Below are 115343 nucleotides of genomic sequence, written 5' to 3'. Positions count from 1 at the left end.
CACATTGTGATCGGTGATCAGCACGCCGATGCCGCGTTGTTGCAGGAAGGTGATGATTTTCTGGATGTCGATCACGGCAATCGGATCGACGCCGGCAAAAGGTTCGTCCAGCAGGATGAAGCGCGGGCGGGTGGCCAGTACGCGGGCGATTTCCACCCGGCGACGCTCACCGCCGGACAGCGACAGGGCATTGCTTTCGCGCAGGTGGGCGATATTGAGGTCGTCCAGCAGCAGGCTGAGTTCCTTTTCCAGCTTGTCACCCTTGTAGCCGGCGATTTCCAGCACGGCGGTGATGTTTTCTTCCACCGTCATCTTGCGGAAAATCGAGGCTTCCTGTGGCAGGTAACCGAGGCCGAGGCGGGCACGCTGGTGGATGGGCAGGTGGGTGATGCTGTTGCCATCCAGGGAGATTTCGCCTTCATCGGCGCCGATCAGCCCGACAATCATGTAAAAGCTGGTGGTTTTGCCGGCACCATTGGGGCCGAGCAGGCCAACCACTTCGCCACTCTGGATCTGCAGGGCGACATCCTTGACGACGGTACGTTTCTTGAAGCGCTTTTTAAGCCGCTCGACTTTCAGAATGCTGGGGCCGCTCATGGTGCGTTTCCGTCGGGTTTCTTGGCAGCAGGGGCGGTGGTGTCCCTGGGCTTGGGCTGAATGATGGCGGTGACGCGGCCACCATTGCTGCTGGCGCCGCTGCTGACTTCATACAGCTCGGTTTCGGTGTTGTAGGTGATCACGTTGCCGATGACCAGGTCGCTGCCGCGTTTGACGCGGGCATTGCCGGTCAGCACGGCGACGTGGGTGACGGTGTTGTAGTCGAGCTGGTTGGCCTGGCCTTCAATCCAGTCGTTTTTTCCATCCATCTTCTGGCGGAACATCACCTGGCGCCCGGTGGCCTGCATGGTCTGGTTGCCTTGCTTGTCCTGGGTGACCGTGGCCCGGTCGGCGTTCAGTTTCAGTGTGCCCTGCACGATGATGACATTGCCCTGCCAGACGGTCACGCCCTTGAGCTGGTCGAGGTTGCCGCGATCGGCGCTGATTTCAATGGGTTTGTCGCGGTCGGCCTTTTCGGCGTGTGCGCTATGGCCGGCGCACAGGGACAGCGCCAGCAAGGCCAGGCGGGCGTAGCTGCGGCATTTATTTTTCATAAGTGACCTTTGCATTGGACAGCAGCTGCAGTTGGCCGGTCTGCTGTTCATAGATGAAGCCGACGGCGCTGCCGCTCGACTTGCCGTGATAGAAGTGGGTCAGCGTGGCGGATTGTGCGATGTGTCGCACGGTGTCGATACGCATATTGCTGCTGACCACGCGGGTTTCCGGCTGCGTGGCGCTGGCTGGCTGGATCAGCGTGACCTTCTTGTCAAACAGCGCTTGTCTGGTCTTGCTGTTGTAGCGCCCGCTGTCGCCAATGGCGTGGTAGGCCAGCGCACCGTTTTTGTAGCTTTGCAGGTCGGGCGTTTCGAAATAGGACTCGGTGCGGTCGGGATATTGCCACATGCGGCTGGCAGTCATTTTTTCCTGCAGCATGCCCTTGGGATCGTAGCGGGTGGCCACGACGCCTTCGACCACGACTTCCGGCTTGTTGGGGTCCAGCTCGCGCTTGCTGGGTTCCCAGCGCGATACCGTATCCAGCCAGACGGTGAGCAGCCCGGTGATGAGCAGCAGCAGGATGGGAAACAGCCGGTGCGAGCGGATCATGCCAGATACCTGGCCACGATGGCATCGAAATTGCCCTGGGCCTGCATGATGAGTTCGGCCAGTTCACGCACGGCGCCCTGGCCGCCGGGAAAGCCGGTGACGTAATGGGCGTGCTGGCGCACCAGGGTGGGAGCGGCCGGTACGGCCACCGCCAGGCCGACGCGGCGCAGCACCGGCAGGTCGATCAGGTCGTCGCCGATAAAGGCGCATTGCTCCGCGGTGACGCCAGCCTGTTCCAGCAGCTGGGCCAGTGCTTCCTGCTTGTTGTGGATGCCGCCAAAATAGAAGTCGATGCCCAGGGCCCGGGCGCGATGTTCCACGCAACGATCGGCGCGGCCGGAGATGATGGCCAGCCGCACTCCGGTGGACTGCAGCAGCTTGAGGCCCAGGCCGTCCTGCACGTAGAAGGATTTGCTTTCTTCGCCCTGGGCGTTGTAGTAGATGCGGCCGTCGGTGAGGACGCCGTCCACATCCATGATCAGCAGCTTGATCTTGCGGGCTTGTTCGGTGATGGCTTGCATGGCTTTCCTTGTTGGCGTGCTAGCGGGGCTAGACCACGCCGGCCTTGAGCAGGTCGTGCATGTGGATGGCGCCGGCCAGTTTGCCGTCGGCATCCACCACCAGCAGGCTGGTGATGCGCCGCTGCTCCATCAGGTGCACCGCCTCGGTGGCCAGCTTGCTGTACAGGATGGTTTGCGGGGCGGGGCTCATCACCTGGTCGATGTTCAGGTCGTAGATATTGCCGGAATGCTCCAGCGTGCGGCGCAGGTCACCATCGGTATAGATGCCGCAGATGACATTGTCTGTGCCGGCGATGGCCACCATGCCCAGCCGCTTGTGCGACATTTCCAGCAGGGCGTCTTTCAGGGCGGTGCCGGGGGCGACGCGGGGCAGTTCTTCACCGCTGTGCATCAGGTCCTTGACGTGTACCAGCAGGCGGCGACCCAGGCTGCCACCTGGATGGGACAGGGCGAAGTCTTCCGGGCCGAACTGGCGTGCGTCCAGCAGGGTAACCGCCAGTGCATCGCCCAGTGCCATCTGTACCGTGGTGCTGGTGGTGGGGGCCAGGCCCAGCGGGCAGGCTTCCTTTTCTACCTGGGTGTCCAGCAGGATGTCGGCTTCCCGTCCCAGCGAGGAGGCCGGATTGCCGGTCATGGCGATCAGCACCAGGCCCTTGCGCTTGAGTGCGGGCAGCAGGGCCACCACTTCGCCGGACTCTCCGGAGTTGGACAGGGCGATGACCACATCCTGTGCGGTAATCATGCCCAGGTCGCCGTGGGCGGCTTCGGCCGGATGGACGAAGAAGGCCGGGCTGCCGGTGCTGGCCAGGGTGGCGGCGATCTTGCGGCCGACGTGGCCGGACTTGCCCATGCCGGTGACAACAATGCGGCCGGTACAGGCCAGAATGGCCTCGACCGCACGCAGAAAATCACCATTCAGGCGACGGGACAGGGCCAGGATTGCGTCGGCCTCGGTTTGCAGCACTTCGCGTGCCAGGTCGAGTGGCGACCTTGCTTGAGCTTTTTCCATGGGGGAAAGTATATCAAAGGTTATAATCGGCGGAGTCACAAGCTGGTGCATCTTTTGCTTGTCGGCTGATTAACAATCATTGCGCGCTAGCGTTTCAGCCCTGGTCATGGCTGTTTTTGCGCGGGTCGGGCGTGGTCTGGCGTTCAGTCCGGCTGGCCTTGTCCGCATCATGTCCTTTTTCTTGCCCGGTTTTACAGGAGATTGTCGCACCAATGCATTCGCTTGCTCCCATTGTGCTGGTTCTGCTGGCCGCCGTCCTGTCCGTTACCCTGTGTCGCAGCCTGCGGGTGCCGCCGATGCTGGGTTATCTGGTGGTGGGCTTTCTGGCCGGCCCCGGCGTGACCAGCCTGATTCCGGATGGCGAGGAAACCCAGTTTCTTGGTGAGATCGGCATTGTCTTCATGATGTTTTCCATCGGGCTGGAGTTTTCCCTGCCCAAGCTGCGTGCCATGCGGCATCTGGTGTTTGGCCTGGGGCTGGCCCAGGTGCTGGCGACCATGCTGCTGATTGCGCTGGTGATGGGCTGGCTGTCCGGTTCGGCGCTGTCCGGCTTTGCCGTGGGGGGGGCGCTGGCCATGTCATCCACCGCCATTGTCAGCAAGCTGTTGACCGAACGGCTGGAGCTGAATCAGCAGCATGGCCAGCTGGCGATTGGCGTGTTGCTGTTCCAGGATATTGCGGTGGTGCCCTTGCTGATCCTGCTGCCGGCCTTTGCCGGCGGTAGCGAAACCTTGTGGATGGATCTGGGGCTGGCGGCGGTGAAAGTGGTGGTGGTGATGGCACTGCTGCTGTTTTTCGGCCAGCGGCTGGTGCGGCCGTGGTTTCATCTGGTAGCGCGGCAGCGTTCGGGCGAGCTGTTCATGATCAATGTGTTGCTGATCACCCTGGGGGTAGCCTGGCTGACCGAGTTGTCCGGCCTGTCGCTGGCGCTGGGGGCTTTTGTGGCCGGCATGCTGATTTCCGAAACCGAATACCGTTATCAGGTGGAAGAGGACATCAAGCCCTTCCGCGATATCCTGCTGGGCTTTTTCTTTGTCACCGTCGGCATGCGCCTGCAACTGTCGGTGCTGTTCGAGCGCTTTGGCGAAGTGGCGCTGATGCTGGGCCTGCTGTTGCTGGCCAAGCTGGGCATTGTCTTTGTGCTGGGGCGTTTGCTGCGCCACCAGCCCAATCATTCCATGCGGGCCGGCCTGGCGCTGGCGCAGGGGGGCGAGTTCGGTTTCGTGCTGCTGGCCTTGTCCGGCAACCTGGGCCTGATTGCCGAAAGCACCGAGCAGGCTGCCATTGCGGCCATCTTGCTGTCGATGCTGGTGGCGCCGTTCATGATCATGCATGGCGAGGCGATTACCCGCCGGCTGGTGAAGCAGGACTGGATGATGCAGGCCTTGAGCCTGCACCACCTGCTGGTGGAGAGCATGGGCAAGTCCGATCATGTGCTGATTTGCGGCTATGGCCGTAGCGGCCAGGCGCTGGCGCGTTTGCTGGAAACCGAGAGCATTCCGTTTTTCGCACTGGACATGGACCCGGAGCGGGTGCGCGAGGCCGGTGAGGCCGGCGACCCGGTGGTGTTCGGCGATGCCGGCAAGAAGGAAGTGCTGGTGGCCGGTGGCCTGATGCGCGCCAAGGTGGTGGTGGTGACTTTTGCCGATACCCATGCCGCCTTGCGCATTTTGCATACGGTACAGGCGGCCCGGCCGGATTTGCCGGTGATCGTGCGTACCGTGGACGACAGCGATATCGATTTGCTGCGCAAGGCCGGTGCCGATGAGGTGGTGGCCGAGGTGATGGAGGGCAGCCTGATGCTGGCCTCGCAGGCGCTCATGGTGCTGGGCGTGCCGCTAAACCGGGTGCTGCGCCGAATCCGCTCGGTGCGGGAAGAGCGTTACAACCTGTTTCGCGGCTTTTTCCGTGGTGCCAGCGATGATGCCGAAGGGCTGGACGAGGCGCTGGTGCCGCGTTTGCTCAGCATTCAGGCCTGCCCCGGCGCCCATGCCATCGGCCGGCCGCTGGGTGAGCTGCATCTGGAAGGGCTGGGGGTGGAGGTGAAGTCGGTGCGCCGCAACAGCATTCGCCGGCTGGACTTCGATGCCGATTTTGAAATCGATGCCAACGATGTGCTGGTGCTGCTGGGCACGCCTGAGCAGCTGGCGCTGGCCGAGGCGCGCATTCTGGAAGGCTGAGCCGCCGCTGCTGCCCGTCCATATCAACAAGGCCGTGTCATCGACACGGCCTTGTGCTTGTCTGCCCGGCCTGCCGGCTCAGGGCAGGATGGTGGTGATCTGCTTTTTCAGCTCCTGCTTCAGTGCCTGCTGCTTTTCGCCCTCGGTCTTCTTGCCCTTGACCATGGCGTTGAAGTCCAGTGCATATACCGGCGCATTGAGCGGGCCGGTAATCTTCAGCGGCACGTTGACCCCCTTGAGCCGGCTGAATTCCTGCGGATTGGCCTGTACATCCATGGTGTAGTCGACGATGTTCTGCGTCAGGTCCACCTTGCCCGAACCCTTGACATTGACCAGCTGTGAAGCCAGCTGCATGTTCTGGCTGCGGGCCACGCCCTTGTCCAGGCGGAAGCCGGCCGACAGGGTGGAGAAGGTGGTTTTCTGATCGGCCTGGGCCTGGCTGTTCCACTCTTTCAGCTCGGCCGGCAGGTTTTTCAGTGCGGCAACCAGGTCGATGCCGGACAGCGCGCCCTTGTTCAGGCTGGTTTCCACCGTGCCGGTCAGGGTGTTGCGCAGGTCGAGGAAGGACTTGCCATCTGCGCTGATGTCAACCTGGCCATTGCCCTTGCCATCCAGCCGGCCGAAGTTGAACAGGTCGACCAGCAGCGGGCGGATGTTCATGTCCTTCAGCGTCTGCTTGACCTCCAGGTGTGGTGTATCGCGCCGTGCCAGCAGGATGTCGCCTTGCAAGCGGCCCTGGTAGATGTCGGCCGACATCTGGTCCAGCTCCAGTTCGCGCGGATTGACGCGCACGCTGGCGCTCAGGTTGTTCATGCGGAAGCGGCCCATGGCCAGTTCGCCGATGGCGATCTTGCCGGTCAGGTCGAAGTAATCGAGCCAGTCCAGCGGAATCGGCTTGCTGTCCTGGAAGATGGCCACCGGATCGCCCTTGCTTTCCGGCAGGTAGCGGTTGAGGTCGAGCTTGCCCACCGACAAGGTGGCCTCATGACGCGGCTTCATCAGGCCAAACTGGCTGACCGTCACCGACAGGTCGGAGCCGTCCAGCTTGCCGGCCACGCGCAGATTCAGCCGCGGTTCGTCCAGGTCGCCGTCCAGCGCGCCTTGCATGCTGGAAAACAGCTTGCCGCGTGGCAGCAGCGGCGTGGTGAGCGTGGCGGTCATGTTCAGCGGCTGCAAGCGCAGCTGCTTCATGCCCATCAGCGCCAGCGGGGCGTCCAGCTTGAAGTTGAGCCGGGTGTCGCCGGCCTGCCAGTTGAAATCACCCTTGACCTTGTCCGCGGCCAGTCCGCCTTCGGTGAACTTGAGGTTGTCCAGGCCGGCATCCAGCTGGTACTGGCTGTGGGCATAGCTGAGCTTGCCGCCCAGATGGGCCGACGGCATGGTGATTTCATTGAAGCTGGCGTTCAGCTCCGGCACTTTCAGCTCCAGCTGGCTGCTGGGGCGCTCGCTGCTGAAGCTGAAACTGAGATCCTTGCCCGAGGTTTGCAGTGTGGCGAAATTCAGCTTGTACTGGCCGGTGGCGGCAAACTTGCTCTCGCCCAGGCCAGGCAGCTCGGACAGGGCAACGGCATCCACTTTTTCCAGGCTGACCTGGTCATCCTGAATGGTGAGCGGCGTGCTGATGGCCAGGCGGATGGGGCGTTTGCCATTACTGAGGATGGCAGCGGCGCTCAGGTTGGCGCTGCTGCGCAGATCGTCGGCATCCAGGCTGATGGTGTCCAGTTTCTGGTCATTGCCAGTCACGCGGTCGGAATAGACCAGCGTGCCTTCACGTACCAGCAGGCTGTCCAGCTTCATGCTGACATTGCCCGGCGCATGGCGCTGGAACAAGTCCATCACCGACAGCCGGCCATCGGCGGCACGGATGATGCTGGCGCTGACCCCATGCAGTTCCAGCGCCTTGATTTCGCGGTTGCCGGTCAATAGCGGCAACCAGGACAGATAGACGTCCAGCTGCTCTACCCGGGCAAAGGGCAGGCTGCTGCCCGGTTCGCTGATGGTGAGCTGGTGAATGCTGAGACCGGGGGAGGGAAACAGTGTGGGACTGATCTTGCCTTCCACCACCACCTGGCGCTGGGTATCGCGCAGCGAGGCGGCGAGGGTGGTACGGATCGACGCTTCATCGAAATTCCAGAAAATCAGTGCCTGGATGATGACAAACAGCGCCAGCAGCGTTGTTGCGCCGTAGACCGAGATACGAAGCCATAGCCGGCCGGAGTTCCATTTCATGAGTGCGTCTTCGGGGGGCTGATAGCGGCTAACAAAACAGCGTAGCGTCTCTGGGACCAGGCGCGCCGACGCAGACAGTACGAGGGTACGGCTAGGAGGCGCAACGCAGCGGCAGGGGTTTTGGTAGCGGCTCTAAGCTGGATGATGTCGTTTGCAAGCATGGTGTGGCTGACAGGGCTTGGCAGCCGCTTGCCCAAGTTTGGCGAAGCCAAAATATTACCGGGCAGCCGGCATTTGTAAAGCGTGAATTTTAGCATGCTTTGGCCGGCTGGCCGTATTCGGCTGGCCTGCCGAGGGAAATGGCCTGTTGCCGGGAATGGCAGGGCAATGTCGCAGCTGAATCCTGCTCAGCCTGGTGGCGGCTGCAACAACAGCGGCCATGGCGGCATCCTGCCGGCAGGGGCGACGCGATGGCCGGCATGCGCCATGTGGTGGTGGAATGCCACGGCAGGGAGCCGTGCAGCAAACAGCAGCCCGGCCCGCCCACTCTTGCGGCAGTGAGCAGCTTGCGGCTGGCTGTGCTGTTACCGGCAGAAGTACCGGTGCCTGCCGGCGGTGATTTCAGCATTTTTGCCACGCGCTGGCGGCGGGAAAGTGGCGCAGGCTGTCAGCTTGTCCGGAGTCGTGCATTCACTTGATCTGCCGCAAATGCGCTTGCTGCAGTGAAGCGCAGCATCCCACCCACAACAGTATTAGTAAATAATTATTTATGGATTGAAGGATGTGTACGATGACAAATTCCCTCATGCCGCTTAATGTCGGCAATACCGGCTTCATGCTGCTTTGTGCCAGCCTGGTCATGTTGATGACGCCTGGTCTGGCGTTCTTTTATGGTGGCCTGGTCGGCCGCAAGAATGTGCTGACCATCATGGCGCAAAGCTTCATGTCACTGGGCTGGACCACGGTGCTGTGGTTTGCCTTTGGCTATTCGATGTGCTTTGGCCCGACATGGCACGGCATCGTCGGCGACCCCACCTACTACGCCTTCATGCAGGGCGTTACCCTGCATACCATGTATACCGGCAACGATGCCGGTATTCCCTTGATCGTGCATGTGGCCTACCAGATGATGTTTGCCATCATCACCCCCGCGCTGATCACCGGAGCCTTCGCCAACCGGGTGACGGTGAAGGCATATTTCCTGTTTCTCACCGGCTGGCTGATTTTTGTCTATTTCCCCTTTGTCCATATGATATGGAGTCCTGATGGCCTGCTGGCCAAGTGGGGCGTGCTGGACTTTGCCGGTGGCATCGTGGTGCATAACACCGCCGGCTTTGCCGCGCTGGCCTCCGTGCTGTATGTGGGACGACGCTCGGTGGTGGAAAACAAGCCGCACAATGTGCCGCTGATTGCCCTGGGTACCGGCTTGCTGTGGTTTGGCTGGTATGGCTTCAATGCCGGCTCGGAACTGCGGGTGGATTACATCACCGCATCGGCCTTCCTCAATACCGACGTAGCCGCCTCGTTTGCCGGCACGGCCTGGTTTTTCCTGGAGTGGTCGCATGCCCGTCAGCCCAAGTTCATCGGCCTGCTGACCGGCGCGGTGGCTGGCCTGGCCACCATTACCCCGGCGGCGGGCTATGTGTCGCTGGGTACGGCTGCCGTCATCGGCGTGATCGCTGCCGTGGTGTGCTACTACGCGGTGCAACTGAAAAACCGTCTGGGCTGGGATGATGCGCTGGATGTCTGGGGCGTGCACGGCGTGGGCGGCTTGCTGGGCACATTGCTGCTGGGGGTGTTTGCCAGCAAGGCCTGGAACCCGGCCGGGGCGGATGGCCTGTTGATGGGTAACCCGGATTTCCTGTGGAAACAGGTGGTGGCGGCACTGGTGTCCGGTCTGTGGGCCTTTGGCTTTACCTACGGCATGCTGTGGCTGATCAACAAGATGACCCCGGTGCTGATTGACGAGCATACGCAGGAAACCGGGCTGGACCAGACCCTGCATGGCGAGGAAGCCTATAGCGGTTCACTGTGAACGGACTGCGCCCGCACAGCCCCCGCCTTGCGCTGTGGGGGCTGGTGCTGGTGAGGCGGGCTAAGTCATGGACCGATTGCGGCTCTTGCCGTTTTTGCCGCAAGCGATTCGCGTAGCCTGCCAATCTGCATTGCAACAGTCGCTAACCTGCTATCAACGGCCATTCCTGAATACCCTTGAAGCTCCGGGAATATTGCTTCCCATGCATTGGTGGCGATAGTGCATTTGCAAAGCCATGGTGGTACTCCTGCTACTGGAACATCTGGCTGTAGTCGAAGATCTTACGCCGGGCTGCTCCCGGCGCTGATCGGATATCGACCACACATGAAAATGCCAACCGATGATGATTGCTTTAGTCGGCATATATTGGATCAAAGCAGACCTTCTCATTTGAGATGAAAGAGGCTGCTGAAGTATTGTAAGCCGCCACAAAAGCATCACCACCCTATCGCAGGTAAAAAATTATTGCTTGAGCCAGCAATATATACAAACCGGTAATAATGGTGGTCCTGTCATTTGGCGGCGGAAATGGTTTTGTCTGCCAGGATGTTCCGATCGAATATTTTATTCTTGATGAGGGTTGGTATAATATTCTTTAGTCGGCGATCGGCAATAAGGGTATCTTTCTCGACATCAAATGCCCGCTGAAAAGATTGTTTCTTACTGGGGAGTGGTCCTGACGCCAATTTGACTATGGCGCAATGGATTTTCATGCTGGTAGCCCATCCGGCACTAGCTCGCATGATTAATCTACGATTCTTGTCTCATGGCTGTTCAAGTTGTAGCCCCACATGAATAGTGCAGCTTCAAGCTCACGCAAGTTAATGAATGGCATGGGGGCGCTGTGACGAAGACATTCATCAAGCAGCCAACTTGCACGTAAATTCCACTGTGCATGTACGCGAGCTTGATTGTTAAGTTTCGGAAATATGCGCGTACCATTGGATGGATTTCTCGATTTTCGAATCCGGGGATTCTCTCCTTCCTTTGCCGGCATGCAAGGAAAGGCCAGCGAGGAGGGCACTTGTTTTCTACTGGTTTTTTCGCACCATTTATTTACAAACCATGCCAAAGCTGCCGCGACTCGGCTATCATAGATAATGAATCCTGGGATGAGGAGTGAATATACTTTCGTCATCCCGGAATTAAAGCGCCGAACTGACTGCAATGCCTGGATTCCTTCCTCTTCAGCATTCAGCGCAGCTTCCACTGTCAGAATCTCATCCGCCAGTCCATTAACATTGTTACGAAGCCAAGATGCATTGCCATGGCTTACTCCACCCCATTTCATGATACGACAGGCCCATTCGCATACTTCATTATCATTGCCAGCATGAAGTGCCAAGCGAAGATGTTTTGCTAAATATGCCAGTGCCTGCTCGCTATCTTTGTAGCTTTTTCCCTTGAATTCCTTATTTTCCGGGCCGGTGAAGCGAAATGGCCATTCGTACTGTTTGAAAGCATCAGCAAGGCTGTTGAATTCAACGAGACTGCCATTTGATTTTTCATAACGGTGTGTTAATTTTGGCTTTGTTATTTCAGACGATAGCCAGATAGCGAAATCTGCAACGTCCGAATCGGCAAGGTATTGATTTTTGCGCATGATCAAGTTCTGTATAAAATATATTGATGGTGTTATTGGGGCGCTTTGATATGCTTTAGTGGGGTGCCTGCATGATATTTGGTGTGTGGGCAAGGAATTTTTATTAAAAAATTGTGCTGTAATTCATGGTTGGGATTTGTAGTTAACCAGGCGTTTACAGCAGAAGTAAAAGGAAAAAAGATACACCCTCACGCCCGGCCATTTGGTACTCCCGTCGTCCTGCTCCTGCACAAAGTCCTGTAGTTGCTGGTAGCGCGCATCGTCAGGGGCATAAGGAAGGTCCAGATAGATGTCACCTTCGTATCCATATGTAACACCCGGTGTGGATAACCAACCGCATGGTTCCCAGTCGATATGGTGTTCCTCTAGCCACGCCAGCAGACTCTTGCGTTCTGCGCTGCTTTTCCAGGAGCTGTCTGGTTTGGCGCCATGAGTTCGGTCTGGGCCGATGAGTAGAACATCCCGATTCAAGCGGCGAGCTATTTCGTCAATATGTTCAATCACCAGTGGCATCAGTGTTTCCTTGGTTGGTTTGATAGCGTTGCAGTGCGGTTTTAAGCTTGACTGCTACTTGCTCACGCAATTTTGCAGGAGAAATTATTTCTATGTCATTGCACCAGCTCAATATCCAGCGCGAAAAGCATGCATCATCGGTGACAGTGGCTTCCACCAGGGCAGACATGTCATCACCGGACGCGAGTGGAGTAATGCGCTGATCGGGACTGATCTTGCAATCCAGCAGGGTGGCTTCCATTGCCCTGGACACCCTCATGCGGATCTGCATCATTGCCGTTGGTGTAGTGAACGCGGGGCTGGGGTCGGCCTCCTCGATCAGTCTGTCCAGTTGCTGGATGTCAACAAACCGCTGCAGGGCATAGTCCCGTTCCTGACCATCCAGTTTGCGCGTTCGCAAATACAAGCCGGCCCCCTTGATTCTGATGTACAGCGGAGTCAGTTCATTGACTGACTTTTCACCCAGGCGGTTACGGTAAGTCAGTTTTACCATCTGCCCATCACGAAGCGCAGCGATAGCCACCTCCAGGCAAGACTGGCGGATGGGCGCTGGAATCAGTTGAAATGAATCCGGTTCGATACGCAGGCACTCTCCCGTCATGCTGCCTTGTGGCCCCAACAGCTGGCGCAGTAAGGGCAGCATGTTGATGGGTTTGTTGTGTTCGTTGCAGCGCGCGCGCAGCAAGGTCAGTTTGTCCATCACCAGGGCATCCACTTCGGCCTCAATGGGTTGCTGGGTGCGGATATAGCGCCGTGCCGGGCCACGGCCATCCGGGCGAACATAGCCTTGATCGATGAGCGTGCGCAGGTCCCGTTGCAGCATCTTGCGGCGGGAATCCGTCTTTTGGGATGTGAGAACACTTTTACGACCGCTACGGCTTTGCATGTCGTCATCCAGCTGACCCAGTTTGTCGAGCAGGGCTTGCATGCCCAGACCCGTGTCACCGGCGTTTGCCAAGTGCCGGGAGATGCTCAGCAGTCTTTTATTCCTGCAAATGTCATCAGCAGCCATACGTGTTTCCAGATGCGGTGCAGCATGTAGACCATGCTAAGCGGATATTGCGACAATAATTGTCCATTCATGATCATAGCATTGCCAAACCAAATGACATATGGAGCATGCGCAATGCAGGACATCACTCAACAAGAAGTGTTTATCCAACTGTTAGCAGCTGCACGCCAGGATCAGTCAATCAGCATCAGTTATGTACAGCGACAGCTGCGCATGGGTTATGGCCAGGCCTGCCAGTTGCACCAGGCCATGCTGGCGGCGCACTGGATTGAAATCACGGCGGAAGGGTATCTGCCGGTACGAAAGAAATGGCGGCTAAGCAAGCGTATGGCGAAGCCGGGAGGCCACCGTTGACGTGAGGGCTGCATACCAGGCCCAACAGGTATCTGCACGGGAATGTGAGGAAAAGCGAACATGTCCTGCATGGATTGCATTGCGCAGCTCAAATCGCTGCAACTGTATGGAATAGCGGCCGCCTGAAGTGAATTGCACGCAGAGAGGCCACGACAGCCTACGGCACCGGAAGCCTGGCTGGCGCGACTGATCGAAGCCGAAGAGCAAGACCGGCAAACTCGCAGCCTGCGTTACCAGCTCAAAGCAGCGAAATTCCCGATTCACCGCGACCTGGCTGCCTTTGACTGGACAGAAACCCCGTTATCGCAAAGCCAGATTGAGCAACTGGCCGGCGATAGCATTATGGAAACGGCACACAAGCTGATTCTGGTGGGAGCTACCGGCACCCGCATAAGCCATTTGGGCAGGGCACTGGGTATTGCTGCGATTCACCGGAACAAGCGGGTTCGCTTTTTCAATACTGTCGACCTGGTCAAGCTGCTGGAAAAGGAAAAGTTACTGGGTAAGACCGGTAATTTGGCCAAGTAACTGGTACGAATGGATGCTGTGATTCTGGATGAGCTGGGCTATTTACCAATCCCGGCCTCGGGGGGCACGTAACTGTTTTACCTGATCAGCCAGTTGTATGAGAAAACCAGCCTGCTCATCACAAGGAGCCGGTGTTTTGGCGAATCGGTCACCATGTTTGCTGATGTAAAAATGAAAAATCATTAATTTTTAGGAAATTTATGATTTTGGAATGATGGGCTGGCAACGACTCGTTACGGCTAAAACAATGGATTAGCGTATTACATTCGTCCCTCGTCGTCAGCCAGCCATGTGGGGACTACAGGGTTTGCAGGGTGTCGATCACGAAGTTCAGATGTGCGTCAGATAGTTGCGGACCTATTGGCAGGCTGAGGATATCGCTGGCCAGCTGGCGTGCTACAGGGAACGCATCTGTTGGCCACTGGCCTTGGTAGGCTGCTTGCAAATGTGGCGGGATAGGGTAGTGAATCATCGTATTGATTCCGCGTTCGCGCAGTGCCTGTTGCATGCGTTCACGTTGCGGATGACGCACGACGAACAGGTGCCACACCGGGCTGACGCGTGGCGATACCTGCGGCAGTTGCCAGTCGCTGTCGGCCAGCGCTGCCTGATAGCGGGCGGCGATGGACTGGCGGCGGGCATTCCATGCATCCAGCCAAGGTAGTTTTACCGACAGAATGGCCGCCTGCAGCGGGTCAAGGCGGCTGTTGATGCCGGCCTGTTCAAAGCGGTATTTCTCGCGCGAACCATAATTGCCCAGTAGCCGTACTCGCTCCGCCAGCGCCGGGTCATTGGTAGTGACAGCACCGCCATCGCCCAGCGCACCCAGATTCTTGCTGGGGTAAAAACTCCAGGTACACAGGTCGAAGGCACCGCCGATCGGCTGGCCGTCAAAGCGGGCACCGTGTGCCTGTGCCGCATCGGCAATCGTGCGGATGCCATGCTCGCGTGCCAGTGTGGTGATGGCGTCGATGTCCACTGGCTGACCATAGAGGTGCACCGGGAGGATAACGCGGGTGCGCGGCGTGATCGCAGCGGCGATGGCATCGACCGTGATCAGGTGGCTGGATGGGTCCGGCTCTACCGGCACCAGCGTGGCTCCGCACTGGGTGACCGCTAGCCAGGTGGCGATAAAGGTGTTGCTGGGCACAATCACCTCGTCGCCAGGGCCCACGTCCAGCGCCATCAATGCCAGCCGCAGCGCGTCCAGCCCGTTGCCAGTACCCACACAATGGAGGCTGCCGCTATAAGCGGCAAACGCCTGCTCGAAATCCTGCAGTGCACCGCCGCCGATGTAGACACCGCTTCGTGCAGCCTGCAGCAGCGCGGTTTCGATTTCCGGCTGCAGAGCCCGGTAGGCAGCACCGAGATCCAGGAACGGTACCTGCATCATGCCAGTGCCGCCTTCAGAAAACTGTCGTAGTCCCGGATGTAATCGTCCTCGTCGTAGCGTGATGACGACAATACGGCGCATACGGCACCGGAGGAGAAGTTGTCCAGTGCACGCCACATCATCGGACACACGTACAGTCCGTAGTAGGAGCGCGCAAGATGGAAGCGCTTGGCATGGTGGCCGTCGTTGAGGATGACGTCGAAGCTCCCGGACATCGCGATGATCAACTGGTGCATGCCCTTGTGGGCATGCGCGCCACGCTCGGCGCCGCCTGGTACGTCGTACATGTAATACATGCGTTTGATATCGAATGGGATGTGGTTGCCGCCCTCCACAAACGACAGATTGCCGCGCGGGTCAGAGATCTTGGGCAGTTCGATGATTCGGCAGTTGGATAAGGACATGTCACATCTTCCTATGGTTACCTGGGCTATAGCACCAGACCTCGCACCAAGGGGGAGGCGGGCAGTTGCATGGCCAGCAGATCGCGATGGATGAACGGGGCACTCTGTACGGCAGCAATCACCACCGGAAGCGGCTCGTGCCGCAGTTGTGCTGGTGCATACACCGGCCGATCAAGGAATTTGGTGCCGGCCAGTGTCGGGCGTGGGTCGATGAAGTAGGCTACCTCGCAGGTTTGTAGATAGCGCGCCTTGCGCATCATCAGTCGAGCCTGAGCGCCGGTGCCCCATACTGCGACGCGGGGGGTGTCGGCAGGGTCTGCCAGAGTGTCGCCAATGGCCGCGCGCACTGCTGTGTAGTCGTCGACGCTCAGTGCGGGGAGCCGCTGCCAGATCAGGTCGTCAAGGAAGACAAAGCCAGCCCCCTGCGTGTGCAGACGATGATAAAGGCCGGCAATGGCCACGACCTCGTCGCGGGTGAGTTCTTCGCTACGGAAGTCGCAACTGAGCTGGAAGTTGGCTGCCAGCAGTTGCCACTGCTGCATGGCGCTGGTGAAGGCGTCCAGCTCGCTGGCACTCAGGTTGTTGTCCAGTGCGATGTATTTGATCAGGGTGTTGGCCGCAGATGCCGCCACATAGCGCTGCAGGTGGGCCAGCACGCGGTCCATCCCGCTGAATTTTCGTACTGCCTGGAAAGTATTTTCGGTGCCGGCGTCCAGGCTGGTCACGATGAAGGCACGGTCGTCAGCCAACATTTGCGCCAGTGCCGGCAAGTACTTCGTGGCGTTGCTGATCACGCGCTGGCGGGTCGCGGGTACCGCTGCGGCCAACTGTTGTGCCAGTGGCTCGAACTGTTTGTCCAGCGTGGGTTCACCGCCCCCCCAAACCACGTATTCGCATTGTGCCAGCGCACCGCTGTCGGCCAGTGCGGTGGTTATGTGCCCGACGTCGTAACGCGCCTTCTGCCCGCTGTAATAAGTGGGGCTGCAGTAGGTGCAACGCATATTGCAGACCGAGTGGTATTCCATCGATAGGTATTTCACGCCGCCGGCCAGCGGCTCGCCCCAGTCGGCAAAGCTCAGGAACGGGCAGCCTTCGCAGTCGGGGGCACTATTGCGGTTGATGTCGCGGTGAAGGCGTTGCTTGGCTTGCAGCACGTCTTGGTAGCCAAAGCGGAAGCTGGCGTCGTCGCTGCCGTGCAGCAACACCACGTCCCCCTTCATCTGGCCGCGATGGAAGTAACGCTTGCAGCAGGTGCGGATCTCATCCGGTGCCAGAAACAGTGCGTGGTGCAGGTCGTAGCAGCTCCATGACTGGCGCATCAGTGTCTGCAACGTGGCCTGTAGTGGTGCACTGTCACCACCAGACGCAATGGCTGGCATGGCGGCCATGAAAGCGGCAAACATCTTCTGGTAGCGGGTTTCCAGTTGCCCCGGTTGGTGCCGTGGCAGTGTGACCCCGGACAGGGCTGCTGTGCGCTGCACGCGTTGGTACAGCCGGCACAGTACCTGTTGTGGGCTGTCGGTCTTGTGTACGCTGCCGCGTAGCAGCCTGGCCAGCCGAGACGACAGGATGTTCACGACGAAGTCGGCAAACTCGCCCTGTATGCTTGCCGTCCGGCCCTGGGACTGCAGCGCAGCATAGATGTGATCGATGGCATCGAAGTAACCGTCGACATGGCGGACGCCCAGCGTATTGACGATGGATCCAGCCTGGTTCCACTTGTGGTACAGCACCAGTGGCAGTACATCGATGTGCCGCGCCAGGCAACAGGCAAGAAAGGAAAAATCAACATCCTCGTGGTAACCGCTGCGAAAGCACAAAGCGTGCTGCAGTAGGAAGTCACGGCGGTACAGGTGAAAAATCACCGATGGATCGATACGGTTCCCCAGGCTGCCCAACAGGCGGCAGTCAGCGTCGCCTTGCAGCAAGGGCAAGTCTTCGCGCAGGCCTTGTGTGCTTACGCTGTCTGCATAGCACCAGTCGAAAGCCAGCATGTCGGTATTGTCGGCCAAGCTAGCCAGTTGTGTTAGCAGGGTCTGCACGGCACCGGGGGCAAATTCGTCGTCAGCGTCGAGAAAGCCCACCCAGCGCCCGCGCGCAGCGTCTATGCCGACGTTGCGGGCAATGCCCGGACCGCCGTTAGCCGCGGTTTGCAATATGCGAATGCGGGCGTCGCTGGCAGCCAGCTGCTTGGCTTGTTGCAGGGTATTGTCCTGTGAGCAATCATCAATAATCAGTAACTCCATGCTGCCTGCCGGCATTGCCTGCAAGCAGGCACGCGCCAAGGTGGCCTCGGCGTTGTAGGCTGGAATGATCAGGGTCAACAACATGGTGCGCCTCACTGCAGCAGCAGGCGCTGGCCGCTGCGGGCAGCATCGGCCATGGTTTGCAGAAATACCAGCCCGCGGCAGGCCAGGTCAGCACTGAAGACCTCGTCCGATTGCCAGTGGCCATCGCGACGGTAGGCGTGCAGACAGGCATGAATATCGATGTACAGATTGGCAAAGGCTTCCACATAGCCTGTCGGGTGGCCACTCTTGAAGCGGCCGTAGCGCGCTTGTGCTGCCACTGGCATGTCACCACCGCGATCTAGGATCTCGATGCGACCATCCTTGTGGCACAGCCGTAGAAGCTCCGGTTCAGTTTGTAGCCAAGTTACGCTGGCCTGATCTCCATAGAGGATGATCTGCAAGCCGTTGCGCTGGCCCAGCATGGTTTTACCAAAGGTGAAGCTGCCGTGTACGCCGTCGGGGTAGGTAACTGAGGCGTTAACGTAATCCACCACTTCGGGAAAGTGGCCGTAGCTGGCATGGAACGCGGCTACGCTTTCGCCTTGCAAGCCGGTCAGGTAGTGTACGATCTGGTGCAGATGGGTGCCGAGGTCTAGATGCACGGTAGGAATGCTGCTGTCGCGCAGACGCCAGGCTTGCGGTTGCATCGGTTTGCCTTGCAGGTCCTGGCGCAGGAAGCCCTCCTGCGGCATGTCTGCCCGGAGGTGGCACAGCTTACCCAGCCGTCCGCGATTGAGCAAAGCTCTCATCTCGCGTAGGGCCGGGTAACCAGTGTAATTATAGGTCATGGCTAGGAAGCCCTGCGTCTGTTCCAGCGCGGTCTGCACTTGATGAGCATCGTCCAGTCTGGCTACCAGCGCTTTTTCACAGATTACCGCTAGTCCTGCTTGCAGTGCTGCCAGCAGGGGCTGTAGGTGGTCCGAGGTGGGGGTGAGGATTACCACCGCGTCCAGCCGGCCGGCTTCGGCAGCCAACATGGCGTCCACGCTGGGGTAAGTGCGTTCTGGCGCCACTCCGTAAAAACGCGCGCTATCGTGGTTGGTTGCCGCATCGCGGCTGAAACAGCCAGCGGCCAGATGGTACAGGCCATCCAGCTGGATGGCACCGAAATGAGCGCGGCCAACCGCTGAATTGATGCCTCCGCCGATGAAACCGATTTGCAGCAGAGCTGTAGGGCTAGAAACAAGCTCAGTCATGGTGACGCTCCGGAAGGTTGGCCGCAAACAGATTGCCCAGCTGTGGGGTCAGCCTAAAAAGGCTTGCCAGATCGGGCAGGCGGGCAAATGCGATGGCTGCTTTGCCATAAGGGGCTGCCTTGATAGTGCTGCCACTGTCGGCTAGCGGGTATATCCGCAGATCAAGGGCTTGTGGGAAGCGGGGCGATAGTGAGTAGAAGACGCTGTCGTGGGCAAAACTGATGGTGTGTCGTGCCCAGTATTGCTGCTGTTCGCGACCACCGGTTTGTAGCGGCCTGCCAGCAAACGGTGCTACATAGTTGTCTACATAAGGCATGCCGGTGGCTAGCTGTACCAGATGGTAATACAAGTCGCCGGGACAGCGCCGCATCGGCTCGATCAGGTAAGGTTCACCGTGGTGATCGATGAACTGCGTATGCAGCAGGCCGTCGCACAGCTGCAGCGAGTCGACCAGAAGCAGGATTTGCTGCCGCATGCGTTCGCGGACAGCATCGCTTAGCCGGGAAGGTGCGTTAGAACAGTCCACTTGGTATGGGTGGCGCAGGCAGAACTCGTCGACGAATACGTCCTGCAGGATTCGACCATCCTGGATGAAGGCAGAATGGCTGTGCAGAGTGCCCTCAATGAATTCTTCGATTACCACGCTGCCGCAGCGCGAGGTTTGCCGAGCCTGGGTGATGGCATCGGTCAGCTGGTCATGCTCGGTGATGCGCTGAATGCCGCGCCCGCTAAAGCTGTCGGTGGGTTTGACCAGCAGGGGCAGGCGTAGCGTTTCCCGGAGGGTGTCGTCGTCTGCTTGGCATGCTCGCGGTACTTGCAGGCCGATGGCTTGCGCATGGGCACGGAAGGCTGCCTTGTCGTGCAGGATGGTGGTATGGTGCGGCTGGTCGTAGCCGGGCAAGTCCAACTGGTCCGCCACGTAGCAGGCAGACAGATAGGCGTAGTCGTTGCAGCTTGGGCACAAGTAGCGGTAGCCCTTGCGACGTACCAGCTCCAGTAGCGCCTCGCGGTCCGCGTAGTCGAGCTGGTGGTAGGCATCGGCCATGGCTACGCAGGGGTCATTTGGCAGCGCACCACACACTGCAACGGCAAAGCCCATGTCGCGCAGTGCCTGTAGCAGCGGGGCGGCGCTGAAGCTGGTCCCTACCAGCAGGATCCACGGCTTCATTGTTGTAAGTCCTTCATGATCTGCTGCACACGGTGCACCCAGGTGTGCCGCTGGCTGATCAGTTGATGGGCGGCAGCGCTCATGGCGCGGCGGCGTGACGGATCTTCCAGAAGCGGTATGGCACCGTGGTTGAAGCTAGCCAAGTCGAATTCGACGAAATGGACGTCCGGTTCAAAACCAAGCTCTGGTTCGGCAGGGGTGTGGTTGGCCATCAGCGGTCCGCCCCAGGCGGCCATGCATTCGAACACCCGTGGGTGGGACAGCGTGCCGCCGTTATGCAGGTTGATGGCGGTGCTACGGAATACGGCGTCGTTTTCCTGCCGGGTCACCAGGGGGCCGTGGAAGAACGGCTGAAATTCGGCCCAGCTCAGCCATTCTGGTGTGCCGTAAATGCGGCAGCCCTGGCCTAGCGACAGCACTTGGCGCGTCAGGCGCAGGCGGTTGAAGGCGCGGAAGTACTCTTCGCGGAGCAGACGCAGCGCTTCCGGTGGCAGGCAGGACGAGCGGGTGCCTTGCTGCTGTAGAAAGGTTTCAACGAGGTCGTCCAGAGCCTCCAGTGCCGTATCCAGTGAGTGTTGTTGCGTACGGTCGAGATAATCCAGATAGTCCCAACCGGTAAAACGTTGCTCGGTGCTGATCTGAAAGCAGGCATCCAACAAGGTCGCTGCCGGAATGTAACCCACTAGAGAGAAAGCTGCCGCAGGCTCTTCGGTAACCGGCTGTCCGGCCGGCTTGGCCGCAAAGCGCAGCGTACCGGTGTAGTGGCGGCCTTGCAGCGGAATGACGTTTTTCAGCCGAGTGGTAGCGAAATAGCAGATATCGCTTTGAGAGTGTGCCGCTTGCTGGCGATAGTCTTCCTGGCCGAACTGGTTGTCCTGAATCCAGCGCAGGTGGCGGATGTTAGGAAAGCGGTCGAGCACCGCAGGGCGCGCATGGTTGATCGACATCACTGCTTGCGGTGAAAAGCTGGCGAGAGTGGCGCGTAGTGAATCATCCCCCATGCCATCGACCAGTAGCAAAGAATCCACGCCAGCTTGGACGAAGGCTTCACGCAGGGCCAAACCCTGGTTGATATAAAACAGGTAGGCCGACGGAATCAAAATCAGGATGCGTTGCAACGGGGCATGGGAAGAAAAGGTCGGCCGGCTCAAGTGGTTGTCTCCTCGGACTATCTCATTTGGCATAGTGTAGCCTTACTTTTGTAGATAGCACTAGCAGAGTGCGGCTTGATAAGTATCGCGACGTCTTCCCGGCTGATCGAGCAGACCAAGCTGGAGATTTCCGGTTTCAAGATGAGTTAGTCGAAACTCGCTTGGGGTTTGATCGCATTGTGAACCATGCGGGCTGATCTCATTGTAATTCCGCTGCGAATTCTCAATCTGTCCTCGTGCATCTTCCACTGGCAGAAATCAATGCACGTTCAGGTACTTATCCCGTGGGTTGCTGTAAAACGACTCGATAAAGGGATTATCCGTAGGTTTCCCTGATCGTGATAAATCTAATATTACGCTCTGTTCATATGCCCATTGATTCCATGCCTGGGGAATAAATTCACTGCCGTCGTCTACTTGAATCCGCTCGGGTAGCAAGGAGCGCGACATCCTAAAAAAAGCCGCCGCATACATTGCCAAGGAGTAGTCTATTCCGCTCCCCATGAATCAAGGGTCAAGCACTAAGCCCTGAGTGACGTTGCTCAAATTCAACTAGGGTAGGCACTACAGAATCGCATAGCATCGAAAGAATCGCATAGCATCGAAGCATGTCCGAAAATATGTGCAAACCAGCCGTAACCCACCATGCCGCTGAGAAGCAACTTTGGCCGAGCAGTGCTTCCACCTGGATCACGCAGGGTGCTGTTTGCTACAGCCTGACCCAGCTCTGACCAGATATCGACCAGACAAGAAAAAAGCCAACCGGTGACGGTTGGCTTTTTTCTTTTGCAGATCAAAGGATCTACAGGAATTCGGTGTGGAGCGGGCGATGGGAATCGAACACGTAGATCAGTTCCCATTTATCATTACGCAATGATGGGTAAGTTACTGAAAATATTGAACTTAATCTGCACTATCTAAGTGTGTGCCTTGCTTGTCAGAGTGCTGCATTACGCTCTTGTTTGACTGCGATTGACGCAGCAGTGACCAGAGGGTGACCAGACGATAGTTCCAGTAGTAGAGTGGGACAGACCTGCCTGCGACGTTCCCCATCGTTAAATCCACAATTTCATTCAAACCACGGTTAGCAGCAAGAAATCCGCCGCCGCATTTCACGCAATGCTAGAAGGGCCAGCGCAGGCATCTCATCACCGACCTTGCTGATACCGTCGGCGAAGCTGACTTTGTAAATACGCAAGGCATTCCGCAGGTCAATCAAGGGGATTTCTGAAAGTGGCTTGCTGGCAAATACGCTTATCAGTTGGGCATGCTCAACCGATGCTAGACAACAGGTCATGCCGGTGTTTAGTGGTGTACTCATGCGAGCCCCGGACTACACGAATTTGCGCAATACACGCTCAACGACATGACCAAGTACGCCAGGCAGTCGTCTACCCGCCTCGGCTTTTAGCGGGGCAAAACCGCACTGAGGACACTGTTTGGCCCAAGCCGGCTGAATAAGTACGTCAGAAGTCATATGGATGGTCCGCTGCCAGTGGCAGCGCGGGCAGACAAATTTGAGCGGGCCGATTGGAACTGGCATGCAACTCTCCCCTTAGCGCGACAGGACGAAGTAAAGCAGTAGTGGAACACCTAGCAATGGGCAGGTGATGGCAAGCAAGACCGCGGCCAGCACCTGAAACCACTTGCTGACAAAGCGCCCTGGCACAAACAGGGATACGACAAACAACAACACGGCAATTGCTGTCCAGCCCGGATCACCCTCTCGTGACTGTCTCTGCTCTCGGAACATATGCCCACCCCTTCATCAAGACAGACACATCATGACATTGACCTACGACAAACCTTGTCGCAAGGCATCAAAATTAATGCAATTTAACTAACGTAAATTTTGTTAGCTTCTGATATGGTTATGCCGTAACCATAAAATGATGTCATCGCATGGCCACGCTTCTTCCGGACTTGTTGGGCAATACACGAAATTCCATCGGCTATCGCCGTGAAATGGATGTACTGGAACTGCTGCAAAAGACGCTGCCAGATGGCTATACCATCTTCCATAACGTGGAATGGCATAGCCTGTATGAAGAACGTGACTGTCACGGCGAGATAGACCTGATCATCATGAATCGTGCCGGCGACCTGCTGCTGGTCGAAGTCAAAGCCGGTGTGCTGAACATTTGCGAAGAGAAACTGCTGAAAGATTATGGAACCCGTCAGCGAGATGTCGCCGCTCAGGTCAAGGTGCAATACGGTGCAATGCGCCAGTTGCTAGCCAAGGCCGAACTGAACGCTTCAGTAAGCAATTGCCTGGTATTGCCGGATTTCCACCTCACTGCCTCCCGTATTGTCGGCATCCCACGAGAGCGCATTTACGACAGCCAGGATTATCCCAACCTGCCGGCTCGCATCACGCAGCTACTGCCCTTGGGCCTGCCGAGCAGCACCGCAGATCAGGTCAGAGCCTTCCTGAGCAACCAACTGGATCTGCAGCCAGATATCGCCAGCCTGCAAGGCCAACTGCAACAGACCATCAAGGGGCTGGCCGATGGCTTGGCCACTTGGGTGCCACGCATACAGGCGCCATCGCGCCGCTACCGCATTCAGGCTACGGCCGGATCCGGCAAAACCCAGCTGGCCATTGCCCTGTTGCAAGAGGCCAAACAAAAGGGGCTCTCAGCACGGTACGTCTGCTTCAACCGGCCACTTGCCGAGCAGATGTCACGCATCGCCCCCGAGCAATGCAGCACCTTTCACGCGCTCTGCATTGAGGCCTACCGCAAGCAGCACCCGGCACCGGATTTTCAGGACCCGGCCACATTCCAGCAAGCCGAGCAGCACTACTTGCAAGAACTGGCCAAGCAGCAGGGTAATTTGGACTTGCTCATCTTGGATGAGGCACAAGATCTGCAACCCGAATGGCTGGATGGCCTGATTACCCTGCTGAGCCAACAGGGCCGCTTATATCTGCTGGAAGACACCGACCAATGTCTCTATGGGCGACCGCCATACCAGCTGGCCGATGCAGTTGAAATTAGCTGCATGGACAACTTTCGCAGCCCGCAAATGGTCTGCCGCGCCATCAATGCCTTTGGCCTGGCGAAAGACACCATCAAGTCCAAAAGCCCCTGGCGCGGGGAGTTACCTGAGTTTTACCTATACGACGGTAGCGAAGAGGACTTGCTGCAAAAAACCGAAGACGCCATTCAAGCCCAATGCGCGCAGGGTCATGACATCACCAATATCGCTGTATTAAGCACCAAAGGTATCCACCATTCCCGGCTGCTTCGGCAAGACACGCTGGCCGGCTACAGCACCAAGCGCTACACCGGCCAATTTACCGAAGACGGCCAAGCCAAATGGACCAAGGGCCTGCTGTTGCTGGACTCGGTGTATCGCTTCAAAGGGCAATCTGCCAGCGCCGTCATCCTGACTGAAGTTGACTTTGTCGAGCTCAGCCGCAGCGAACGCGCCAAGCTATTTGTGGGCATGACGCGTGGCCTGCTGTCGGTATCACTGGTCCTCACTCATGCCGCGGCAGAGCAACTGGCGGCAAACATGCAGGACACAGCCTGAGCGACAAGGTATGTCGCGACAATTTTTTATGCTTAAAACCAACAAGGCAATCGGGTAACAACACATGTCGCTATCACAAGACCGCACGGAACGACTGAACAGCATCGAGCGCCTGCTACCCGGTGACGAAACTGCCAATCCACACGGACTCACCATCCAGGAAATCCGCAACAAGCTGGATCAGCTCGACCAGGACAGCACCCGCCATACCCGTACCCTGCAGCGCGATTTGCAATTGCTGGTTCAAGAAGGACGGGTCCGTAAACTGGATGGAACCAGCGAACAGCCAAGCTACTTGCGCATCGAAGATGCCGACGAGATTGATGACAGTATGTGGGACTACTTTATCGTCCACTTGAAACGCGAACTGGAAGGTATCGTCACCAGCACAGAACTGGCCAAGTTGCTCAATCGGCTAAAACTGGATGAACACGGCATCAGGCTGGATGAAAGTAAACTGTGCATTTTGCCAGACTCCCTGCGGCTGCAACCTGCCGAGATTAATCCGCAGGTATTCAGCACCGTGTTGCGCGCCCTGAAAGAAAAACGCGCACTACAAGTCAACTACCGCGATCGCCAGGAAAAGAGCAGCACCCCTACCCTGCACCCACAAGGCATCATGCAACGCGGCCCGCGCATCTACCTGTTTGCCCTGAAAAACGATGAGCCGGAAGAACGGCTCTACGCCATCGACCGCATCCGTAGCGCCGCACTGCAGGCAGAACCTGCACGCAGTAACCCTGGTTTCGACTTCGAGCAGCACATCGCTGCCGGGCGCGCTGATTTTGCCAACGGAGAAACCATCACCCTGAAAGCCATTGTTCGCGGCTATGTGGAGGACCTGGTACGTGACTGCAAGCTTCATGAAAGCCAGAAGCTGGAGCCGCTGGACAATGGGGAGGCTGGTTCCCTGCTTACGGTGACGATGCCATCAAGTGGACAGTTGCTGAGGTGGGTGTTGGCCGGAGGTGAGAATATTATTGTGAAAGAGCCTTTGGTACTTAGAAATATTGTAATAAACCAGGTAGCCACAGCAAGTCAGCAATATATTTCATTTCAGCAATAAATATTAGCCTTAGAAAGTTTTCATCGAAAAACATTCCGCATATAAAATTATCAGTACTATTTGTGATAGAAAAAGTCAATAAAATTAAAACGCATGACTATATTCACACAAAAATATATTCCTACTCAATAAATCTATTAAAATACTAGAGCTCACATCAAGCATTTGCAGATGTTTGTGAATTGCCATCTCAGTAGCTGAGGTTGATGAAAAGATCATTCAATTCAATAGTTTATAAGTAAAGCCAGAGTTAAAGGTTACTAAGAAGTAAATAAATAATTTAAGCAATAGATTACCTAGAAAAGCACTGCAAATTTATCCTTAAGAAAGGAAAAACATGATCCCCATGACAATCGCCGAGTTAGATCGACTTAGAGAAGAAAGTAAGTCAATGGTTACAAAACGAGCTACCCTTTCAGCTGGAACCTCTGCAATTCCAACTCCCGGTGTAGATGTCGCTGCTGATGTGGCAATTCTTCTTGAGCTTATTCCTGCTATTAATAGGAAATTTGGGTTAACAAGTGAACAAATCGAAGGTTATGATCCGGCAGTTAAGCAAATAATCTTTCAGGTGATAAAGCGCGCTGGCCTAGCAATGGTTGGGACTGAAGTTACTAAGCAATTAATTCTTCAAGCTCTTAAAAAAGTTGCCGGCCGTGCTGTAACCAAGCAGGTCTTAAAGTTTGTTCCTCTCGTTGGCTGGGCTGTAAACGCGGCAATTGGATTTGGAGCCATGAAATACGTAGGTAACTCACACGTTGATGACTGTTATGATGTCTGTCGTCGCGTCATTGAGTCTACTCGACAAATCTAGAATACTCCTTCCTAAGCCTCAGCCGCCCGGCGCACGACCAGCCCTCGCTCTCCGCCAGCATCAGCCACCACGCGTCCTCTCTGGCGAAAAACTGCGCGTCCGGGGCAGTACCGCCGGACGGAGCAGGGGCCGCATCCGCACCGACCTCTTCTGCGACCTGCCCAGTACCACGGCTACAGCTGCGTACCGCTGATCCCCCCAGTGCCCACCTGCTGCTCAACCAGGCTACCCAGACCGCGCTGCGTGCCATCTGGTGCTGCATTACGCTCTTGTTTGACTGCGATTGACGCCGCAGTGACCAAAAGGTGACCAGGCGCGGATCCTTCCGGTAGTGCTGCTGCTTTCTCTGTAATGGCCTCGACTCCACATCCGCTGGCCGCTGGAGATGACCACGGCGGCTAGGTATTACCGGTGCAGCTCCATGCTTTCGCCGGCCAGCGGATAGTTTTCCAGCAGGCAGTTGGACTTCTACCCGCTGGCATTTTTCAACTTGTTGAGGATCGACATTTCAGGCCTTGTTCCTGTTTTGCGCCTGTTGTCTTAAATGGCCACGTGGTGCCCGGACTTGCCCAATGCACCACATGCCTGGGGCACCCTTACAGCGCGACCAGCGCGGCGCTCACGGCCTGCTGGGCTTCGCCAATCTGACGGATGGTCTGCTCCTTGTTGGCGATGTCGGCGCGCAGCTGGCTCAGGCTCTGCTGGATGTCGCAGCTCATGTCGGTGACGAAAGTCTGGCTGGTGCTGTTCAGGCTGGCCTCGATGGCCTTGACCTTGCGATCGACCTCGGCCTCCAGGTCGGTGATCACTGCGGCTACCGCCTCGCGCTGGGCTTCCTTGAGGCCGTCGATCTTGTATTCGGAGACGCGGCCTTTGCCGAAGGATTTGATGATGGCGCGGCTGTAGTCCTTGTTGCCGAAGCGGACATCCGGAATGGTGATGCGCCGCAGACTCTTATTGACCTCGGCCAGCATCAGCTCGGCGTCGAAGCTGGCATCGCCGGTATCGAACAACCCCATCGCCGCGATGCCGACCTTGCGGCGCAGGCTATCTAGATCGACACAGTCGAGAATGGCCTTCTGCAGCGACTGGGTGGTCTGGATGGCGAAGGACTCGACCTGTTCGATGGCATCCTGAGCGCTGGCGTAGACGGTGACCACGTCGCGGTAACGGGTTTCCGTGTCGCCCCATGTCCATGGTTTGTACCAGCGCGACGTGGACACCTCATAGGACTCGGTCTTGCTTTCCTTGAGCACCACGACCTGGCTGTACTTCTGTGCCTGGGCGCGGATCTCGGTCTTGAGCAGGGCGAATTGCTGGCTGATCTTGACGAACTGCTCGTCGAACACGTCTTCCAGCTTGGCCTTGCCGCCGCTCATACGCTTGAGGATGTCCTGCTCGGTCTTTTCCAGCTCGCCGATATTGCTGATGCGGATACGCTCGCTGCGACTGGCTAGCTCTTCAGCTATCTTCTGCAGCCCCTTGCGCGCACCCTCGCGCACGCCATCTACCAGAGCCTGCTCCTTGCCGGACAGCAGTTGCTGCTTGCGCTGGCGCTGGGCAAGCATCTCATCGCGCAGCGCCGGGATGTTGGAGAGCTGGCGCAGGCTGTCCGGGGCGAACGGGTAGCCGGTGGCGGTGCAGAGCTGGTTCAGGTGGTAGCTGTCGTCGTCGGACAGACTGTCGAAGCGTTCGGCGACCATCCATGCCCAGCTGGAGACGAAGCGCGGCGCGGTCTGCTTGACGGCGCCGAGAATGCGCCGGGTTTTCTCGTCCTGGCTGGGCTGGTTGATCTGCAGATCGAGAGTCAGGTTGGCTAGCTCGGTCAGCTTCTTGTCGAGCAGTTGCATCATGGCTGCCGCACGGTGGCCGCTGCGCTGCTCGGGCGGCAGGCGTTCGGTCAGCTTGCTGGCGGTGGCGGCGATCCCGCGATCCTGACGCAGGGCCAGGTCGCGCTGCGAGCCGACCAGGAACACCGCCTTGTCGTCGATGCCGGCCTCGGGCAGCTGCTCGCGAAGCACCGACATGTCGGAGGATGTGAGGAACTGGCCGACGTTCGATAGCAGAAAGATCACATCGCACTGGCTGAGATAGCTGCGGGTGATCTGCCCGCGTGAAACAACCGGGTCGTTGAAGCCGGGGGTGTCGATGATCTCCAGACCTTCGAGGCGCGGGTCGTCGACGTGCAGCACGCTCATCTTGGTAATGGCGGTATAGCAGCCTTGGCTGCCGACGTATTCTTGCAGGGCGGTGGCCAGGTTTTCGGCGCCGTCAATGTCTTCCAGTGTATGGGTCTTGCCCAGGTATTCCTGTACGTTCAGACGCTGCTGATAGGCCTTTCCCACCAGCTCCCGCGACGACTTGATGGCGGGCGGAATACGCGCATCGACCTCCTTCTGCGACGGTGTGGAGAGTCCCTTGGCAAAGGGGCTGCCTTGCGGCTGCCGCTCCTCCATCAGCTTGCGCTCTTCCTCGGCGTAGTAGCGCGGATACTCGCTGGCGCGCTGCACGATATCGGCCCAGTCGTCGGCGCTGTAGAACACCACTTCGGCGCGGGTCTTTGGTGCGTAGACGATCTTGGTCAGCGCAGCGGTCATCGGTATATCGGCCTTGGGCAGCAGATCTCGCTCGAAGATGGCGGCGTTGAGGAAGGAGGACTTGCCGGCCTTCATCTGCCCGACCACGGCGATGCGTAGATTGCGGCCTTCCTCACGCACCGAATTGAGGTTGTCCTGCAGGCCGTCGATCAAGCTCTGCAGCTTGCCGAACTGTTCGGCGTCGAGGGTGGGGGCGTGAGGTAGCAATGCCTGTAGGGAAAGTTCGTAATCTTGCATGGGTAAAGCATTCCTTTGTGAAACTGAAAGTTGGCTTCATTTGCCCCAGTTGAATGGATCATACCTGCGTGCCCAGGTGGCCTTTTCGAACTTTTTCAACAGGGCTATTGCTGCTGAATTTCCCTGTGTTGCCGATTTCTCCAGCCAGCTCTTGGCGTGGGCTGAGTTTTTGGGCAGGATCTCGCCAGACAGATAGTGCTCTGCAATCTTGAACTGTGCATCGGGGTGGCCTGCCTTGGCGGCTATCCTGTACCACTCGACCGATTTTTTAATATCTTTTACTGTCCCTCTGCCTTTCTCGTAGCAGATTGCCAGCGCGAACTGGGAGTCCTTGTTTCCCTGGCGGGCGGACAGCTGGAGAAGCTGGAATTGTGCCGCCAGATGATCCTGTGCGTCGGCTATCTGATACCACGCAATGGCCTTTTGCTCGTTGCGCGGGACTCCTTCGCCATTGGCATAGGACTCCCCCAGATTGAATTGCGCGTCAGCATGTCCCTGCTCGGCGGCTTTGGTGTACCAGAATACAGCTTGAGAACTATCTTTCTTTACTCCGCAGCCGCTGCCGTAGTGGGTGCCGAGGTTGAATTGGGCACCTGCATGACCTTGCTCTGCGGCCTTGCGATACCAAGCGATTGCTTGCTGGTCACTCTTGGGCGTGCCGAGCCCCTGGGTGTGATAGAGGCCGAGATTGAACTGGGCGGCTGGATGGCCAAGCTCCGCAGCGTCTTGGAAGCAAGCCAGGGCCAGCTCGTGTTTGCCGTTATCGTGGTATTTCAGCGCTTTCAGGAGGGTCTCTTCGCTGGATGGCGCATCGATAGCCAGATCACCTACGACCTGCACAACAGCGGCGAGCATGTCGCTTTTCAGTGCCGAGAATGCGCTGACAAGATCGGTGAAGCTTTTTTGGTTGTTTTGCTGCTCCTGGATCAGTTCGCGCAAGGTGTTGCGTTCACCTTCCGGCAACTGATCGGCCAGCGGTAGCAGGGTGTTGAGTAGGGCGAGCTTCTTGCGGCTGCCGGCTAGGCTGTATTGGTTGTGGTGGATATAGCCGTCCAGCACCCGCTCGCAGGTGCGGCGATGCCGGGTATATTTGAGTTCTCCGTCCAGTTGCTCAAGCCAGTCGCGAATATCGTCCCCTGCAATCAGTTCGCCCTGTTCCGTACCCAGCGGCGCCGCCCAGGCCATCAGGCCGGCGCAGGGGATGTCAGCCTGCTCGATGGCCTGGCGGGTGCTGTCGAGGATCGCACCGATGCGCGCCTCGCCAACCAGATCGGCCTGAGTGACGACGAAGAAGATCGGTCGCGAATGGTCGAGGGTGCGCAGAAACTCCAGGTCGTCTTGACGAATCGAGCCGTTTTTAGCGCTGAGCAGCCAGAGCACCTGGTCGGCTTCACTAAGCTGCCGGTGGGCGATGTCCTGGTCAGTCAGCGCGGCGCCCTCGGTGTCGGCCTTGCTGTAGCCGGGGGTGTCGAGGAAGGCGAGGTTGTCCCACGGCAATTGCGCCTGGTGCAGCATCAGCAGCTTGAGGATATGGGCGAAGCCGAAGCCCTCGCCAAGGCTGTCGCGATAGTGCTCGTTGAAGGCGTGGGTGATCGCCTGCAGGGCATCGTGGTCCAGCGGGATGCGCTGGTTGAAGGTGTTGAGGGCGACGATATCGGCCTCGCCGCGGGTGATGAAGCTGGGGATCGCGGTAGTCGGCTCCAGCGATTCGGGCAGCAGGTCGACGCCGAGCAGGGTGTTGAGGAAGCGCGACTTGCCGGCGCTGAAGCCGCCACCGACACCGACCACGGTCTTGCTGGCCAGGTCCGGGAACAAGGCGAGATTTTCCAGGGCTTCCTCCAGCCCCAGCAGCTGGCGCAGGGCCTGGGCTTCGCCGGGATAGCTGCCGCGAGCGGTCAGGGCGATGAAGTCCTGGTGGATCAGGGTGTGCAGACGGGCGAGCTGGGCACGCTGCGCTTCCTGCGCAGCAGGTTGGCCGACCAGACGGGTGAGCAGCTGCAGGCCGCGTGCCGGGTTGCTCAGATAGGGGTTGGCTGAGGCTGCCTCGGCAGCCTCCAGCTCGTCTAGGGTGAAAATGACGTCGAGGGTCATGCGGTGAACTCCGGTCAGGCAGCCAGTGCCGGTTGTTGGGCGACCAGTTCGGCCACCTGGTCGAGGGCCTGCGCAGCCCGCTGCTGGATCTGTTGCTTGAGCTGTTCGTCAGCGCTCAGTTGTTCGTCGATACGGCTGATGTTCTCGCTCTGGGTATCGAGCTGTTTGGTGATCTTCTCGTGCATGCTGGCGAGGAACTGACTGGACTGTTTCACCAGCAGGTCGGGAATTGCCGACTGCAGCTGGCTGATGATCGACTCGATGGCTTCGTTAGCCTTGCCTTCTGCTTCGCTTTCTTTGCTGCTGCGCGAGGCGAACAGGCCGATAATGCCGCCGATTAAGCCACCGACCAGGGTGCCGACCACCGGCAGCATGCTGCCGATGGCGGCGCCGGCGGCGGCCCCCGCTGCAGCGCCGCCGACGCCCTGATCCTGTTCGATGCCAGCCGGGCCTTCACCGGCCAGCAGCGGGCCGTCGAAGGCGCCCAGTTCGATATGGCTGCCGAGGTTCTGGCAGGCTTCCTTGAAGCGTGGCGTCAGGCTCTGTTCGACGGCCAGCTGGCAGGCGTTGCGCGCATCGGCGGTGAGCAGCGGGCCGATGCCCTGGCCGGCCAGCAGCATCTGCGCATAGGCGTTGCGCCGGCTGCGCAGGTAGCTGTTGACGGTGGCGAGCACCTGGCGTGTGATAGGGCCGCGGCAGTCGCGCAACAGGTTTTCCTTTTCGCTTGCGTAGTTCTCTTCGAGGCGGGTGCGGTTGCGGTCGAGCAGCTTGCGCCTTTCGAGCAGCTCGTCGCGGGTGGTGTCGAGTGCCAGTTGCTGGCGGATCAGTCGCTCGGCCTGTACGCGCAGGTTCTCGACTCGTGGTGCCAGATGCTGGTGGAAGAGAGCGGCCTTGCGGGTTTCCAGCTGCGCGAGCAGGTCATCGAAGCCGCTCAGGTCGCCCTCGCGTGCCGAGCAGCCGCGTACCAGCTGGCTGGAGTCGAGCCCGGCCTGTTCGGCCAGCAAGCGGCGCAGCTCATCGCGCTGGCTCGGCGTGTTGAGCGCCTCCTGACAGACCAGCAGGGAGAAGTCCTGGCCTAGGGAATGCTGGCGGTTGATGAAGCCCAGTTCGTCGATGCCGACCTGGCTGGTGCGGGTGACGCAGAGGATGCAGGCGACGCCCTCGCCGATGTACTGCTGCAGGGCGCGTTCGTGGTTGCCGTTGTTGGAGCCGAACCCGGGAGTGTCGACCAGGATCAGATCCGGGTGGCGGGCCAGCGCGCTGCGGTTGAGATGCAGCTCGACGAACAGTGGCGGCTGTACGGCAGTGCGCGGGTTTTCCAGCAGTGCCCGGTAGAAGGAGAGTTCGCGCTCCTCGCGGTGCAGGGGGCCGCTGTGTACGTCGTCCAGCCAGTGGATCACCAGCTTCTCTTCACCCGGCAGGGCGTAATGGAATTCGGTGGCCAGGCTGGTGCAGGCGCCGAGGTCGTCCTTCTGGATATCTTCGCCCAGCCAGCAGTTGAGCAGGGTGGACTTGCCGACGCTGAACTTGCCGATCAGCGGCACCTTGAGGCGGAAGCCGTCAATGGCCTGACGCAGTTCGGTGATTTCGCTGGCGAAGCTTTCCGGCAGTATCTTCTCGCCGACCAGTTCGTCGAGTACCTTGAGCTGGTCGATCCAGCCAGCCTTGAAACGGCTCAGATCGCTACCATGCACGACCGAAAAGCCGGCGACCTTAAGGTGATAGAGCAGCTCGGCGAGAAAGTCCCAGGCCGGCAGCTCGGTAGCAGCGTCATAGCCCCAGAGCGCCAGGGCCTGCTCGCTGTTCACCGGCTCGGCGCTGTGATTGCGCAGATCGCGCAGCCAGCGGGCCGGCTGACCGGGCTGGTGGCCGGCCTCGGGGAGTATCACCAAGCGTTCGGTCATGGCCCATGTGCATTCGGGCTGTTCGCTCAGTTGCTGGCAGAAGTCGGCGATTCGTACCGGTTGCTGGTCGTCCAGCCCGGTTTTGATGCAAATCTCCTTGAGGCTGACCAGTTCGGCCGGCGACCAGTTGCCCTCGGTCAGGCGATAGAAATCGTTGGCAAGGCAGGCCAGGCGCAGCGGTACCTGCAGGCTGGCCAGCGGCTTGCCGTCGAGGCGCGGCTGGTTGGAGTGCAGCAGCCAGTGGTGCAGACGGCTCTGGCGCTCCAGTGCGCTCAGGCGGTCTTCATGCTGGCTGAGACGCTCGCGCAGCTTGCAGTAGACGCCGGCCAGCGAGCGGTAGACGCGGTGTAGGTCGCGATTGTGGCGCTCGCCCAGACGCTGGATCTCGACAACGGCGCTATTCAGGTGATTCTGCATGGCGCAGGCGAATTCGAGAGTGATCGCGCCCTTTTCCTGTACGGCAGCGATCAGGCGCAGGGCGGCGAACTGCGCCTGGGCCAGGTCGCGGTCGTTCTCGGCGGCAATCTGCTGGTTCTTGCCGGTGATGGCACCCATGAAGCGCGACAGAAAACCCTGCTCGCGCAGATGACTGGCGCGCCCGCCAACCGGCGACAGTGCGCTGAGGGCGTCCAGCACGGCGCCTTCCACCTTGCGGCGGTTGTTGGCGTTCTGGGTGAGGAAGTCGTCGACGGCGCTTTCGATCTGGCGGCGTTCGATGTCGGCGAGCAGTGCGGTGTTTTCCAGAGCGAGCTGGTCGAGCGCCAACGGCGTTTCGTCGTCGTCTGCCAGATCGAGCTTCTGGCTGAAGTCATCGCGGCGGATCGTCCGGTCGAAGTCGTGGATGTCGTCGACCGTCTGGCTGTGCTGGCGATCCATGGCCTGCAGTTGCTCGGCGCTCTTGCGTTCTTCCTCGGCGCTCAGGCGCACGCGCTCCCAGAGGGCTTCGTACTGGGCCTCGTTGCTGAGGAACAGTTCTAGGTGGCGGAATAGCTGCAGACCGTCGTTGTAGCCCTGCTCCATGCGCCGGGCTGCGCCCTCGTTGGAGAAATCGAGGGTGGCGGTGACGCCGCCCAGACTGCTGGTCGGCATCACCGGCAGAATGCGCACGCCTGGATAGTGGCGCGGGTCGATGCTCAGGTCGTCGGGTGACAGATACACCACGATGATGGTGTCGCAGCCGGCTTCGATCAGCGGAATGATCGGGGTGTTGTCGACGTTCTTGTGCGGCAGACCCCAGTAGAAGCCGCCGTCGCTGTAGGTGCTGCCGTGGATGCGTACCTCGTCGAAGATCATCGGCAGGGCGGCGGTGCCGAGCAGCATGTCGGCGGCGGTATGTGCGTCGCGCACCTGCAGGTAGTCGACCCGGTTGGCCTCGGTATTGTGTAGCGCCACTGTCAGCGGCAGGGCCGAGGAGGCCAGTTGGCCTGCATCGAGTCCTTCGTCAATCAAGCTCTTGAGGCCATCCGGCTTGAAGAGGCCTTTGGTACGGATGAATTGACTGAGTACTGGCGAAATCATGCCACCGGCGGTCAGCGCAGTCAGGCGTGAAGCCAGTCCTGGGACGTCTTGTATGGAAAGCATGTTGCGGCTTTCAATGTTCAACCACATGGACTTGGCTTGGTCGAACTTGTCTTGGGCGAACATGGCTCCGTTGAGACCGCCAACCGAGGTGCCGGAAATGGTGCTCAACTGGCTGTCCAGTCCGAGATCGCGCATAGCCTGCCAGACCCCGATCTGATAGGAGCCTTTGCCGCCGCCACCGGACAGGGTAAGGCCAAGCTTCTTGAGTTTCATGCTTTGCTCCATGAGTGTGCGGGCGCCTCTGCAGGGTGCTCGGTTTAGTCTTGTGAAGAAGGATCAGTGAGCGAGGCAGGAGCAAACTTGGCGTTCCCGTTCGTTCTGCCCGTGTTCCGGGCTAATGATGTAATCGCCATCGGGCGCCCACACCAAGGCCTCGATGCAGTTGCACTCCGCCTGCTTGGCGCGGTACAGCAGGACATCGGCGATGGCAATCAGGGCTTTCTGACTAAGTTCGTTCCCGATTTCGCCAAAGTTGACCGCGACTACGCCAAAGCTGGCGGTGGCCATGATCGGGCGTTGTTCCGGGTGGGCAAGCGGCTGGACTTCCTGGGTCGTGCGCTGGCGTTCCGCCAACTGCATGGCGCCGGCGAGATCGGTCTCTGACAACACCAGCAGAAACTCTTTGCAGCCATAGCGCACCGCACGGTCGCTCGGGCCGCGAGTGGTGGTGTGCAACAGCTTGCCGAATTGCTGCAGCACATCATCGCCGGCTAGGTGGCCGCAGCTGCCATTAATGCGCTTGAAATGATCGAGATCGCACAAGACCACGGTCAGCCAATGCTCGTAACGCTGCGCCCGGTCGATTTCCTGCTGCAACCGCTGCTCATCGAGATAGCGCCGGTTGTGGTAGCCGGTGAGCGGGTCATGGGCCAGCAGCGCGTACAGCCTGAATTGGGCGCAGAATTCCTCGCGCCACGGGCCTTGATAGCGCCAAGTGGCCACTAGGCCGAAGGTGTTGGTCAGCAATAACAGCGTGCTTATAGTAACTAGGTCGGACGGACTCAACGTGCCTAGATGCCAGATCAGACCAAGGAAGGCGAGCGTCGCCGTCAGGGCGATGCCGGCCACGTTCAACAGGGGGTTGGGGATGAACAGGTACAGCACTACCAGCATGATGGTCATGGACATGGCATGCCTGGAAACTTCAGTTGGACGGTACAGCACGATCAGAAGGAAGGTGGCCACGCCCACCACCTCGATCACAGTGGCGATGCTCGCCGGCAGCGAGAGCGAGTGGGGGCGGCGCGTCAGCAGCACTAGGCCGGCGGTCGCCGTGATGGCGGCCACCAGGCGGGCCAGCAACAGCTGTAGTGTGTGAAAGCCATAGCCCAGTGCGGCGGCATCGGTCAGGGCAAAGGCGATATAGAAGGCCGCACCGAAACTCAGGGGAAGGCACAGTTGGGTATGGATATGACGAAGCTGATGCCGCTGAAAGGCGCGCTCGGTCGCCGGATGGCAAAACCGCCCTTGCCACGGATGCAAGGCAAAGTCCAGGGAAGAGGAAGGGGCGAAGGCGGGTCGAGCAAGGTAAGACGACGGCATGAAACAATATTTGTCATTTTTTAGAATATTATCTATCTATATAGCATGAAATACAATTCATGTCGCTTTGAATAGCGCGCCGCCATGTTTCGCGCGCGAGCGGCTAGTTCGGCCCACCGCACCGCCGGCTGGAGCGCCTCGATCCGGTCACTGAATCTGAGGATCCACCTGCACAGTACTGGTCTGTACCGCTCTCTGTGGACAGTATGTTACCCGCTGGTGGCTAGGTCATGGGTTGGATGCGACGTACGTCCTGTCGAAAGTTGAGAAAGGCTCTGTGATCGCTCGGGGTTGAAGGTACGCTTAAACAGGTTGCGCTGTTGGGCGCGTAGAGCTTGCCGTGATGCCCACCTCGCTGGAATTGCCAACCATCTCGGACCAACTGGCGGACTAGGGCGTTGATCTCCTTTGAGGTACTGTAGCGTTTCATGCGATGGCCTTTTCGACATTCGCAAGGTAGCGCGCGCAGAATTTGTCAGCGTCTACTCCAACCGTAGCAAATGCCTGAGCAACGCCAATTTCCGAAATTGGGCGACTATACCGATACCTGGATTGGCCTAAGGCATTCTGGAAGAAGCGGCCAAGCGGGTCGATCATCACGTAGGACTCAGTCATTTCAGTGTTGTCCTCGACGCACATGATGTCTCTCAGCGCCCGATGACGAGCCACAAACCCCTGAAAATCTGCATCGCTGACCATCAGTTGGTTGGTCACGATGGGCAGCATTCGCAACACCTTCCAGCGTTGAGGTGCCAAGCACCTGATCACGGTACTGAGATCCTCGTGGCAATTGAGACCATTGACGACGGTGTTGAGCTTGGTCTTTAGCTCTGGATTCCAGTGCCTGGCCACATTGATTGCGTCTTGAAGGTGTTCGATCGACAGTAATTGACCGTGCCGACTTTGCCGTCCGATGAGTTTGTTGGTCGTCGTGATTCCAGAGTCCAGACTGATCCCTAGCATGGAGAGGTTTGGAGCAAGATGTTGAGCAAGGTCCGTCGACAAAAGGCTACCATTTGTGATTAGGGAGGTGGTAAAGCCGATCTCACGGGCATTTGACAGAATTTGGTGAACGCGTTCCGGATAAAGAAGAGGTTCACCGCCTGCCAAATTGAGCCGAACTCCTTGCCAGTCCATCTGTTGCCGCAGTGGGTTTGAAAGGTTCTTTGGATGGAAGTAAAGCCATAAATTTTCTAGCATCCGCGAGGAGGCCTGGATGTCATGGACTACCTCTCGGTCTCGCCCTTCCCAGTGGGCATAGCAATAACTGCAGCGATAATTGCAGGCTTCTGTGATGTGCCAGTTGATCACCAACTCAGGCAATTGCTTTGTCTTCCCAAGCGGCTTAGTAAATCGTACTTTCATTGTGACTCCTTCGATCGATTCAGTTTCGATACACCAAATATGCTATTGTGGTATGTCGAAATCATCGTTTGTTTTAGTGAGCCATAAACATGAAAGTTGCCGAAGCTGCGCACGCCACCGTGCATGACTACAAAGACACGGACCACCTTGCTAAGGCTATAGGTCTGAAAAGTGCCCAAATGCTCAGGAATAAGGTGAATGTCAGCAAAGACAAAAGTCACCACCTGTCGCTTCAAGAGGCAGAGCTGCTGATGAAGGTAACGGGTAATTCACGGATTTTGGATGCACTTGCTAGTGAGTTTGGTGGATTTTTTGTTCCTATTCCCAAGGCTGGGCGTAGCGGTTCCCTCACGATAGTCAATGACATAAGCAAGATGTCCAAAGAGTTTGGCAGCCTGATCGAGGAAATATCTGTAGATATCGAGGACGGTGTTTTGACCAGAAACGAGTTCAAACGTATCGAAGGTGAGGCTGATAAACTGCGTAAAGCTCTCACACTACTTATCGATGATCTTTTCGCCATGTATGAGGCCGGGCAAAGCTCAAGCAAAGATTGAATCGGGATAGTTTTCAGGAGAGTGACGGGTTTCCTTACGGTGGGCATGCTACCTGCCTGGCGGCCGCTATGATTTAGCAATATGATATTTGGATGATTAAAGCTTTGTCCTTATCCCTGCTGTTGGCCAGCGCCAGCGCAGCCGCTCAGGTTTACACCTGTACCGACCCGCAAACCGGTCGGCCCATCTATAGCAACTACCCTGGTTGTACGGTGATGAATACTGGGCAACCCATGCCTAGCCAAGTGGTACAGCCCGCCACGCAGGCACAGACCACACTGCAGCCCGTGCCCACCACACCTGCCTTGCCGCCAGCGCAACCTATTACCCCGCAGCCAATTCAGGCTGCCAGTCAACAAGTACCACCACTGCCTGTTGTTATCCCTGCGCCATCCTTGATGGGGCCCATCATGGGGGCAATCAAATGGCCGTTGATCTTCATGGCTATTGTGGGTGTGCTGGCCGTGATGATGCCCAAGCAGCGACGCGGCACTCGCGGCCGTGGCAAGCAGTCTGCCTGTCGGCAGGAACCGCGCACGGCATCTGTACCCGAGGCTCCGCCTGAGTTGGTATTTAGGTCGGTGGTTAAAAAGCCGATGGATTACGGCAATGCGCGCTTCTGCTTGAAAAAGCCGACCTTGTTGTCAGCACGTGAGCAGGGTTGCTACTGGCGGCTGGTGGAGCACCTGTCGCCAGACTTCATCGTTCTAGCCCAGGTGGGTTTCAGCCAGTTGCTGAGCGTGAAGGGCGGAACTGGCGAGCAGAACTATGCGCTGTTCGGCACCATGCGCCAGAAGGTGGCTGACTTTGTGGTGTGTCGCAAAGACCTGAGCGTGGTGGCGGTGATTGAGCTGGACGACAGCAGCCACCGTGGCAAAGAAGAACAAGACAAAAAGCGCGACGCCGCGGTGCGCCAGGCTGGCTTGCTGGCCTTCCGGCTACCCAATACGCCCGGCAACGAGCCGGTGAAGAACCTGGCGGATGTGCTGCGGCGGATGGATGCCCAGCGGGGTGGGGGGGTGGCATCTGTCGCGAGTTCTCAGTAATGGCACCAAGCCATCGCGGCTAGGGCCATTCGATTCAAGCAAACAATCCTAGAAAAGCCATGCATATCCTTCTTTCCGATCACGGCACCTTGCGTAAGGTCCGTTTCAGTCGCCCATCCCTGGTCACCATGCTGGCTGGTCATGTCGAGGCGATCACACGCAATCAGCCACTGATTTTCCTGAAGCTGTCCTTGTTCACCATGCTGGGCATGTTCCTGGCCCGCACACTGGGCGACTCCATCTTGGTGGCCGTGCTGGCGTACTTCCTACCCTGCATGCTTTGGTCACGTTACAGCGACGGTTTTTACATTCGCGCACTGATAGACAAGGAGTGGTCCTTTGCCGATACCGCCGAAAACAATCGCCATGTGGCGGATGCTCTGGGGATTGAGCTGTCTGCAGGTGAGAACGGGGCGGAGTGAGTCTTGGGTGGATCGCCCCAGATTTGCTAGACACTTTATGGCCACTCCGCTTGGTTAGCTCCTGTTAAAGCATTGAAGCGCCAATGACCGCAGGGGGGCAGGGTTTCCCTCACCGGAGATGAAACGGCCATTGACCGTCATTAGTGGCTGAGCGGCAGGTAACTGGCACATTGCTGCCGGTTTCTTGTCTGAGGCTGAAGTCGGCTTTGGACGAGCAGTGGTCCCACCTGGATTACGCAGGAGGCTGCTTGCTGTAGCTTGACCCAGCTCTGACCCGATATCGACCAGACAAGAAAAAGCCAACCGCGGACGGTTGGCTTTTTCTTTGGCAGATCAAGGATCTGCGGGAATTCGGTATGGAGCGGGCGATGGGAATCGAACACGTGGATCAGCTCCCATTTGTCATTACGCAATGATGAGTAAGTTACTGAAAATATTGAACTTAATCTGCGCTATCTAAGTGTGTTCCTTGCTTGACAGAGGGCTGCATTACGCCCTTGTTTGACTGAGATTGACGCCGCAGTGACCAGAAGCTGACCAGACACGGGGCCTTCCGGTAGTGCTGCTGCTTTGTTTGCAATGGCCTCGATTCCACATCCGCTGGCCGTTGATCGGCCAAATCCGTCTGTCAGAAAGGGATCATCTGATGGTCGGTTTACACAGAATTGCGGACATCTCCCACCTGAGAGATCAAATCAACAAGGAATAGAATAATTGCCAATGGCATGCGACACTGATTGTCGTTATGGCAGGCTATCCTTCGAGTATGGGCCAGATGAACGACACACTACTTAGACAATGGGCGATGTTAAGAAGCATTCCTCGTCACCCGCGGAAAATAGATGCAAGCAGCTTGCAGGCTAGGCTGGTAGACGCCGGTTTCGCAGTCACGCTTCGTTCGATACAGCGTGACCTGATCAAACTGTCAACGGAGTTTCCTTTGGTCTGCGATGGCTCAAAGCCCCAGGGGTGGTCATGGCATTCATCTGCTGATCAGTTAAACATTCCTGCTTTGGAGCCGAATGCAGCACTGACATTCAAGTTGGTTGAAAACTACCTTCGGCCGATATTGCCAACCAATACGCTTGCACAATTGCAGCCATGGTTTCGTTCTGCGACAGGTGTATTGAACTCAACTTCAGGTATTGGAATAGCTGCTTGGCCAGACAAGGTGCGCGTTCTGCCCAAAGGATTTCAGCTTCAGCCTCCGGTAATTAATGAGCAAGCGCAAGCCAAACTGTATCAGGCACTGCTACAAGAAAAGCGCGCTTTTGTGCGATATAGGCCACGATACAGAAGTGGGCATAAGGAATACATCATTAATCCTTTAGCGCTTGTTGTGCGGGATCAGACGATATATCTGTTATGCACTTTTTGGGATTATCAGGATGTTATCAAGCTGGCCTTGCATCGAGTCGAGGATGTGCAACTGCTAGATGAACCGGCTATTCAAGTAGATGGATTTGATTTGGATGAGTACATCAAATCAGGCAGCTTTGGCTATCTCCTAGGTAATGAAACATTGAATATTGAGGTGGAGTTCACTTGGCAAGGGGCTAACCACTTGAGAGAGTGCCCACTATCTGATGACCAGAGCCTAACAACTATTGACGAGAATACTGTCCTATTGCGTGCAACAGTACCGAATACCGAAGAGTTGCGTTGGTGGCTGCGGGGATTTGGAGATAGCGTGAAAGTATTAGGGCCAAGCTGGTTACGTGACGAATTTAGACAGGCAGCGAAAAGGTTACTTAATCGTTACTCGGAAGCAAGTGACTAATTTACTTACGGGCGCTTTGACATGAATGCTATTCAGTCGGATGTAGAGACGGCAGGATTGATCCTGCTGATATTGATGGTCATAGCACTGATGGTTGCAGGCTCAAAGAATAAAGTGGTGATCTTCTATGATGTTGCGGACATGTGGCATTGTGCTTTAATAATTATTCTTCCCCTTTTTGTACTGACACTGTCTTCCTATCAACCATTTATTACTGTAGCATTTTGTTTTGTTTGGAAATGGAGCTTGTTGCTGTGTGCAATCGTAAGTGGTGTCTATTATCTTTTTCGCAATTTCAGTAATGCGATACGACACAATAGAAGTGTGTTTCTAGGTTTATTTATTGGAGTTTTCAAGTTGATCTTTTTGGTGTTTGCATTTGTGGTGATCTACTCGCAAATGGGTGAGCGAAAAGACAGACCGAATACCTTTGAAGAGAAAATATTTGCTTGGGGTATTATTTTTTGTGTCCTAGTGTTGGGTAGGGCAATGATAAATGGTCGGGCTGTGTATGAAAATAAAGGCTGGGATTTGCCTGTGGCAAAGCGTGAGAATGCCCTGTCAAAATTAATATAATTAAAATTTGCATGCTATCATTATTATTTGCAAGACTGAATGTTATTAGTAATTTGTATGATATATTTTAGATGGAGGTGGAGTGAAAAATCCGTGGTTCGACTTGCCAAGCAGCAAGCCATATCTGATTGATTCAGATGCTGTATCCATTCATGCATTTAATGAGCGTTGTAGTCAAAAGTACAAAATTGCTCTCGACTTGCTTCCCGAGCCATATTTTGGAAATGTCGATGCCCCTGTTGTTGTGCTAAATCTTAATCCGGGCCTTAGCGCAGCAGACTACCTTGCGCATGAGAATAATGAATTTATATGTCAAGCAAAGTCAAGCCTTGTTCATGATTTGAAACCTTACCCCTTTCTTCATCTTCAACCATCGCCTGATACACCAGGAGGAAAGTGGTGGCACACGCGAACCAAGCAGTTAGTTAAAGATGTGGGATTTATGGCAGTTTCCAGTGGATTGGCTTGCGTACAATTTTTCCCCTACCACTCTAAAGAGTTCAGCAAAGCCTGCCCAATTTTGCCTTCCCAGAAATATGGCTTTCACCTTGTGAGAGAAGCCATGAGGAGAAATGCTGAAATTGTTGTAATGCGTTCGCGTGCTGAGTGGTTTTCCCATGTTCCAGAATTGGTAAGCTATGAGAAACTTCATATCGCTGTTAATCCGAGATCTCCTTATATTTCGCCAGGAAATCTTAAAAAATCGTATCAAATAATTGTCAATCGCTTGAAGCATCATGGCTTTGATTGAGCAAAGTATTTTTCTAGAATAGGTATGGAAAATAGAGTGAAGCAAGTGCCAGGAAAAGTATTTGAATAGTGCTTGTATGAGCGATTTGCTGAGAAGTCTTTACTCGCATCCGCTGTGTTGTAGACATACCAGTGGACAATTTTTTTCTGTTGAGGCTATTGCATAGCACATGAATTGATTTCCATATAGTAAAATGCAAAACCCATAATTTAGTAGCGGTGTGACTTGGGAGGGTGTATAGATCCACCTTCGGGTTACAGGAAAAAACAGCTACCGGTGCATCACGGGCGGAGAAAGTGAAGGTGTGCTTGAGGACGTGCAAAAGTAACATGATATATGGGTCGGTATGATGAAGCTGAGGCGCTAGACCGTAGAGCATACGTTTGGAACCTTGAAAGAATGAATGTGTGCAGCACACCTCCTGACGTGAGGTAATATCGTTACAATATATGGTGCGGTGCAAAAAATGCGAGATTTTCTCCTTGCTCTCAAAAAAAGAAAATGCCCATGCTAAAGCTAGATGATATCAAGACAAAAGCCGCTATATCGGGGCTAGAGCCTAATCAAGTCGTGGTAGTGCGCTTTGCCGAGTTTGTCGGTCCGGATGCGCTGGAGGTCAACTATCGCCTCCCATCAGGAGAAAGCCGTGACGCCATGCTCTATCGCACAGATGAAGTGCGGCTTTCTCTGGCTGAAGTGGGGCGTCCATGGGCATTCGATGCCACCGGCGCCGATTTCAAGCTGGTCGCAGAGGCCTATCGCATCAACCTGGCACATCTGTTCGACCCAATGATGGCGGTGCATACCTCCAATGTTGAACCTTTGCCGCACCAAATCACGGCCGTCTACGAATCAATGCTACCGCGCCAGCCGTTACGTTACGTTCTGGCGGATGACCCAGGTGCCGGTAAAACCATCATGGCCGGTCTCTTTATCCGCGAGCTTTTGATCCGTGCCGATGCCCGCCGCGTACTGATTGTGGCGCCTGGTAGTTTGGTGGAACAGTGGCAGGACGAAATGATGGAGAAGTTTGGCCTGAACTTCTCCATTTTCTCCCGTGAACAAATAGAACAGTCACACTCAACCAATCCCTTCGAGGATGTCGACCTGATGATAGCCCGGGTCGACCAGCTCTCCCGCAGTGACGAATTACTGGAGAAGCTAAAGCAATCCCATTGGGATCTAATTATCGTCGACGAAGCGCACAAGCTCTCGGCCAACTATTTTGGCAACCAGATAAAAAAAACTAAGCGTTTCCAGCTTGGCGAGCTGCTGGGTTCGATCACCCGCCACTTTCTGCTAATGACTGCTACGCCCCACAATGGCAAAGAAGCAGACTTCCAGTTGTTTATGTCCTTGCTAGACACAGACCGTTTCTACGGCAAGTTTCGTGATGGCGCACATAAGGTCGACGTTTCGGATTTGATGCGTCGCATGGTCAAGGAAGAGCTGCTCAAGTTTGACGGCACACCGCTGTTTCCGGAACGCCGCGCCTATACCGTCTACTACGAACTTTCTGAACCGGAAGTAGTGCTGTATCAAGCGGTCACCGATTATGTGAAACAGGAGATGAACCGGGCCGATCAGCTCGACGGCGGGCGCAAAGGCACGGTAGGTTTCGCACTAACCGCCCTTCAGAGACGATTGGCATCTAGCCCAGAAGCTATCTACCAATCGTTACGTCGACGCCGCCTCAAGTTACAGCGCCGCGCCGAAGAGGAACGCATGGCCGGTCTCGGTCAGCAGCTGTTACAAGAGCAAGGTTGGTCACTTCCCGAAGATGTGGACGACCTTAACGGTGAAGAGCAGGAACGTATCGAAGAAGCCATTGTTGACCAGGCTACTGCGGCCCGAACACTAGCCGAATTGGAAGCGGAAATTCTGATTCTGCATGACTTGGAAAACCAAGCTGATTGCGTTCGCGCCTCTAATTTGGACAAGAAATGGGATCAGCTTTCCAAGCTGTTGCAAAACACTCCCGAAATGCACGATGCCGAAGGGTGTCAACGCAAGTTGATCATTTTTACCGAGCACAAGGACACACTCACCTACTTAACCAGCAAAATCCGTGCATTGCTCGGTAATGAGCAATCCGTTGAAGTCATCCACGGTGGCGTCAAACGCGAAGACCGGCGAAAGGTACAAGAATTGTTCCGCAACGACCCGGATACACGAGTCCTGATTGCCACCGATGCCGCCGGTGAAGGCGTCAACCTGCAGAATGCTAACTTGATGGTCAACTACGACCTGCCTTGGAATCCCAATCGGTTGGAGCAGCGTTTTGGCCGCATCCACCGCATAGGTCAGACCGAGGTCTGCCACCTGTGGAATATGGTGGCCGCGCAAACGCGCGAAGGCGACGTGTTCCAGAAACTGTTTGAGAAAATGGAAGCCGCCCGCGAAACGCTCAAGGGCAAGGTATTTGACGTATTGGGTGAGGTCTTCGAAAATATTAGCCTGAAAGACCTGCTGATCGAAGCTATTCGCTATGGCGAAGACCCGGAAGTCAAAGCCCGGCTGCTACAACAGGTCGAAGGTGCGCTGGACCGCCACCACCTCGAAGACATCATCAGACGCAATGCACTGACTGATGACGTCATGGATGAAGCACGTCTTTTCACTGTGAAGGAAGATATGGAAAAAGCCGAGGCCCGCAAGCTGCAGCCCTTTTTCATACAAGCCTTCTTTCAGCAGGCTTTTCAGTCTCTTGGCGGCGAACTACGCGAGCGCGAAAGTAAACGTTACGAGATCAGCAACGTCCCTGCCATCATCCGCGAACGGGATCGCCAGATTGCCGGCCGCGACCGTCGTAATTTCAACCCGGTCTTGCGCCGCTACGAGCGGATCTGTTTTGAAAAAGGCCATATCCGCCTGAAAGACCGCGCCAGTGCAGCCATGGCCAGCCTGATTCACCCGGGTCATCCGCTGATGCAAGCGACAACCGATCTGATCATCGAGCAGCATCGCGGCAAGCTCAAACAGGGCGCGGTTCTGCTCGACCCGACCGACACTGGCATTACCCCACGTGTCGCCTTCATGATCGACCATCAAATCAAGGAAGGTAGCGACGACAAGCTCCTTGCGTCGCGTCACATACAGTTTGTCGAAATCGATGCCAACGGCCAGGCTTATCATGCCGGCTGGGCGCCCCACCTAGACTTGGAAGAACTGTCCATTGAAGACCTGTCCTTGGTGCAAGATGCCCTTCACGCACCCTGGCTGACCAAGGGGCTGGAAGAGCAGGCTCTGGCCCATGCCTCCGCGCACATGGCGCCGGTTCACTTTGCCGAAGTCGCCGGCCGGCGCGAGCGTCAGGTCAACAAGACGCTGCTGGCCGTGCGCGAACGGCTAGTCAAAGAAATCAACTACTGGGCAGAGCGGCAGATCAAACTCAGCGAAGACAAAGCCGCCGGCAAGGATGTCCGCCTAAACCTGGACAACGTCCGCCGCACCATCGATGACCTGACCGGCCGCCTGCAAAGCCGCCAGCAAGTACTGGAGGCCATGCGTCATCTGGTGGCCGCGCCGCCAACTGTGATTGGAGGGGTATTGATCATTCCAGCCGGCCTCTTGGCACAGCGCAAGGGCCAAAACAACTGGACTGCCGATGCTGACGCACGGCGTCGGGTAGAATTGGCCGCCATGCATGCCGTCATTGCGGTAGAAAAAGCCATGGGCTACGAAGTCTTCGATGTGTCAGCGCAAAAATGTGGTTGGGACATCACCAGTATTCCACGCTTGCCCGACGGCAAACTGGGTCCCTCGCGCCATATCGAGGTCAAGGGGCGTGCCAAAGGGCAGAACACCATCACTGTGACCAAAAATGAGATTTTGTACGGGTTAAACCAGGCAGACAAATTCATCCTGGCAGTGGTGCTGGTGGACGGCGATGATGTCGAAGGCCCGTATTACATTCACCGCCCTTTCAAGCAAGAACCCGACTGGGCGACCACCAGCATCAATCTGGATCTGGCTACTTTGATTGAACGCGCCACCCAATATTAAAGAGAAACCAAAGAGTGCAGAAATACTTCGGGGCTCGCATCGCTGACTTGCTACCCAAAATTAACCGCGAAATCTTCATTCCCAGCATTCAGCGCCCCTATGTTTGGGAGCCAGAGCAAATCGTCAGACTATTCGACTCGTTGATGCGCGGCTACCCGATCAACACCTTCTTGTTCTGGGAATTACACCCTGAGCACTTTGGCGACTGGGACATCTACAATTTCGTGCGCAACTTTCAGCAAGGCAACACGCACAACGAGCCGGCGGTATTTGCCGCCAACCAGTCGGCTACCTTAGTGTTGGATGGACAGCAACGTCTGACCTCGCTGCTGATTGCCCTCACGGGTACCTACCATGTGCGCAATGGCAAGCGTGGCAGAGGCGCGGGCCACGTGGCGCAAGCCCTGTTCTTTAACCTTCTTGAATCCCCGCATGACGAGGAAGAGGAGGAGGATGACAGTACTGTCAGGGAGCTTTACTATCAATTCAAGTTCGCCCCGGTGGAAAAACCTCCCAAGAATGATGCCCATAGCTTTTGGTTAAAGGTGTCTCAGATCAGCCAGGTTACCGATCGTGACCAGCTGGCTGCGCTTATTGATAAGCTTTGTTTGCTCCGCGCAGACCTTACTGCGACATCGACTCGCATCTTGAAGAACAACCTAGCGCGATTGTTTGAGGTCGTGCACGAAGAACACTGCTTGGCGTATTACCTCGAGAAAGAACAGTCCTACGACAAAGTACTGGACATTTTCATTCGGGCCAACGACGGCGGCACCAAGCTCAGCAAGGCCGATCTGTTGATGTCGATGGTCACGCTGCGTTGGGATCAATTCAACGCACGTGATGAAACCGAAGCCCTCACCACATTTATGCGTGACGCCTTGACCCAAGGGCAGAGCAAAGCCTTTGACCGCGACTTCCTGCTGCGCTGCGGGCTGTATTTCAACGACCTGGACGCGGCTTTCCAGTTGCGCAACTTCACGCCTCGCAATATCGCCATAATCGAAAAAAGTTGGCCGGAGGTGAAACAGGCACTGCGCTTAAGTACCGAGTGGTTCGTGCGCTATGGCATGACCGGACCTGTATTGATGGCTAATAACGCAGTCATGCTGATTGCCTTGTTCATCTTCAAACTCAATACGGGTAAACCACTGCCTGACTGGCAGCTGGACGCCGACAATGCCGAGCTTATCCGCGTGTGGATTGGTTCCGTCTTGTTCCTGAACCTGCTGGGCGCGGCGGGCAATTCAACGGCGGAACGCTACCGTCGCCTTGTGAATGAGTACATTCAGACCAGTGATCGTTTCCCGGCGATGGCCCTGGCTGAGTTCATGCCGACACTCGGGCGGACGATGAATTACAGTGACGAAGTCGTCGGTCGCTTCGTCGCCCAGGAGGCCAAAGGCCGCCTCGGCCGCATGAGTCTCTCGCTGTTGTACCAAGGCGCAGAGACTGCGCAACAGCGCACTGCCCTGGTGCATGTGTTCCCACCACATCGCCTGCTGGACGAGCGCCTGCGTACGCAAGGAGTCAACGATGCCGATATTTCAGCCTTTGGTAGCTGGTCGGCTCGCCTGGGCAACTACACGCTGATGACTGAAGACGAAGCACGTGAATACTACGCGATGGACTTCGAAGATTGGGTGGCCAGCCGTAGCGCCGACTTCTGGATGACTCATCACTTGCCCAACGACCCGGCGCTGTACGACGAGTTCTACTTCCTCGACTTTATTCAGGCACGTAAAATGCTGATCGCCAAGCGCTTGCAGCACCTGTACCAACCCGCTGAGGGCATGTCCTGAATTTTGTGTTAACCGGCAGCTCCTCACTCAATTGTAGTAAAGACAGCTTCGGCCGAAGCTGTTGACTGTATGGTCTGCGTCTGGTTTCCCTTTACCCAATACCCCCGGCAACGAGCCGGTGAAGAACCTGGCGGAGGAGCTGCGGCGGATGGATGCCCAGCGGGGCGGGGTGGCGGCATCTGTCGCGAGTTCTCAGTAATGACACCAAGCCATCGCGGCTAGGGTCATTCGATTCAAGCAAACAATCCTAGAAACGCCATGCATATCCTACTTTCCGATCACGGCACCTTGCGTAAGGTCCGTTTCAGCCGCCCATCCTTGGTCACCATGCTGGCTGGCCATGTCGAGGCGATCACACGCAATCAGCCACTGATTTTCCTGAAGCTGTCCTTGTTCACCATGCTGGGCATGTTCCTGGCTCGCGCACTGGGCGACTCCATCTTGCTGGCGCTGCTTGCGTACTTCCTACCCTGCATGCTCTGGTCACGTTACAGCGACGGCTTTTACATTCGTACACTGATGGACAAGGAGTGGTCCTTTGCCGATACCGCCGAAAACAATCGACATGTGGCTGATGCTCTGGGGATTGAGCTGTCCGCAGGTGAGAACGGGGCGGAGTGAGTCTTGGGCTTGCCAGCTTCAATCGAGCTGATGAATAGGGCTAGGGAGTAAATGGTGCATACGGATAACCTCGACACCTTCCTGCCGCACAAGAGCAAGCAAGAGTTCTACAACGTTACAGGCCAAATCAATGCCAAGCAATTCAAGGTGCTAGCATGACAGACGACTCGATTGATGCGGTTCACGACGATGAGATTCATGCATTCGTGGATGAATTAACGAAGGAAATTGAAGAAAATCCACCGTTGAATTGCCAAGTCACTTTTAACTGGAGTGGTAACGCAGAGCTAGCTCAACTCGTTCACCAACAGCTCCAGATTTACTCCGTTCTAATGCGGAGGCGACATCCTTGGATGAGCTTTGAGGCACTCGACTCCATAGTTTTCCACCATGACTACCAGCAAGCACTGCGGGACGTAAGCGAACGGGCCGGACGTCTCTGTCACGCCACTACCGAGAACAGTGGTGTGGGCGTTGCCATGGTTGTTCACTTGGATGAAAAGTGCGTGACGGTTTTGGACGCTGGATTAGCGTTGGGAATTGCCCAAGATGAAGACCAGGACCATAAAAATCTGTGTATTGACCTAGTAATGCATGAGCTATGTCACGTTCATGACTACGGAAGAAAACGCACACTGCTGGCGCACGAATTCCTAAAGCGAAAAATGGAAGGCTTGGAATGGCATACCTTTACGGCTGCCGAGTCAGCTTGGTGTGAATACTTTGCTAACAACTATTGCACCTCTGGCATATCAAGTCCCGACATGCATCCTAAGTATGTAGCTGAGGTGGTGCGCGATGTGGCATCCGATGTGAAGTCCGCTATTCGCGAGTATCGCTCACACCATCGGTTGGACGAAGTTGGTGGCCTCGCTCAGCAGAAAGTCCGATTCCTATTCCAATGCTTCGGATATGCAGCAGGGCGGCTCGTGGCCAACGGAACCAACCTTGAAGATGTTGCTCCTGAAAGCCTGGCGGCACTTGAAGCTGCGGGTCTTGAAGCAGTCTGGCATGCTGTTGTAGAGGAGCTCCAGCGGCTTGATGGCTGCAGGGATTCTTGGACGACGTTTGATGAGCTCAAGCCCCTGATGGGATTGGTCATTCAGACTTACGCGGCCTTTGGCATGTACTTCAGTATCCAAGAAGGAAACGTATGGGTGGATATTCCATTTACAGCTGATACGATGCCATAACCAAATTATTGAGAACATAGGCATAGCGTGCCTATGCTGATGACCGAGATGGTTTATCAGGCCTTCACTTCTCGTTGAAAAATCCTAGACCAGCGCCGTTGGCTACCCTGCAACAAGGAAGTTGAAATATGAAGTGGCTAGAGCTGCCATTGCTTATGACATTCCTGGGCGTCGAATTTGGCCGACGATTTGCAGGTGGGCAATCGTCTTGAACGGCCGGTCTACTGTGTCATCAGCCGTTGCCCCCTTGATACCTCCAACGTCCGCTGAGGCCGAGCTGAGGTCCTTCTTGGATCTCGCCGGCTGCTGCTTGCTACAGCTTGACCCGCCTCTGACCAGATATCGACCAGACAAGAAAAAAGCCAACCGGTAACGGTTGGCTTTTTCTTTGGCAGATCAAGGATCTGCGGGAATTCGGTGTGGAGCGGGCGATGGGAATCGAACCCACGGCACAAGCTTGGGAAGCTTGGGTATTACCATTATACGACGCCCGCGAAGGGTGGCATTGTAACCGGCTTTTGCCTGGCTGGGTAGTTGCTTGTGCTGGATGGAGGCCGGGGAGGGATACGGGGTGGTCTTGCAGTCAGCACACTACTGCTTTGTATGATCAAATTTGGCGTGGTAATGAATTTGCCTTGCCGGTAAAAATACCTGTTTTTGGGGTGTTTACATTTATATTTACGAGACCTGTCAATGTATCATGGTTTTTTTGATCAAATTACCATTGAGCGCCGGCCGTGCTTGTCGCTAGACTGCGGTGGTCTGCAGGGCTGACCTGACAGGCTGCCGGGATTCGCCACCTCTCCCTGCCCGCCACTGTCCGCAGCGCGCATTGCCGCGGCTTGCATCACAGTGCCGCGCTACGGGACGCCTGCCGAAGACCTGACGGTAATCACGCTGTCTCCCGCTGTGGGGACAGGATTGCAGCAGCTTCGTAAAGGACCAGTGTCATGAGCACTCAACGTATTCATTCCTATTACAGTGCCACCGTGCTTGGCGATACCGTTTACCCGCAGCTGGAGGGGGAGGTGCGGGTGGATGTGGTGGTGATTGGCGGTGGTTTTACCGGCCTGGCCAGTGCGCTGGAACTGGCCGAGCGCGGCAAGAAAGTGGCTTTGCTGGAGGCGCAGCGCATTGGCTGGGGACAGTCCGGCCGCAATGGCGGACAGGTCACCGGCAGCTTGTCGGGTGATGGGGCCATGCGCCGCCAGTTGGCGCGCCAGGTGGGGGAGCAGGCGGCAGACGATTTCATCTGGTTTTTGCGCTGGCGCGGCCATGACATCATTCGCCAGCGTATCGAGCGCTATGGTATCGCCTGCGACCTGAAGTTCGGCCACCTGCATACCGCCTACAAACCATCCCATATGGCGGAATTGCGCCGTGCTTTCGCCGAGGCGCAGCAGCATGGCATGGGCGATGCCGTCGCGCTGGTGGAGGCGGCCGAGCTGGGGCGCTTTCTGGATACGCCGCTGTATTTTGGTGGCATCTATAACCAGCGCTGCATGAATCTGCATCCCTTGAATCTCTGCCTGGGCGAGGCGCGGGCCTTGGCCAGCCTGGGTGGGCTGATTTTCGAGAATTCGCCGGTGCTGGAGATCTGCCACGGTGCCGTGCCACTGGTGCGTACCGCCAGCGGCTGCATCCGTGCCGATCAGGTGCTGCTGGCGGGCGATGTCTACCATCAGCTGGAGCGTGCCAGGCTGGGGGGCATGATTTTCCCTGCCGCGGGCGGCATTGTGACCACCGAGCCGCTGGGGGCGCTGGCGCGTCAGCTCAATCCGCTGGATGTGGCGGTTTACGACTGCCGCTTTGTGCTGGACTACTACCGCATGACGGCCGATGGCCGGCTGCTGTTTGGCGGTGGTGCCAATTATTCGGGCAGGGCCTCGCGTGATATTGCCGCCGAATTGCGGCCCTGCATCGAGCGCACTTTTCCACAGCTCAAGGGCGTGAAGATCGACTACCAGTGGAGCTGCAATATGGGCATCGTCATCAACCGCATTCCACAGCTGGGCAAGCTGTCGCCCAATGTCTGGTATGCGCAGGGCTATTCCGGCCACGGGGTGGCCACCTCGCATATCGTGGGCGAGGTCATGGCCAGGGCCATTTGCGGCAGCATGGAGCAGTTTGATGTGTTCCAGCACTTCCGCCATATACGGCTGCCGCTGGGGGACAAGCTGGGGCAGAGCTTGCTGGCGCTGGGCATGTGGTACTACCAGCTGCTGGAAAAACTGCATTAAGCAGCGGTTTATCGTCTGCTGCGCATACAAAATCTGCACAAAATTTAGCTTGTTTAACCCTTGTTGTCAGGCGAGTATTCGGCACGATGCCCGCGGAATAATCTGATCTGTTGTGCGCGTGCTGGCGGGCAGTCGTGTCGAGTATGGAGGGATGGTGATGGCGGAAGAGGAATACGAAATCGCGGGCTTGCATGAAAAGCTGCTGGAGGAAGAGGCGGAAAAAGGCCAGCTGGCACAGAAGATTGCCTTGCTGACTGCGATTCTGGCGACCATCGGTGCGGTTTTCAGTTACCAGAGCGGCGCCAAGCAGAACGAGGCGCTGTTCCTGAAGAATCAGAGCATTCTCAAGCAGTCGGAGGCGGCGGATGCCTGGGGTTATTACCAGGCCAAATCGACCAAGGCGCATCTGGACCAGCTGGCGCTGGTGCTGGTGACCGATCCGGCGCAAAAGGCCCAGTTCCAGGCTGATCTGCAAAAGCAGGAAACACAGAAGCTGGAGCAACAGAAAAAAGCGGAAGCCTTGCAGGAAGAGTCGCGCAGGCTGAGCGAGGAATCGGAGCGCGTCTTGCGTCCGCACGAGCGCATGGCGCTGGCGATGACGCTGATCCAGATTGCCGTGGCCATGGCCTCCATCACGGTATTGACCCAGCGCCGCTGGCTGCTGGCAGTGTCGCTGTTGTCGGCACTGGGCGGTATCGGTCTGGCGGCGAGCAGCTGGTTTTGAGCCGTGGCAGGGGCGGTGTGTCATCCGCAATAACCCTGCTGCGTTGTAGACAATGACGGGTGCAGGGCAGGGGCTGGCATCCGGGTCGCTTGCCGGGCAAGCGGGGGCGGGTGTCGCCCAATAGTTAGAGAGGCATGGCTGTGCAACAAGACGAAGCCGGACAACACGCTCCGGCCGCGGTAGCGGACAGTGCCGGGCGCCAGCATGGCTGGTCGCAGCGGCTGGATTACTATCTGGATGTGATGGGCATGCGCGGCAAGGGCCTGCTGCTGCTGGGCGGCCTGCTGGCCAGCGGCTGGATCATGGCCGGCATTTACAAGGTGCAGCCGGACGAGCAGGGCGTGGTGCTGCGCCTGGGGCGCTGGGTGGATACCACCCAGCCCGGGCTGCATTATCACCTGCCATGGCCGATTGAAACCGTGCTGCTGCCCAAGGTTACCCAGATCAAGCAATTGAAGCTGGCCAATCTGTTTGACGGCGCAGCCACCGACTCCAGCGATCCGCGCGAAAAACAGATGCTGACTGGCGACGAAAACATCGTCGAGGCCGATTGCGCGGTGTTCTGGCGCATCAAGGATGCCGGACAGTTTTTGTTCAAGGTGAACAATCCGGAAACCTCGCTGCGCATTGCCGCGGAAAGCGCCATGCGCGAGGTGGTGTCGCGGACGCCGATCCAGGCGGTGATGTCCAACCGCCGCCAGCAGGTGGCCGAAGAAACCCGCGCCCTGCTGCAAAGCCGGCTGGATGAGGCCGAAAGCGGCATCATCGTCACCCAGGTGCAGTTGCAGCGGGTGGACCCGCCGGCGGCGGTGATCGATGCCTTCAATGATGTGCAGCGCGCCCGTGCTGACCAGGAACGCGCGCGCAACGAAGCCCAGGCTTACAGCAACGATATCCTGCCCAAGGCACGTGGCGATGCCGCCCGCATCCTGCAGGAAGCGCAGGCCTATCAGAGCCAGGTGGTGAATCTGGCGCAGGGCGAGGCCAAGCGCTTTGATTCGGTTTACCAGAGCTATGCCCAGTCCAAGGATGTCACCGCCTGGCGGCTGTATCTGGACAGCATGGACGAAGTCTTGAAAAAGGCCAGCAAGGTGGTGGTGGATTCCTCCGGCAAGGCAGGCAATGGCGGCGTGCTGTCGCTGCTGCAATTGCAGGACAAGGACAAATCCAAGCCGGCGAAGGAGACCCGCTGATGGCCCGCTCATACAAAGGCGCCGGCCTGGTCGGCGCACTGGCAGTGTTGTGGCTGCTGTCGTCCTCCTTCTATACCCTCAGCGAGGGGCAGAAGGGGCTGATCATCCGGCTGGGGGCGCCTATCGACGTGGATGCCGAGCCCGGCCTCAAGTTCAAGCTGCCGCTGGTGGACAGCCTGCAGTTTTATGATGTGCGGCTGCAAACGCTGGCGCCGCCGCCGGAACAGATCATTCTGGGGGATGAAAAACGGCTGGAGGTGGAAACCTACACCCGCTACCGCATTGCCAATCCGCTGCGCTTCTATCAGGCGCTGCGCACGGAAGACCAGGCCCGCTTGCAGCTCACCCAGCTGGTGAGTACCTCGCTGCGGCGCGAACTGGGCAAGGTGCCGCTGAAGTCACTGCTGTCGGAAGAGCGGACCCGCATCGTGCAGCAGATCCAGCAGGAAACTGCTACCCGCGCCCGTTCCTTGGGCATCGAAGTCACCGAAGTGCGCCTGCACCGTGCCGACCTGCCGCTGGAAACCAGCCAGGCGATTTACGACCGCATGAAATCGGCGCGGCAGCAGGAAGCACGCGAACTGCGCGCCCAGGGCGGACAATGGGCGCAGGAAATCCAGGCCAAGGCCGATGGCGAACGCACGGTGATCCTGTCCGAGGCGCAGCGGCAGAGCGCCATCATTCATGGCGAGGCCGATGCCCAGGCCAACAAGGTGCTGGCGGCGGCCTTCAGCAAGGACCCCAAGTTCTACAAGTTTTACCGCTCGCTGCAGACTTACCGGCAGGCGCTGTCCGATTCGGCTCCCACCTTGCTGCTGACGCCGGATTCGGCGCTGCTGCATGACTTCCGCAACGGGCCGGCTACCGGCAAGCCATGAGCCAGCTGGTGCTACCGCAGTGGCTGTCTGCCGGCCGGCTGCGCCGTCTGGCGGCCACGCTGGGGCCGGGGCTGGTGGTGATGCTGGCCGATACCGATGCCGGCAGCGTGCTGACAGCGGCGCAGAGTGGTGCGCAATGGGGTTATCGCCTGTTGCTGCTGCAGTTCCTCATCATTCCGCTGCTGTTCATCGTGCAGGAGCTGACGGTGCGGCTGGCGCTGTCCACCGGCAAGGGCTACAGCGAGCTGATCCTGCAGCGCTTTGGCCGCTGCTGGGCCCAGCTGTCCTGCGCCGCGCTGGTGGCCAGCTGCTTTGGTGCGCTGCTGACCGAAATGAGCGGGCTGGCCGGTGTCGGCCAGCTTTACGGCGTGCCGGTATGGCAGAGCGTGGCGTTGGTGGCCGGGCTGATCCTGCTGATGGTGTGCAGCGGCAGCTACCGTGCGGTGGAACGCGTGGCCATGCTGTTTGGCGTGGCCGAGCTGGCCTTCCTCTACATGGCCTGGCAGGCCCGGCCCGACCTGCAGCATATCCGGCAGCAGGCGCTGGACATGCCGCTGCACGATGCCAGCTATCTCTACCTGCTGGCGGCCAATCTGGGCAGCAGCGTAATGCCGTGGACGGTGTTCTATCAGCAGTCGGCGCTGATCGACAAGGGACTGGACCTGCGCGACCTGCGTGCGGCGCGGCTGGATACCATGCTGGGGGCGGTGCTGTGCCAGCTGGTGACTGCGGCGGTGCTGATTGCCGCGGCTGCGGTGTTTGCCGGCCATGGCGGGGTGGTGCTGGATACCGTGCCGGAGCTGGCGGATGCCTTTGGCCGCGTGCTGGGGCCGCTGGCTGGCCGCTTGCTGTTTGCGCTGGCGCTCAGCGGCGGTGCGCTGGTGGCCACCATCGTGGTCTGTCTGTCGGCGGCCTGGGCGCTGGGGGAAATGCGCGGCACCCGTCATTCGCTGGAGCAGCATCCGCTGCAGGCCCCGTGGTTCTACGGCGCCTTTGCCCTGTTGCTGCTGGCTGCCGCGCTGACGGTGGTGTTCAGCCACAGCCTGGTGCGGCTGTCCATTGCCACCGCCGTGCTCAATGCCGTGCTGCTGCCACTGGTGCTGGGTTTTCTGTTCTGGCTGGCGCGCAGCGAGCTGCCGGCAGGGCTGCGGCTGCAGGGGCGTTATGCCGTGGCCGTGGGGATATTGTTTTTACTGACCGGCGGGCTGGGTTTGTACGCCGGGGTGACCGGAGCCTTGCATGGCTGAACCGGGCGCGCTTGTGCTGAATGAAAGGCTGTGATGGAGCTGGATGGTTTGATGCATGCGCTGGGCATGACGCTGCAAGTGTTTTTCCTCGACCTGATTCTCAGTGGCGACAATGCGCTGGTGATCGCGGTAGCCTGCCGCTCGCTGCCGCCGCAGCTGATGCGCAAGGCGGTGCTGCTGGGCACCGGCTTTGCCATCCTGCTGCGGGTCTTGCTGACCACGGTGGTGGGTTTCCTGCTGCAAGTGCCCTTGCTGAAACTGCTGGGCGCGGCCTTGCTGATCAGCATTGCCATCAAGCTGCTGCTGGGTGATGACGACGGCGAGAGCCTTCCCGGCAGTGCTGCCGACAGCCGCCAGCTGTGGTCGGCGGTGTCGGTGGTGGTGATGGCCGATCTGGTACTCAGCCTGGACAATGTGGTGGCGCTGGCGGCAGCTGCGCAGGGCAGCGTGCTGTATCTGATACTCGGCCTGCTGTTCAGCGTGCCCTTGCTGATGTACGGCAGCCTGTTCATTGCCCGCCTGCTGAATGACATGCCGCTGCTGATTCCGCTGGGCGGTGCCCTGCTAGGCTGGGTGGCCGGCCAGATCGCGGTGAGCGATCCGCTGCTGGCCGACTGGGTGAATACCCAGGCCCCGGCCTTGCAAGTGGTGGTGCCGCTGCTGTGCGTGGTATTCGTGCTGGTGGAAAGCCGCATCATCCGCGAACGCGCAGCCCATTTGACGCCGCCGCCGCCGCTGGGCTGGCTGGATGGCCTGATGGGCCGGCTGGCGCGCATTGGCGAGGCGGGTGCCTCGCCGCAGGTGGCGCTGGCCAGCCCTGCCGCTGTAGCGCCGCCGCCCGGTGTTGAGCAGGCCGGGCGGCGCGCCGAAGCCACCGAAGCTACCGAAGCCACCGGGTCTGCCGGCGCGGCCATGGCCGATGGGCAGCCTGCCGCGGCCCCGCCCGCAACGGTCACCCCCGCAGCCGCTGGCGCAGCGCCGCAGCAGAGGGCCGAACGCAGCCCTGCCGCTGCCGGGCCGGCCTCCATCCCGCCCGCTGCCGCCGTGCCGCGGGCAAGAGCGCCGCGCCAGGATGGCCTGCTGTCTTCGCCGCGCATGGCCCTGCTGGTGAAGCTGCTGCTGGGGCTTGCCGCGCTGGTTGGCATCTGCGCGCTGGGCTGGCTGTTGTTCCACCTGCTCAGCCAGGGCTTTTTGCCGACGCCGGCGCCCAGCGCCAAACTGAAACACTGATAGCCGGCAGCCCGGACCAGGGACAAGTGGCTGGGCAAAGCTGCCGCCATTGTTTACAGTCGGGGCTGCCGCATTCTTGTCCGCCCGCCCTTAGCGGGGTGGCGGCTTTCGAGGTTGATCCGCATGTACCGTTATCTGTCTGCCGGCTTGTTGCTGGCCCTCGCCGGCTGCGCCAGCAGCGTGGCCCCCCTTCCGGCACCGGTGGTGACACCGGCCGTGCGCCCGGCGCCGATGCCCGAGCCGCAAACCCTGCTGCCCGCTCCGCCGCCGGCCGCGCTCCCGCCAGCAGCCCCCGCCAGTGCGCCGCTGAGCAAGCCGGTGCCGGCTCCGCTGCTGCCCGCCTACAATAACGAGCAGGAAGGCGCCGCCCTGCTGGAGCGCCTGCTGCCGCGCGGCATTCCCGCCCGCCGTGAGTGGCACGGCGACATCATGACCGCCTTTAGCCATTTGAAGATTCCCTATGCACCGCAGTATTTCTGCGCGGTGCTGGCGGTGGCCGAGCAGGAGTCCGGCTTTAATCCGGACCCGGTGGTGCCGAATCTGTCCAAGATCGTCTGGGGTCAGATCGAGGAGCGGCGGCAGAAGTACTTCATTCCCTCGCTGGTGGTGGATGCCGCCATGCTGAAGAAGTCGCCCAATGGCCAGAGCTACAAGGAACGGGTGAATGCGCTGCGCACCAAGAAGCAGATGAATGCCTTGTACGAAGACATGATCCGCGAGCTGCCCTTTGGCCAGACCATCTTCGAACACAAAAATCCCATCCGTGATGGCGGGCCGATGCAGGTGAGCGTGGCCTTTGCCGAAACCCAGGTGCGCGCCTGGCCCTATCCCTACAGCTACAGCAGCCTGCGTGACGAAGTGTTCAGCCTGCGCGGCAGCGTCTATTTCGGCAGCGCCATCCTGCTGCAATATCCCATCAGCTATCCTGACATGGTCTACCGCTTTGCCGACTACAATGCCGGCCGCTACGCCAGCCGCAATGCGGCTTTCCAGCTGGCGGTGCAGCGCCTGTCCGGACAGAAGCTGGCGCTGGATGGCGACATCATGTTGTACAGCGACAAGATGAACCGCGTGTTGTCCGGTGCCACCAGCGACACCCAGCGTGCGCTGAATGGTCTGGCCGGCCGCTTGCGCATGAGCCCGGACGAGATGGCGCGTGATCTGCGCCAGGAAAAGCTGTCCGGCTTCAGCCAGACCGAGCTGTACAAGCGGGTGTTTGCGTTGGCCGACCAGTCCGGCAAGGCTGTGCCGCGCCAGATCATTCCGCAGATCGTGCTGGTCAGCCCCAAGTTCACCCACCAGCTCACCACCGAGTGGTTTGCCCGCCGGGTGGATGGTCGCTATCAGAGCTGCATGGCGCGCGGGGGATTTCATTAGGCAAGCGCTACATCCCGTGCCGTAAGGACGGCGGGATGATGGCCAGGACGCCGGCCACTGGCGGCGGCACAGCAGGGGCACTCAGGGAAGCGTGAGCATGGTAAAGCCACAAACATGGCTGGCCGGTGTGGCGGGCCTGCTGCTGGCGCTGTCGGCAGCGGCCGGCGAGCTGGTGGTGCTGGTGGATGACAGTACCGAAATGCCGCAGGCCAATATCGTCAACGGGCAGCTGCAGGACGGTCTGCATCGCGATATCGGGCTGGAACTGGCGGCGCATCTGCGGCTGGGGGTGCGCTTCAGGGTATTGCCGCGCAAGCGGCTGACGGCGGCGCTGGAGCAAGGGCAGGGTGATGTCCTGTGCCTGTCGCTGCCGCAGTGGATGCCGGCGCCCACGCTGCGCTGGAGCCGGCCCTTCCTCGATAACCAGGACTTGTTGCTCAGCAGCAGGCTGGCGGCAGCGCGTAGCCAGCTGGGCGATGTGGCCGGGCAGCCGGTGGGCACCGTACTGGGTTTTGCCTATCCGGAAATGCTGCAGCAACTGGGCAGCGGCTTTGTGCGCGATGACGCCCACAGCATGGTCGACAGCCTGCGCAAGCTGGCGGCCGGCCGGGTCCAGCATGTGGTGACCAACCGGCTGTATCTGGATTACCAGCTGGCGCATGGCTTGCGCTTGCCGCCGCTGCAGCCGGCGCTGGTGATCAGCCAGTATCGCAACCGCTGCGCCCTGTCACCACGCAGCCTGATCACCCGCAGCGAACTGGACCGGGCGCTGGCCGCCATGCAGCAAGAAGGTGTGTTCCAGCGCATGCTGCGCCATTACCGCTGACGCAGCCGCTGCCGGCTGCCAGTGGGCAGGCAGCCGGGCCGGGGCAGCTAGCGCTGCCAGTTCAGCTGGGTCCAGCCGTGCTGTACTGCCACGGCGGCCAGTTTCGGGTCGGCATTCACCGTATAAGCCTGTTCCACTTCCTGCAGCAGCGGTACATCGTTGATGGAATCGCTATAGCCGTGGCTGCCTGCCAGCGTGGCGCCGTGTTGCGTCAGCCAGTCGTGCAGGCGCAGCACCTTGCCGTGTTGATAGGTCAGCACGCTGTGGGTGTGGCCGGTATAGCAGCCATCGCGGGTTTCCAGACAGATGGCCAGAAAGTCGTCCGCCCCCAGAAAGCGTGCAATCGGCCCCACCAGATGCTCGCCGGTGGCGGAGATCACCAGCAGGGTGCGCCCCTCCGCCTTGTAGCGCGCCAGGGTTTCCCGTGCGGCCGGAAACACGATGGGAGCGATCTTGTCAGCGATGAAGCGTTCCACCCACTCGGCCACCTCCTCCAGGCTGCGGCCCTGCATCGGCTGCAGGGTGAATGCCATATAGTCTTCCATGCGCAGCTCGCCACGGCGGTAGGCCGCCATCAGCTCGGCCTCGCGCGGCAGCATGTCGGCGGCGGCCAGGCCGTGTTCCACCATGAATTGCAGCCACAGGCTGGAGCTGTCGCCGTCGGTGAGGGTGTCGTCCAGATCGAATATGGCCAGCATCAGCGTACCTCGCGCATGTCGTCGCGGCTGATCTGCAGCCTGACTTCGGTGCCGGCCGGCATCAGGTCGCTGGCGGTGCGGTTCAGCCGGTCCACCTGCAGGGTGATGCCGGCGCTTTCAATCTGGTAGCGGATGATATTGCCCAGCAGCTGGTGCTGGCGGATGGTGCCGGCCAGGGTGCCGTCCTGCTGGCTGTGGCCGTCCAGCACATGAATGGATTCCGGGCGGATGGCCAGGTGGCCATTGATGTTCAGCCCCAGCAGACGCTGGGTATCGGCCGCGCCCAGCAGATTGTAATTACCCATGAAGCGGGCCACGAACTCGGTGGCCGGTTCGGTGTAGACGATTTCGGCGCGGCCTTCCTGTTCCACCCGGCCCTGGTTCATCACGAAGATGCGGTCGGACATGGTGAGCGCTTCTTCCTGATCGTGGGTGACGAAAATGGTGGTCAGGCCCAGGCGGCGCTGGATGTCGCGGATCTGCTCGCGCAGGTTCTTGCGGATGCGGGCGTCCAGTGCCGACAGCGGTTCGTCCAGCAGCAGGATGCGCGGCTCCACCACCAGTGCGCGCGCCAGCGCCACACGCTGGCGCTGGCCACCGGACAGCTCATGCGGGTAGTGGTTTTCCTTGCCGGACAGCTCCACCAGCTTGATCACCTCGGCCACCTTGCGCTTGATGTCGTCAGCCGGGCATTTGCGCATTTTCAGGCCAAAGCCGATGTTCTGTGTCACGTTCATATTGGGAAACAGCGCATAGCTCTGGAACACCATGCCGATGCCGCGCTTTTGTGCGGCCTGCTCGGTGATGTCCTCGCCACCGACGCAGATGCGGCCGGAGGTGGGCGTTTCAAAGCCGGCGATCATGCGCAGTACCGTGGTCTTGCCGCAGCCGGAGGGGCCAAGGAAAGTGACGAACTCGCCCTGTTCGATGCGCATGTTGAAGTCGTGCACCACGACGTGGTCGTCGAAGCGCTTGTGCAGATTATTGATGGTGAGATAGGCCATGCTTGTTCCTTGAATTCTGTCTTGCTCAGGCCGTCTTGCGGGCCGGGCGGGCATTGCGGGCGAATACCTGGATCAGCCCCATGGCTGCCCAGGTCACCATGAAGGCGATGATGGCCAGCGCCGAGGGCTCGTAAGCCCGGTTGGAGCCGATCAGTTGCAGATAGGGGCCAAAGGCCGGGCGGCCCAGCAGGCTGGCCATGGTGAATTCACCGATGACCACGGCAAAGGTGAGGAAGGCACCGGACAGGATGGCCGACTTCACATTGGGAAAGATCACCTGCAGCAAAATGCTGGGCCAGCTGGCGCCCAGGCTCTCGGCCGCTTCGGTCAGCGTGCGTACGTCGATGGCCCTGAGGCCGGCATCGACCGAGCGGTACAGATAGGGCAGGGCCAGCGTCACGTAGCTGCACATCAACAGCAGGTCGGTGGCGCGCTCGTTGCCGGTCAGCGGCAGCCAGGAGCTGCTGTTGTACAGCTTGAGGTAGCCGAACACGATGACGATGGCCGGAATCACCAGCGGCAGCAGGGTGATGAACTCCACCAGTGGCCGCAGCCGTGGCAGCTTCAGCTGGATCCAGTAGGCGGTGGGCACCACCAGCAGGATGCCAACGATGATGGTGAGCACCGCCATCAGCGTGGAATAGCCAAAGGTTGCCTGAAAGCCGGGGTCGGCCAGCACCACCTTGTAGGCTTCGAAGCTGTAGCCATCGCGGTTCATTTTCAGGCTGAACTCGAAAGTGGCAATCAGCGGCAGCAGGAAATAAAGGGTGCCGATGGCAATGGCCACCCAGGCACCCAGTCGCGATGTCGATTTCATTCACGCCCCCTTTCGGCGCGGCTGCGCAGCCAGATATAGCCGGCATTGGACAGGCCGGTCACCACGATCATGCCCAGTGCCAGGGCGTAGCCCAGGTTCTGGTCGTGCAGCACGTCGCCGCGGATCTGTGCATACAGCAGGATGGGCACGATATTGAGCGAGCTGCCGGTAAGCGCATAGGCGGTGGCCACCGCGCCAAAGGCGTTGGCGAACAGCAGCAGCGCCGAACCCAGGATGCTGGGCCACAAAATGGGCAGGGCGATATGCCACCAGTAGGCCACGCTGTTGCCACCCAGGCTTTCGCAGGCTTCGCGCCATTCGGCACGCAGGCCGTCAATGGCCGGGGTGACGATCAGCACCATCAGCGGAATCTGGAAGTACAGATAGGTCAGGGTCAGGCCCAGAAAGCTGAGAATGGAAAAACCGGTACTGTAGAGGTCGAAGTCGGCATAGTTGCGCAGCAATACCGTCACCAGACCCATGCGGCCCAGTGTGGCCAGAAAGGCGAAGGACAAGGGGATGCCGGCAAAGTTGGACGCCACGCCGGAGAAGGTCATCAGCGTGGGGCGTATCCATTGCGGCAGGCCACCCTGAATCGCCGCCAGCGCCAGCGCCAGGCCGATGACGGTACCACCCAGCGCCGACGCGGCGCTGACCTTGAAGCTGATCCAGTAGGCCGACAGAATGTTGTCGTCGAACAGTCTGGCGATATTGCCCAGGGTGAAATGGCCGTTGGCATCCTGAAACGCGCCGATCATCAGCGTGGTCGTGGGCAGGATCAGGAACAGCAATGCAAACAGGAAAAACGGTGCCACGCCCAGCCAGTTGAGCGAAGACAGTGTCAGACCCTTGCGGATCTGGCCTGCTTCGGGCGCGGGGCGGTGCGTGAGGGAATCGGGTGAAGTACTCATCCGTGGTGCAGCCTCGTGTACAAGGGCGTGCCCGGCATCAGCAGCGGTGGGGCCGGTGGGCGGCCGCTGCCTTGCTGTTGTACTGCCACGCGGGCAGGGTCGGGTCACTTCCCTGATGGATGGGGTCAAAAACCGTCATGGCCGCTTGCACGGCCATGAGGTCTGGGGCTCAGATGCTGGCGGGCTTACTTGACGTTGCTGCCCACCACGCTGTCCCACTGCTTGGTGATGGTGGCCTTGTACACTTCCTGTTGTTCCAGGGTGGGGAACACGGCCTTTTTGTAGTTGGCGGCAGCCGGCAGCTTGGACAGCAGATCAGCCGGGATTTTCTTGCGCGCAGCCAGGTCGTTGAAGCGGCTGGGGTGGCAATAGCCCTTCAGCCAGCCCAGTTGGCCTTCGTCGGAGTACAGGTATTCCATCCACAGCTTGGCGGCGTTCGGGTGCGGAGCATAGGCGCTGATCGCCTGTACGTACACGCCAGCCACCACGCCGGACTTGGGCACGACCACGGCCACTTTCGGATTGCCCTTCAGGGTGTCGCGGTCGGCCAGGGCGTTGTAGTCCCAGCGCACGATGATGGGGGTGGTGCCCTGGGCCAGCGAGGCCGCCTTGCCGATCACCGGCACGAAGTTGCCGCTCTTGTTCAGTTGCGCGAAGAATTTCAGGCCGGCATCGGCAGCCTTGGCCGGGTTGCCACCGGCTTGCGACAGACCGGCAGCGTACACGCCCATGATGGCCTGGTTGGCGGTGCGCGGGTCACCGGCCAGCGCCACGGCGTTGCGGTATTCCGGTTTCAGCAGGTCGGACCAGTCAGCCGGTACCTTCTTGATGATGTCGGTGTTCACTTCGAAAGCCAGCACGCCGTAGTAGTCGCCGTACCAGTAGCCGTCCTTGTCCTTCACTTCAGCCGGAATGCTGTTCCAGGTGGACACCTTGTACGGCAGGAGCAGGCCGGCTTCCTTGGCTTGCGGACCAAAGGACAGACCCACGTCGATCACGTCCGGTGCCTGCGGACCCTTGTTACCCTTGTTGGCCTTGATCGCCTCGATCTCGTCACCGGAACCGGCGTCAGGGTTCAGTTCGTTCACCTTGATGCCATACTTGGCCTTGAAGCCGGCCACCAGGTCACCATAGCCACACCAGTCGTGCGGCAGGGCAATCGTGGTCAGTTCGCCTTCCTGCTTGGCGGCCTTGATCAGACTGTTCAGATCCTGTGCATGGACAGCGGAAGCACCTACACTCAGTGCGGACAAAACTACTGCAGCCATCAGCTTCTTGTTCATTGGTTCCATCCTTTGGACTAGGTCAGTTGAGCAGGGCGATCATAGGCAGTACAGATGACGAAATGATGTGGGCCAAGTTTCAGTTGCATGTCTGTTGTGTGAAGTCTCCGGTGCGACCTGTTTTGGCCATATTCCGACCAGCTGTCGCAGGCTTGTCATTTGAATTTGCTAAACATTAACAGCGACCAAGCTAATCGCACAGTGTCCCTGTGGCAAGGTGCGCCGTGGCCGACAGAAAAGGCAGCAGGCCGCAGGCGCAAGGTCGCAGCAAGTGTTGTCATTGGCTCCAAGCTGTAATCAAATCAACGTGGACTAGTCCAGAGCATGTCAGAAGAAAATAACCAGACACAAGTCGCCCGGATCAGACAGTCCCTGCTGGCGCAGATCGAAGGGGGATTGTTGCCTCCCGGCGGCAAATTGCCATCCGAACGCAGCTTGTCCGAGCTGTTTGATACCACCCGCATCACCCTGAAGGATGCCTTGCTGGCGCTGGAGGCCGAAGGCTGCATCTACCGCGAAGACCGGCGCGGCTGGTTTGTCGCCCCGCCCCGGCTGGAATACAACCCGCAGTACCGGGTGCATTTCCAGCAGATGGTGCAACAGCAACAGCGGCGGGTGGATACCCGGGTGCTGTCGGCACGCAGCATGGTGGCCACGCCGGAGATGTGCCAGCGCTTGCAATTGTCGGCACTGGCGCGGGTATTGCAGATTTGCCGCCAGCGCAGCCTGGATGGCCGGGTGGTGATGTATGTCGAGCACTATCTGAAGCCGGAATGCTTTCCCGGCATCATGAACGAAGACCTGTCGCAATCGCTGACCGAGCTGTACCAGACCCGCTACGGCCTGCATTACCGCCGTTCGCGCTTCGACATCACCCCTACCGCCGCGCGCGGCGAGGTGGCGCAGGCGCTGATGCTGGCCGATGGTAGCCCCATCCTGCGCATCACCCGCATCAATTACGACCAGCAGCAGCGCATCATCGATTGCGATGTCGAGTACTGGCGGCACGATGCCATCCGGCTATCGGTGGACAGCCAGCTGCCGGCCGAGCCGGGAGATCTGGGCATCACTGCCATGCCAATGGGTTAGTGTGTGAATAATTGAAGATTCTTGTCATGAATTAACAATTGCACACAGTTTCATTACATAGGCTTACCAAGCGATACAGCATGGCTACAGACGTTCTGCAGCGCTTGCGACATGCTGCAGACAGTTTCTCACTTCCGGAGAGTTTTCGATGAAAGCACATATCCTGCGCAGTGGCCGTTGGCTGATGCTGGCCGCTGCCGTATCCGGCCTGAGTGCCTGCGTGGTGGTGCCGCCGCGTACCCAGGTGGTGTACAAGCCGGCCCCGGTGGCTGCCGCCCCGCACTGGAACCCCGCCGAACATCCGTATTACGGTCATGCCATGAGCGATCTGCGCCAGGCGCGTGCCCTGCTGGCGCGGCCTGATGTACAGCCGGTGCAGGATGACGAGCGCTGGGCTGTCGGTGCCATCGATGCTGCGCTGAATGAAATGAAGCAGGCCGCCATCGAAGACGGCAAGAACCCCTGGCAGATTCCTGCGCCGGATGCCCGGCTGAGCCCGACCGACCGCTTCCATCAGGCGCTGCAATTGCTGGAGCAGGCCAAGCGCGATGCCAGCCACCGCGAGGACGACCCCTGGGTGCGCGATCTGCAGGGGCGCATCCTGCACCATATAGATGATGCGCATCGCGCCACCCAGCAAGCCATTGCCGACGCACTGCGCTGAGCCGGACCAGCATTCTGATTTACCGCCACAATAAAAAAAGTCGCTTGTAATCAAGGAGAGCAATCATGTTGATCTTGAAGAAATCTGTCGCCAGCCTGCTGCTGGCTGGTGTGGCCCTGCTGGCAAGCGGCACGGCCATGGCCGATGACTGGCATGGCAACGACTGGCATTCCGACATGCGCCAGGGGGAGTGGCATGAAGGCATGCCCTGGCGCTTCGAGCAGCATCACTGGCAGCCGGAACAGCATCCCTACTACAGCCATGCCATGACTGACCTGCGCATCGCCCGCGATTTGCTGTCCCGCCCGGATCAGCCACGGGTGGAGCAGGGCGAGCGCCGTGCCGTGGAAGCCATTAACCAGGCCCTGCATGCCATGCATGATGCCGCCATCGATGATGGCAAAGACCCCTTCCAGCGCATGCCGCCGGATGCGCAATATCGCCCGGATGACCGTTTCCACCAGGCCCTGCGCCTGCTGGACAAGGCCAGGCAGGATGCCAGCCATGAAGAGGGCGATCCCTATCTGCGCGGCCTGCAGCATTACATCATCGGCCAGATCGGTGTTGCCCAGCATGCCGTGAATGACGCGATCAACCAAGCATTGCGCTAAGCCGTTTTCCGCCTGTCAGCCCCCGTCGCAGCCATGCTGTCACGGGGGTTTTGTCATGGCAGGGATGCCGCAGGCCCGCGGTTTTTGCGCTACCATGCCGGCTGTTTGATGTCGACCAAGGATGCAACCATGACCCGCCTGCTTGTCCTCTATAGCGGAGGCACCATTGGCATGGACCACACTCCGGAGGGCCTGGCCCCTGTTCCCGGCCTGTTGCCGCAGCTGCTGCAGCGTTTTCGCACGCCGGCGCTGGATTTCGATGTACTGGAATACCCGCAGCTGATCGACTCGTCGGCCATCGTGCCGGCGCAGTGGCAGCAACTGCTGGATGACCTGATCGCGCGCTATGCCGATTACGACGGTTTCGTGGTGATCCACGGCACCGACACCATGGCCTATACCGCCAGCGTGCTGGCCTTTGCCCTGCAAGGTCTGGCCAAGCCGGTCATCGTCACCGGTTCACAACTGCCGCTGGTGCATCCGCGCTCGGATGGCTGGAGCAATCTGGCCGATGCGCTGGAAGCCGCCAGCCAGCCCGATCTGCACGAAGTGTGCATTGCCTTCAACCGCCTGCTGCTGCGTGGCTGCCGCGCGCGCAAGCTGGATGCAGCCAGCTTTGCCGGCTTTGCCAGTCCCAATGCCCCGGCACTGGCCAGCTTTGGCATCCAGGCCCAGTGGCAGCGCCAGCACTGGCTGGCCGCTACGGCTGATTTCACCCCGGTCAAGCTGGATGTCTCGCTCAAGCTGGCCACCTTTTTCCTCACTCCCGGTCATGCCAGCACCCTTGCGGGACAGATCATGCAGGCGGGCGAACTGGATGGCGCCGTGCTGATGAGCTATGGCAATGGCAATACGCCGGCGGATCCGGCCTTGCTCGCTGGCGTGGCCGCATTGACGGCACAGGGCGGCGCGGTGCTGAATATCAGCCAGGTGGTGCATGGTGCGGTGGAAGTCGGGGCCTATGCCGCCAGCCAGCCGCTGGCGCGCGCCGGGGCGGTGGCCGGCGCAGACCTGACACCGGAAGCCGCCTCCGCCAAGCTGCTGGTGTTGCTGTCGCAGGGCTTGCGTGGCGCGGCCTTGCGCCAACAGCTGGCAAGCCCGCTGCGGGGTGAGAGCAGCTAAGCTTGCCAGGCCAGTCTGAAGGAAGAACAAGGGCGTGCCATTGGCACGCCCTTGTTGCTGCCAGCTACGGTGATTTGCCTAAAAAACAAGCAGCTGGATTTTTCACTGCCAGATCAGTAGCTTGCCCATGCTATCCACAAGCCCTCCACACCGTGGTACACGCGGGGTGGGGAAAAGCAGGGCGGCTGCCCAAAAAACAGGCAGTGACAGAAAGCCCTTTTTACCTCAATGGCTTAGACAGTTTGTCCACAGTCCACACACAAGGCTGTCCCCTCTGCTTGTGCAAAAGCCGCTGCTGCCTGCCATGGCCGCAGGCTTGCGGTGCACTGGCGCGGGCTGCCTAAAAAATCAGCATTTTTGAAAAAGTACATTGATTTCATTGGCTTGCTGCAGTTTCCCACAGGCCGTGCACAAGCCTGTCCCCGCCAGCTGTGCAAAACCCCGGCCAAGCCTCATTTTCAGGTATGGACAGCAGCAGTCGGCTGGACAAACAGGCCATTGCCTAAAAAACAGGCAGCCAGCAAAACCCTGTCCCGTTTCAGACACTTAGCCGACTTGCCCACAGACCGTGCACAAGCCTGTCCCCGCCCGGTGTGTAAAACTGCGATAACACTGCCGGCCACGGGCAGGTGGCCGGAAACGCCGGCCTGCCTAAAAAACGGGCAACCAGTGCAAGGCTGATTACTTTCAACGACTTAGCCTGTTTGTCCACAGCTCACGCACAAGGCTGTCCCCGTCGCTTGTGCGAAACCGTGCACCGTGTACAGAAATGCGCGGCAAGACTACTGGCGGGCTGCCATCCCGACGTATAATCATGCTCTTTGCTGGTGAGTTGCCGTGTCCCTTATCAGAATCGCCATCATCGGGCCGGAATCCTGCGGCAAGAGCACCTTGTCGCTGCAACTGGCGGCCGCCTTGTGCAGCCAGGGCTTGCGCGCGGTGGCCGTGGCCGAGTATGCCCGTGCCTATTACGCCGGGCGCGACTACCAGGTGAGCATGGCCGATATCGAAGCCATCGCCGCTGGTCAGTTGCAGGCCGAGCAGCATGCGGCAGCAGAGCACGACTGGCTGGTGTGCGACACCACGGTGCTGACCTGCAAGATCTGGGCCGATGTGGCCTTTGGCCAGCCTTCGCCGGCACTGCTGCAACTGTACCGGCCGCAGGACTACGCCTTCACCTTGTTGACGGCGGCCGATATCCCCTGGCAGCCAGACCCGCTGCGCAGCCATCCCGCACAGCGCGACTGGTTGCTGGGTTTGTACCAGGCCGAACTGGCGCGCCAGGGCGTGGCCTATACCCTGCTGCAAGGCGGGCAGGCCGCGCGGCTGGCACAAGCCTTGCAGGCGCTGGGCCGGGCAGGTTTGCCCAAAAAATAAGCAATGGCGACAAAGTCTTTATCATTCATGGCCTTGTCCCTGTTTTCCACAGCTGCCCCACAGCACTGTCCCGCTGACAGGTGGAAAAGCAGTCGCGTCTGCCTAAAAAACAGGCAATGGCAAAAATGACTTTTCGCTCAAACAGTTGCAGGACTTGTCCACAGCCGGTGCACAAGCCTGTCCAGAATGGATGTGTAAAATGAATGAAATCTACAAACTGAGTACCGAATACATCGCCCTGTGCGATCTGCTGAAAAGCTGCAGCGTGTGCTCTTCCGGTGGCGAGGCCAAGCATTTCATCGCCGAGGGCAATGTGGCGGTGAATGGCGTGCAGGAATTGCGCAAGACCTGCAAGATCCGCGCCGGTCAGGTGGTGAGCGGGCAGGGCTTTACCATCAAGGTGGTGGCCGCCTGATGAGCGAGCCGTTCCCGCCGGCGGCGGATGATGCCGATCCCATGCCAGAACCGCCGTTCGAGGTAAGCGACGACATGTGCTGCGGCAGCGGCTGCGATCCCTGCATTCTCGACATCTATCAAGCCGAGCTGCGCGACTACCGCAGCCGGCTGGCCGCCTGGCAGGCGCGGCACAACAAGGACGGACAATAAGCCATGGCCAGTATCGATCTGCATTTTCATTCGCACGCCTCCGATGGCGCGCTGCCGCCGGCCGAGGTGATCGCCCGCGCCGCCGCCCGCGAGGCCACGCTGGTGGCGCTGACCGACCACGACTGCACGCGCGGCCTGGCCGAAGCGCGCGCCGCTGCGGCTGCGCATGGCGTGGATTTTCTCGATGGCGTCGAGGTATCGGTCACCTGGAATGGCAAGCACACCGTGCATATTGTCGGCCTGGGCATCGACCCCGAACATGCCGGCCTGCTGGCCGGCCTGCAGTCCATCCGTGATGGCCGGGTGGAGCGTGCCCGCGAAATGTCCGATTCGCTGGCGCGCATCGGTATCCACGGGGCCTTCGAAGGGGCGATGGCGGTGTGTGAAAATCCGGAAATGATAGGCCGCACCCATTTTGCCCGTTTCCTGGTCAATAGCGGCGAGGTCAAGGATGTCCGCACCGTGTTCCGCAAATACCTGACGCCGGGCAAGCCCGGTTATGTGCCGCATGAATGGACCCGGCTGGCCGATGCCGTAGGCTGGATCGTCGCCGCTGGCGGCATGGCGGTGATCGCCCATCCCGGTCGTTACGATATGGGGCGCACGCTCACCGAACGGCTGATTCTGGATTTCAAGGATGCCGGCGGCCAGGGCATCGAGGTCGCCAGCGGCAGCCACAGCCTGGACGACATGCACAAGTACGCGCTGATCGCCCAGCGCTATGGCCTGCTGTCCAGCGCCGGCAGCGATTTTCACGCGCCGGGCGAAGGCGGCCGCGACGTCGGCCGCACCGATGACCTGCCACCCATCTGCCAACCGGTGTGGCAGGCATTGCAAGAACGCATTATTCGCGCCCCACGCGCGGCATAACCAACACAGAAGCACGCATATGGCACAGTTCTTCATGATTCACCCGGATAACCCGCAGGCGCGGCTGATCCGGGAAGCGGCCAACATCCTGCGGGGCGGCGGCGTGGTGGTCTATCCCACCGACTCCTGCTACGCGCTGGGCTGCATGCTGGGCGACAAGAAGGCCATGGAGCGCATCCTGGACATCCGCCAGATCGAGCTCAAGCATCACCTGACCCTGGTCTGCCACAACCTGTCCGAGCTGGCCAATTACGCCCGCGTCGACAACAGCCAGTTCCGCCAGCTCAAGGCCGCCACGCCGGGCAGTTACACCTTCATCCTGCAGGCCACCAAGGAAGTGCCGCGCCGCACCCTGCACCCCAAGCGCGCCACCATCGGCCTGCGCGTGCCGGACCACAAGGTGGCGCTGGCCCTGCTGGAAGAACTGGGCGAGCCCATCCTGTCCTGTACCCTGCTGTTGCCGGGCGATGAGGAAGCGCTGACCGATCCGTATGAAATCCGCGAACGGCTGGAGCACAGCGTGGATGCGGTGATTGACGGCGGCTGGTGCGGTACCGATCCCACCACGGTGATCGACATGACCGACGGCGTGGAACTGCTGCGCCGTGGCAAGGGCGACCCGGCCGTTTTCGGTTTATAGCCAGCCCGGCTGGAACCCTGGCCGGCTGTCCCCATCTAGTAGTGGTTCATCTTACCCAAACAGAAAAGAAGCTATGGGCGATACCTCTCAACTGATCCAGCAGATCAGCATCTATGCCTTGCCGGTGCTGCTGGCCATTACCCTGCACGAAGCCGCGCATGCCTATGCCGCCAAGCGTTTTGGCGATGCCACCGCCTATATGCTGGGGCGCATGACGCTTAACCCGCTCAAGCACATTGACCCGGTGGGCACCGTACTGCTGCCGCTGCTGTCGCTGATGATGGGCGGCGTGCTGTTCGGCTGGGCCAAACCGGTGCCGGTGAATTTCGGTGCGCTGCGCAATCCGCGCGTCGGCATGCGCTGGGTGGCGGCTGCCGGCCCGCTGGCCAACTTCATCATGGCGGTGCTGTGGGTCTTGTTGCTCAAGCTGGCCATCGTCATGAACAACAGCTATTCCGAACCGCTGGCGCTGATGAGCAAGGCCGGCATCAATATCAACGTCATGCTGATGGTGCTCAACCTGCTGCCGCTGCTGCCGCTGGATGGCGGGCGCATCGTGGAAAGCCTGCTGCCGCCTGGCCTCGCCTACAAGTATTCGCGGCTGGAACCCTATGGCATGTGGATACTGATCGCACTGATCTTTACCGGCGTGCTCATGCCGCTGCTCAATCCGCTGCGCCAGCTGGTGTATCATCTGCTCAGTCTCTTTTTCTAACTGGAATCCGCTCCATGTTTGCCAACCGCATCCTTTCCGGCATGCGCCCCACGGGCAGCCTGCACCTTGGCCATTACCACGGCGTCATCAAGAACTGGGTAGAGCTGCAGAGCAGTCACGATTGCTATTTCATGGTGGCCGACTGGCACGCCCTCACCACCAATTACGATAATGTCTCCATCATCGAAAAGAGCATCTGGGACATGGTAATCGACTGGCTGGCGGCCGGCGTCGACCCGGACAAGGCCACGGTATTCCTGCAGTCCAAGGTGCCGCAGCATGCCGAGCTGCACCTGGCACTGTCCATGGTGACCCCGCTGTCCTGGCTGGAGCGCGTGCCCACCTACAAGGACCAGATCGAAAAGCTGTCCACCAAGGATCTGGGTACTTACGGCTTCCTCGGCTACCCGCTGCTGCAGGCCGCCGACATCCTGGTGTACAAGGCCGGGCTGGTGCCGGTGGGCGAAGACCAGGTGCCGCATATCGAACTGACCCGCGAAGTGGCCCGCCGCTTCAACAACCTGTTTGGCCGCGAAGCCAATTTCGACGAGCTGGCCCAGGCCGCCGCCAAGAAAATCGGCAAGCAGGGCAAGCAGTTCATGCAGCAGCGTACCGCTTATTTGCAGGACGGCAATGCCGAAGCCCTGCAAGCTGCGCGCGAGATTCTGGCTGCCAGCCAGAACCTGGGCGTGGCCGACCGCGAACGGCTGGCCGGCTGGCTGGAAAACAAGGGCAAGACCATTCTGCCGGAGCCGGAAGCCAAGCTGACCGCCGCCTCGCGCATGCCGGGTCTGGACGGCCAGAAAATGTCCAAGTCCTATGGCAACACCATCACCATGCGCGAAGCGCCGGAACAGGTGAGCAAGAAGGTCAAGGCCATGCCCACCGACCCGGCCCGCGTACGCCGTACCGATGCCGGTAATCCGGAAAAATGCCCGGTGTGGCAGCTGCATCAGGTGTACAGCGATCACGACACCCGCGAATGGGTGAAGCAGGGCTGTACCAGCGCCGGCATCGGCTGTCTGGATTGCAAGCAACCGGTAATCGAAGGCGTGCTGCGTGAACAGCAACCGATGTTCGAACGCGCCGAGCAGTATCTGTCGCATCCGGACCGGGTCAAGGAAATCGTATTCGAAGGCTGTCGTCGCGCCGAGCAGGTGGCCAAGGAAACCATGAGCGACGTCCGCGCCGCCATGGGGCTGGGTTTCTGATTCGCAACACCCTGGCTACAAGCAAAAAGCCGGAACCATGTGTTCCGGCTTTTTTATTGCATTCTTGCGGCGTCCAGTGTCAGTGCTCGACACGCGGCAGGAAGATTTCCGCCAGCATGCAGCGGCAGCTGCCACCGCCGACTGCTTCAATGGTGGGGATGGGGTTGACCACCGGCTGGCCATGACGCTCCAGCACGCGGCGCTGTGCCGGGGTGAAGCCTTCCCAGGCGCGCTGCGACATGGCCAGCAGCGGCGTGCCGTCTTGTGCCGCCAGTTGCAGGATATTGCCGCAGAAATGCTGCTCCACCTGCTGATGGCTGATGCGGATCACCTCGTGGGTGGACTCCAGCGTGGCCAGCACCTGCTGGCGTTGTTCCGGCTGATACAGGCTGTCGGCACAGATCACCGCGATATCCTGCCCCACCGACATCATCACATTGCTGTGATAGATGGGGACGCCGTGGCTGTCGGCGGTGTCAAACAATTGCACATCCTCCAATCCACGCAAGCGGGCATAGCGGTACAGTGCCAGCGGATGGCAGCGCTGCGAACGCGCGGCATACACCCGGCGGCGGGCATGGTCGAAAATCATCACCCCGGTGCCTTCCAGGATCAGTTCCTCCTCCCAGGGATGGCCCACCCAGCTGATCTGGTTGATCTGGTAGCCATGGCCCAGCAGCAGCCGCGCCAGCTCCTCCACCCGCCGTTCCTGACGGCGGTTGGGCGTGTGCATCGGATAAATGTGCAAGCTGCCATCGGCGCTGGTGCTAAACCAGTTGTTGGGAAATACCGCATCCGGCGTGGCAATGCCGTCTGGGCTTTTTTCCAACACCATCACCTGCAGGCCATATTGCTGCAGGCGCTGCACCATGGCATCGAATTCCGCCATGGCCTGTGCGGTGACGGATGCCGGCGGCAGGTTCAGCCGATGCTGGAACACATTGTCGGCACCGGTCTGTTCGTTAAAGGCAAAGTCGACCGGGCGCACCATGACCACGGCGCGCGCCAGTTGCGCCTGTGGCGGGCGGGTCAGCGACAGCGGCGCGACCCAGGGCAGATTCTGATTTCCCATGTAATGGTTTCGGAGGCAAAGTAAGGAGGGTGCTGGTATAGTAGCCAGACCTACATCAAACAAAAAGTTGGATTTGTTTGACATCTCCATAATGATTTGGAATGGATTTTCATCTAGCCGCTCTCAAGGCTTTTGTCAGTGCTGCGCGTGAGTCTTCATTTTCGCGCGCCGCCGACTGCCTGCACCTCACCCAGCCCGGCCTGTCCAAGCGCATTCGCAGCCTGGAGGATGCCCTGCGCGTCACGCTGTTCGACCGCATCGGCCGGCGCACGGTGTTGACCGAGGCCGGCCGCGCCTTCCTGCCCCATGCGCTGCGCATCCTGGCGGAGGCCGACCAGGCCAGCCAGCTATTGCGCAGCCTGCAACCGGCGCAGATTGGCAAGCTGCATCTGGCCACCACCCAGCATATCGGCCTGTACTACCTCAAGCCGCTGCTGGCCGATTTTGTCCGCCAGTATCCGGGCATCGACCTCACCGTGGATTTCAAGACCTCGGCCGAAACCCACAAACTGCTGTGTCAGGGTGAGCTGGAGCTGGGCTTCATGTCCGAACCGCCGCTGCATGAGCAGGCGCTGGAATATGTCGAGGTACTGAACGAGCGGCTGTGTTTTGCCGTGGCTCAGCAACATCCATTGGCCTTGCTCGCGGCGCTGACGCTGCAGGACCTGGCGCGCTATCCGGCCCTGTTGCCCGGCAGCAATACCCGCTGCCGGCGGCTGATCGAAAACCTGTTCCAGCAGCACGCCACCCCGCTGGATGTGCGTGAGCCGTCCAATTATCTGGAAGCGCTGCGCATGCTGGTGGAGGCCGGGCTGGGCTGGAGCGCCCTGCCCGAAGTGATGATCAGCAGCGGCCTGTGCCGGCTGCCCTTGCAGCCCTACGAGCCGGCGCGCACCATCATGCTGGCCTATCACCGCAAGGTGAGCCTGTCCGGGCCGGCACGCCTGTTTCTGGAATGGCTCAAGGCGCACCCACCTGGCTTACACTCTGTCGCATGAGTACCTTGAACACCGCCACCGACTTTACCCTGACTGCGCCGGAACTGCCGGCTGGCCTGCCCATTGCCCACGTCTTTGGCCAGCCGGTGCTGGAAGTGCCGCAAGACCTGTTCATCCCGCCCGATGCCTTGCAGGTGATACTGGAAAGCTTCGAAGGCCCGCTGGATTTGCTGCTGTACCTGATTCGCAAGCAGAACCTCGATGTGCTCAACATTCCCATGGCCGACATCACCCGCCAGTACATGAGCTATGTCGACGCCATGCGTAGCGAACGGCTGGAGCTGGCGGCCGAATACCTGTTGATGGCGGCGCTGCTGATTGAAATCAAATCGCGGCTGCTGCTGCCGCGCCCGCCGCTGGACGAAGAGGGCGAGCCGGACGACCCGCGCGCCGAACTGGTACGCCGCCTGCTGGACTACGAACAAATGAAGCTGGCGGCCCTGGCACTGGACAAGCTGCCGCAGGCCGACCGTGACTTTGCCTGGCTGGCGGTGCTGATCGAGCAGGGCGCCGAGGCGCGCCTGCCGGATGTGGCCGCAGTGGATCTGCGCCAGGCCTGGCTGGCGATTTTGTCGCGCGCCCGGCACAAGCGCAGCCACAAGGTGGAAAAGGACGAACTGTCGGTACGCGAGCAGATGAGCTGGATCCTGCGCTATCTCAGTGAGCGCGAATACGTACCGTTCGAGGAACTGTTCGAAGTCGACAAGGGCGTGGCGCACCTGGTGGTCAACTTCATCGCGGTGCTGGAACTGGTCAAGGAAGGGCTGATCAAGGTCAGCCAGGAACTGGCCTATCAGCCGATTTACGTCCGCATCGCCATCAGCTGATGGCGCGAACTGTTGCGCGCATGACAGTCGCGCGTCAATTGACCGTGCCGCGGGGCGGGAAATCAGGTAAAATCCGCGCCTTCCCCGCGCAATGTATATTTTTTCGCCCCCAGTCCTGCACGCAGGCCGGGCGAGACCTGGTCCGATGTCCACCATCACCGACTTAAACTATCTCAAGATCGTGCTGGAAACGGCATTGTTGACCGCGACGGAACCCTTGTCGGTATCCCAGCTCAAAAAGCTGTTTACCGAAGACATCAAGGCCACCTTGCTGAACGACATTCTGGAAGATATCCAGACTGACTGGCGTGGCCATGGTGTGGAACTGGTGAAACTGGCCAGCGGCTGGCGCTTTCGGGCCCGGGCCGAGTTCACCCCCTATCTGTCACGGCTGAATCCGGAAAAACCGCCGCGTTATTCGCGTGCCGTGATGGAAACCCTGGCGATTATCGCCTACAAACAACCTGTTACCCGTGGTGATATCGAATCCATTCGTGGCGTGTCGGTGTCCACCAGCGTGATGCAAACCCTGCTGGAGCGGGGATGGATTGAAGTAATCGGGCACAAGGACGTGCCCGGCCGGCCGGGGCTGTATGCCACCACCCGCAAGTTTCTGGATGATCTTGGCTTTGTTTCGCTAAGGGATCTGCCGCCACTGGCAGACTTGGGAACACTGGTCATACCCGATGCCCAGCCACAAGAGATCGGCAGCGAAGACGCCGAAGACACTCTCCCCCTCGACGATGAGGCGGACAATCTGGAGCCACAGGCAGAATAGGCCGGACGCCGTTTTGCCGTGCGCTCGTAATGAAAGAGCATGATTTATGTCTAAAGGACAAAACAACGCCCGCCAGCCGGTGGCGCGTGTAAAGGGCCGCGAATCTTCTCCGCGCCGTCAGCCCGATGCGCCGCGCGGCAACGCCCCGCAGCAACAAGGTCGTGGCAAGCCGGGAGGCTTTGGCAAGGCGCGCAATCCGCAAGACGCGCAGGCCCAGGGCGGCAAGCCGCAGGGCCGTCGCCCCGCTGCGCCGCGCGATGCCTATGGCAATCTGCTGCAGGCACAAGCCAATGCCGCACCGCATGAAAGCGCACCGCTGTTCAAGATGAGCCGTGCCGAACTGGCGCAGCTGGAATTGCAACGCCAGGCCCGTGGCCTGCCGCGTGATGAAAACGGTGAACCCAACGGCAATGTGGCCGAGCCGAAAAAGCCGCTCGCCGGTCGTCGCAAGGAAACGGTGAACCGTCGTGGCGAAGTGCAGGCCAAGCCCACCGGCAGCGGCAAGCGCAGCCAGTCGGAAAACAACCGCCAGCAGCAGGCTGCCCGCCGCCAGGAAAAGGCCGAGCGCCTGCAAGGCCAGGGCGGTGAGGCATTGCAGCATGAGCGCCGCTTTGGCAACAAGAACGCCGCCATGCCGGTGGCCGAAGGTGAACAAAGCCCGCGCGAACAGCGTCGTGCTCCGGCCGCGGGCAAGCCGCGCGCAGAAGGCAAGTCGCTGGTGATCAAGGCAAAAAAGTTGCGTCTGCGCAGCCCGAGTCAGGACGTGAAAGAAAAGTCCAAGCGGCTGCGCGAGGTACGCCTCGACAAGGAACAGATTGAACCGGTCCGCCTGCAAAAGGCGCTGTCCGCTTCTGGCGTCGGCTCCCGCCGCGAAATGGAAGAATGGATTGAAGCCGGCCTGGTGATGGTGAACGGCAAGAAAGCCAATCTGGGCGACCGCGTGGGTCCGGAAGACCGTGTCACCGCCAAGGGTGATGTGATCAAGCTCAAGTGGGCCGACCGCCTGCCGCGCATCATCATGTATCACAAGCAGGAAGGCGAAATCGTTTCCCGCGACGACCCGGAAGGTCGTGTCAGCGTGTTCGAGCGCCTGCCGCAAGCCAAGAGCAGCCGCTGGGTGGCCGTGGGCCGTCTGGACGTCAACACCTCCGGCCTGCTGCTGATCACCACCAGTGGTGAACTGGCCAACCGCATGATGCATCCCAGCTTTGAAGTGGAGCGGGAATACGCCGTGCGCGTGCTGGGCGAGCTGACCCCGGAAATCGCCAAGGAAATGACCGCCGGTGTGGAACTGGAAGACGGCCCGGCCGCCTTCCAGCGCGTATTCCAGCGCGGTGGTGCCGAAGAAGGTGCCAACCAGTGGTACAACGTGGTGATCAAGGAAGGCCGTAACCGCGAAGTGCGGCGCATGTTCGAACACTTCGGCCTCACGGTCAGCCGGCTGATCCGCGTGCGCTTCGGCAACCTCGGCCTGCCGCCGCGTTTGAAACGTGGCCAGTTCTACGAACTGAACGAAGCGGAAGTGGCGGCGGTGATGAAGTGGTCCGACCTGACCATGACCGGCCGCAAGAAAACCCGCGGAAGCAAGGCAGAGTGAGCCGTGGCAGCTGGCCGTTGCTGACGGCACTGGCTGCGCGCTGCTGCAAATGGGTGACCGGCTGGCGGTCGCCCGTTTTGCTTTCGACAGGCTCGCAGGATGTGACCGTGCCGCCGGCCGCCGCCGCGGGTGGCAGCGGCCTGCTGGGTTTGCGGCGCGGCCCGCGTGCCTCGGTGGTCATCATTCAGGATGGCCGTCTGCTGATGATGCAGCGGATCAAGAACGGCAAGGAATACTTCGTATTGCCCGGTGGCACCATCAAGGCAGGTGAAACCCCGGCCATGGCCTGTGTGCGCGAAACCCGCGAAGAAACCGGCCTGAGCATCTGGCTGGCCGAGCAGCTGTGCACGCTGGAACACAAGGGGCGCATCGAGCATGTGTTTCTGGCCAGCAAGTTTCGCGGCACCCTGCGGCTGGGCGGGCCGGAGCTGGCGCGCATGACGCCGGACAATCAATACCATCTGCGGTGGCTGGACTACGCGCAACTGCAGCAGGTGAAGCTGCGGCCGAAGAATCTGCTGGTGTATTGCCGGGAATGGCTGTGGCCGGTGGAGGAGTGACAACTTGCCGCGACCATCGTTATCGACGTAAGGTGGCGGATTGCAGCGCAAGGCAGGGAAGCAGGCATGAGCAAGGCATTTACCAAAGAGAATGACGAGGCCGAAGACGATCTGCCAGTCGAGCAGCGGCTGCCGGCCTCCAGCAAGAACTACATCACCCCCGGTGGCTGGCGGCGGCTGAAGGATGAGCTGTACCAGCTGGTCAACAAGGAAAGGCCGGAAGTGGTGCAGGTGGTCAACTGGGCGGCCAGCAATGGCGACCGCTCGGAAAACGGCGACTATCTGTACGGCAAGCGGCGGCTGCGTGAAATCGACCGCCGCATCCGCTTTCTGACCAAGCGGCTGGAGCTGGCCGAAGTGGTCGATCCCGAAGCCCGTGAAGCCACCGACCAGGTCTTTTTCTCGGCCACCGTGCTGATCGAACGGGGCGATGGCAGCGAGCAGTTGCTGAGCATTGTCGGCGTGGACGAGATCGACCTGCCGCGCGGTCATATCAGCTGGATTTCGCCGATTGCCCGCACCCTGCTCAAGGCGCGCGAGGGCGACAGCGTGGTGTTTCGTGGCCCGGACGGCGACGAGGACATCGAAATCCTCGAAGTGCGCTACCAGAAAATCAGCTGAGCCGGACTACCCAGCCCAAACAAAAGCCCGTGTTACATGACGCGGGCTTTTTTACATGCGGCAGGCAGGGAGCCGGCTCAGTGCTTGGCGTCCTCGGCTTCGGCACGCCCGGCCAATTGCGCATTGACCGCCATCCAGTCGCGGGTGGCGGTATCACCGATGCGGTTGAAGGCCTGGCTGAGCAAGCGTGCCTGCTCCTTGTGCAGGGCCTCTTCCAGCTTGCGGCCTTCGCCGGTCAGCGTCAGCTGCTTTACCCGCTTGTCGTGGCTGGCCGCCACGCTGGCGATCAGTCCCATCTCCACCAGTTGGCGCAGCGGCATGTTGATGGCCTGCTTGGTCACGTCCAGCGCGCCCAGCAGGTCCTTCACCGACAGGCCGGGGTAGCGCGCCACAAAAAACAGTATGCGGTGATGCACCCGGGCCAGGCCACGCCGGGCCAGGATTTCATCCGGCTTGGCGGTAAAGGCTTTGTAGGCATGGAAGAACACTTCCATGGCTGCGCGCAAATCAATCGCGTTATCGCTGTCAGGCATGTTGACGACATCCCCTGTCAGGGGTAAATTAGGTCAAAAAAATTGACGTTTATTGTTTGATGGATTGGCGCAGTGGCAGACCATAAAGCGGTAGCAGAAGAAATCACCCTTACTGCTGCAGGAGCTGGGCTTCCGTAGGCTTACCACCCTCGGCCACGGCAATATGGCGGACATGCCGCTGCGACAGTCATGGAGATTACCATGTTTTCAGAACGTATCGAACGACTGATGGGTTCGCTGATCCGCGAAATCCTTGCCGCCGCCCAGCGCCCGGAAGTCATTTCCTTTGCCGGTGGTCTGCCGGCAGCCAGCTGTCTGCCGCAGCTGGACTTCAGCGGCCTGCCGCCTGATCTGGCGCAATACGGCACGACCGAGGGTGAGCCGCAGCTGCGCGAACTGATCGCGGCCCAGGCCAGAGCGCTGGGGCTGCAGTGCAGCGCCGAGCAAGTGCTGGTGTTGTCCGGCTCGCAACAGGCCATCGACCTGGCGTCCAAGCTGTTCATCGATCCGGGCACACCGGTGCTGACCGAAGGCCCCACTTATCTGGCAGCCTTGCAGTCCTTCAAGCTGTTTGGTGCGGCCATTACTGCAGTTGCCCAGGAGAATGGCCAACTGCCGCCGGCCAAGCTCGAGCAGGCCCTGCGCACGGCAAAGCCGCGGCTGACCTACCTGATTCCCAGCTTCCAGAACCCGTCCGGCGCCTGTTACAGCGAGGAAAACCGCCGTGCGCTGGCCGAGGTGATCGACGCCCACGGCTTGCCAGTGTATGAAGACGATCCATACCGCGCCCTGTCTTACGATGGCGAAGCACCGGCGCCGCTGGTGAGTCACCTGAAGAATACGCCGTGGATTTATGCCGGCTCCTTCTCCAAGACGCTGGCACCGGGCTTGCGCATCGGCTATCTGATCGCCTCGCCCGAGCTGTATCCGCATCTGGTCAAGCTGAAGCAGTCTACTGATCTGCACAGCAACCGTCCGGGACAGTGGTTTATTGCCCAGCAGTTGGCCGATCCGGCGTTTCCGGCCCATCTGCAATCGCTGCGCGATACCTACCGCGTGGGCCGTGATGCCATGCAGGCTGCGCTAGAAAAGCATTTTGCCGATCTGGCCGACTGGCAGGTTCCCAAGGGTGGCTTGTTCTTCTGGCTGACCCTGAAGCAGCCGCAGGACACGCGTGAACTGCTCAAGACCGCGCTGGCCGAGTGCAATGTCGCCTTCATGCCGGGTGAACCGTTCTACCCGAATCCGCAAGATGGCATTGGCCATTTGCGCCTCAACTTCAGCCATGCGGCGGTTGACCGTATCGAGGAAGGCATTGCCCGACTGGCGGAGTTGGTGCGTGCAGCCCACCGTTGAGTCTTGACTCAATAAAAAAGCCGCTCTCAGGAGCGGCTTTTTTTATCTGCAGAGTCCGGATCAACTGCCGAGCGGACTCTCGTTTTCCAGCATGTCCACACCGGCCAAGCCAGAGCGGAACACCGCCTGCTGCAGGGTTTCCACCGCCTTCTTGCGGAAAAACTGCTTGCGGGTGACCAGCAGAACCCGCCGTTGCGGTGCCGGCTCACGGAAGGGCAGGATGGACAACAGGCTGTCATCGCCAGGGCCGATGGAGGTGGACGGCATCACGGTCACACCCATGCCGCTGGCCACCATGTGGCGAATGGTGTTGAGCGAGCTGCCCTGCAAGGTGGTGGCCAGACCAGACTGGTGATTCTGTTTGCTGGCCAGTTCGCTGCAGGCTTGCAACACCTGGTCGCGGAAGCAGTTGCCCTGGTTCAGCAGCAGCACGCTTTCGTCGGTCAGCTGGCTGGGCTCGATGCAGGCCAGCTTTTCCCATGGATGCCCCTTGGGTGTGGCGACCACGAAGGATTCGTCATAGAGCGGCCAGGTCATGGTGCCGGCTTCCTCGAAAGGATCGGCCACGATGATGGCATCCACTTCGCCACGCTTGAGCATTTCCGCCAGGCGTGCGGTGTAGTTCTCTTCCAGAATCAGCGGCATGTCCGGTGCCAGAATGCGCAGGGCCGGGATCAGCTTGGGCAGCAGATAGGGGCTGATGGTGAAGATCACCCCCAGCTTGAGCGGGCCGACCAGCTCGTTCTGGTGTTCGCCAGCCAGCCGTTTCACGGTTTCGGCTTCTTCCAGCACGCGCTGCGACTGCTCGATGATGCGTTCGCCAATTTCCGTCACCGCCACTTCCTGGCCACCGCGTTCGAACAGGGTGATGCCCAGTTCGTCTTCCAGCTTCTTGATGGCGATGGACAGGGTGGGCTGGCTGACAAAGCAGCTTTGTGCGGCGCGGCCAAAGTGGCGCTCGCGCGCCACTGCCACGATGTAGCGGAGTTCGGTCAGCGTCATGGTTTAGCGCTGATGCTCCGGCAGGACGATATTGACCTCCAGCACCTCAAAGTCATCCTGGCGTTCTACCTGCACCTTGATGTCATCCAGATTGACCGCCACGTATTTGGAGATCACCTCCATCAGTTCGCGTTGCAGGGCGGGCAGGTAGTCAGGGGCGCTGCGACCATTGCGCTCGTGCGCCAGGATGATCTGCAGACGTTCTCTGGCAATGGCGGCGGTCTTCTGGCGCTTGCCGAACAGGATGTCGATTAGGGACATGGTTTAACCTCCGAACAGGCGCTTGAGCAGGCCCACCTTGGGCGCGTCCAGGAAGCGCATGGGGCGATCTTCGCCCAGGAAACGTGAAATCACGTCGGAATAGGCCTCGGCGACATCGCTGCCCTTGAGGTGGATGGCCGGGGTGCCAGAGTTGGAGGCTTGCAATACGGTCTGCGATTCCGGAATCACGCCGATCAGCGGCACGCGCAGGATTTCCTTGACGTCGTCCACCGACAGCATCTCGCCCTTGTCGACACGGGCCGGCGAGTAGCGGGTAATCAGCAGGTGTTCCTTGACCGGGTCGCCTCCCAGTTCGGCACGGCGCGATTTGGAGGCCAGAATGCCCAGGATGCGGTCGGAGTCGCGCACCGAAGACACTTCCGGGTTGGTGACGATCAGCGCTTCATCGGCAAAGTACAGCGCCAGCAGGGCACCCTTTTCGATACCGGCCGGCGAGTCGCAGACGATGAATTCGAAGCCGCTGTCGGCCAGCTCCTTCAGCACCTTCTCCACGCCCTCTTGCGACAGGGCATCCTTGTCGCGGGTTTGCGAGGCCGGAATGATGTACAGGTTGTCGCAATTCTTGTCCTTGATCAGCGCCTGGTTCAGCGATGCCTCGCCGTTCACCACATTGATCAGGTCGTACACGACACGGCGCTCGCAACCCATGATCAGGTCCAGGTTGCGCAGGCCGACGTCAAAGTCGATGACCACAGTCTTGTGTCCACGCAGGGCCAGGCCGGATGCAAAGCTGGCACTGGTGGTGGTTTTGCCGACACCACCTTTGCCGGAAGTCACGACGATGATTTTTGCCACGGTAAATCCCTTTGGATAATTGAATTATTCGCCAAGCGCGGTCATGACCAGGCGCTCGTTTTCAAGATAGATCTGGGTAGGCTTGCCCTTGATGCTTTCGGGCAGGGCCTGTTCGATAGTGCGATAGACCCCGGCAATGGAGACCAGTTCGGCCTCCATGCTGCGCACGAAAATGCGCGCCGCGGTGTTGCCGCGTGCACCAGCCAGAGCGCGGCCACGCAGCGGGGCATAAATATGGATGTTGCCGTCGGCTATCACCTCGGCACCGGCACTGACCATGGCCAGCACGATCAGGTCGCCGCCGCGGGCGTAAATCTGCTGTCCGGCGCGCACCGGACGGTCGATGATCATGGCGGCCACCGGTGCAGGAGCGGGGGCCACTTCCACCGGCTTGCTCACGGCCTCGCTCAGGTTCTGGCGCGGCGGGGTGCTGCTGCGTACATAGGCCAGGCCATAGCGGCTGGCCACCTCGGCCATGCTGCTGTCCGGGTGGCGCAGGGCCACGGCGCGGATACCATGGCGGCTGAGCATGGGCAGCAGGCGGCCGTAATCGGCGTCGGCTGCGGCTGCCAGGGCTTCCACATCCAGCAGGAAGGCTTCGGCCGGGGCATCACCGGCCGGGCCGAAACGGGCCTCCAGCGCAGTGGTCAGTTCTTCCGGATTGTCCGTGCGGAGAATCAGGGCCAGCAGATCCAGGCTGGCAGATTTGATGTCAAAGGCGGTGACCGCAGAGCTCATGGGTAGGCTTTATATAAATAGATTTCTTCTATGGAGCGAGTGTACTGGCTTGCCGTCCCCCTTTCAATGCCGGTGAACTAATCGCTGGCCCTGGTTTTCTGTGCATATTGCGTTGCAAAAAAATCAGCCAGCCGCGCATGGGCTGGAATTGTCGCGATACTGTCATCCATTTGGAATGTTGGTGTTGTAAAAACACATACAAAATAGCTGTTTACGAAATTGTGCGGTGCAACATTTTCTTGACCTGTACCGACCATTTGGTTAAATTACATTTGCTGCTGTGCAGCATTGGCGGCGAAACGGTTGTTGTGACTGTTAAAGCTGAGTTGTATTTCGACATTTCCAGGAGTAGCCATGTTTACCAACACCCAAGAATTTTCTGCTCTCGGCCAGGCGCAGTTCGACAAAGCCGTTCGCCTGTCCTCCATCGTCCTGGCTGGCGCCGAGCGCTTTGCCAACCTGCAGCTGGAACTGACCCGCAAGCTGCTGGACAACAATGCCAAGCACTTCAAGGCCCTGACCGAAGTGAAGGATCCGAAAGCCTTTGCCGAGCTGCAAACCAGCCTGGCACAGCCCAGCCTGGACCAGGCTTTCAGCGTGGCCCGCGAAGTTTACGATGTGGCCGTGACCACCCAGGGCGAACTGAGCTCCTTCGTGGAAGAACAACTGGCTGAACAGAACAAGCTGCTGCTGAGCAATCTGGACCGTCTGTCCAAGAACGCGCCGGCTGGTTCCGATGTTGCCGTTTCCGCACTGAAAACCTTCGTTAACAGCTCCAACGCTGCTTTCGAAAGCGTGTCCAAGACCGCCAAAAAAGTCAGCGCCGAAATTGCTGAAGCCAGCGTAGAAGCTGCCAGCACCCAGGCCAAGGCCACCGCTGCTGCGGTAAGCCGCAAAAAGCCGGCTACGCCTGCTGCGACTGCCTGATTTGTTGCAGTGATACAGAAAACCCGCCACTCGGCGGGTTTTTTATTGCCTGTCATATTACTTGAGGCTGCTTAAGGCTGCTGCAGCGTGGCAAACACCTGCTGCAACATGCTGTGCAGGGTGTCGCGCTGTTGCATGGCCAGCACAATGAGGATGGCCAGATTGGCGGCAAAGTGGCTTTGCGCTGCAACGGGCAGGGCGAAGTTGTGCCTCGCCTCGCTGGCACTGCAGGCCGCCGCGTCTATCCCCTGGCGTTGCAGATAGCCGGCGGAGAGCAAATACAGCTTGTCGGCCAGTTCACTCTGCTGCTGCATGAGCGCTTCCCAGTTGATGCTGCAGGGTTGGCCATTGGCCGGCAGCTGTTGCAGGGCCAGTTGCCAGGCATGGCGCATGGCATTGATGACATGCAGGGTATAGCGGGCGCTGCCCGGCGGCCCGCAATGCAGCCAGCCTCCTGCCAGGGGGGTGGCGCAATCCAGCCAGCTGCGGGCTTCGCTGGTGGCTGTCAATTCGCCGCCGCATAGCAGCATGAAACCGAACTGCTCTCCTTGTGGCAGCCATTGGCCACACACTTCCAGCAAGGCAATCCCGTGCTGTTGGCAATGCCCGGCGCGTTGCAGCAGGTGGTGGCTGTCATCTGCCGCCAGGTCCAGCCAGCAGCTCTCCCCAGCAAAGCCTTGCCAGTCGCCTGGCAGCCATGCCGGCCGTGCGCCAGCGGCGCGCAGCAGGCTGCGTGCTTGCAGGCGCTGGCTAAGCCAGTGCAGGTGAGGAGCGCTGCCCTGAGGCTGAAACATCGCTTGGCCTTATATGATCAGTTGCTGTTGCTGGATGGCCAGTGCCAGGTTGTCAATGAACCAGGCCAATGCCTTGCCGGGAGACTCTTCTTTCCATGCGTAAAACATCTTGGTGCAACCGCGCTTTTCCTTGAGTGATTTTTCCACAAGTTGGCCGTTTTGCAGATAGGGCGTGGCGAGCATGCGCGGCAGGTAGCCTATGCCCAGCCCTGCTGTCATCAGTGCGAGCTTTGCATCCAGTGTATGCACGGTCAGCACATCCTGCCCGTTGAGTATGCCTGCGGTACGTGTCGGCAGGCGGCGCGAAGTGTCGCCCAGCGAAATAATCCGGTGCTGGCGCAAGGTGTGGGCGGACAGCGGCTCGGCTGCGCTGGCCAGCGCATGCTGCGGGCTGACCAGAAAAACAAAATCGATAGTGCCGATTTCCCGGTAGAAGTAGTCCCCTGCCGGCGGGTGGCCGGGTGCGCCCAGTACCAGATCGGCACGCGCATCATACAGTGCATCCCAGATGCCGCCGAAAACCTCGCGGGTAAAGCGCAATTGCGTGCCGCTGTTCAGCTGGTCGAAGCGGGCGATCAGCGGAATGAGCTGCTCGAAGGGGATGAGGTCGCCGATGGTGATGACCAGCTCGCTTTCCCAGCCGGCGGCCTGCTGCAACAGCCGGTGTTCCACCGTGCGAGCGGCATCCAGCAGATTGCGGCCATCGCGCAGCAGGATTTGTCCGGCGGCAGTCAGGCGGGCGCGGTGCCCGCTGCGGTCGAATAGCTGGACGTCCAGGTCTTGCTCCAGCTTCTGGATCACGTAGCTGACGGCGGAAGTGACCCGGTGCAATTCGTCGGCAGCAGCGGCAAAGCTGCCATTGCGATCGATGGCATCCAGCACCAGCAGGGCATCCAGAGAGATTTTCATGTTCGATTATTTTGAATGAAATGTTCAGATCATTTCGCTATCAACAGGAATGACTCGCGTTTAATATCTGTTTCACCAACCCGATGCAAGCAATAACGCGGTTTTGAAGTTTTAATTGTACAGACCTGGCCGATGATGTCATCAAAATAATTGAAGCATATTGCTGGTCTGTAGCACGCCGCTTGCATCCTGCTAACCGAATGGAGTGAATCATGTTGAAGAAATTGATGCTGGCTGTTGTGGTTTCCAATGCGCTGGTGGCTGTTGCCATGGCCGATAGCGATGTCCGCAGCCGTCCGGACAAGGAGGTCGTGCAAAAGTACGAACAGCAGTTCAGTCAGAGTGATGCGCAACGCAAGGCCGCTGATGATCATGCCGGCAAGAGCATTGCCGCCAATCGGGCCGACTACCGTAATCACTGATGCGGTCAGCCAAATAAAAACGCCAGTGCATGCACTGGCGTTTTTTTGTCCGTAACGGACGCAAGCCTGCACGGCAGGCTGTGCGATGTCATTACTTGGCGAAGCGTTCAATGCCTTCCACCAGTTCGGTCTTGGCATCTTCCAGGGTGCCCCAGCCGTGGATCTTGACCCACTTGCCCTTTTCCAGGTCCTTGTAGTGCTCGAAGAAGTGCACCATCTGCGCGCGCAGCAGTTCCGGCAGGTCTTCCAGCTTCTGGATGGACTTGTACATCGGGCACAGTTTTTCCACCGGCACGGCTACCAGCTTGGCATCGATGCCACCGTCGTCTTCCATCTTGATCAGGCCCAGGGCACGACAGCGGATCACCACGCCCGGCGGCAGCGGGAAGGGGGTGACCACCAGCACGTCGACCGGGTCGCCATCACCAGCCAGGGTTTGCGGCACGAAGCCGTAGTTGGCCGGGTACATCATGGAGGTGCCCATGAAACGGTCAACCACCAGGGTATTCCACTCTTTGTCGAATTCGTATTTGATCGGCGCAGCGTTGGCGGAGATTTCGATCACGACGTTGAAGTCGCCCGGCATGTCTTTGCCCGGGCCGATGAGTTCCAGGTTCATCAGGCAGAATCCTTTGTTAATGGTGGTTGTTTACATGGAAATTCTTGCAGGATTATATCAGCAGCTGCCGTGTTGTGCGGTGCACGGGTATAATCTTTGACGGATTTGTGCACCAGTCGGGAACACTATGTTTGACACGCTGATTACCGAATTTGACAAGGGTCTGCGCACCCTGTTTGCGCCGGCGCAAAGCCAGCGTCCCCGGCCGGATGCCGGGCTGGAAGAGCCAGAACTCAGCACGGCGGAAAAGCGCCATGCCATGGGCCTGATGCGGGTGAATCACTGTGGCGAGGTCTGCGCCCAGGCGCTGTATCAGGGCCAGGCGCTGACTGCGCGTAATCCGGCCGCGCGTGAGGCATTGCAGCATGCGGCTTTTGAAGAAGTGGAACATCTGGCCTGGACGGAACAGCGCATTCGCGAACTGGGTGGTCAGCCCAGCCTGCTGGGGCCCTTGTGGTATACCGGTTCGCTGGCCATCGGTGTCACGGCCGGCCTGCTGGGCGACAAATGGAATCTGGGTTTTCTGGAGGAGACCGAGCATCAGGTTGGCGCACACCTGGACAGCCACCTGACGGCGCTGCCTGAAGCTGATGCCAAAAGCCGTGCCATTGTGGCGCAGATGCGCGATGACGAACTGCGTCATGCCGACATGGCGCACGAATATGGTGCTGCACGTTTGCCTGCCCCGGTGAAGGGCTTGATGAAACTGACTGCCAAGGTAATGACGGCCACCAGCTATCGCCTGTAAAGGGGGGGCGGCAGTGCCTGGGACAACATGCCATCTGCGGGTGGCATTTTTCTTGTCTGGCCGTCAGAGCGGGGAGGGGGCGTGCTGATGACAACGCAAATGAAAAAGCCCAGTCTTGCGACTGGGCTTGATCCTGAATCCTGGCGTCCCCACGGGGAATCGAACCCCGGCTACCGCCGTGAAAGGGCGGTGTTCTAACCGCTAAACTATAGGGACTTTGGTGCACCCGGAGCGATTCGAACGCCCGACCCTTTGGTTCGTAGCCAAATACTCTATCCAACTGAGCTACGGGTGCAAAGTGGCGTCCCCACGGGGAATCGAACCCCGGCTACCGCCGTGAAAGGGCGGTGTTCTAACCGCTAAACTATAGGGACGCTGTAGTGGTGCACCCGGAGCGATTCGAACGCCCGACCCTTTGGTTCGTAGCCAAATACTCTATCCAACTGAGCTACGGGTGCACTGTCTCGTAAGACGTTGTGTCTTTCGAGAGAGCGAACTATACAGATTCACTTTTTTTGTGTCAACACTGCGACAGATATTTTTTTGCTTTTCCTGTCGAAACGCCGGGCCAGCCTGTTGCGCCGGTCGCAGCACACCCGGGCCAGCCGGTTCGGCAAATAGCGGCAGGCCGTGTAAGATGGCGTGGCGGATCAGTCTTGTTGCCTGATCCATCCCCTGCCGGTTGTGCCGGCTCATTATTTTGCCCGACGAGACTGCATGCTGTTTGATATCCCCTGGGCCATTGTCGACCTGGAAACCACCGGCGGCCATATCGGCCGCGACCGCATTACTGAAATCGGCATGATCATGCTGGATGGCGATCAGCTGCGGCGCTATCAGACACTGGTCAATCCCTTGCAGCCCATCCCGCCCTTCATCGAAAACATGACCGGCATCAGCAACGAAATGGTGCAGGCGCAGCCATCCTTTGCCGACATCGCGGCTGCGCTGCTGCCCATGCTGCAAGGGCGTTTGCTGCTGGCGCATAACGTCCGTTTTGATTATGGCTTTTTGCGCAATGAATTCCGTCGCGTCGGGCTGCGCTTGCAAAGCGCCACGCTGTGCACGGTCAAGCTGTCGCGCCGCTTGTATCCGCAGCATTTCAAACACAATCTGGACAGCATCATCCAGCGCCATGGCTTGCAATTGCCTGAGCGGCACCGCGCCATGGCCGATGCCGAGGCGCTGTTGCTGTTCTTGCAGGCGGCCGTGGCCGAGCTGGGCGAGGAGGTGGTGCAAGAGGCCATCCGGCAGGTGCTGGCACAGCCGGAGCTGCCGCCCGGGGTGGATGCGGCGCTGGTGGATGAGCTGCCTGATCTGCCCGGCGTCTATACCATCTGGGGCGAACAGGACGCTGCGCTGTATGTGGGGCGGGCCAGCAATGTGCGCGGCAAGGTGGTGTCGCAGCTGGCGCAGGATGGCAAATACGGCAAGGAGCCGTCGATACAGCGGCCTATCCGTCGTATCGAGTGCCAGGAAACCGTGGGCGAGCTGGGGGCACATCTGCTGGAGCAGCGCCTGCTGCGCGAGTTGCAGCCGTTTTACAATCACCGCAGCCGGCTGGCCAACGATTTGTGCTCGATTCAGCTGGATCATGGCCAGGGCGAGTTCATGCGGCCGGCCATTGTCTATGCCGACCAGCTGGATTTCAGCCGTACTGCTGATTTGTATGGGCTGTTTCGCAGCCCGAAAGAGGCGCGCAAGGTATTGGCCGAAATCGCCAATGGCAATGGCTTGTGTCAGTCGGTACTGGGAGTGGAGGCGCTGACCAGCCGTAAGGGCGCGGGCTGCGCCGGCATCGGCAGCGGGCGTTGCCGCGGTGCCTGCATCGGCAAGGAAGCGGCGCCACAGCACAATATGCGCTTGATGCAGGCGCTGGCGCGCATCAAGGTCAAGCCCTGGCCGTTTCCGTCGCCGGTGGCGGTGGTGGAAACCGACGAAGTCACCGGCGTGGCGGTGGAACATGTTTTCGACCGCTGGTGCTATCTGGGTTCGCGTGCCGCCGGCGAACAAGCGCTGGCCGGGACGCCGAGCTTTGACATCGATACCTACAAATTGCTGGATGCCTATCTGAAAAAGCCGGCAGAGGGCAGCAGTCTCAGGTTGCTGGGCTAGCGCTTATTCGTGCATGGCCTGGAAGCTGCGCAAGCGGCTTTCGATGATGCGTGGATTTTCACCATTGGCGATGGCCACCAGTCCTTCCACCACCATTTCCTTCAGCGCGATCTCGGCGGCCACCAGATGCTTGAGCTTGTTGGCCACCGGCAGGAAAAACAGGTTGGCGGAGCCGACGCCATACACGGTGGCGACAAAGGCCACGGCGATGCCGGCACCCAGCTTGGACGGGTCAGACAGGTTTTCCATGACGTGGATCAGCCCCAGCACCGCGCCGAGAATCCCCATGGTGGGGGCATAGCCGCCGGCCGATTCCCACACCCGCGCCGCCTGCTTGCGCGCATGTTCGAACATGCCGATTTCCACTTCCATCACCCCGCGCAGCACCTCGGGTTCGGCGCCATCCACCACCATTTGCAGGGCTTTACGGGTAAACGCGTCTTTCTGCTGACCGACATAGCCTTCCAGTGACAACAGGCCGCCGCGGCGTGCGCTCTGGCTCCAGTTCACCACTTCGCGGATCAGTTTTTCGTGGTCCTGCGGCGGCGGCTGGAAAATCCACTTGATCATGCGCATGCCGGCAACAAACTGCTTGGGGGTGCTTTGCAGCATGACGGCACTCATGGTGCCGCCAATCACGATCATGAAGGCGGTCAGTTGCAGCAGGGAGCCAATATTGCCCCCTTCGATGGCCTGACCTGCGATGATGGCCGTCAGGCCCATGACGATGGCGATGATGCTGATCTTGTCCACGCGGAATTCCGTTATCTTTATCTGAGCAAGCGGATGGTTTCACCCGCGGTTTCCGGTGTATTGCGACCGGATGGCCGGGCTGCAGTGTGCCAGACCGTCAACACGCGCTAGATCCATTCCTTCATTTTGGCCCGAATACGGGCGATAGCCTGGGTATGCAGCTGACAGACGCGGGATTCCGATACTTCCAGTACCGCGCCGATTTCTTTCAGGTTCAGTTCCTGCTCGTAGTACAGGGCCATGACCAGCTGGTCGCGCTCGGGCAGGGTCTTGATGGCGTCGACCAGTGCCTGGCGGAAGTCGCCGTCGGCCAACACCTGCAGCGGGTTGGGGGCGTTGCTGTCTTCGATATTGGCGATGGCGTCATTCAGGCTTTCGCCTTCGCCATCGGAAAAATCTTCAAAGTGCACCAGGCTCAGCCCTTTGCAATCGCCCAGCATGCTTTGGTAGTCGTCCAGCTCCACGCCCAGTGCCGCGGCAATTTCCGACTCCAGCGGCGCGCGGCCCAGTTTTTGTTCCAGCTTGTTGATGTTGTCTTCGATCTGCCGTGCCTGACGCCTTGCCTGGCGCGGCAGCCAGTCCTCGCGACGCAGCTCGTCCAGCATGGCGCCACGGATGCGCTGGCTGGCAAAGGTTTCAAACTGCACGCCTTGCAACGGATCGAACTGCCGTGCGGCATCAATCAGGCCAATGATGCCGACCTGGACCAGATCATCCATCTCCACCGAAGCGGGCAGGCGGGCCATCAGCATGCCGGCGAGCTTTTTCACCAGCGGCAGGTGGTTCTGTACATCGATTTCCGGGGCGGTGACCGCACCCGCATAGCCTTTGCGGCGTAGGGACGGCAGTGTCATCGTCGTTTTGCTCCATCGGCCTCGGCCCAGTCGCGCGAGGTGGCTATCAGCATGTCCATGAAGCCGGTGTCGTGGCGTTCGGTTTCCGGGCTGTCCCATTGCGGCAGCACGGCGGCCAGCTGGGAAAAGGCGGTGGCGGCTTCGCTGTCGGGGAAGGCTTCCATCAGCGGGCGGCGCAGGGCCTGGCTGCGGCGTACGGCATTGTCGGCCGGGACAAAGCCGACCCAGCGCAGCGAGACGCTGAGGAACTCGCTGGTCACGGCAGCCAGCCTGTTGAACAGATCGCGTGCTTCTTCCAGATGACGGGCCCGGTTGATCAGCACATTGAAGCGTTGGCGGCCAAAACCGGCGGACAGGCGCTTGATGTTGGCGTAGGCGCTGGTCATCGAATCGGCGGCCGGGCTGAGCACCAGGATCAGGTTGTCCGCCACACTGGCGGGAACCGGGTCGGTGGCGGTGGCGGGGACATCGATCATCAATACCGTGCTGTCGCGCTCGAGTGCGGCGAATTCGCTACCCAGCCGCAACCATAGCTGGGCCGAGAACAAGGCGCGCTCTTCCGGCCGGGCATACAGGTTGATCAGCTGGATGCCCTGACGCGAGGTGGTCATCATTTCATCCAGCCCGCCCACGCTGACCATCTGGCTTTCCAGGGTGGCGGTGGTGGGCGTGCCGAGCCGGCGTGCCTGCACCTGTCCCAGGCTGCAGTCGACGACCAGTGGCCGGTGGCCGGCATAGGCCAGGCCCAGCGACAGCTCGGTGACCAGCGTGCTGGCCCCGGCCTTGTCCGAGCCGATGAAGGCAAAGCTGGGCGCACGGCTGGCCTGGGCGGTAAGACGGCGCAGGCTGGCGGCCTGGTCTTGCAGATGGCTGTTCATAACCAGCTGGCCTGCGCGGAGTTCATGATGGTCAGTTCATCACCTTGCAGGCTGAAGGGAGAGCCCGGTTGCGGCGCGCGCAGGGCGCGGTCGACCAGAAAGGCGGCGTTGGCCGAGTGCAGGTCTTCCGGCACACGCTGGCCGTTGGTGATGTAAAACAGCTTGAGCCGGTTGCGGATGATGACATCCATGCTGGGGCCCATGCTGACTGCTTCGTCGATCTTGGACAGGATGCAGCCGGCCAGGCCATTGCCGCGGTAGTGGCGCACCACGTCTTCCAGCGTGTGGCCATCGGCATTGGCTGCCAGCAACAGCAGGCGTTCCACCTGCCGGCCTGCACCGCGGAACATTTCGATCTGGCCGGTGACGCGGGCGTCGCGCTGGCTCATGCCGACGGTGTCGATGAATACCAGATGGCGGTTGGACAGATCAGCCAGCGTCAGTTGCAGATCGCCTTCGTTCTGGATGGAAAACACCGGTATGCCCAGAATCTTGCCGTAAATGCGCAGTTGGTCCTGTGCGCCAATCCGGTAGCTGTCGGTGGTGATCAGCGCCACATGCTGGGCGCCGAAGCGCATGGTGGCATGGGCGGCCAGCTTGGCCACGGTGGTGGTCTTGCCCACCCCGGTGGGGCCAACCAGTGCATACACGCCACCCTTGTCCATGATGTCGTGGTTGGCGTCGGCGCACTTGAGGTTGTGCATCAGCGCCGAACGTGCCCATTTGATGGCAATGTCGCCCTCGTACTGGGCCGGCATCTTTTCGATCAGCTGGCGGATCAGGTTGGCTGAAAAACCCATGCCCAGCAGATGCTTGAACAGCTCGATGCGATTGGGGGTCTTGCCCTCCATGTCCGACCAGGCAAAGCTGGCCAGCTGGCTTTGCAGCAGGCTGCGCAGCAGCTTGATCTCATCGCCGATCTGCTTGAGTTCCTGCGCCATCACCTCCGGCTCTTCATCCTCCGCCGCGGCTTTGGCCGGTCGCGCTGTGTTGCCGTTGGCTGCCGGGCCGGCCGCCACCGTCTGCATCTTCACCAGCGATTCCGGCACCATGCTGGCCGGCGCCGGCCGTGCCGGGGGGGGAGTTTGCGGGCTGACGTTGAAATTGACGGCGGGCGTTTCGGCCAGTGACGGTTCGATGCGCTGCTGCGGGCGCGGGGCCGGGCTGTCGATGCGCGGTGGTGCCGGGCTTTCCAGCGGTTCCACCGGCATGGCATAGGTGCGGGCAATGGCGCGGTTGGTGGCGGCGCTGGGGGCGACCGGGGCCGGTGGTACCGGACGGCTGACTGCCGGCGCGTTACGGGCCGGGTGCTTGCTGCCCGGCGTGGAGAGATTGGTGGCCAGGTTGGCGACATCCGCATCCGCCACGGCCATGATCTCTACGCCGCCTCCCATTGTCGGGCGATTGGACAAGATGAGGGCGTCGGCACCCAGTTCCTCGCGGACCTGTCTGAGTGCATCACGTGTGGTTTTTCCGAAGAATTTTTTTACCACCATTGTTTATCAGCCCTTGCTTCCCCCGATTACCGCAATTATACGAATGGATTTATTGTCAGGTACTTCATTATGCGAGATCACACGCAGTTGTGGGAGAGCCCTTCTCAAGAATCGTGCCAGTAGCGGCCGCAAGCCCGGTGGCGTCAGCAATACCGGATTGTAACCTTGAATCTCCACTTGTTCGGCCTGTTGTGCAGCGCTGGACAGCAGGTTTTCCGCCAGACCGGGTTCCAGCCCGCCGCCGGTCTTGGAGTTGACGGCCTGGGACAGCACGTTTTCCAGTGCCGGATCCAGCGTCATCAGCGGCAGTTCGGTTTCGCCGGGGAACAGCTGCTGCACGATGACCCGTGCCAGTGCCGTCCGTACCGAGGAGGTGAGGTCGTCCACGTCCTGGGTGGTGCCGATGTGGTCGGCCAGCGTTTCCAGAATGGTGCGGAAGTCGCGGATATGGATGCCATCGGTCAGCAGCTGTTGCAATACCTTTTGCAAGATGCCGATGGGGACAATCTTGGGCACCAGGTCTTCCACCAGCTTGGGCGATTCCTTGGCCTGATGGTCGATCAGCGCCTGAACTTCTTCGCGGCCCAGCAGTTCTGCCGCGTGGGTTTGCAGCAGATTGGAAATATGGGTGGCCACCACGGTGCTGGAATCGACCACGGTATAGCCCATCTGCTGGGCCTCTTCGCGCTTGCTGGCGTCTATCCACACCGCCGGCAGGCCGAAGGCCGGATCGGTGGTGGGGGTGCCGGGCATATTGCCATTCACCCGGCCAGGGTTGATGGCGAGATATTGTCCGATATAAGCCTCGCCCTGACCGATTTCCACGCCCTTGAGCAGAATGCGGTAGGCATTGGGTTTGATTTCCAGATTGTCGCGGATGTGTACGGCAGGGACCAGAAAGCCCAGTTCCTGAGCAATCTTTTTGCGGATGCCGCGAATGCGGCGCAGCAGTTCGCCATCCTGGCTGCGATCCACCAGCGGAATCAGGCGGTAGCCCACTTCCAGTCCCAGCGCGTCCACGTGCTGTACATCGTTCCAGCTGACTTCGGCCATGGGCTGGTCGGGCGGGGTGGCTGCGAGGGCTTCCTGTTTGCTGGCCTGCACGGCAGCCGCCTGTTCCTTCTTGTCCATGGTCCAGCCCAGGAAAGCCAGCAGGCTGGCAATCAGCAGGAAGGAAAAGTGCGGCATATTGGGAATCAGGCCGATCATGCCGATGACGGCTGCGGTGATGTACAGCACCTGCGGCTTGGCAAACAGCTGGCCGAAGAACTGCTCCGACATGTCCTTGTCGGTGCCCACGCGCGACACCACGATACCGGCAGCGGTGGAGATGATCAGCGCAGGGATCTGTGCCACCAGGCCATCACCGATGGTGAGCAGGGTGTAGGTCTTGGCGGCGGTGCCGGCATCCAGGTCATGCTGTATCACACCGACAATCAGGCCACCGACGATATTGATGACGATGATCATGATGCCGGCCATGGCATCGCCGCGTACGAATTTGGAGGCACCATCCATCGAGCCGAAGAAGTTGGCTTCTTCGGAAATGGTGGCGCGGCGTTTGCGGGCATCATCTTCGCCGATCAGACCGGCGTTGAGGTCGGCGTCAATCGCCATCTGTTTGCCGGGCATGGCATCCAGTGTGAAGCGGGCGGATACTTCGGCGATACGGCCGGCACCCTTGGTGATCACCACGAAGTTGATGATGGTGATGATGATAAACACCACGATACCGATGGCAACGTTGTCGCCGATCAGGAAGTGGGCAAAGGATTCGATCACCTTGCCGGCGGCATCCGGGCCGCTGTGGCCTTCCAGCAGGATCACCCGGCTGGAGGCCACGTTCAGCGACAGCCGCAGCAAGGTGGTGATCAGCAATACCGAGGGGAAGGACGAGAAATCCAGTGGCTTGCGGACATTGATGCCCACCAGCAGCACAATCACCGACACTGCAATATTGAAGGTGAAGAACATGTCCAGCAGCACCGGCGGCAACGGCAAGACCATCATCGACAGAATGAGGATGATGAGGATGGGGCCGGCCAGCTTGGTGATGTTGAACTGCTTCAGCTGGGTGAGGAAATTATCCATGCGGGATTACTGTCTCGCTTTCGGGGCCGCATCTTGCTGGCGTTTGCTTTCCGGGTCAAGGTCGGCGGGAACATCCAGCTGGTCAGGGTAGACCGGGGCCAGGCCGCCGTTGTATTCATAGGCTTTCAACTGGTAGACATAAGCCAGGATCTGCGCTGCCGCAGTATACAGCCTGGCGGGGATTTCCCGGCCCAATTCGCCATGGAAATACAGCGCCCGGGCAAAACTGGGTGAGCGCATCACGGTGACCTTGTGCTCCTTGCCGGTGGCGATGATCTTTTCCGCCAGCCTCAGCGTGCCCATGGCGACAATCTGCGGTGCCTGCATGCCTTCTTCGTATTTCAGCGCCACCGCATAGTGGGTCGGGTTGGTGACGATGACGTTGGCCTTGGGGATTTCTGCCATCATGCGCTTGCGCGCTGCTTCCCGTTGCAGCTGGCGGATACGGCCCTTGACCTCGGGCGAACCTTCCATTTCCTTGTATTCCTGCTTGATCTCTTCCTTGGTCATGCGCAGTTGCTTGTGGTAGTTCCACAGCTGGAAGGGCACGTCGATCACCACCAGCATCAGCATGGCGGCGGTGACCGTGAAAAAGGTGGTGACCAGCATGTCGGTCATCTTGATGATGCCGGTTTCCAGCGGCATGGACAGCAGGCCCAGGATGTCGGCGCGCTCGCGCCAGATGATCCAGACCGCCACGCCGCCAATCAGCATGCTCTTGAGGATGGCCTTCAGGGCCTCGGTGGCCGAGTTGAGCGAGAGGATGCGCTTGATGCCGCTGGCCGGGTTCAGCTTGGTCAGCTTGGGCTCCAGCGGGGCCAGGGTGAAGTTCCAGCCACCGATCAGGATGGGGGTGACCACCGCCACCAGTGCCAGCCCGCCGAAGATGGGCAGCAGCTGCCACAGCATGGAGAACAGCGCTTCCTTGAAGCGGACGATGGCCGGTTCGGCCTGTTGCACCGTGTGCTGATCGAAAATCAGCAGCTGTTTCATCATCAGCATGATGCCACCGGCCAGCTTGCCGCCCAGTGTCATCAGCAGTGCGACTCCGGTCATGGTGATAGCGAACGTGGACAATTCGCGCGAGCGCGGGATATTGCCGTCGTCCCGCGCGGTTTGCAGCCGTTTGGCTGACGCGGGTTCGGTCCGTTCGAGATCGGAATCTTCTGCCATTGAGCCCCAGTTTTCTGACGTTGTATTTTAAAGCGGATGGTAGCGTATGCCGGGGGCGGCCGGCCAGTCCGATTTGGCATCATGGGTATTCTCCCTGCCGTTTATACAGCACAGGCCGATGCGACGATTTGCGGCTGCCTGCGGTACAATCGGCCGATTCTTATGAATGGATGGCAGCATGCAACAGTACCTCGACCTGATGCGCCATGTGCTGGAACATGGCCATGACAAGTCCGACCGCACCGGCACCGGCACCCGCTCGGTATTCGGCTACCAGATGCGTTTCGACCTGCAGCAGGGTTTTCCGCTGGTCACCACCAAGAAGTGCCATCTGCGCTCCATCATTCACGAACTGCTGTGGTTTCTCTCCGGCGACACCAATATCCGCTACCTGAAGGAAAACGGGGTATCGATCTGGGATGAGTGGGCCGATGAAAACGGCGACCTGGGCCCGGTGTACGGCTACCAGTGGCGTAGCTGGCCGGCACCGGATGGCCGCCATATCGACCAGATCAGCAATGTGGTGGAGATGATCAAGCGCAATCCGGATTCGCGCCGCTTGATCGTGTCGGCCTGGAACCCGGCGCTGGTGGATGAAATGGCGCTGCCGCCGTGCCACAGCCTGTTCCAGTTCTATGTGGCCGATGGCAAGCTGTCCTGCCAGCTGTATCAGCGCTCGGCCGACATCTTCCTGGGGGTGCCCTTCAATATCGCGTCCTATGCCTTGCTCACCATGATGGTGGCGCAAGTGTGCGGCCTCAAGCCCGGCGATTTCGTGCACACGCTGGGTGATGCCCACCTGTACAGCAATCATCTGGAACAGACCCGCCTGCAGCTGAGCCGCGAACCGCGCCCGCTGCCGCAGATGAAGATCAACCCGGCGGTGACGGATCTGTTTGCCTTCACCTTCGATGATTTCACGCTGGAGGGCTACGACCCCCATCCGCACATCAAGGGAGCGGTGGCGGTATGAGCAAGCCTGTCCTGACCCTGGTGGCGGCCAAGGCCCGCAATGGCGTGATCGGCATCAACAACACCTTGCCCTGGCATTTGCCGGAAGACCTCAAGCACTTCAAGGCGGTGACCTTGGGCAAGCCGGTGCTGATGGGGCGCAAAACCTACGATTCGATTGGCCGCCCGCTGCCGGGACGGCGCAATATCGTGATTACCCGCCAGTCAGACTGGCAGGCCGATGGCGTCGAAGTGGCCCATTCGCTGGAGCAGGCGCTGGCGATGGCCGATGGTGTGGCGGAAGTCTGCCTGATTGGCGGTGCCGTTTTGTACCGTCAGGCGATGGCATTGGCAGATGCTCTGCGGCTGACCGAGATTGATGCCGATTTTGATGGCGACGCCTGTTTCCCGGAGGTGAGCACGGCTGATTGGCAGGAAGTGGCGCGTAGCAGTTTCACCAGCGACAAGGGGCTGCAGTATGCCTTTGTCGACTATCAGCGCAAGCCGGGCTGAATGGTAGCCATGCCAAGCAAAAGGCCGCTCGGTGAGCGGCCTTTGTGATTGATAAGTTGAGCAGTGTTCAGCAAGTGCTACCAGCGAGCGTCTCGGCGGATTGCTGGGCCAGTTTGCTGTAGTCCTGGCCAAATTCGGCCACCATGATGCGCAGGCGGGTGGTGTCGCGGGCAATGATGGTTTTCAGCAGGTCTTCCAGAAACGCCTGGGTCCGGTCCATTTGCGATCTGCCGGCCCGCAGGATGGCGTAGAGGCAGCGCTGGGTCAGCGGCAGCAAGTCTTGCAGGGCCGCGCTCATGTAGCGGTTGCTGGAGAAGTCGTACAGCGCGCGCAGGAATTCCACGCCGTTATCAAAATAGCCGGGCATGTCATCCTGGCGATGGCATTCGGCCAGCTGTGTCATCAGCTCGAAAAAACGCGCCAGATCGTCGTTTTTCCAGCTGGTGGCCAGATTGCTGACCACCCGGTCCAGCAGCATGAACCACAGCTCGAAAAAATCGCCTACATCCTGGCCGGAGATGCTGGACACCACGGCACCACGGCGCGGAAAGATTTCCACCAGATGACGGCGCTGCAGAATCAGCAAGGCTTCGCGTACCGAGCCGCGGCTGACCTCAAGTTCGGCGGCAATGCGCAGTTCCTGTATCCGCTCGCCCGGTGCCATTTCACCCTGGATGATCTTTTTTCCAAGGTATTGGGCGATCTGTTCCGTAAGCGAGTCGTTGGCCTTGAACGTCATCGGCGTCTCCATTATCGAATATTATTATTTTCATATATATTGGCCTGCACGGCAATTGGAATGTGGAATTGTCAGGCAATTGGGCTGTCAGGCAGCGCGATGAGCTTAGGCAAAGCCTGTTGCATTTTGACGATATTTCTTGGCTTTGTTAGGGAAATCCCTTGTCTGTATTCGGAATAGGCTTTAGGATTAAAACGCTTGTTTGAAATGGCTGACACGAGGAATGGGGCTATACAAACTTGCCTGAGGCAAGCAGTGCACCTGTGGGTGTGGTGTGTTTTCTCATAATCTAGCGGGTTGTTTACCGGTCCTGGACCGGGGGATGATTGGGGCCTTCGCTGCGGCGAAGGCCTTTTTTTATCTGCCAGGGGGCTGCGGGAAAAAGAAAACCCCTGGCCGGCACGGAGCAGGGCAGGGGTCTGGCGCGGAGGCGCTGCGTTTACCGCATGGCGCGGCGTGTGGCCATCAGGTAATTGACCTGGGTGTCCTCGCCCAGCGCATAGATGCGGGTCAGCGGGTTATAGCTCATGCCGCTGACGTTGCTGATTTCCAGCCCGGCATTGCGCGCCATGCGCGACAGCTCGGACGGCTTGAGGAAGCGGGCATATTCGTGGGTGCCGCGCGGCAGCATGTTGAGCAGGTATTCTGCGCCCACCACCGCCAGCAGATAAGCCTTGGCATTGCGGTTGAGGGTGGAGAAGAATACCCAGCCGCCGGGCTTGACCAGACGGGCGCAGCTGCGCACCACGCTTTCCGGGTCCGGCACATGCTCCAGCATTTCCATGCAGGTCACCACATCAAAGCTGCCCGGCGCTTCGTCGGCCAGCTCTTCCACGGCGATACAACGGTATTCCACGGCCACGCCCGATTCCAGGCTGTGCAGCTGTGCCACTTTCAGCGATTTCCTGGCCAGATCGATGCCGGTGACCTGCGCGCCGCGCAGGGCCATGCTCTCGGCCAGAATGCCGCCACCGCAGCCCACGTCGAGGACTTTCAGGTCCTTGATGCTGGCAAAGTCGTCGATATAGTCCAGTCGCAGCGGGTTGATTTCATGCAGCGGCTTGAATTCGCTGTCCTTGTCCCACCATTTGTGCGCCAGCTGGCTGAATTTGTCGATTTCCAGTTCGTCTACATTACTCATTGCTTACCTCGCCAGAATGCGGTTGCGCCAGTCTTCACCACGCGCTTTCAGTGCAGCTTCGTCCAGGGTCTGCAGCTGGCGGGCATCCAGCAGACAGCGGCCCTTGACCCAGACATGGCTCACCTGTTCGCGGCCGGCGGCATACACCACATGCGAAACCGGATCGAAAGCCGGGGCGGTTTCCAGTGCCGACAGGTCGATGGCGATCAGGTCGGCCTGTTTGCCCACCTTGACCGAACCCACCTTGTCGGCAATGCCCAGGGCGCGGGCGCCGTTCAGCGTGGCCATGCGGATGGCGGTGGCTGCCGGCACGGCGGTCGGGTCCAGCGTGCCCACCTTGGCCAGCAGGGCGGCCAGACGGGTTTCGGCCATCATGTCCAGCTTGTTGTTGGACGCCGCGCCATCGGTACCGATGCCGACGGCCACGCCGGCAGCCAGCAGTTGCTGCACCGGGGCGATGCCGGAGGCCAGCTTCATGTTGGAGGCAGGATTGTGCGCGACGGACACGCCATGGCGGGCGACGATGTCGATTTCCTCGGCGTTCAGATGCACCATGTGGGCGGCGATCAGTCGCGGCGACAGCAAGCCCAGCTGTTGCAGGCGGGCCAGCGGGCGTTGTTGCAGTTCCTTGACGCTGTTGTTCACCTCATCCGCGGTTTCATGGATGTGGCAGTGAATGCGCATGTCTTGCTTGTCGGCCAGCTCCACCACCTTGCGGAAGGTGGCATCCGACACGGTGTAGGGCGCGTGCGGGGCCAGGGTGAAGGTAATCAGCTCTTCACCCAGGAATTCAGCCCGCTCCGCCATGCCCTTGCTGATGTATTCATCGGCATGGCTGGCGTAATTGGTGGGGAATTCCAGAATGGAGCAGCCGACAAAGGTGCGCATGCCGGATGCCAGGCCGGCACGGGCCATGGCGGCATGGTAGAAGTACATGTCGTTGATGGTGGTTGTGCCGCCACGGATCATTTCCGCCATGGCCAGGCAGGAACCATCAAACACAAAGTCGTCCTGAACGTGCTTGCCTTCGGCCGGCCAGATATGATTGTTCAGCCAGTCCATCAGCGCCTTGTCGTCGGCCAGGCCACGCAGCAGGGTCATGGCGGAGTGGCCGTGCAGGTTGATCAGGCCGGGCATCAGCACATGGTGACCCAGTTCCAGTCTTTGATTGGCGCTGATGCTTGCGCACTGGCTGGCGGGAATGATGGCGGCGATCTGGCCATCCTTGATGGCGATGGCATGGTTTTCCAGTACCTCGCCGTCTTGCTCTACCGTAATGATCCAGCGAGCTGAAACAAGGGTGTCATACTGTGTCTGCGACATGGATTCGGGTCCTGCGGGATGCGGAATGGGGTGGATTGTAGGCTGCTGCCATGGGCATGGCAAATTGGCCAAGCGCGGGGTATCGCGTTGCAGAAACTGTCGTGTAAAGAAAAAATCGCTTATAACTGACAAAGGTCTGACTTATTATGCGATCAATCTGATTGACAGCACATGAGCTGTAATTTTGCAGCCAAATATTGATAGCGGGTTTTCCGCGCCATGAACGCTTTTTGATAATTGATAATGATGGCATCCCAAGAAGAAAAGAACCCAGTGACTTCCAGCCTTTCCTTGCGCACGGTCTTCATGATCGCCGTGGTACTCGGCTTGCTGATTCCTGCCTCCATCATCAGTTACCTCAGCATCAATATCCAGCGGGACAACCTCACGGCCCAGCTGGAAACCGACGAAAAACGCCTGCTGGACATCGTGGCGCTGGGCATGCAGGAGCCCTTGTGGAACCTGAGCCGGCAGGCGGGCAGCCCGCTGATCTCCTCGGTGATGGAAGATGCCCGCGTGGTGTCCATCCGCGTGACCGATACCCAGTCCAACCAGGTCTTCCTGTCGGCCTTGCGCAGCGAGCGGCGCGTCGGCGGGGTGTCCTTCGTGCAAAAGCCGGTGATTTATCGTGGCGAGGAAATCGGCCAGGTGACGCTGGAGTTTGATACCGAGCATCTGGCCAATGCCCTGCACAACCAGGTGAAGAACATCCTGCTGATTCTGGTGGCGCAGCTGGTGCTGTCCATTCTGCTGATCATGAGCATTCTGCATTCCCGTTTCCTGCGCCCCATGCACAGCCTGACCGAGCAGGCCACCCAGCTGGCCGAACTCAAGCTGGAGTCGCCCTTCTACTGGGCGCGCCGCGATGAGATCGGCAAACTGGGCAAGCATCTGGAATGGACCCGCTCCGAACTGAAGCGGCTGATTGACGAGCTGCGAGCCAAGACACTGGCGCTGGAGGCGGACATTTCCCGTCGCCGCGAGGTGGAAGATGCGCTGCGCCGCTCGGAAAACAAATACCGCGAACTGTTCTGGTCCAATCTGGACGGCATCGTCATCAGCTCGCTGGATGGGCAGGTGATGGATGCCAACCCGGCCTTTCTCAACCTGATGTGCTACAACCTCGACCAGCTCAAACAGCAGAATTTCTGGTCGCTGGTGGGGCAGGAGAGCGAGGCGCTGGAACGCTTCAACCTGGACAACAAGGTGCTGCGCTTCGGTTATTGCGACGAATTCGAGGCGGTGTACATGAACCGCTTCAGCAACCAGGTGCCGGTCAGCGTCAAGACCGTGGCCATGCGCGATGCCTTTGGCCGCATCAATGCGGTATGGCGCATGGTGCGCGACATTTCGGAAAAACGTGCGGCAGAAGAGCGGGTGCAGCTGGCGGCCAAGGTGTTTGAGAACACCGTGGAAGGCATCATGATCACCGACAGCGACAAGCGCATCCGCAGCGTCAACAAGGCGTTTACCGAAATTACCGGTTATTCGCAGCAGGAGGTGCTGGGGCAGAAAACCAGCATCCTGTCCTCTGGACGTCATGATGAAGCCTTCTACAACAATATGTGGCAGGCCATTGATAGCCAGGGCTCCTGGCAGGGCGAAATCTGGAACCGGCGCAAGAATGGCGAAATCTACCCTGAATGGCTGGCCATCAATGCCGTGCGCAACCCGCTGTCGGAAATCACCCATTACGTGGCCATCTTCAGCGACCTGACCGAGCGCAAGGCTGCCGACGAACGCATCCAGTTCCTGGCCCACTTCGACGTGCTGACCAGCCTGCCCAACCGTGCCCACATGCATGATCGCGTCGAGCTGGCCATTCACAATGCCTGCCGTGACAACGAGCAGATGGCCTTGCTGCTGCTGGACCTGGACCGCTTCAAGACTGTGAACGAGTCGCTGGGACACTCGGCCGGGGACATCCTCTTGCAAGTGGCTGCCGACCGCATCAAGTCCTCGCTGGCCGCTGGCGAAACCGTGGCGCGGCAAGGTGGCGACGAATTCATCATCCTGCTGCCAGCGATTTCCGATCCGAGCGAGGCGGCACTGGCTGCCGAGCGTATCCGTGAATCATTTGGTGCCTCGATCGAGCTGCACAATCACACCATCACCATCACGCCGTCCATTGGCATCAGCGTGTATCCGGATGACGGCCGCGATTTTGAGACCCTGGTGCGCAATGCCGATGCCGCCATGTACCACGCCAAGTCGTCGGGCCGTAACAGCTACAAGTTCTACACGGCCGACCTCAACGCGCGGGCGCGTGAGATTCTGGCCATCGAAAGCCAGCTGCGTTTTGCGCTGGAGCGCAACGAGTTCATCCTGCATTACCAGCCGCAAGTGGCCATGGCCGATGGCCGCATCACCGGGGCCGAGGCACTGATCCGCTGGAATCACCCCTCGCTGGGCATTCTGGGGCCGGCCCGCTTTATCGAGGTGGCCGAGGAACGCGGCTTTATCGTGCAGATCGGCAACTGGGTCATCCGCGAAGCCTGCCGCCAGCTGGCGCTGTGGCATGGCCAGGGGCTGCCCAAGATGTCGCTGGCCGTCAATCTGTCAGCCTTGCAGTTCCGCCAGCAGGATCTGGCCGAGGTACTGGAAACCGCCTTGCGCAGCCACGGTCTGTCCGCCGACATGCTGGACGTCGAGGTGACGGAAAGCGTGATCATGGAAGACGTGACCAGCACCTTGCAGGCCATTGACAGCATCAAGGGCATGGGCTTGCAGCTGTCCATCGATGACTTCGGCACCGGCTATTCCAGCCTGTCCTATCTCAAGCGCTTCAAGGCCGACAAGCTGAAGATCGACCGTTCCTTCGTACGCGACATTCCCAATGACGCCGACGACTCGGCCATTGCCCGCGCCATCATCAACATGGCGAAAAACCTCAATATGCAGGTGGTGGCCGAAGGCGTGGAAACCATCGATCAGTGGCGCTTCCTCAAGCAGGAAGGCTGTGACCTGATCCAGGGCTATCTGCTGGCCAAGCCGATGCCGCCCGAGGAGTTTGCCGGCCTGCTGGCCAAGGGCTACTTGCTGCCGGAGGAGTAAGCCGGCCAGCTGCCGCGCCCACTGGCTTTCTTGCGTAAAATTGGTATCTTGGATTGATGCATTCAGACAGTTCCTGTTGATGTGTTTGTCTGGTTACCAGCGTGCCTGCCCCGCTCACGCGGTGGCAGTGCGCGGCGGCATGTCCGGGCAGGCGCAGAAAGAAAAGGCAAGCCATGTTTGTTGACAATGACCAGGCCATGTCCGAGGTGGGCCGCGAACTGTTGGCCAACAGTTTCGAATTCATCCCCATTCCCATCCTGATTTCCGAATGCAGCCCCAACAGCGGCATCAATACCGGTCGCTGGCATCGCTTTGCCAATCAGGCCTTTCGTCAGCAGATTGGCTACAGTCTGGAGGACATGCCGGATATCGACAGCTGGTTCCGGCTGGCGTATCCCGATGCCGACTATCGCGCGCAAGTCATGCAGACCTGGAGCCAGGAGGTGGAGCGTTGCCAGGCCAGTGGCCAGCCGCTGGCCGAGCTGACCGCCCTGGTGCGTTGTGCCGATGGCCAGCAACGCTGGTTCATCATCACCGCGCAGATACAAGCGGCCACCTTGCCTTTCCTGCAGATCATCACCTTTCGCGATGTGCACGAACTCAAGTGCACGGTGGACGAGAACATCCGCCTGTCCCGTACCGATTTTCTTACCCGGCTGCTGAACCGGCGTGAAGCCTGCAAACGCTTGCAACAGGCCTGGGAAGGCTGGCAGCGCGAGGGCAAGCTGTTTTCGGTATTGCTGTGTGACATCGATGGCTTCAAGCAGGTCAACGACCAGTACGGCCACGCCTGTGGCGATCACATGCTGGTGTTTTTTGCGGATCAACTGAGGGCATTGTTCGACGGGCAGGCGGATATCGTGCGCTGGGGCGGCGAGGAGTTCCTGCTCATGCTGCCGGCTACCGACCTGGCCGGAGCCGCCGGGGCGGCCGAAAGGCTGCGCCGGCAGATCGCTGACAGCCAGCCGGTATGGCAGCAGCAACGGCTGGGCCTGACGGTCAGCATCGGCTATACCTGCGCCACTGACCATGGGGAGCTGGAGGGCATACTGCATGCCGTGGATGTCGCCATGTACCGCGCCAAGCTGCAGGGGCGCAACTGCATTTGCCAGGGCTGAGCGCGCCTGGTGCGCGTGCTCGGCCTGACCGGCAGACTGGTGATTTGCTTCATGGCCGGCTGGTATTGATGACGCAATCTGCTTTGCCTGCAAAATCTTGCCACTGTAGAGGCACATCCCCCATTACATCGCAGCACTGATCCCCTGATGGTCGAGCGGCTAGTCGTCTGCTCTCCCATGGTGAGCTTCTCCGCCAGTTGGACGTCATCAGGCGGCATGAAATGCAATAGCCGTGATGCTGTTCAAAAACACCCGCATGTCATTCCCCGCCTGCAAGCCAGGCAATGTTCACTCCGACCTTGATGATTGGCCGCCGCAGCGGCGAGCCCTGCACCGGATGTTTGTGCCGATGCTGAGTTGGCCGACCTGTTTTGCTGGGGCGACATTTGCTGCAATTGTTGCTTCAGCAGGCGCCGATTCAGGCTATACAGAATGGGTAGACAGCGGGATCACCTGTTCGAAAGGCGTGTAAGGAACAGCCTGGGAGCCTCAGTAAGTTTTCTTGACCGGCCTATCGTACAGGTGCAAAATACATTGTCATTATAAGATGACGCTGCGTGTATCTGAATTCAGCAGAAAAAAACAAACCCTGATCCGTTCAGCGCATCGCCTCGTCAGCGAACCCCGATGCGCTGCTGTTTCTTGTCAGGTCAGTAGCGCAGTGCATTGGGTCATACACGCAAAAGCAATACATGGCTGCCAGAATGCCGGTTTTTGCTTCCATGTCTTGATTTTATGACAAAAGCTATCGATAGCCGCAGTCGTTCCCTTGCATGAAGTATGTCCGTTTATCAAATCTATAAAGGAGTCCCGGGGTGAACAGCGCCTATCGTACGGTATGGAGTGACAGTCGCGGTTGTTACGTCGTAGTGGCAGAAACCGCGCGTAGCCGGCGCAAAGGCGGTTCATCCTGCCGCAGTCTGGTCACGCTCTCCCTGGTCCTGGCTTCTGCACTGTCCGAGGCGGCTCCTGTCGGGGGCCATGTGACGGCCGGTAGTGCGTCGATAGCCGCAACCGGCACCACCACCACGATCAACCAGAATACTGCCCGTGCAATCATCGACTGGTCGTCGTTTTCGATTGCGGGCAATGAAACCGTCCGCTTCAACAACGGCTCGGGTGCAACCCTTAACCGTGTGGCGGCTGGCGCGCCGGCTTCGATTGTCGATGGTCTGCTGAGCAGCTCTGGCAGTGTGTATCTGATCAACTCGTCCGGGGTCATTATTGGCCGCAATGGCGAAGTCCGGGTGGGCGGCAGCTTTGTTGCTTCGACCCAGGATCTGTCCAACAACAACTTCATGGCCGGCGGTTCGCTGAATTTCAGTGGCAATTCCAATGCCGCGGTGACCAATCTCGGCAAGATCGGCGCCTCTGGTGGCGATGTGGTGCTGATTGCGGCCCAGGTCGCCAATCAGGGCAGCATTCAGGCCGATAACGGCCGGGTGGGGCTGCTGGGCGGCTACCAGGTGCTGGTGAAGGACCAGGCCGATCAGGATGGGCGCTTTGTCATTGGCCTGGGTGGCGCTGCCACCTCGGTCAGCAATGCGGGCTTGCTCCAGGCGACGGCGGCGGAACTTCGTACCGAGAATGGCAATGTGTATGCCCTGGCGGGGAACACCCAGGGCTTGATTCGTGCCACCGAAGTCAGTGGCCAGGGTGGCCAGATCTGGTTATCCGCCCCCGGTGGCTCGGTACAGCTGGCCAGTGGTGCAAGTCTGGACGCCTCGGCAGCTACCGCAGGCAGTAGCGGCGGCTCGATCAGCATTCAGGCTGCGGCGGATAGCAAGGGAGGCAACGGCGTGATCACGCTGGACGGCACGATGACCGCGTCGGCGAGCGGCGGCGCGGCCGGTAGTATCACGGTCTCCGGTCGACAGATCATTGAATCCGGCGCCATTCATGCGGACGGGACCCGTGGCGGCAATGTCACGGTGCAGGCGGCTGGCCTGTTACAGTCCGGTACGATCAGTGCTGACGGTGGTGCAGGGCAGGGCGGGGCCGTGGCCTTGTCCACCCAGGATAATCTGATCCAGACGGCATCGGCAAAAACCTCGGCCAATAGCGCTGACGGCGCGGCGGGTACGGTACAGCTGACAAGCGCAGGCTCGGTGTTCAGCTCCGGCCAAGTGACTGCCAGCGGGCAGCACGGCGGTACGATTTCTGCTCTGGGCAAGCGGGTGGCACTTGCCGCTGCCGATTTTGAAGCCAATGGTGTGCAGGGCGGGGGGCATATCAATATTGGGGGTGGGCTGCATGGCAGTGGCCCGCAAACGGCCGATACCACCGTGGTCAATGCCTCGACCAAGCTTGCCGCCAATGCCACTGGTGCTGGCGATGGTGGCCAGGTTGCGGTCTGGTCGGATACTAAAACCACCTTCCTGGGTAGCGTCACCGCACAGGGTGGCCAGCATGGTGGCAATGGTGGCCTGATTGAAGTGTCGAGTGGCGATCGACTCATCTATGGCGGTGTGGCCAACGCCAGCGCCAGTGCCGGAGCCGCCGGCAAGCTGCTGCTGGATCCGAAGAACATCACCATCAGCGCCAGCGCCGGCGATGTCGCCAGTGCCAATCTGATCGACCCGGATGCCGGTTCTGGCTCCGGCTTCGGGACGATGGCGGTGCAATTGAGCGGTGGCAGCTATGTGGTTACCAAACCGAATGATACGGTAGCAAACAATAGCGCTGCCGGTTCGGTGTTTTTTTATAACGGCACTACCGGTGCGCTGATGTCCGCCTTTCAGGGCTCGCATGCCAATGACCAGGTCGGTAGCGGCGGTTTGTTGTTCCTCAATTATCAGAATTGGTACAACAGCTATTACATTGGTAGCGCGCTGGTCAACGATACCACCAAGCCATTCTTGATCCTGAGTCCGAGCTGGAATGGTGGCGCGGGTGCCATCTCTTGGGTGGGCGCCAACGGCAGTCTGTCCGGCACGCTGTCGTCCAGCAACAGCCTGGTGGGTAGCACATCGACCGATGCGATCGGTGGCTCCGTGAACTTGCTGCCCAACAACAATTACGTGTCCATCGCGCCGCAGTGGAATACCGGCAAGGGGGCGGTCACCCTGGGGAGTGCCGCCAGCGGTATTACGGGCGTCGTTTCGTCTGCCAATAGTCTGGTTGGCTCCAATGGCACCATTGCCGCAGATAACAACCTGGGTGGCGATCAGGTTGGCTCCAGTGGCATCACCATTCTGAGCAATGGCAATTTTGTGGTGGATAGCCCGTACTGGAACAAGAACGCGGGTGCCGTGACGCTGGTTGATCAGAATTCCGGACTGACGGGGACAGTCAGCGCTGCCAACAGCCTGGTTGGTAATGCGGGCAGCTTGTATTCCGCCACCTGTACCCTCTACTGCTTTAACGGTACCAATAGTGGTACCAGCTATGGTTACTACAACGGTGACGGTGTAGGCAGCAGCGTGCAGGCGCTGTCCAACGGCTACTACGCCGTTATTTCGTCAAACTGGGGCCATGGGCGCGGTGCGGTGACCATTGCTAACGGTAGCAGCGGTGTGACCGGGACCGTCAGTGCCGCCAACAGCCTGGTGGGGACCACCCAGGGCATCGGTGACAGTGGTGGCAATACCTATTACACCACCACCACGGGCTACCGCAATTATTATGGTGGGGATGCAGTAGGCTCCGGCGGGGTGACTGATCTGGGCAACGGCAATGCCGTGGTGTCCAGTACCAATTGGAGCAGCAACAGGGGCGCGACGACATTCATGTCGCTGGCATCGCCCTTGACTGGCGCCGTGTCGTCCAGTAATTCGCTGGTGGGTAGCACTGCAGGCACGGCAGGCGGTTACGACCCTACCTATCACCAGAATTCCATCAGCGGTGGTGACCAGGTCGGTACGGTCACCAAGCTCGGTAATAATAATTATGTGGTGACGACGACTGCCTGGAATGGCCATGAAGGTGCAGTCACCTTCGCCTCCGGTACGAGCGGCATAAGCGGTGCGGTATCGTCATCCAATAGCCTGGTAGGCAGCAGCAGTGGTGACAATGTGGGCTCTGGCGGCGTGGTCAGCCTGAGCGACAACGACTATGTCGTGCTCAGCCCGGTCTGGAGCAGTTATCGCGGTGCAGTAACCCGTGGCAGTGGCAGCACGGGTGTGACTGGGAGCATCAGCTCAAGCAACAGTATCGTTGGCACCACGGCCGTGCTGGGTGGCAACAATCCATACAATCTTGGCGGCGATCAAATTGGCAGCGGTGGCATCGTCAATCTGAACAATGGTGATTGGGTGGTGCTCAGCCCCAACTGGGCGCAGCAGAAAGGTGCGGTCACGCTGATGACGGCATCACAGGCCACATCCGGCAATGTGAGTGCCAGCAATAGCCTTGTTGGCACCACGGCCTCTACTCAGTTCAACGGTGTGCTGAGTGGCAGTATGGTCAATCTCTTCGGCGGCGATCAGGTCGGTTCCGGCGGCATCCTGACCCTGTCCAATAATGGCGGCAGCAATTACCTGGTATTGAGTCCGTTGTGGGGTGGCAACAAGGGCGCGATCAGCTTTATCAATCCGTCCTCGGCGACGGTGGGGGCTGTGTCCTCGACCAATAGTCTGGTCGGCCAATATTCTGGCACCATCAATACCTACAATTACGGCGGCTTTGTTTACAAACAGTACGAGAACGGCGACGCGATCGGCACCGGTGGTTCCGCCAATTATTTCTACAAGAGCGACCAGAATCTGTGGATGACCAATGTCGTCGTACAGGCCAATAACGACTATGTCGTGTTCAGTCCTTTGTGGAACAACAATCGTGGTGCCGTCTCCTTCGGCAACGGTAGCAGTGGTACTACGGGTGTGGTCGGTTCCGCCAACAGCCTGGTTGGTTCAACGGCAGGTACTTTGTCCCGTTACGCGGAAGACAATGGCACCAATGCCATCTCGACGACGGGCGGCGACCAGGTCGGTTATGGTGGCATGCAGTATGTCAGCGGTAACAATTACCTGATTTTCAGCTCCCAATGGAATAGCCAGGCCGGTGCGGTGACCTATGTCAGCCAAGGTGGCTCGGTGACGGGAACCATATCGTCGAGTAACAGCCTGGTAGGTGGAAACAGTGGCGATCAGGTTGGCAGTGGTGGCGTTACGCTGCTGTCTGGCGGCGATTATGTCATTTCCAGCCCGAGCTGGAACGGTGGCCTTGGTGCGGCAACCTGGAGCAATTCCACCGGTGGCATCACCGGAACCGTCAGTACGGACAACAGCCTGTCCGGCGTGGCCTCCAACTACAGCCAGACCGTGTCGGCGCTCAACAGCGGCAAGCAATTCCTGGTAGCGCGCTCCGGCGATGGCAGCGGGACCGTTACACTGGCGTTTACTGATCCAACCCTGTTCACGTATGGCTATATGTCTGGACTCGATGTCACCATCGCGCCCAGCCTGATCCTGCAAACCCTCAACAGCGGCACTTCTGTCACGCTGCAGGCCAATAACGACATCACCGTCAACAGCGCGCTTTCTGCCAACTCCGGCTCGACGGCTGGTCTGACCCTGGATGCCGGCCGCAGTATCCTGGTCAATGCAGCCATTAATACGGGCAACGGCAATCTGACGCTGACCGCCAACGATACCGCGGCCAATAACGTGGTCAATGTAGAACGCGACAGCGGCACGGCAGCGATCTCGGTGGCCTCCGGTGCCAACCTGTCGGCGGGTAGCGGTACGGTGAACATTACGCTTGGCAATGGCGCCGGCAACACCAACAGCACCGCCGGCAATATCACTCTGGCCAGCAGCATTGATGGTGCCGACATCTCGGTGAAAAACCTCGGAACCCAAAACGGTTCAATTACCTTGTCGAGCGGGGCTGCACTGACGGCTAGCGGCAGTAATGGCACGATCACGCTGCAGACAGGCGGCAACTTCATCAACAATGCGGGTTCGGGTGCGCTATCCGTTCCCAACGGTAAGTGGCTGGTGTACTCGGCTGGCCCGAGTGGGGATACCTTCGGCAACCTGAACAGTAATAACACGGCGGTGTGGGATACCGCGGCTGGGGCTACGGTCAGCGCCAGCGGCAACCGCTACGTCTTTGCCTATCAGCCGCACCTGACCGTCACCAGCCATAACGACAGCAAGACATACGGCGTCGATGCCTCTTCTGCCATCCAGTCCGACTACACCATCAGTGGCTTGCAGCCGGCAGTCAGTGGTGCTTATCTGGCCGATACCGCAGCCATGGTGTATAGCGGTGCACCGAGCATGTCGTCTGCTGGTGCGGCTGTTGCTGCTACCGTGGCCGGTGGTCCCTACACCATCAGTGGTGCCACCGGAACGCTAAGCGTCGGCAACGGTTATGGCGCCACCACGTTCACCAATAGTGGCCAATTGACGGTGAATCCGGCGACGTTGGTCATCACCGCCGCCGACCAGACCGCTACCTACGGGACGCCCTACACGCTGTCGACCGCCCTGAACACCGGCTACACGCAAACCGGTCTTGTCAACAATGACACCATTAGCGGTTTGACTGAAAAGATACCGGGCAATTTGACGGCGACCACGGCGTCGACTGCGGTAGGCAGTTACACGATCACCCCGTCGGCAGCAACAGGGACCGGTCTGGGTAATTACACCATCCAGTATCACACTGGCACCCTGACACTGCAGCCTGCGGTACTCTACACCACGCTGAACTACTCGGTTGCCAATGCCTTCTCTACCTATGGCACGCTGGCGACGCTGGGTGGCGCCACCCTGAGTGGCATCCTCAACAACGATCAGGTGTTCGGTACTGTGGGTGCCTTTACCCAGGGTGGCTCGAGCGTGACGCTGGCGGCCAACACCCCTGTGGGTAACTACGTAGAAAAAGTCACCGGCCTGACCGGTTCCGCGGCATCCAACTATGTGCTGGCAAGCAGCGGCAATACCAACGGTACGCTGACCATTCAGCCGCTGGCCGTCACCTTGTCCGGTAGCCAGACCTATAACGGCACGACTACTGCCCAAGGCAGCAACCTGTCGGTCGGCAACCGTGTTGGCAGCGACAGCATTACGGTCGGTGGCAGCGCCACCCTGGCCAGTGCTCACGCCGGCAATCAAGCGTTGTCGGGCTTCTCAGGCTTGACCCTGGATAACTCCAACTACACCCTGACTGGCGCGACCGGCAGCATGACGGTCAACCCGCTGGCGGTGACGCTGACCGGTAGCCAGACCTATAACGGCACGACTACTGCCCAGGGCAGCAACCTGACGGTCAGCAACCAGATCGTTGGCGATACCGTCACCGTTGGCGGCAGCGCCACCCTGGCCAGCGCCCACGTTGGCAGCCGCGCCCTGTCGGGCTTCAACAGCCTGACGCTGAGCGACAGCGACTACACCCTGACTGGCGCGACCGGCAGCATGACGGTCAACCCGCTGGCGGTGACCCTGACCGGTAGCCAGACCTATAACGGCACGACTACCGCCCAGGGCAGCAACCTGACGGTCAGCAACCAGATCGTTGGCGATACCGTCACCGTTGGCGGCAGCGCCACCCTGGCCAGCGCCCACGTTG

At 59.3% G+C, this 115343-nt stretch carries 97 protein-coding genes, 5 tRNA genes and 1 pseudogene (1 of these 103 running past the window's edge); 54 read left to right on the top strand and 49 right to left on the bottom strand.

Translation table 11 applies throughout. The features are described 5' to 3' along the window. The 5 genes in view from lptB to JHD64_RS01375 are tightly spaced (at most 28 nt apart) and all read right to left on the bottom strand, a layout consistent with a single transcriptional unit that may run on beyond the window. Nucleotides 1-597: the 5' portion of an LPS export ABC transporter ATP-binding protein gene (gene lptB / locus JHD64_RS01395; protein ID WP_059287113.1), read on the bottom strand. It extends 135 nt beyond the left edge of the window; the window shows 597 of its 732 coding nt (coding positions 1-597); its start codon is at nt 595-597; the stop codon falls past the left edge of the window. Next, on the bottom strand, nt 594-1151 hold the full coding sequence (lptA, locus tag JHD64_RS01390; protein WP_199052030.1) for a lipopolysaccharide transport periplasmic protein LptA: 558 nt from the start codon (nt 1149-1151) through the stop codon (nt 594-596). The genes lptB and lptA overlap by 4 nt, the downstream gene beginning before the upstream one ends. Beyond that, complete coding sequence (gene lptC / locus JHD64_RS01385) at nt 1141-1701, bottom strand: LPS export ABC transporter periplasmic protein LptC (protein ID WP_059287111.1); 561 nt, start codon at nt 1699-1701, stop codon at nt 1141-1143. Before lptC ends, lptA begins: the two co-directional genes overlap by 11 nt. After that, nucleotides 1698-2222 carry an HAD family hydrolase gene (locus tag JHD64_RS01380; protein WP_110313352.1) on the bottom strand — a complete coding sequence of 175 codons (525 nt, stop codon included), beginning with the start codon at nt 2220-2222 and terminating at the stop codon, nt 1698-1700. Before JHD64_RS01380 ends, lptC begins: the two co-directional genes overlap by 4 nt. Nucleotides 2223-2250: 28 nt before the next feature. After that, nucleotides 2251-3231 (bottom strand): KpsF/GutQ family sugar-phosphate isomerase, encoded by a 981-nt coding sequence (locus JHD64_RS01375; RefSeq protein ID WP_059287318.1) that lies wholly within the window; start codon nt 3229-3231, stop codon nt 2251-2253. A 212-nt stretch (nt 3232-3443) separates the two neighbouring features. Between JHD64_RS01375 and JHD64_RS01370 the strand changes: the two genes are divergently transcribed. Then, the gene (locus JHD64_RS01370) at nt 3444-5411 is read left to right on the top strand and encodes a monovalent cation:proton antiporter family protein (protein ID WP_110313351.1); all 1968 of its coding nucleotides are present in this window, start codon (nt 3444-3446) and stop codon (nt 5409-5411) included. Nucleotides 5412-5489: 78 nt separating this feature from the next. Here the strand turns inward: JHD64_RS01370 and JHD64_RS01365 are convergent, their stop codons facing one another. Beyond that, the gene (locus tag JHD64_RS01365) at nt 5490-7640 is read right to left on the bottom strand and encodes an AsmA family protein (RefSeq protein WP_059287317.1); all 2151 of its coding nucleotides are present in this window, start codon (nt 7638-7640) and stop codon (nt 5490-5492) included. A 730-nt stretch (nt 7641-8370) separates the two neighbouring features. Between JHD64_RS01365 and JHD64_RS01360 the strand changes: the two genes are divergently transcribed. Then, nucleotides 8371-9615: an ammonium transporter gene (locus tag JHD64_RS01360; protein ID WP_199052029.1), complete on the top strand. Its 1245-nt coding sequence runs from the start codon at nt 8371-8373 to the stop codon at nt 9613-9615. A gap of 745 nt (nt 9616-10360) precedes the next feature. Here JHD64_RS01360 and JHD64_RS01355 read toward each other — a convergent pair. The 3 genes from JHD64_RS01355 to JHD64_RS01345 all read right to left on the bottom strand — a co-directional run bounded on the left by JHD64_RS01355 (nt 10361) and on the right by JHD64_RS01345 (nt 12743). After that, entirely contained in the window at nt 10361-11218 is an 858-nt protein-coding gene (locus tag JHD64_RS01355; RefSeq protein WP_199052028.1) for a hypothetical protein, read from the bottom strand. A 123-nt stretch (nt 11219-11341) separates the two neighbouring features. Then, the gene (locus JHD64_RS01350) at nt 11342-11731 is read right to left on the bottom strand and encodes a hypothetical protein (RefSeq protein WP_199052027.1); all 390 of its coding nucleotides are present in this window, start codon (nt 11729-11731) and stop codon (nt 11342-11344) included. Further along, nucleotides 11715-12743 (bottom strand): YafY family protein, encoded by a 1029-nt coding sequence (locus JHD64_RS01345; protein ID WP_199052026.1) that lies wholly within the window; start codon nt 12741-12743, stop codon nt 11715-11717. Before JHD64_RS01345 ends, JHD64_RS01350 begins: the two co-directional genes overlap by 17 nt. A gap of 114 nt (nt 12744-12857) precedes the next feature. On the opposite strand from JHD64_RS01345, the gene JHD64_RS01340 reads away from it, so the two are divergent. Together JHD64_RS01340 and JHD64_RS01335 are read left to right on the top strand one after the other, a co-directional pair. Continuing rightward, nucleotides 12858-13097, top strand: a complete 240-nt coding sequence (locus JHD64_RS01340; RefSeq protein WP_199052025.1) for a DNA translocase FtsK — start codon at nt 12858-12860, stop codon at nt 13095-13097. 132 nt (nt 13098-13229) lie between these two features. Beyond that, nucleotides 13230-13625, top strand: coding sequence for an ATP-binding protein (locus JHD64_RS01335; RefSeq protein WP_199052024.1), 396 nt, complete (start codon nt 13230-13232; stop codon nt 13623-13625). A 298-nt stretch (nt 13626-13923) separates the two neighbouring features. On the opposite strand, the gene JHD64_RS01330 is transcribed toward JHD64_RS01335, so the two are convergent. The 7 genes from JHD64_RS01330 to JHD64_RS01295 all read right to left on the bottom strand — a co-directional run bounded on the left by JHD64_RS01330 (nt 13924) and on the right by JHD64_RS01295 (nt 22549). Then, the gene (locus JHD64_RS01330; protein ID WP_199052023.1) at nt 13924-15018 is read right to left on the bottom strand and encodes a DegT/DnrJ/EryC1/StrS aminotransferase family protein; all 1095 of its coding nucleotides are present in this window, start codon (nt 15016-15018) and stop codon (nt 13924-13926) included. Next, the gene (locus tag JHD64_RS01325) at nt 15015-15422 is read right to left on the bottom strand and encodes an FdtA/QdtA family cupin domain-containing protein (RefSeq protein ID WP_199052022.1); all 408 of its coding nucleotides are present in this window, start codon (nt 15420-15422) and stop codon (nt 15015-15017) included. The genes JHD64_RS01330 and JHD64_RS01325 overlap by 4 nt, the downstream gene beginning before the upstream one ends. A 26-nt stretch (nt 15423-15448) precedes the next feature. Next, nucleotides 15449-17752: a glycosyltransferase gene (locus JHD64_RS01320; protein ID WP_199052021.1), complete on the bottom strand. Its 2304-nt coding sequence runs from the start codon at nt 17750-17752 to the stop codon at nt 15449-15451. A gap of 8 nt (nt 17753-17760) precedes the next feature. Continuing rightward, on the bottom strand, nt 17761-18909 hold the full coding sequence (locus JHD64_RS01315; protein WP_199052020.1) for a Gfo/Idh/MocA family protein: 1149 nt from the start codon (nt 18907-18909) through the stop codon (nt 17761-17763). After that, nucleotides 18902-20077 carry an acetyl-CoA carboxylase biotin carboxylase subunit family protein gene (locus JHD64_RS01310; RefSeq protein WP_199052019.1) on the bottom strand — a complete coding sequence of 392 codons (1176 nt, stop codon included), beginning with the start codon at nt 20075-20077 and terminating at the stop codon, nt 18902-18904. The genes JHD64_RS01315 and JHD64_RS01310 overlap by 8 nt, the downstream gene beginning before the upstream one ends. After that, nucleotides 20074-21228, bottom strand: a complete 1155-nt coding sequence (locus JHD64_RS01305) for a glycosyltransferase (protein ID WP_199052018.1) — start codon at nt 21226-21228, stop codon at nt 20074-20076. Before JHD64_RS01305 ends, JHD64_RS01310 begins: the two co-directional genes overlap by 4 nt. A gap of 1084 nt (nt 21229-22312) precedes the next feature. After that, complete coding sequence (locus JHD64_RS01295) at nt 22313-22549, bottom strand: hypothetical protein (protein ID WP_199052016.1); 237 nt, start codon at nt 22547-22549, stop codon at nt 22313-22315. A 581-nt stretch (nt 22550-23130) separates the two neighbouring features. Between JHD64_RS01295 and JHD64_RS01290 the strand changes: the two genes are divergently transcribed. The 3 genes from JHD64_RS01290 to JHD64_RS01280 all read left to right on the top strand — a co-directional run bounded on the left by JHD64_RS01290 (nt 23131) and on the right by JHD64_RS01280 (nt 26645). Continuing rightward, nucleotides 23131-24765, top strand: a complete 1635-nt coding sequence (locus tag JHD64_RS01290; protein WP_199052015.1) for an AAA family ATPase — start codon at nt 23131-23133, stop codon at nt 24763-24765. Nucleotides 24766-24829: 64 nt separating this feature from the next. Beyond that, nucleotides 24830-25831, top strand: a complete 1002-nt coding sequence (locus tag JHD64_RS01285) for a YafY family protein (protein ID WP_199052014.1) — start codon at nt 24830-24832, stop codon at nt 25829-25831. Between the two features lie 346 nt (nt 25832-26177). Then, nucleotides 26178-26645: a hypothetical protein gene (locus JHD64_RS01280; protein WP_233170279.1), complete on the top strand. Its 468-nt coding sequence runs from the start codon at nt 26178-26180 to the stop codon at nt 26643-26645. Between the two features lie 596 nt (nt 26646-27241). Here JHD64_RS01280 and JHD64_RS01275 read toward each other — a convergent pair. The 5 genes from JHD64_RS01275 to JHD64_RS01255 all read right to left on the bottom strand — a co-directional run bounded on the left by JHD64_RS01275 (nt 27242) and on the right by JHD64_RS01255 (nt 37962). After that, entirely contained in the window at nt 27242-29479 is a 2238-nt protein-coding gene (locus JHD64_RS01275; protein ID WP_199052012.1) for a dynamin family protein, read from the bottom strand. Nucleotides 29480-29515: 36 nt separating this feature from the next. Beyond that, nucleotides 29516-31570 carry a dynamin family protein gene (locus tag JHD64_RS01270; RefSeq protein WP_199052011.1) on the bottom strand — a complete coding sequence of 685 codons (2055 nt, stop codon included), beginning with the start codon at nt 31568-31570 and terminating at the stop codon, nt 29516-29518. 14 nt (nt 31571-31584) lie between these two features. Further along, the gene (locus tag JHD64_RS01265; protein ID WP_199052010.1) at nt 31585-35268 is read right to left on the bottom strand and encodes a patatin-like phospholipase family protein; all 3684 of its coding nucleotides are present in this window, start codon (nt 35266-35268) and stop codon (nt 31585-31587) included. A 63-nt stretch (nt 35269-35331) separates the two neighbouring features. Beyond that, nucleotides 35332-36537 (bottom strand): diguanylate cyclase, encoded by a 1206-nt coding sequence (locus JHD64_RS01260; protein WP_199052009.1) that lies wholly within the window; start codon nt 36535-36537, stop codon nt 35332-35334. Between the two features lie 486 nt (nt 36538-37023). Then, complete coding sequence (locus JHD64_RS01255) at nt 37024-37962, bottom strand: viperin family antiviral radical SAM protein (protein WP_199052008.1); 939 nt, start codon at nt 37960-37962, stop codon at nt 37024-37026. Nucleotides 37963-38051: 89 nt separating this feature from the next. On the opposite strand from JHD64_RS01255, the gene JHD64_RS01250 reads away from it, so the two are divergent. The 11 genes and pseudogenes from JHD64_RS01250 to JHD64_RS01205 all read left to right on the top strand — a co-directional run bounded on the left by JHD64_RS01250 (nt 38052) and on the right by JHD64_RS01205 (nt 50715). Continuing rightward, the gene (locus tag JHD64_RS01250) at nt 38052-38519 is read left to right on the top strand and encodes a phage regulatory CII family protein (RefSeq protein WP_199052007.1); all 468 of its coding nucleotides are present in this window, start codon (nt 38052-38054) and stop codon (nt 38517-38519) included. Between the two features lie 92 nt (nt 38520-38611). Further along, nucleotides 38612-38830 (top strand): annotated as a pseudogene (locus JHD64_RS22435) (DUF4124 domain-containing protein); the annotation flags it as partial. Between the two features lie 99 nt (nt 38831-38929). Beyond that, nucleotides 38930-39565: a DUF2726 domain-containing protein gene (locus tag JHD64_RS01245; protein ID WP_233170278.1), complete on the top strand. Its 636-nt coding sequence runs from the start codon at nt 38930-38932 to the stop codon at nt 39563-39565. A 59-nt stretch (nt 39566-39624) separates the two neighbouring features. Then, nucleotides 39625-39987 carry a hypothetical protein gene (locus tag JHD64_RS01240; protein ID WP_199052005.1) on the top strand — a complete coding sequence of 121 codons (363 nt, stop codon included), beginning with the start codon at nt 39625-39627 and terminating at the stop codon, nt 39985-39987. Nucleotides 39988-40762: 775 nt separating this feature from the next. After that, nucleotides 40763-41767 carry a YafY family protein gene (locus tag JHD64_RS01235; protein ID WP_199052004.1) on the top strand — a complete coding sequence of 335 codons (1005 nt, stop codon included), beginning with the start codon at nt 40763-40765 and terminating at the stop codon, nt 41765-41767. A gap of 21 nt (nt 41768-41788) precedes the next feature. Next, the gene (locus JHD64_RS01230) at nt 41789-42343 is read left to right on the top strand and encodes a hypothetical protein (RefSeq protein ID WP_199052003.1); all 555 of its coding nucleotides are present in this window, start codon (nt 41789-41791) and stop codon (nt 42341-42343) included. 82 nt (nt 42344-42425) lie between these two features. Then, complete coding sequence (locus JHD64_RS01225; RefSeq protein ID WP_199052002.1) at nt 42426-43094, top strand: hypothetical protein; 669 nt, start codon at nt 42426-42428, stop codon at nt 43092-43094. 507 nt (nt 43095-43601) lie between these two features. Then, a complete protein-coding gene (locus JHD64_RS01220) occupies nt 43602-47099 on the top strand; it encodes a helicase-related protein (protein ID WP_199052001.1) in 3498 nt (1165 codons plus the stop codon). 14 nt (nt 47100-47113) lie between these two features. Next, on the top strand, nt 47114-48901 hold the full coding sequence (locus JHD64_RS01215; protein ID WP_199052000.1) for a DUF262 domain-containing protein: 1788 nt from the start codon (nt 47114-47116) through the stop codon (nt 48899-48901). 258 nt (nt 48902-49159) lie between these two features. Then, nucleotides 49160-49522, top strand: coding sequence for a hypothetical protein (locus tag JHD64_RS01210; protein ID WP_199051999.1), 363 nt, complete (start codon nt 49160-49162; stop codon nt 49520-49522). Nucleotides 49523-49677: 155 nt separating this feature from the next. After that, nucleotides 49678-50715, top strand: a complete 1038-nt coding sequence (locus tag JHD64_RS01205; RefSeq protein ID WP_199051998.1) for a hypothetical protein — start codon at nt 49678-49680, stop codon at nt 50713-50715. A gap of 420 nt (nt 50716-51135) precedes the next feature. Here JHD64_RS01205 and JHD64_RS01200 read toward each other — a convergent pair. Further along, nucleotides 51136-51209, bottom strand: a tRNA-Gly gene (locus JHD64_RS01200). 456 nt (nt 51210-51665) lie between these two features. Here JHD64_RS01200 and JHD64_RS01195 point away from each other — a divergent pair. The 8 genes from JHD64_RS01195 (at nt 51666) to JHD64_RS01160 (ending at nt 60430) form a co-directional block, all read left to right on the top strand. Continuing rightward, nucleotides 51666-52955, top strand: a complete 1290-nt coding sequence (locus JHD64_RS01195) for an FAD-binding oxidoreductase (protein ID WP_199051997.1) — start codon at nt 51666-51668, stop codon at nt 52953-52955. 157 nt (nt 52956-53112) lie between these two features. Next, nucleotides 53113-53679, top strand: a complete 567-nt coding sequence (locus JHD64_RS01190; protein ID WP_158527723.1) for a DUF4337 domain-containing protein — start codon at nt 53113-53115, stop codon at nt 53677-53679. A gap of 134 nt (nt 53680-53813) precedes the next feature. Beyond that, a complete protein-coding gene (gene hflK, locus JHD64_RS01185; RefSeq protein WP_082693228.1) occupies nt 53814-54872 on the top strand; it encodes an FtsH protease activity modulator HflK in 1059 nt (352 codons plus the stop codon). After that, the gene (gene hflC / locus JHD64_RS01180) at nt 54872-55750 is read left to right on the top strand and encodes a protease modulator HflC (protein WP_059284368.1); all 879 of its coding nucleotides are present in this window, start codon (nt 54872-54874) and stop codon (nt 55748-55750) included. The genes hflK and hflC overlap by 1 nt, the downstream gene beginning before the upstream one ends. Then, nucleotides 55747-56997 (top strand): NRAMP family divalent metal transporter, encoded by a 1251-nt coding sequence (locus JHD64_RS01175; RefSeq protein ID WP_199051996.1) that lies wholly within the window; start codon nt 55747-55749, stop codon nt 56995-56997. The genes hflC and JHD64_RS01175 overlap by 4 nt, the downstream gene beginning before the upstream one ends. A 33-nt stretch (nt 56998-57030) precedes the next feature. Next, nucleotides 57031-58227 carry a YjbE family putative metal transport protein gene (locus JHD64_RS01170; RefSeq protein ID WP_199051995.1) on the top strand — a complete coding sequence of 399 codons (1197 nt, stop codon included), beginning with the start codon at nt 57031-57033 and terminating at the stop codon, nt 58225-58227. Nucleotides 58228-58350: 123 nt separating this feature from the next. Next, nucleotides 58351-59604, top strand: a complete 1254-nt coding sequence (locus tag JHD64_RS01165; RefSeq protein ID WP_110313348.1) for a DUF1615 domain-containing protein — start codon at nt 58351-58353, stop codon at nt 59602-59604. A gap of 97 nt (nt 59605-59701) precedes the next feature. Next, nucleotides 59702-60430, top strand: coding sequence for an ABC transporter substrate-binding protein (locus tag JHD64_RS01160; protein WP_199051994.1), 729 nt, complete (start codon nt 59702-59704; stop codon nt 60428-60430). A 47-nt stretch (nt 60431-60477) separates the two neighbouring features. Here JHD64_RS01160 and JHD64_RS01155 read toward each other — a convergent pair whose 3' ends face one another. From JHD64_RS01155 to JHD64_RS01135, 5 genes are all read right to left on the bottom strand, one after another. After that, complete coding sequence (locus tag JHD64_RS01155; protein ID WP_199051993.1) at nt 60478-61128, bottom strand: HAD family phosphatase; 651 nt, start codon at nt 61126-61128, stop codon at nt 60478-60480. Further along, nucleotides 61128-62132, bottom strand: a complete 1005-nt coding sequence (locus tag JHD64_RS01150) for an ABC transporter ATP-binding protein (protein ID WP_199051992.1) — start codon at nt 62130-62132, stop codon at nt 61128-61130. Before JHD64_RS01150 ends, JHD64_RS01155 begins: the two co-directional genes overlap by 1 nt. A 25-nt stretch (nt 62133-62157) precedes the next feature. Continuing rightward, nucleotides 62158-62949 (bottom strand): ABC transporter permease, encoded by a 792-nt coding sequence (locus JHD64_RS01145; protein ID WP_110313346.1) that lies wholly within the window; start codon nt 62947-62949, stop codon nt 62158-62160. Further along, the gene (locus JHD64_RS01140) at nt 62946-63860 is read right to left on the bottom strand and encodes an ABC transporter permease subunit (protein WP_199051991.1); all 915 of its coding nucleotides are present in this window, start codon (nt 63858-63860) and stop codon (nt 62946-62948) included. Before JHD64_RS01140 ends, JHD64_RS01145 begins: the two co-directional genes overlap by 4 nt. A gap of 185 nt (nt 63861-64045) precedes the next feature. After that, nucleotides 64046-65143, bottom strand: coding sequence for an ABC transporter substrate-binding protein (locus JHD64_RS01135; protein WP_059285091.1), 1098 nt, complete (start codon nt 65141-65143; stop codon nt 64046-64048). A gap of 324 nt (nt 65144-65467) precedes the next feature. Between JHD64_RS01135 and JHD64_RS01130 the strand changes: the two genes are divergently transcribed. The 11 genes from JHD64_RS01130 to JHD64_RS01080 all read left to right on the top strand — a co-directional run bounded on the left by JHD64_RS01130 (nt 65468) and on the right by JHD64_RS01080 (nt 74048). Next, on the top strand, nt 65468-66232 hold the full coding sequence (locus JHD64_RS01130) for a UTRA domain-containing protein (RefSeq protein ID WP_059285092.1): 765 nt from the start codon (nt 65468-65470) through the stop codon (nt 66230-66232). A gap of 148 nt (nt 66233-66380) precedes the next feature. Then, nucleotides 66381-66896, top strand: coding sequence for a hypothetical protein (locus JHD64_RS01125; RefSeq protein WP_199051990.1), 516 nt, complete (start codon nt 66381-66383; stop codon nt 66894-66896). Between the two features lie 65 nt (nt 66897-66961). Then, nucleotides 66962-67507 (top strand): hypothetical protein, encoded by a 546-nt coding sequence (locus JHD64_RS01120; RefSeq protein WP_199051989.1) that lies wholly within the window; start codon nt 66962-66964, stop codon nt 67505-67507. A 129-nt stretch (nt 67508-67636) separates the two neighbouring features. After that, nucleotides 67637-68629: an asparaginase gene (locus tag JHD64_RS01115; RefSeq protein WP_199051988.1), complete on the top strand. Its 993-nt coding sequence runs from the start codon at nt 67637-67639 to the stop codon at nt 68627-68629. 837 nt (nt 68630-69466) lie between these two features. Continuing rightward, a complete protein-coding gene (locus JHD64_RS01110; protein ID WP_199051987.1) occupies nt 69467-70006 on the top strand; it encodes an ATP-binding protein in 540 nt (179 codons plus the stop codon). Nucleotides 70007-70205: 199 nt separating this feature from the next. Next, nucleotides 70206-70421, top strand: coding sequence for an RNA-binding S4 domain-containing protein (locus JHD64_RS01105; RefSeq protein WP_110313344.1), 216 nt, complete (start codon nt 70206-70208; stop codon nt 70419-70421). Further along, nucleotides 70421-70612, top strand: a complete 192-nt coding sequence (locus JHD64_RS01100; RefSeq protein WP_199051986.1) for an oxidoreductase-like domain-containing protein — start codon at nt 70421-70423, stop codon at nt 70610-70612. The genes JHD64_RS01105 and JHD64_RS01100 overlap by 1 nt, the downstream gene beginning before the upstream one ends. Before the next feature lie 3 nt (nt 70613-70615). Further along, nucleotides 70616-71482, top strand: coding sequence for a 3',5'-nucleoside bisphosphate phosphatase (locus JHD64_RS01095; protein ID WP_110313342.1), 867 nt, complete (start codon nt 70616-70618; stop codon nt 71480-71482). 19 nt (nt 71483-71501) lie between these two features. Further along, the gene (locus tag JHD64_RS01090; RefSeq protein ID WP_059287330.1) at nt 71502-72122 is read left to right on the top strand and encodes an L-threonylcarbamoyladenylate synthase; all 621 of its coding nucleotides are present in this window, start codon (nt 71502-71504) and stop codon (nt 72120-72122) included. 73 nt (nt 72123-72195) lie between these two features. Next, complete coding sequence (locus tag JHD64_RS01085; RefSeq protein ID WP_059287331.1) at nt 72196-72837, top strand: site-2 protease family protein; 642 nt, start codon at nt 72196-72198, stop codon at nt 72835-72837. Between the two features lie 14 nt (nt 72838-72851). Further along, nucleotides 72852-74048 carry a tryptophan--tRNA ligase gene (locus JHD64_RS01080; protein WP_059287332.1) on the top strand — a complete coding sequence of 399 codons (1197 nt, stop codon included), beginning with the start codon at nt 72852-72854 and terminating at the stop codon, nt 74046-74048. 79 nt (nt 74049-74127) lie between these two features. Here JHD64_RS01080 and JHD64_RS01075 read toward each other — a convergent pair whose 3' ends face one another. Then, nucleotides 74128-75120: an arginine deiminase-related protein gene (locus JHD64_RS01075; RefSeq protein WP_199051985.1), complete on the bottom strand. Its 993-nt coding sequence runs from the start codon at nt 75118-75120 to the stop codon at nt 74128-74130. Between the two features lie 101 nt (nt 75121-75221). On the opposite strand from JHD64_RS01075, the gene JHD64_RS01070 reads away from it, so the two are divergent. From JHD64_RS01070 to greB, 6 genes are all read left to right on the top strand, one after another. Further along, nucleotides 75222-76118, top strand: a complete 897-nt coding sequence (locus JHD64_RS01070; protein WP_059287334.1) for a LysR family transcriptional regulator — start codon at nt 75222-75224, stop codon at nt 76116-76118. Further along, nucleotides 76115-76945: a ScpA family protein gene (locus JHD64_RS01065; RefSeq protein WP_110313341.1), complete on the top strand. Its 831-nt coding sequence runs from the start codon at nt 76115-76117 to the stop codon at nt 76943-76945. Before JHD64_RS01070 ends, JHD64_RS01065 begins: the two co-directional genes overlap by 4 nt. A 145-nt stretch (nt 76946-77090) precedes the next feature. Further along, nucleotides 77091-77723 carry an SMC-Scp complex subunit ScpB gene (gene scpB, locus JHD64_RS01060; RefSeq protein WP_199051984.1) on the top strand — a complete coding sequence of 211 codons (633 nt, stop codon included), beginning with the start codon at nt 77091-77093 and terminating at the stop codon, nt 77721-77723. Nucleotides 77724-78180: 457 nt separating this feature from the next. Further along, entirely contained in the window at nt 78181-79320 is a 1140-nt protein-coding gene (gene rluB / locus JHD64_RS21870) for a 23S rRNA pseudouridine(2605) synthase RluB (protein WP_370540921.1), read from the top strand. 107 nt (nt 79321-79427) lie between these two features. Beyond that, complete coding sequence (locus JHD64_RS01050) at nt 79428-79880, top strand: NUDIX domain-containing protein (protein WP_158527722.1); 453 nt, start codon at nt 79428-79430, stop codon at nt 79878-79880. Nucleotides 79881-79946: 66 nt separating this feature from the next. Beyond that, nucleotides 79947-80501: a transcription elongation factor GreB gene (gene greB / locus JHD64_RS01045; RefSeq protein ID WP_059286887.1), complete on the top strand. Its 555-nt coding sequence runs from the start codon at nt 79947-79949 to the stop codon at nt 80499-80501. Between the two features lie 77 nt (nt 80502-80578). Here greB and JHD64_RS01040 read toward each other — a convergent pair whose 3' ends face one another. Beyond that, complete coding sequence (locus tag JHD64_RS01040) at nt 80579-81034, bottom strand: MarR family winged helix-turn-helix transcriptional regulator (RefSeq protein ID WP_059286886.1); 456 nt, start codon at nt 81032-81034, stop codon at nt 80579-80581. Between the two features lie 201 nt (nt 81035-81235). Here JHD64_RS01040 and JHD64_RS01035 point away from each other — a divergent pair, with 201 nt between their 5' ends. Continuing rightward, a complete protein-coding gene (locus JHD64_RS01035) occupies nt 81236-82390 on the top strand; it encodes a PLP-dependent aminotransferase family protein (protein ID WP_110313339.1) in 1155 nt (384 codons plus the stop codon). Nucleotides 82391-82450: 60 nt separating this feature from the next. On the opposite strand, the gene JHD64_RS01030 is transcribed toward JHD64_RS01035, so the two are convergent. From JHD64_RS01030 to minC, 4 genes are read right to left on the bottom strand one after another with little or no spacing between them, the layout of a single operon-like run. Next, nucleotides 82451-83392, bottom strand: coding sequence for a LysR substrate-binding domain-containing protein (locus JHD64_RS01030; protein ID WP_199051983.1), 942 nt, complete (start codon nt 83390-83392; stop codon nt 82451-82453). Nucleotides 83393-83395: 3 nt separating this feature from the next. Continuing rightward, a complete protein-coding gene (gene minE / locus JHD64_RS01025; RefSeq protein ID WP_059286884.1) occupies nt 83396-83653 on the bottom strand; it encodes a cell division topological specificity factor MinE in 258 nt (85 codons plus the stop codon). A gap of 3 nt (nt 83654-83656) precedes the next feature. Continuing rightward, a complete protein-coding gene (gene minD, locus JHD64_RS01020) occupies nt 83657-84469 on the bottom strand; it encodes a septum site-determining protein MinD (RefSeq protein ID WP_059286883.1) in 813 nt (270 codons plus the stop codon). Nucleotides 84470-84493: 24 nt separating this feature from the next. Then, on the bottom strand, nt 84494-85207 hold the full coding sequence (gene minC, locus JHD64_RS01015) for a septum site-determining protein MinC (protein WP_059286882.1): 714 nt from the start codon (nt 85205-85207) through the stop codon (nt 84494-84496). Nucleotides 85208-85561: 354 nt separating this feature from the next. On the opposite strand from minC, the gene JHD64_RS01010 reads away from it, so the two are divergent. Next, nucleotides 85562-86134 carry a phasin family protein gene (locus tag JHD64_RS01010; RefSeq protein WP_059286881.1) on the top strand — a complete coding sequence of 191 codons (573 nt, stop codon included), beginning with the start codon at nt 85562-85564 and terminating at the stop codon, nt 86132-86134. A gap of 71 nt (nt 86135-86205) precedes the next feature. Here JHD64_RS01010 and JHD64_RS01005 read toward each other — a convergent pair whose 3' ends face one another. Further along, nucleotides 86206-86928: a hypothetical protein gene (locus JHD64_RS01005; RefSeq protein ID WP_199051982.1), complete on the bottom strand. Its 723-nt coding sequence runs from the start codon at nt 86926-86928 to the stop codon at nt 86206-86208. Nucleotides 86929-86937: 9 nt separating this feature from the next. After that, nucleotides 86938-87837: a LysR family transcriptional regulator gene (locus tag JHD64_RS01000; protein ID WP_199051981.1), complete on the bottom strand. Its 900-nt coding sequence runs from the start codon at nt 87835-87837 to the stop codon at nt 86938-86940. Nucleotides 87838-88049: 212 nt separating this feature from the next. Here JHD64_RS01000 and JHD64_RS00995 point away from each other — a divergent pair, with 212 nt between their 5' ends. Beyond that, nucleotides 88050-88259, top strand: a complete 210-nt coding sequence (locus tag JHD64_RS00995) for a hypothetical protein (protein ID WP_059286970.1) — start codon at nt 88050-88052, stop codon at nt 88257-88259. Between the two features lie 91 nt (nt 88260-88350). Here JHD64_RS00995 and ppa read toward each other — a convergent pair whose 3' ends face one another. Continuing rightward, nucleotides 88351-88878 carry an inorganic diphosphatase gene (ppa, locus tag JHD64_RS00990; RefSeq protein WP_059286971.1) on the bottom strand — a complete coding sequence of 176 codons (528 nt, stop codon included), beginning with the start codon at nt 88876-88878 and terminating at the stop codon, nt 88351-88353. A gap of 127 nt (nt 88879-89005) precedes the next feature. Between ppa and coq7 the strand changes: the two genes are divergently transcribed. Then, nucleotides 89006-89626, top strand: coding sequence for a 2-polyprenyl-3-methyl-6-methoxy-1,4-benzoquinone monooxygenase (gene coq7, locus JHD64_RS00985; protein ID WP_199051980.1), 621 nt, complete (start codon nt 89006-89008; stop codon nt 89624-89626). A gap of 141 nt (nt 89627-89767) precedes the next feature. Here the strand turns inward: coq7 and JHD64_RS00980 are convergent. The 4 genes from JHD64_RS00980 to JHD64_RS00965 form a co-directional block, all read right to left on the bottom strand. Continuing rightward, nucleotides 89768-89842, bottom strand: a tRNA-Glu gene (locus JHD64_RS00980). A gap of 2 nt (nt 89843-89844) precedes the next feature. Continuing rightward, nucleotides 89845-89921, bottom strand: a tRNA-Arg gene (locus JHD64_RS00975). A gap of 4 nt (nt 89922-89925) precedes the next feature. After that, nucleotides 89926-90000, bottom strand: a tRNA-Glu gene (locus tag JHD64_RS00970). Between the two features lie 7 nt (nt 90001-90007). After that, nucleotides 90008-90084 (bottom strand) — tRNA-Arg (locus tag JHD64_RS00965). Between the two features lie 259 nt (nt 90085-90343). Here JHD64_RS00965 and JHD64_RS00960 point away from each other — a divergent pair. Further along, nucleotides 90344-91741, top strand: a complete 1398-nt coding sequence (locus JHD64_RS00960; protein WP_199051979.1) for a 3'-5' exonuclease family protein — start codon at nt 90344-90346, stop codon at nt 91739-91741. 3 nt (nt 91742-91744) lie between these two features. Here the strand turns inward: JHD64_RS00960 and JHD64_RS00955 are convergent, their stop codons facing one another. The 6 genes from JHD64_RS00955 to flhB all read right to left on the bottom strand — a co-directional run bounded on the left by JHD64_RS00955 (nt 91745) and on the right by flhB (nt 98986). Then, nucleotides 91745-92494: a flagellar motor protein gene (locus JHD64_RS00955; RefSeq protein WP_199051978.1), complete on the bottom strand. Its 750-nt coding sequence runs from the start codon at nt 92492-92494 to the stop codon at nt 91745-91747. Nucleotides 92495-92601: 107 nt separating this feature from the next. Beyond that, entirely contained in the window at nt 92602-93348 is a 747-nt protein-coding gene (locus tag JHD64_RS00950) for an RNA polymerase sigma factor FliA (RefSeq protein ID WP_059287377.1), read from the bottom strand. Next, nucleotides 93345-94226 carry a flagellar synthesis regulator FleN gene (locus JHD64_RS00945; protein WP_233170277.1) on the bottom strand — a complete coding sequence of 294 codons (882 nt, stop codon included), beginning with the start codon at nt 94224-94226 and terminating at the stop codon, nt 93345-93347. Before JHD64_RS00945 ends, JHD64_RS00950 begins: the two co-directional genes overlap by 4 nt. Then, nucleotides 94223-95722, bottom strand: coding sequence for a flagellar biosynthesis protein FlhF (flhF, locus tag JHD64_RS00940; protein ID WP_199051977.1), 1500 nt, complete (start codon nt 95720-95722; stop codon nt 94223-94225). Before flhF ends, JHD64_RS00945 begins: the two co-directional genes overlap by 4 nt. A gap of 6 nt (nt 95723-95728) precedes the next feature. Then, nucleotides 95729-97813, bottom strand: coding sequence for a flagellar biosynthesis protein FlhA (gene flhA, locus JHD64_RS00935; RefSeq protein ID WP_059286248.1), 2085 nt, complete (start codon nt 97811-97813; stop codon nt 95729-95731). Nucleotides 97814-97819: 6 nt separating this feature from the next. Next, nucleotides 97820-98986, bottom strand: a complete 1167-nt coding sequence (flhB, locus tag JHD64_RS00930; RefSeq protein ID WP_059286247.1) for a flagellar biosynthesis protein FlhB — start codon at nt 98984-98986, stop codon at nt 97820-97822. 178 nt (nt 98987-99164) lie between these two features. Between flhB and JHD64_RS00925 the strand changes: the two genes are divergently transcribed. Further along, nucleotides 99165-99959: a thymidylate synthase gene (locus JHD64_RS00925; RefSeq protein WP_059286249.1), complete on the top strand. Its 795-nt coding sequence runs from the start codon at nt 99165-99167 to the stop codon at nt 99957-99959. Then, complete coding sequence (locus JHD64_RS00920; RefSeq protein ID WP_199051976.1) at nt 99956-100450, top strand: dihydrofolate reductase; 495 nt, start codon at nt 99956-99958, stop codon at nt 100448-100450. Before JHD64_RS00925 ends, JHD64_RS00920 begins: the two co-directional genes overlap by 4 nt. 67 nt (nt 100451-100517) lie before the next feature. Here the strand turns inward: JHD64_RS00920 and JHD64_RS00915 are convergent, their stop codons facing one another. From JHD64_RS00915 to JHD64_RS00905, 3 genes are all read right to left on the bottom strand, one after another. Then, on the bottom strand, nt 100518-101189 hold the full coding sequence (locus JHD64_RS00915; RefSeq protein ID WP_059286245.1) for a GntR family transcriptional regulator: 672 nt from the start codon (nt 101187-101189) through the stop codon (nt 100518-100520). A 439-nt stretch (nt 101190-101628) separates the two neighbouring features. Then, nucleotides 101629-102330 carry a bifunctional 2-polyprenyl-6-hydroxyphenol methylase/3-demethylubiquinol 3-O-methyltransferase UbiG gene (gene ubiG, locus JHD64_RS00910; RefSeq protein WP_110313335.1) on the bottom strand — a complete coding sequence of 234 codons (702 nt, stop codon included), beginning with the start codon at nt 102328-102330 and terminating at the stop codon, nt 101629-101631. Nucleotides 102331-102333: 3 nt separating this feature from the next. After that, the gene (locus tag JHD64_RS00905; RefSeq protein WP_059286244.1) at nt 102334-103653 is read right to left on the bottom strand and encodes a TRZ/ATZ family hydrolase; all 1320 of its coding nucleotides are present in this window, start codon (nt 103651-103653) and stop codon (nt 102334-102336) included. 273 nt (nt 103654-103926) lie between these two features. On the opposite strand from JHD64_RS00905, the gene JHD64_RS00900 reads away from it, so the two are divergent. From JHD64_RS00900 to JHD64_RS00885, 4 genes are all read left to right on the top strand, one after another. After that, nucleotides 103927-106707 (top strand): bifunctional diguanylate cyclase/phosphodiesterase, encoded by a 2781-nt coding sequence (locus JHD64_RS00900; protein ID WP_239688684.1) that lies wholly within the window; start codon nt 103927-103929, stop codon nt 106705-106707. Between the two features lie 173 nt (nt 106708-106880). After that, nucleotides 106881-107825 carry a sensor domain-containing diguanylate cyclase gene (locus JHD64_RS00895; protein ID WP_199051975.1) on the top strand — a complete coding sequence of 315 codons (945 nt, stop codon included), beginning with the start codon at nt 106881-106883 and terminating at the stop codon, nt 107823-107825. A gap of 232 nt (nt 107826-108057) precedes the next feature. After that, nucleotides 108058-108297, top strand: a complete 240-nt coding sequence (locus JHD64_RS00890) for a hypothetical protein (RefSeq protein ID WP_146215958.1) — start codon at nt 108058-108060, stop codon at nt 108295-108297. A 343-nt stretch (nt 108298-108640) separates the two neighbouring features. Further along, a partial coding sequence (locus tag JHD64_RS00885) for a filamentous hemagglutinin N-terminal domain-containing protein (protein WP_199051974.1) occupies nt 108641-115343 on the top strand: 6703 nt, incomplete at its 3' end.

Origin of the sequence: Aquitalea sp. ASV15, from assembly GCF_016429115.1 — a bacterium.
Classification (GTDB): Bacteria; Pseudomonadota; Gammaproteobacteria; order Burkholderiales; family Chromobacteriaceae; genus Aquitalea; species Aquitalea magnusonii.
This window is presented reverse-complemented; position numbering and strand designations above follow the sequence as displayed.

Excerpts from the sequence above, each read along its gene's own strand:
- JHD64_RS01090 (WP_059287330.1), top strand. The coding sequence starts at position 71,502 with ATGGCACAGTTCTTCATGATTCACCCGGATAACCCGCAGGCGCGGCTG.
- JHD64_RS01345 (WP_199052026.1), bottom strand. The coding sequence starts at position 12,743 with ATGGCTGCTGATGACATTTGCAGGAATAAAAGACTGCTGAGCATCTCC.
- JHD64_RS01130 (WP_059285092.1), top strand. The coding sequence starts at position 65,468 with ATGTCAGAAGAAAATAACCAGACACAAGTCGCCCGGATCAGACAGTCC.
- flhB (WP_059286247.1), bottom strand. The coding sequence starts at position 98,986 with ATGGCAGAAGATTCCGATCTCGAACGGACCGAACCCGCGTCAGCCAAA.
- scpB (WP_199051984.1), top strand. The coding sequence starts at position 77,091 with ATGTCCACCATCACCGACTTAAACTATCTCAAGATCGTGCTGGAAACG.
- JHD64_RS00950 (WP_059287377.1), bottom strand. The coding sequence starts at position 93,348 with ATGACACTGCCGTCCCTACGCCGCAAAGGCTATGCGGGTGCGGTCACC.
- JHD64_RS01070 (WP_059287334.1), top strand. The coding sequence starts at position 75,222 with ATGGATTTTCATCTAGCCGCTCTCAAGGCTTTTGTCAGTGCTGCGCGT.
- JHD64_RS01285 (WP_199052014.1), top strand. The coding sequence starts at position 24,830 with ATGTCGCTATCACAAGACCGCACGGAACGACTGAACAGCATCGAGCGC.
- JHD64_RS01040 (WP_059286886.1), bottom strand. The coding sequence starts at position 81,034 with ATGCCTGACAGCGATAACGCGATTGATTTGCGCGCAGCCATGGAAGTG.
- JHD64_RS01075 (WP_199051985.1), bottom strand. The coding sequence starts at position 75,120 with ATGGGAAATCAGAATCTGCCCTGGGTCGCGCCGCTGTCGCTGACCCGC.
- JHD64_RS01065 (WP_110313341.1), top strand. The coding sequence starts at position 76,115 with ATGAGTACCTTGAACACCGCCACCGACTTTACCCTGACTGCGCCGGAA.
- lptA (WP_199052030.1), bottom strand. The coding sequence starts at position 1,151 with ATGAAAAATAAATGCCGCAGCTACGCCCGCCTGGCCTTGCTGGCGCTG.
- JHD64_RS01100 (WP_199051986.1), top strand. The coding sequence starts at position 70,421 with ATGAGCGAGCCGTTCCCGCCGGCGGCGGATGATGCCGATCCCATGCCA.
- JHD64_RS01380 (WP_110313352.1), bottom strand. The coding sequence starts at position 2,222 with ATGCAAGCCATCACCGAACAAGCCCGCAAGATCAAGCTGCTGATCATG.
- JHD64_RS01370 (WP_110313351.1), top strand. The coding sequence starts at position 3,444 with ATGCATTCGCTTGCTCCCATTGTGCTGGTTCTGCTGGCCGCCGTCCTG.
- JHD64_RS01375 (WP_059287318.1), bottom strand. The coding sequence starts at position 3,231 with ATGGAAAAAGCTCAAGCAAGGTCGCCACTCGACCTGGCACGCGAAGTG.
- JHD64_RS01310 (WP_199052019.1), bottom strand. The coding sequence starts at position 20,077 with ATGAAGCCGTGGATCCTGCTGGTAGGGACCAGCTTCAGCGCCGCCCCG.
- JHD64_RS01170 (WP_199051995.1), top strand. The coding sequence starts at position 57,031 with ATGGAGCTGGATGGTTTGATGCATGCGCTGGGCATGACGCTGCAAGTG.
- JHD64_RS01230 (WP_199052003.1), top strand. The coding sequence starts at position 41,789 with ATGAATGCTATTCAGTCGGATGTAGAGACGGCAGGATTGATCCTGCTG.
- JHD64_RS00905 (WP_059286244.1), bottom strand. The coding sequence starts at position 103,653 with ATGTCGCAGACACAGTATGACACCCTTGTTTCAGCTCGCTGGATCATT.
- JHD64_RS01120 (WP_199051989.1), top strand. The coding sequence starts at position 66,962 with ATGTTGATCTTGAAGAAATCTGTCGCCAGCCTGCTGCTGGCTGGTGTG.
- JHD64_RS01295 (WP_199052016.1), bottom strand. The coding sequence starts at position 22,549 with ATGAGTACACCACTAAACACCGGCATGACCTGTTGTCTAGCATCGGTT.
- flhA (WP_059286248.1), bottom strand. The coding sequence starts at position 97,813 with ATGGATAATTTCCTCACCCAGCTGAAGCAGTTCAACATCACCAAGCTG.
- JHD64_RS01350 (WP_199052027.1), bottom strand. The coding sequence starts at position 11,731 with ATGCCACTGGTGATTGAACATATTGACGAAATAGCTCGCCGCTTGAAT.
- lptC (WP_059287111.1), bottom strand. The coding sequence starts at position 1,701 with ATGATCCGCTCGCACCGGCTGTTTCCCATCCTGCTGCTGCTCATCACC.
- JHD64_RS01030 (WP_199051983.1), bottom strand. The coding sequence starts at position 83,392 with ATGACGCTGACCGAACTCCGCTACATCGTGGCAGTGGCGCGCGAGCGC.
- hflC (WP_059284368.1), top strand. The coding sequence starts at position 54,872 with ATGGCCCGCTCATACAAAGGCGCCGGCCTGGTCGGCGCACTGGCAGTG.
- JHD64_RS01270 (WP_199052011.1), bottom strand. The coding sequence starts at position 31,570 with ATGACCCTCGACGTCATTTTCACCCTAGACGAGCTGGAGGCTGCCGAG.
- JHD64_RS01115 (WP_199051988.1), top strand. The coding sequence starts at position 67,637 with ATGACCCGCCTGCTTGTCCTCTATAGCGGAGGCACCATTGGCATGGAC.
- JHD64_RS01205 (WP_199051998.1), top strand. The coding sequence starts at position 49,678 with ATGACAGACGACTCGATTGATGCGGTTCACGACGATGAGATTCATGCA.
- JHD64_RS01265 (WP_199052010.1), bottom strand. The coding sequence starts at position 35,268 with ATGAAACTCAAGAAGCTTGGCCTTACCCTGTCCGGTGGCGGCGGCAAA.
- JHD64_RS01240 (WP_199052005.1), top strand. The coding sequence starts at position 39,625 with ATGCATATCCTTCTTTCCGATCACGGCACCTTGCGTAAGGTCCGTTTC.
- JHD64_RS01210 (WP_199051999.1), top strand. The coding sequence starts at position 49,160 with ATGCATATCCTACTTTCCGATCACGGCACCTTGCGTAAGGTCCGTTTC.
- JHD64_RS01325 (WP_199052022.1), bottom strand. The coding sequence starts at position 15,422 with ATGTCCTTATCCAACTGCCGAATCATCGAACTGCCCAAGATCTCTGAC.
- JHD64_RS00995 (WP_059286970.1), top strand. The coding sequence starts at position 88,050 with ATGTTGAAGAAATTGATGCTGGCTGTTGTGGTTTCCAATGCGCTGGTG.
- hflK (WP_082693228.1), top strand. The coding sequence starts at position 53,814 with ATGGCTGTGCAACAAGACGAAGCCGGACAACACGCTCCGGCCGCGGTA.
- JHD64_RS01150 (WP_199051992.1), bottom strand. The coding sequence starts at position 62,132 with ATGGCCTATCTCACCATCAATAATCTGCACAAGCGCTTCGACGACCAC.
- JHD64_RS01085 (WP_059287331.1), top strand. The coding sequence starts at position 72,196 with ATGGGCGATACCTCTCAACTGATCCAGCAGATCAGCATCTATGCCTTG.
- JHD64_RS00915 (WP_059286245.1), bottom strand. The coding sequence starts at position 101,189 with ATGACGTTCAAGGCCAACGACTCGCTTACGGAACAGATCGCCCAATAC.
- JHD64_RS01000 (WP_199051981.1), bottom strand. The coding sequence starts at position 87,837 with ATGAAAATCTCTCTGGATGCCCTGCTGGTGCTGGATGCCATCGATCGC.
- JHD64_RS00920 (WP_199051976.1), top strand. The coding sequence starts at position 99,956 with ATGAGCAAGCCTGTCCTGACCCTGGTGGCGGCCAAGGCCCGCAATGGC.
- JHD64_RS01010 (WP_059286881.1), top strand. The coding sequence starts at position 85,562 with ATGTTTACCAACACCCAAGAATTTTCTGCTCTCGGCCAGGCGCAGTTC.
- ppa (WP_059286971.1), bottom strand. The coding sequence starts at position 88,878 with ATGAACCTGGAACTCATCGGCCCGGGCAAAGACATGCCGGGCGACTTC.
- JHD64_RS01125 (WP_199051990.1), top strand. The coding sequence starts at position 66,381 with ATGAAAGCACATATCCTGCGCAGTGGCCGTTGGCTGATGCTGGCCGCT.
- JHD64_RS01175 (WP_199051996.1), top strand. The coding sequence starts at position 55,747 with ATGAGCCAGCTGGTGCTACCGCAGTGGCTGTCTGCCGGCCGGCTGCGC.
- JHD64_RS01005 (WP_199051982.1), bottom strand. The coding sequence starts at position 86,928 with ATGTTTCAGCCTCAGGGCAGCGCTCCTCACCTGCACTGGCTTAGCCAG.
- JHD64_RS01365 (WP_059287317.1), bottom strand. The coding sequence starts at position 7,640 with ATGAAATGGAACTCCGGCCGGCTATGGCTTCGTATCTCGGTCTACGGC.
- JHD64_RS00960 (WP_199051979.1), top strand. The coding sequence starts at position 90,344 with ATGCTGTTTGATATCCCCTGGGCCATTGTCGACCTGGAAACCACCGGC.
- coq7 (WP_199051980.1), top strand. The coding sequence starts at position 89,006 with ATGTTTGACACGCTGATTACCGAATTTGACAAGGGTCTGCGCACCCTG.
- JHD64_RS01145 (WP_110313346.1), bottom strand. The coding sequence starts at position 62,949 with ATGAAATCGACATCGCGACTGGGTGCCTGGGTGGCCATTGCCATCGGC.
- ubiG (WP_110313335.1), bottom strand. The coding sequence starts at position 102,330 with ATGAGTAATGTAGACGAACTGGAAATCGACAAATTCAGCCAGCTGGCG.
- JHD64_RS01105 (WP_110313344.1), top strand. The coding sequence starts at position 70,206 with ATGAATGAAATCTACAAACTGAGTACCGAATACATCGCCCTGTGCGAT.
- JHD64_RS01095 (WP_110313342.1), top strand. The coding sequence starts at position 70,616 with ATGGCCAGTATCGATCTGCATTTTCATTCGCACGCCTCCGATGGCGCG.
- JHD64_RS01290 (WP_199052015.1), top strand. The coding sequence starts at position 23,131 with ATGGCCACGCTTCTTCCGGACTTGTTGGGCAATACACGAAATTCCATC.
- JHD64_RS01190 (WP_158527723.1), top strand. The coding sequence starts at position 53,113 with ATGGCGGAAGAGGAATACGAAATCGCGGGCTTGCATGAAAAGCTGCTG.
- JHD64_RS01235 (WP_199052004.1), top strand. The coding sequence starts at position 40,763 with ATGAACGACACACTACTTAGACAATGGGCGATGTTAAGAAGCATTCCT.
- greB (WP_059286887.1), top strand. The coding sequence starts at position 79,947 with ATGAGCAAGGCATTTACCAAAGAGAATGACGAGGCCGAAGACGATCTG.
- JHD64_RS01250 (WP_199052007.1), top strand. The coding sequence starts at position 38,052 with ATGAAAGTTGCCGAAGCTGCGCACGCCACCGTGCATGACTACAAAGAC.
- JHD64_RS00925 (WP_059286249.1), top strand. The coding sequence starts at position 99,165 with ATGCAACAGTACCTCGACCTGATGCGCCATGTGCTGGAACATGGCCAT.
- minE (WP_059286884.1), bottom strand. The coding sequence starts at position 83,653 with ATGTCCCTAATCGACATCCTGTTCGGCAAGCGCCAGAAGACCGCCGCC.
- JHD64_RS01280 (WP_233170279.1), top strand. The coding sequence starts at position 26,178 with ATGACAATCGCCGAGTTAGATCGACTTAGAGAAGAAAGTAAGTCAATG.
- minC (WP_059286882.1), bottom strand. The coding sequence starts at position 85,207 with ATGAGCTCTGCGGTCACCGCCTTTGACATCAAATCTGCCAGCCTGGAT.
- JHD64_RS01315 (WP_199052020.1), bottom strand. The coding sequence starts at position 18,909 with ATGACTGAGCTTGTTTCTAGCCCTACAGCTCTGCTGCAAATCGGTTTC.
- JHD64_RS01135 (WP_059285091.1), bottom strand. The coding sequence starts at position 65,143 with ATGAACAAGAAGCTGATGGCTGCAGTAGTTTTGTCCGCACTGAGTGTA.
- JHD64_RS00895 (WP_199051975.1), top strand. The coding sequence starts at position 106,881 with ATGTTTGTTGACAATGACCAGGCCATGTCCGAGGTGGGCCGCGAACTG.
- JHD64_RS01160 (WP_199051994.1), top strand. The coding sequence starts at position 59,702 with ATGGTAAAGCCACAAACATGGCTGGCCGGTGTGGCGGGCCTGCTGCTG.
- JHD64_RS01155 (WP_199051993.1), bottom strand. The coding sequence starts at position 61,128 with ATGCTGGCCATATTCGATCTGGACGACACCCTCACCGACGGCGACAGC.
- JHD64_RS01275 (WP_199052012.1), bottom strand. The coding sequence starts at position 29,479 with ATGCAAGATTACGAACTTTCCCTACAGGCATTGCTACCTCACGCCCCC.
- JHD64_RS01245 (WP_233170278.1), top strand. The coding sequence starts at position 38,930 with ATGGGGGCAATCAAATGGCCGTTGATCTTCATGGCTATTGTGGGTGTG.
- JHD64_RS01255 (WP_199052008.1), bottom strand. The coding sequence starts at position 37,962 with ATGAAAGTACGATTTACTAAGCCGCTTGGGAAGACAAAGCAATTGCCT.
- flhF (WP_199051977.1), bottom strand. The coding sequence starts at position 95,722 with ATGGTGGTAAAAAAATTCTTCGGAAAAACCACACGTGATGCACTCAGA.
- JHD64_RS00945 (WP_233170277.1), bottom strand. The coding sequence starts at position 94,226 with ATGAACAGCCATCTGCAAGACCAGGCCGCCAGCCTGCGCCGTCTTACC.
- JHD64_RS01360 (WP_199052029.1), top strand. The coding sequence starts at position 8,371 with ATGACAAATTCCCTCATGCCGCTTAATGTCGGCAATACCGGCTTCATG.
- JHD64_RS01340 (WP_199052025.1), top strand. The coding sequence starts at position 12,858 with ATGCAGGACATCACTCAACAAGAAGTGTTTATCCAACTGTTAGCAGCT.
- JHD64_RS01165 (WP_110313348.1), top strand. The coding sequence starts at position 58,351 with ATGTACCGTTATCTGTCTGCCGGCTTGTTGCTGGCCCTCGCCGGCTGC.
- JHD64_RS01220 (WP_199052001.1), top strand. The coding sequence starts at position 43,602 with ATGCTAAAGCTAGATGATATCAAGACAAAAGCCGCTATATCGGGGCTA.
- JHD64_RS01140 (WP_199051991.1), bottom strand. The coding sequence starts at position 63,860 with ATGAGTACTTCACCCGATTCCCTCACGCACCGCCCCGCGCCCGAAGCA.
- JHD64_RS01080 (WP_059287332.1), top strand. The coding sequence starts at position 72,852 with ATGTTTGCCAACCGCATCCTTTCCGGCATGCGCCCCACGGGCAGCCTG.
- JHD64_RS01195 (WP_199051997.1), top strand. The coding sequence starts at position 51,666 with ATGAGCACTCAACGTATTCATTCCTATTACAGTGCCACCGTGCTTGGC.
- JHD64_RS01320 (WP_199052021.1), bottom strand. The coding sequence starts at position 17,752 with ATGTTGTTGACCCTGATCATTCCAGCCTACAACGCCGAGGCCACCTTG.
- JHD64_RS01035 (WP_110313339.1), top strand. The coding sequence starts at position 81,236 with ATGTTTTCAGAACGTATCGAACGACTGATGGGTTCGCTGATCCGCGAA.
- JHD64_RS01355 (WP_199052028.1), bottom strand. The coding sequence starts at position 11,218 with ATGCGCAAAAATCAATACCTTGCCGATTCGGACGTTGCAGATTTCGCT.
- JHD64_RS01330 (WP_199052023.1), bottom strand. The coding sequence starts at position 15,018 with ATGATGCAGGTACCGTTCCTGGATCTCGGTGCTGCCTACCGGGCTCTG.